The organism is Novosphingobium sp. HNCC26DJ243 (genome assembly GCF_057180545.1).
In genome coordinates this window covers 112057-225500 of the sequence record NZ_JBXUGN010000002.1, presented here as the reverse complement: position 1 = coordinate 225500, position 113444 = coordinate 112057, and the positions used below count along the sequence as shown (strand labels likewise).

Genomic DNA, 113444 nt, shown 5'->3' with positions numbered 1-113444 from the left:
TTGGTGACAGCCGCTTCACTGCGGTTCACGGCTCGGCCACCGATGTCGAGGAAATCGTGCGGGCCCATGGCTTCGACCATGCTGACTACGTGCTTTCGGGCCTGCCGTTCTCGACCCTGCCCGAAGGCGTCGGCCCGGCTATCATGGGCGCGACGCATCGCGTTCTGCGCCCGGGCGGCGCATTCCTTGTCTATCAGTACACGGCGCGTGCGCGCGATCTGATGAGCCAGTTCTTCCGCAATATCGACAAGGGCTTCGAGCCGCTCAACGTGCCGCCCTGCGTGATCAGCTGGGGCTGGAAGGAGTAGGTTCGAAGGGGCGGTCTTGCCCTATTCGAAGATCCCTGCCGTTTCGTCGATCGGTGCGCCCGCTAGCTGGCGGTACACCGCCGCCAGCATCGCGATGAAATAGACGAGCGCGCCCGAAGTGATCGCACTCGAGATGGCGGCTGTCAGCACGTGCTGCACCTCGCCGCCGGTGGTCAGGACGAGCACGACGCCCACCAGCATCATCACCAGCCCGTAGATGACCGCGAACAGTAGCCCGGCCAGCACGAAGAAGCCGAGCAGCCTGCCCGAATTACCGCGTGTCAGATACCATGACCGGCGCAGCGCCTGCACCGGATTGCGTTCCGCCTCGATCGCCAGAACCGGTGCGACCAGCGCCATGCGCAAGCTGCACCAGATCATGGCAAGGAAAGCCGCGAGAATTGCGAAAGCGGCGAGCGCCTGAAGGCCGGTCATTGTGGCGCCGGTCACCACGATCAGAAAGCCCATGCCCAGCACCGCGCCGACGATGATCTGCGCAAGGACGTAGGGGCCGAGCGCCTGAAACCCGCGCCGTATCGCCTGGCTCACCGTAGGGCGCGCAGCATCCGTCATGACGACGAGCGTGGTCACCGTGCCCGCCATCTGCAGCAGGGTGACCAGGACCAGCAGCGGCAGCGATGAGGTCCAGGCATCGGCCATGATCTCCATCATCTCCTGCGGCGGAGTTCCAGGTGCCATCTGCGGTTCAGGCACGAAGACCGAGAACGCAAGGCTGGGCAGAAGGAAGAACACTCCCGCAATCGCCATCAGCATGTCGCGATTGGTCGAGACGAGGCGCGTCGCGGTTTTCCAGGCGAGGCTGCTGTCGAGGCGTGGCGTCATGCCAGCTTCCTAGCAGCGAACCGCCGCGTGTCGAACCCCGATTGCGCAAGCGTCAGGACCGTGGGGCGGACCGGACTCACTTGCCAGCGGCGCATGGCCGCGCCATGCGATGGCGATGAGTGCGAATGACAGCATCGAAATCCGGCGCGCGACGGCGCAAGTCCCTTACCGTGACGCGCTCGACGCCATGGCGCAGCGCAATGCCGCGATCGCCGATGGCACGGCAGGCGAACTGGTCTGGCTGCTTGAACATCCGCCCGTCTACACCGCAGGGACCAGCGCCGCACCCGATGAGCTGCTCGATCCCCGGTTCGAGGTGGTCGAGGCAGGGCGCGGCGGTCGCTACACCTATCATGGTCCCGGGCAACGCATCGGCTATGTCCTGCTGGACTTGCGCACGCGCGCGCGTGACGTCCGCGGCTTCGTCCATGCGCTTGAGGGCTGGGTGATCGAAACGCTCGCCGGTTTTGGCGTCGAATCATGGCGTGCCGAAGGCCGCGTCGGGATATGGACCAACGGACCGGACGGGCGCGAGGCGAAGATCGGCGCGATCGGCGTGCGTATCCGTCGCTGGGTCACGATGCACGGCTTCTCGGTCAACCTCTCGCCCGACCTGTCGCATTTCGGCGGCATCGTCCCTTGCGGGATCGAGGAATTCGGCGTGACCAGCCTTGCCGCATTGGGGAAAGATGTGACACCCCAAGCCTGGGACGAGGCGCTTCTGGGTAATCTCGACGCTTTCCTTGCCCGCCTTGAAACGCCCTGCCCTCCGGAGGCTACCGCATGACCATCCGTTCCGCCGCGCTAGTCCTTGGCCTGACTTTCACCCTGCCGCTCGCCGCATGTGGGAAAAAGGACAGCGATGAAAAGGCTGCCACCGCCGGCAGCGAAGTGCTGCCCGGCAGCATCAGCGACGACATGATCAATCTCGACACGTCGACCGCTTCGCCGCCGATGGCGCCGGTCAAGGCCGAAGCCAAGGCGAAGACGTCGGCCAAGCCGGCGGATGCCGAAGAGCCCGATGACGCCGAAGCGCCGGCCCCGGTTGCCGCCGAAGCGCCCGCCCAATCAGGCGATACCGAGTAACTGCTTCGCCATCCTGAGGTGAGGCTGGTCGATCATCCGGCCATTGTACTGCAGCGTTCCCGAATAGGGGTTGGCGGCAAACAGGCCGACGATTGCATGCGCCTCGGCAAGTTCTTCCTCGGTCGGCGCGAACGCTGCGTTGATGATCGGCACCTGCGACGGGTGGATTGCCAGCATGCCGGTAAACCCGTCCGCGCGCGCGGCTTCCGCTGCGTGACGGGTGCCGTCCTCGTCGCGGAAATCATCGTGGAGCGTATCGATCGCCCAGACGCCCTTGGCATGGGCGACAAGCAGGCACTGCGCGCGGATGAAGCGGAAGGCATCGGTCCAGGCACCGTTTCCGTCCCGTTTGCGCGTCGCTCCCAGAACCGCCGAAAGGTCTTCGGCACCCCAGGTGAGCCCGGCAAGCCGGGGCAGGGGCTCATCGACGTAGGAAGGAATGGAAAGCGCCGAGCGCGCGGTTTCGCTCACCAGCGGCAGGATGCGTGTGGCGCCGTTGGCGATGCGGTTGCGCTGTTCCAGCTCATAGATCTCGGCGGCAAGCTGCCGGATCTGGTCAGGGCCTTCACACTTGGGCAGCATCACCCCGTCAGGGGCCCCGGCCATGACGACCTGCAGGTCGTCGCGCCACATCCCGGTATCGAACGCATTGATCCGCACCCAGCGCGAAACCGGGCGGTTCTCGGTCACATGCTGGCGGTGGATCGTCAGCCAATCGCGCGCCAGCACGCGCGCCTGGGGCTTGGCGGAAGGCGCAACCGCGTCTTCCAGATCGACAATCACCGCATGCGCGCCCGTGGCCATCGCCTTGCCCAGTTTCTTTTCGCTGTCACCGGGAACGAAGAGCCAGGATCTGGGCGGCATGCGGCAATACTCCTCACCTCAGGCTGATGCGGTTTCCTCCGCCAGCGTCGGATAGTCGGTATAGCCAACTTCTCCGGGGAAATACCATGTTTGCGGTACGCCCTTGTTCGGATTGATGGGCGCACCCTGGCGGATGCGCTCGACCAGGTCCGGATTGGAGATGAACGGACGGCCGAAGCTCACGGCATCGGCACGCCCGGACTCGATGTCCGCTACGGCCTGTTCGGCGGTGTAATCGCTGTTGAGCACGAGCGGGCCGGTGTAGATCGAGCGGATCAACGCGTCCTGCTGGGGGACGTCGGTCTGGCCGAAGGTGCCTTCCGGTCCCGGTTGGCGCAGTTCGACGAAGCCCACGCCCAGTTCCTGCAGGACTCTGGCCGCCTCGCCGAACGTGGCGGCGGGATTGCTGTCGTCGGTCCCTTGCGTCTCGCCATTGGGCGAAAGGCGGATCGAAACGCGATCCTTGCCCCAGACCGCGATCAGCCGCTCGAGCACTTCACGCATCAGGCGCACGCGGTTCTGCGGGCTGCCGCCGTAGGCATCCTCGCGCAGATTGGTCGCGTCACGCAGGAACTGGTCGATCAGATAGCCATTGGCGCCGTGCAACTGCACGCCGTCGAAGCCTGCCTTTTTCGCGTTTTCGGCGGCGCGACCATAGTCCTCCACCACGCGCGGAATCTCGTCGAGGCGCAGCGCCCGTGCGGTCACGTAGTCCTGCGTGCCTTCCGGCGTATGGGCATGGCCCGGCGCACGCGTTGCCGATGCCGACACCGGCGGCTCACCGCCCAGGAAGTAGGGATGGACGACGCGGCCCATATGCCAGAGCTGCAGGATGATCCGTCCGCCCGCAGCGTGGACAGCCTCGGTCACCGGCTTCCAGGCCTCGACCTGCTCATCGTTCCAGATGCCCGGCGCACTCGGCCAGCCGAGCCCTTCGCGGCTGATGCCGGTGGCCTCCGAGATGATCAGCCCGGCACTGGCGCGCTGCCGGTAGTATTCGACCATGATCGGGGTCGGCACGCCTTCGCCCGAGGCGCGGCCGCGGGTAAGCGGGGCCATGACGATGCGGTTGGGCGCAACGATCGCGCCAAGGTGCAGGGGCTGGAACAGCGGGTCATGCATGCTAGGGATGCTCCTTGATAGGGTCGCGACACCACTCGGTTTCGCTTTGCAACTGGATTAAGCAGGGCCGATGGCGATTTCAAGTGACGCAAAGCCGCCATTGCGGCCAAGTCCGAAGCATTTCCTTGCGCTGCTGACAGGAAACATTGCCTTGGCGCTTGGTCCCTGGTTCGTGCGGATCGCCGACAGCGGTCCGGTTTCGGCGGGTTTCTGGCGCCTGTTCCTCGCCCTTCCGCTGCTCGCCCTGTTCGCCCGCGCGGCGCGGGAGCGAATGACAGGCTTTGGTGCGCGGGACTGGTGGATACTGGCGGGTGCCGGCCTCGTCTTCGCGCTCGACCTTGCCTCGTGGCATGTCGGGATCGAGATGACCAAGCTGGGGAATGCTACGCTGTTCGGCAATTCGGGCAGCGTTATCCTGATGGTCTGGGGTCTCGTGGCAATGCACCGCCGCCCGCACTTGCGCGAATATGCTGCCGTGGTGCTTGCGATTGCGGGGGCCGGTCTGTTGCTCGGCCGGTCGATGGAGATCGATTCACGGACGCTTTCGGGCGATCTGTTCTGCATCCTCGCCGGACTGTTCTACGTCGTCTACATCCTGTTCGTGCAGAACGTGCGCGGCCGCGTCGGGTCGTGGAGCCTGCTGTTCTGGTCGAGCCTCGCCGGCTGCCCGGTCCTTCTGGGCACCGCGCTTTTCATGGGCGAGCCGGTCATCCCCACCAACTGGCTCCCGGTCGTCGGCCTGATGATCGCCAGCCAGATCGTCGGACAGGGCCTGCTCGTCTACGCCATAGGCCATTTCTCGCCACTGGTGATCGGACTCGTCCTGCTGACCCAGCCGGCGGTATCCGTGCTCGTCGGCTGGCTGGCCTTCAGCGAGACGCTCGCGCTGCCTGATGCTCTCGGCATGGGCATGGTCGGCGCAGCGCTGGTGCTGGCGCGCCTTGCCGAGCAGCGGTCAGCCCAGCCCGAGTCTCCGCACGGGGCCCAGCCAGAGGCTTAGCCTACGAAGGGCCGCGCCCCCAGATCGCCCATGCCGACCGTGCCGCTGGCCATGTCGAGCATGCGGTCGAGGCTCTTCTTGGCGGCGAGGCGCAAGGGTTCCTCGATCTCGATGCGGGGCTGGAGGTCGCGCAGCGCGATGTAGAGCTTTTCCATAGTGTTGAGCGCCATGTAGGGGCAGATGTTGCAATTGCAGTTGCCGTCCGCACCCGGCGCACCGATGAAGGTCTTGTCGGGAATGGCGAGCTGCATCTGGTGGATGATGTGCGGCTCGGTCGCCACGATCAGCGTATCGCCGGTGAAGGTCTTGGCGAACTGCAGGATGCCGCTGGTCGAGCCGACGTAATCGCAATGATCGATGATGTGCGGCGGGCATTCGGGATGGCCGGCCACCGGCGCGCCGGGGTGTTGGGCCATCAGCTTGAGCAGCTCGGTTTCCGAAAATGCCTCGTGCACGATGCACACCCCGGGCCAGAGCAGCATGTCGCGCCCGAACTTGCGGTTGAGATATCCGCCCAGGTGCCGGTCAGGGCCGAAGATGATCTTCTGCTCTGGCGGAATCTGCGCAAGGATCGTCTCGGCGCTCGATGACGTGACGATCACGTCCGACAGCGCTTTCACCTCGGTCGAGCAGTTGATGTAGGTCAGCGCGATATGATCGGGGTGCGCCTCGCGGAAGGCCTTGAACTTGTCGGGCGGGCACGAATCCTCGAGGCTGCATCCGGCATCGAGATCGGGCAGGACCACGATCTTTTCAGGCGAAAGGATCTTGGCGGTATCGGCCATGAACTTCACGCCGCAAAACGCGATGACTTCGGCATCGGTCGCCGCTGCCTTGCGCGAGAGTTCCAGCGAATCCCCGACGAAATCGGCAAGATCCTGGATTTCGGGACGCTGATAATAGTGCGCAAGGATCACCGCCTTGCGTTCGATCCGCAAGCGGTCGATCTCGGCGCGAAGGTCGAGTCCGGCAAGGTTGGTCGGCTGCGCAGTCATCACGGTCTCCCGCCCAGCGGACCGTGCCGGGTCGAGAGGCGGACTTAGGGGCCTCAACCGCCCGCTGCAATACCTTCTGCCAGCGAAACGAACGGCGGGAAGATCGAAAGGGCGTGAACCAGCACGGCCACCAGCACGACCGCAAGGGCCGCAACGCGGGTTGCCGGGTGAATGCGTCGCGTCTCGCGCAGATCGTGCCGGGCAATCAGCGCGACGACGGCGAGCTGCAGCACGACTTCCAATGCGGCGGTCAGGTTCGGACCCAGCAGCGGCGCAGGCAGCAGTCGCCCGAACGCCGGCTCCATTACCAGCACGGTCGCACCCAGCATCAGCCGGCGGTGCCATTGCGTTTGCCGACGCATCGCGATCCCCGCGCCGACCACCAGCGCAAAGGCGACGGCTTCGACATGCGTCAATGCGAGGAAATAGGGGTTGGTGAAGAACGGCGGCACGCGGTGCAGTTCCACCGCCATGCGCCCGGTGAACATGCCGAGCCCGGCAATGACCAGCACAAGTGCGAGACCCAGCCAGCCAAGCTTGCGATGGAGCGCGATATTGCCCGCGCCGACGAGCACGTTCTGCGTAACGAGCAGTCCCAGCCAGGAAAGCATCGCCAGCCCATGCAGATGGACCCAGATCGGCACCGTGGTCGGCACGACGAATCCGCGCAACGCCCACTGCGCAAAGCCGAAGACGATGAACGCGGCCATGCCGGCTGCCATGCGCGTGAAGAAGCGCTGGTCGCGGGAATAGGGGTAGGCATTTGTTATTGTTGCAGTTGCCATGAACAGTCTCCCGCCAATCCCGGCGGGCTGTTACCTGCCAGGCTGCTCTGCTCCAATGACGCCCGTCACACTGGATTGGATTATTGGTCGAACGTTACCACGACTTTGGCCTTCCCGTAACCGGCAACCTGCAGCGGGATCGAGAGGTTCTGGCTGATCGCCTGCCTGGCCGCTTCACGCGCGAGGTTCATGAGCACAGGATTGGCGGCCTGCTGCACCGCCTGAGCTTCGGCAAGGCGGGTGTTGTCGCGCGTCAGCTTGTCCTGCGCCTCGCGGCTGATCCAGATGCCGTCGCGCAAATATTGCGCGCGCGCTTCGTCGAGATTGGGACGGCTTACGCTGAGCGAGGGCAGGCGCACGCCGAGAGTCTGATCGGCCGCATTCCAGGTCAGGCGTTCGCGCCCCACTTGCGCAAGGTTGATCGTATAGTCGACCCGCGCCGGGATCACAGCGACCTGCTTGGCATTGACCAGCCCGAACAGGCGTGAATCGTCGCTCGACACCACGGGCGCAAGCTCGGCGCTGAACACGGTCAGCTTGTCCTGTTTTTCGAAGGCGACAAGGCTCGTCGCCAGCGGATCGCCGATGTCTTCGGGCTGCCAAAGCTTCCACCCGAGGAATGCTGCTGCGGCCAGCGCGACGAGAAACAGGCCCCACGGTAGCATCGAGACGCGCGCAAGCGACGTCTCGCGGTGGGGCGCAATTGTCGGGGCGGGCTTCGTGGTCAGGTCAGGATTGTCCATCGTTCGCCCTCAACGGCCACGCGACCCTGCCGTTCCAGATCGATCAGGTGCGCGAGCACCGAACGCCCCGCCGCGCCGTTTAGCCGGGGATCGAGTCCCTTGTACATCGCGGCCACGAACTCGGGAATGGCGTGTGGTCCGTGGTCTTCCAGCACCCTCAGGATCTGCCGCTCACGCTGGCGGCGATGACCCAGCATCCCCCGCACGAGCTGGCGCGGATTGTCAATCTGCGGCCCGTGCGCCGGATAAAGCACGCGGTCTTCGCGATCGTGGAGCTTCTGCAGGCTTGCCATGTAGGCGGCCATGTCGCCATCGGGCGGAGACACGACCGAGGTGGACCATCCCATGACATGGTCGCCCGTGAACAGCGCGCCACTTTCGAGAAGCGCATAACACAGGTGATTGCTGGTGTGCCCCGGCGTGGCCACCGCCTCCAGCGTCCAGCCCTCGCCCGAGATGCGCTCACCATCGCCAAGCACGCGGTCGGGAACGTACTCGGCATCGAATGCGGCATCGGCACGCGGGCCATCATCGTCGAGCGAGAGCGCGGCGCATCCGATGATCGGCGCGCCAGTCGCCGCCACCAGCGGGCGGGACGCGGGGCTATGGTCGCGGTGCGTATGCGTGCAGACCACGGCCACGATCTTCGCATCGCCCACTGCCTTCAGGATCGCCTCGACATGGCCCGCGCCATTGGTGTCGGCATGGCCGGATACGCCCGTATCGTCAGGGCCCGGATCGATCACCGCCACCTCGCGACCGTTACCCACGATGTAGGTTTGCGTTCCGGTGAAGGTGTAGGGCGAGGCATTGGGCGCAAGCACCCGCCGCACAAGCGGTTCAAGCTGCTCCGAAAGTCCGGTGGGCCAGGATGCGCGGTCGGGGATGGGGGGCAATTGCGCCATGGCAGATGCTATGGGGATTGTCCGCAGGTCACGCAACCTTGCGCAACGCCTCTGCCCGATCCAAGGTGTGAGTGATGGAGACCCCATACGACCTTGCGGTGATCGGCGGCGGCGTGAATGGCGCTGCCATCGCACGCGATGCCACGGGGCGGGGGCTTTCCGTCCTGCTGCTCGAACGCGGCGATCTGGCGCAAGGCACCTCGTCTGCTTCAACCAAGCTGATCCACGGGGGCCTGCGCTATCTCGAGCATCGCGAATTCGCGCTGGTTGCCGAGGCCCTTCATGAACGCGAGATCCTGTGGCGTCAGGCGCCGCACATCATCTGGCCGATGCGCTTGGTCCTGCCGATCGTGCCCGAGGGCCGCCCCTGGTGGATGCTGCGCACGGGGCTCTGGCTTTATGACCGCATCGGCGGGCGCAAGACATTGCCGCCAACCCGGCGCGTGAAGCTCGATGGCCGCATGGGGCTGCAAAGCGATGTGCGCCGGGGATATGAATATTCCGATTGCTGGGTGGACGATGCGCGACTGGTCGTCCTGCTCGCACGCGATGCCGCCGACCGGGGCGCCGAAATCCGCACGCGCTGCGCTGTGACGCGGCTCGCGCGCCAAGGTCATCTCTGGCGGATCGAGGCCGGGCAGGAGACTTTCCATGCCGCCATCGTGGTCAATGCAGCAGGGCCGCAAGTGGGGCAGGTGATGGACCAGGCGCACGCGCCGCGCCCGGGCCTGCTACGGCGAGTGCGCGGATCGCACATCGTCGTTCCCCGCTTGCACGACGATCCGCGCGCGCTGTTCCTGCAATTGCCCGATGGCCGCATCTGCTTTGCGATCCCGTGGCAATATGCCTTTACCCTGATCGGCACGACCGACAGCGAGGAAGGCGCCGATGCCGACCCGCCAAAGGCAAGCGAAGCGGAAATCGCCTATCTCCTCGATGCGGCGAACCATTATTTCCGCCGCAGCCTCAAGCGTGAGGACGTCGTGTGGACTTACGCGGGCGTGCGGCTGCTCGCCGACGATGGCTCGGGCAGGCCCGAGGCGGCGACGCGCGGCTACCGGTTCGAGCTTGACCGGGGAAGCGATCACCATTCCGCGCCGCTGCTTTCGGTGCTCGGCGGCAAGATCACTACGCACCGCACCTTGGCCGAGGCCGCGCTCGAGCGCCTTGGCGTCATGGACAATGCCGGCTGGACAGCCACGGCGCCGCTTCCCGGAGGGGATTTCACGCCCGACGGGATTGACGAGGCGGACAACCTCGCGCCGGTCGAACAGGAGATCGTGGCGCAGGCCCAGCATCTTTCGCACGCCACGGTTCACCGGCTGGCACGCGCCTACGGCACCGATGCCCTCGGCTTCGTGCGCGGGGACATGGGCCGGCACTTCGGGCAGGGCTTTACCGAGGCCGAACTCGATCACCTGACCACGCGCGAATGGGCGATGACGGCGCAGGATGTCCTGTGGCGCAGGTCCAAACTGGGGTTGTGGTTCAGCAAGGACGAAGTCGCCGCGCTCGCCCTTGCTCTCGGGGAGGAGGGGCGATGACGGACGATCTCGTGCTGGTGATCGACGCCGGAACGACGTCGACCAGGGCCTTGCTGTTCGACCGGTCGGGCCGCTGTCATGACGTCAGCCAGGCCGAGTTTCCCCAATACTATCCCGAGCCCGGCCGGGTCGAACATGACGCATCCGAGATCTGGCAATCCACCCTCGATTGCATTCGCGCCGTGGCGCGAGCGGCAGGCCGTGGGCGGATCGCCGCGATCGGTGTCACCAACCAGCGCGAGACCGTCGTTGCCTGGGATCGCCTGACCGGCGAGCCGCTGGCGCGCGCTATCGTCTGGCAGGATCGCCGCACCGCGCCGATGTGCGAGCGCCTGCGGTCCGAAGGAGCCGAACCGCTGGTGCAGTCGCGCACCGGGCTGATGCTCGATCCCTATTTCTCGGCAACCAAGATGCGCTGGCTGCTCGATCACGAACCCGCCGTCCATGCCGCTGCGCAGGACGGGCGGCTGGCGCTCGGCACGATCGAATCCTGGCTGGTCTGGAAACTGACCGGCGGGGCGCGGCATGTCAGCGACGCCAGCAATGCCAGCCGGACGCTGCTGCTCGCGCTCGACGGTGCAGACTGGGACGACGATCTGCTTGCGCTGTTCGGCGTGCCTCGCGCGGCCCTGCCGCAAGTCACCGACTGTCTCGGTGATTTCGGCGAAGCGCTGCCGCAGTGGCTGGGTGAAGCGATCACGATCAGAGGGCTTGCCGGTGATCAGCAGGCGGCCACGATCGGGCAGGGCTGCCTCGCACCGGGTCAGGTGAAGGCAACCTTCGGCACCGGTGCCTTCGTGCTTGCGGCAATGGGCGATGCCGCGCCGCGCTCTGGCCACCGCCTGCTTGGCACGGTGCTGCTGCAGGACAGGGGCCAGCGCCGTTTCGCGCTCGAAGGTTCGGTGTTCGTTGCCGGAAGCCTGATCAAGTGGCTGCGCGATACGATGGGCCTTGTCGGATCGGCCGAGGAAACCGCAGCGCTTGCGGCCTCGGTGCCCGACAGCGGCGGGGTCGTGCTCGTTCCGGCGCTCGCGGGGCTTGGCGCGCCGCACTGGCGCCCGGATGCGACAGCGAGCCTTACGGGGATGACCTTTGCCACGACCCGCGCCCACGTCGTGCGCGCCGCGCTTGAGGCGATGGCCCACCAGACTCGCGACCTGATGATCGCCTTTGCCGCCGACCGCGCGCCGTGGGCATCGCTCAGGATCGATGGCGGGATGAGCGCTAACGACTGGATGGCGCAGGATCTTGCCGACTTGCTCGAGCTGCCGGTCGAGCGGCCTGCCATGGTCGAGACCACGGCGCTCGGTGCCGGAATGCTTGCCGCAACGGCTTCGGGATGGTTCGGATCGCTGCACGAGGCGGCCGATGCCATGCGCGGGCCGCTTGTCCGGTTCGAGCCGAGCATGACCCCCAGTGTCCGCGATGCCCGCATCGCGCGCTGGGATGCCGCGCTGGCGAAGATCTAGGCTGCGTTGACCGCGCTGGCGAGACGGTCGCGCAGTCGGCGCACCGCGCTGTCGCCCTGCGTGCCGTTGGTCCGCCAGGCATCTTCCAGCCGCTGGATGCGCTGGTAGAGCCGCTCGCTCTCATGGACGAGGAACTGCACGTCGTCCGGCAGCGATGCAACGACATCAGCCTCGCTCGAAGGGAAGTTGGCAATCAACCGGCCATGGCGACGCAACTGCAGCTCGGACAGTTCGCCTGCAAAATGGGCGCGGTGATTGAGCAGCCAGGCAAGGCAATGCATGACCCGCGTGGTGGTGCGCAGCGCCTCGCAGGAAATCTGCACCCGGTGCAGGTCTTCGCCGTCTTCCACGCCCGAACCTTGCGCGGCTTCATGGCGCAACCGCTCGAACCGCGTGCGAACCATGTCGGCAAGGTTCAATGCCTCGGCATAGAGCGCTTCGACGATGCGCGGATTGAGGCTGGGAAGAAGGGCCATGCCAGAGCGCATAAAGCGGTGCGGTGCAGCGCGCCAGCCACCCGACACCTCCGAAGCGGTCCAATCCCCGGACGTTTCTTAACGGGACATGTTGCAATGCGGCGACATTCGCCCGGCTGGCGAATCATCGCATTGAAATCACGCGATGATATCGGGGATCAGGTAATCCTCGATCATCGCGATCTGATCGCGCAGCAACAATTTGCGCTTCTTCAGGCGAGCAATCTGCAACTGATCCCGCGCTCCTGCCAGCGTAAGCGCATCGATTGCTGCATCGAGATCGCGGTGTTCAAGGCGCAGGGCCGCAAGCCGCTTGCGCATTTCCTCTTCGGTCACTGTCCGCAATACTCCCAGAAACGCTTTGCTACCGCGATGAAACGGGGCAGCCATACGTCTTACGGTCCAACCCGTAGCGCATGCGTCCCGACGCGGTTTGGCTTGCAAGATACGGCGAATGTGGGAGCATGACAACGCGCTGACTTGCCGAGTCGAGTAACGCGACTGGCAGATGGCGCCGCCCCGCACGGGGATGGCCTGTGCGGGTTTCTGACGGGGGCATTCGACCCGTAAGGAGGACACGCATGGAATCGACGCACATCAGCGCTCTCCAGATGAAGCACGCCGGACTTGAACGGCAGATCGAAATGGAAATGACCCGGCCTCTCCCGGACGATACGCTGGTGGCTCAACTCAAGCGAAAGAAGCTGAAGATCAAGGAAGCGCTGTCGCGAACACATTGACCTTCACCCTTATCAGAAAGCGCAAAGAGCCGTCCGACCGGGCGGCTCTTTCCTGTTGGCAGGGCGCCGTCGTCGCTCGGATCTCAAATTACGCATACGAATGAGCCGCAGATTGCAGCCCCCGATCCGTTCGCGCGCAACATTCCCAAACCCTGTTCACTAGGGTAATCCTCTGCCCATGCTCACAGCCGTCACCGCCGCTCGCCAGATCCTCACTTCGCTGCACGAGGTCATGGCGTCGCGCGCCGGGGCGCAGGCCAAGCTCAACCAGATCGTCGAGGTGATCGGCGAAAGCCTCAATTCCGAGGTCTGCTCGATCTACCTGCTGCGCGAAGGCATGCTCGAACTCTTCGCCACCCGCGGACTTAACCAGGCGGCGGTCCACGTCACGCGGCTCGCGGTAAGCGAAGGTCTGGTCGGCACGATTGCCGGCAATGTCGAAACGCTAAACCTTGCCGAAGCGGCAGCGCATCCGGACTTCGCGTTCCGTCCCGAAACGGGCGAGGAAAAGTTCCATTCCTTTGCCGGCGTTCCCATCGTGCGGCGCGAACGCGCGGTCGGCGTGGTCGCGGTCCAGCATGTCGAGCCGCGCCGTTACGAGGAAGTCGAGATCGAGGCGCTGCAGACCGTCGCGATGGTCCTGTCCGAACTCATCGCCAACGCCGAACTGATCGACGACGAGGAAACGCTGGGCGTTCCGGCGCACCTGACCGGGCCCGACCGGCTCAAGGGCCTGACCCTGGTCAAGGGCCTCGCCAGCGGCGTTGCCGTCTTCCACCAGCCGCGCGTGACGATCGAGCACGTCGTGGCCGAGGATACCGAAGCAGAGCGCCAGCGCGTCTATCTCGCCTTCGACAAGATGCGCGAGCAGATCGACCGCATGTCGAGCCAGGCCGAATTCGGCGTCGGCGGCGAACACGAAGAGGTGCTCGAGACCTACCGCATGTTCGCCTACGATGAAGGCTGGTCCCGGCGTATCAACGAGGCGATCGATTCCGGCCTCACCGCCGAGGCCGCGATCGAGCGCGTCCAGCAGCGCACGCGCATGCGGATGCGGCAGATCGACGATCCGCTTCTGGCCGATCGCATGCACGATCTGGAGGACCTGTCGAACCGGCTCTTGCGCATCGTCTCGGGCCAGCTCGGCACCGCGGCCAGCATGGGGCTCAAGGGCGACGCCATCCTGATCGCGCGCAATCTCGGCCCCGCAGAACTCCTCGAATACGATCGCCGACGTCTCAAGGGCGTGATCCTCGAGGAAGGTTCGCTCACGGCGCACGTGGTGATCGTGGCGCGCGCGATGGGCATTCCCGTGGTCGGCCGCACCCGGGCGCTGCGCGGAAAGATCCGCGAAGGCGATCATCTCCTGCTCGATGGCGATCAGGGCGTGGTCGATGTCCGCGCTGCACCTTCACTGATCGAGGCGTTCGAGGCACGCTTTGCCAAGAACCGCGAGCGCCAGCTCCACTACGCCGCCATGCGCGAGGTCGAGCCGTTCACGCGCGATGGCACGCGCATCGCCGTGCTGATGAACGCCGGCCTGCGCGACGATACGCCGATGCTCAATCTTACCGGCGCGGATGGCATTGGCCTGTTCCGCACCGAATTCCAGTTCCTCGTCTCGGCCACGCTCCCCTCGCGCGAGCGGCAGACCCGGCTTTACCGCGATGTGCTCGAGGCCGCAGGCGATCGGCCGGTCGTGTTTCGCACGGTCGATATCGGCGGCGACAAGGTGCTTCCCTATCTGCGCCACAACGATGGCGAAGCCGAAGAGAATCCCGCAATGGGCTGGCGCGCGCTGCGCGTCGCCCTGGAGCGCGGCGGCCTGCTCAAGGTCCAGGCGCGCGCGCTGCTTGAAGCGGCGGGTGGGCGCACGTTGAATGTCATGTTCCCGATGGTGACCGAACCCTGGGAATTCGATGCGGCCAAGGCGGTGTTCGACGGCCAGCTCGCCTATCTGCGCCAGCAGAAGAAGCTGCTGCCCGAGGCGATCCGCTACGGTGCGATGCTCGAAGTCCCGGCACTGGCCGAATGCCTCGACATTCTCGCGCCCAAGCTGTCCTTCCTGTCGATCGGCACCAACGATCTTACGCAGTTCCTCTTTGCCGCCGATCGCGCCAACCCCAAGCTGGCCGAGCGCTACGACTGGCTCAGCCCTGCGATCCTGCGCTTTCTGCGCCGCGTGGTGACCACTGTTGCCCCCTTCGGCACCGACGTCACCGTCTGTGGCGAGATGGGCGGGCGCCGGCTCGAGGCTCTGGCCCTGCTCGGACTTGGCATCACTCGCCTGTCGATCACCCCTGCAGCCGTCGGTCCGGTCAAGGAACTGGTGCGCAAGGTAGACATCTGCGAGATTCGGGCAGCGATGGACGGATGGCTGGCCCATCCCCCGCAAGACATGCGTGCGACACTGGCCGAATGGGCATGTTCGAAGGGAATCGAGTGCGACTGACGTCTTGAAGCGGTCATTTCGTCGCGCAATCGGGACCATTGCGGTGCAAGGCCGTTGACTTTGGCTGCGATGCAGCGAACCCATGGCGAAGGGTTCGCAATAGCTAAGAAGCAAAAGACGGGAGTTACCCTTGGCGGAAGCCGGCGGTCTGCAGGACATCACGAATACCGACAACACGGCCATCCCGGCAGGCGAACCACGCCGCCCGGGTGTGGGCGAAACCTTGCGCGCAGCGCGCGAGGCGGCGGGACTCGACATCAAGCAACTGGCACTGCGCACGCGTGTGACCGTGCGTCACCTCGAGGCGCTGGAGGCGGGCGACTATGCGGCGTTGCCGGGCCGGCCCTATGCCTTGGGTTTTGCGCGCAGTTATGCCCGCGTAGTCGGCATTGATGACAAGGCCGTTGCGGATTCCGTAAGGGCCGAGCTCGACCGCCAGGCACCGCCACCACCACCGCGCGCACTCAACCAGTTCGAAGTCGGCGATCCGGCGAAGACGCCCACGCGCCTGACTGTCTGGCTCGCGCTGGGTCTGGTCGTGGCGATCGCGCTTGCCGGCCTTGTGTTCTGGCGCAGCTATTATCTTCCGTCAGCAGAACTGCCCGCGCTGATCGGACCCGAAGAGGCGGCACCTTCCGCCTCTCAGATTGCCGTCGTGCCGCTGCCGGCGGCGGCACCGAACGGGCCGGTCACGTTCACCGCCACCGAAGATCGCATCTGGGTCAAGTTCTATGATGGCCAGGGCCAGCAGATCCTGCAGAAGGAACTGGCCAAAGGTGAGGCCTTTACCGTGCCTTCGGGTGCGCAGGATCCCAAGCTCTGGACCGGACGTCCGGATGCGCTCGCGGTTACGATCGGCGGCCAGCCGGTTCCGCGCATCGCTGATCGCGAAGGCATCGTGAAGGACGTGCCCGTCAGCGCGGCTGCCCTGCTGGCCCGCACGCAGGTGCCCGCTCCGGTGGCCATAGCGCCGACCGCTGCTGCTCGTGCGCCCGAACAGCGCGCTCGTCCGCGTCCCGCAGTGACGCGCCGTCCGGTTTCGGAGCCGACGGCTGCCCCCGTTGCAGACCTGCAGCCCATGATCGCCGCAGATAATCCGCCCGCATCCACCAGATTGAATTAACGCTGTCTCGACTTGTCGGGCGGCTTGCGGCAATCTACGCAGCGGAACGGGGTTAACGGCGCTTGTCCAATGGTTTGCCTCCTGGCTTTCCATGGTCCTTGCATCGCTGCTGCACGGGAATGACCATGACGATTTCACTTCGCGGCGCACTGCCGCTTGTTGCCCTTGCCCTGGCATTGAACGTGCCGACGGCCGCGCCGGTGCTCGCGCAGGCGACTGCCAAGACAACGCCGCAGGTCGATCCGGAAATGCGCCTTCGCCGGATGGAAGCCGAGATCCGCGCGATGCAGCGCAAGGTCTTCCCTGACGGTGCCGGCAAGACCTTCGTGCCCGAGATTACCGCAGGCCAGACAGCCGCTGTGCCGACGGGATCACCTGCATCATCGGCGGTGACCGATCTTCTTGCGCGGATGGACGCGGTCGAAGCGCAGCTTACCCGGCTTACCGCGCAGATCGAGGAAGGGCAGAACCGCTCGGCCAAGGTTGAAGAGCGGCTGGCCAAGCTCGAACTTGCCGCAGCCCCGCCTCCTGCAGAACCCGAAGCGCAGCCGGCCGCAGCCCCTGCCGCGCCCAAGCCCGCGCCTGCTGCTACGACACCGGCGCCCAAGCCGGCAACGCCAGCACCGGTCGCGGCCGCTACGCCCGCGAAGCCTGCAGCGGCCAAGCCCGCCACTCCGGCAGCCTCGCGCGTCGCCGCGGTCCAGGCGATAGAGAAGCCATCGTCTGGCGACGCCGGAGCGGATGAATACATGTATGGTTTCCGCCTGTGGGAGGCCAAGTTCTATCCCGAAGCGCAGCAGCAGTTGCAGATTTTCGTGGACCGCTATCCCCGTCACAAGCAGATCAGCCATGGCCGCAATCTGCTGGGCCGCGCATGGCTCGATGACGGCAAGCCGGGCACGGCGGCGCAGTTCTTCCTCCAGAACTACCTTGCCGACAAGAAGGGTGCCCGTGCGCCCGACAGCCTGCTCTATCTTGGCGTGGCCATGGTCAAGCTGAAGGATACCGAGAAGGCATGCGGCGCATTTGCCGAACTGGCGGCAACCTACCCGGACGAAGTCGCTGGCCGCATCAAGACCCAGTACGACAACGCCCGCGCGTCGGTGAAGTGCAAGTGATGGCAGGCGACATATGCTCGAGGTCGGCCAAGGCCTGACCGCGCGGTTCGCGGCGGACTGGCAGGCGCTTGCGCCTCCCGGTCCCGTGGGCCTTGCCGTCTCGGGCGGGCCCGACAGTCTGGCCCTGATGGTCCTGATGCACAAAGTCGCGCCGCGCAACTTCGCGGTGGCGACGGTGGACCATGGCCTGCGGCCCGATGCTGCCGACGAGGCGCGGATGGTTGCCGATGTCTGCAAGGCTTCGGGAATTGCCCATCACACGCTGACACTGGATCTCGCCAAAGGCAGTGCCGTCCAGGAACGAGCCCGTGCCGCCCGCTATCGTGCACTGGCCGACTGGGCCTGTGAGAACGGTCTTGCGGCCATCGTCACCGGGCATCATGCCGACGATCAGGCCGAAACGATGGCGATGCGGCTCAATCGCGGCTCCGGCTTGCGCGGTCTCGCCGGCATGCGGCCGGTGTCATCCGTTCCCGGCGCGACGGCTCTGCCGCTGCTGCGCCCGTTGCTGTCCTGGCGAAGAAGCGAGCTGGAGGGCGTTGTTCGCAAGGCGGGCTTGACGCCCGCTGAAGACCCCTCGAACCTTGATCCCACCTACGAGCGCGTCCGCATTCGCGGCGTCATGACGTCAAGCAATGTCCTTAATTCCGGAGGTTTCGCAGCGAGCGCGCGCCACCTTGCAGAAGCAGACGCGGCGATAGAATGGGCTACAGACCGGCTCTGGGCCGAGGTTGAAGCAACCGCACAGGGTTTCACGTGGAACGCCGCTCCGGACCTGCCTCGCGTCCTTGCGCTGCGCATCCTCGAACGGATCGTGAGCGCGTTCGAAAAGCCTCCGCCGCGCGGGACCGACCTCGCAAACTGGCAGGCAACGCTGAACAGTGGCGGTGTGTCGACACTCGCCGGAATCAAGGGCGATGCGCGCCGGGGGCCATGGCGCTTCACGCGGGCGCCGGACCGCCGGACCTGACCTCAAGACACATCGCTGAAAAACGGGCGCTCCGTTATATTGCGATTCACCCGGCCCGTCCTACATTGGCCCATGCAGCGTCGTGCAAGACGCGAATCCGGAAAGACTTTCGATGAACGACGATCAGCCCCAGGGTAACCCGTGGATCAAGAGCCTCCTCGTCTGGGGCGGGATTTTCCTTGCTCTGCTGCTGGTGGTCTCGATGTTCGGCTCGCGCACCGACCAGTCCGCCACGACCATTCCCTATTCGGCCTTCCGCAGCCAGGTCAGCGAAGGGCTGGTAAGGTCGGTCGAAATTTCGCCGGAACGCATCACCGGTTCGCTCAAGAACGGCGGCCAATTCGCCACCGTCCCCGTTCCCGGCGATTCAGACCTGCCCAAACTGCTGCAGGACAATGGCGTGACATATGCGGGCAAGGCGGCCGAGCAGCCGAACATGCTGATGTACATTCTCGTCAACTCGCTGCCGTTCCTGCTGATCCTGGGCGTCGCGTTCTTCGCGCTGCGCCAGGTGCAGAAGGGTGGCGGATCGGGCGCAATGGGCTTTGGCAAGTCGAAGGCCAAGCTCCTGACCGAGCGTTCGGGCCGCGTCACTTTCGATGACGTTGCCGGCATCGACGAAGCGCGCGAGGAACTGGAGGAAATCGTCGAATTCCTGCGCGATCCCTCGCGCTTCTCCAAGCTCGGCGGACAGATCCCGAAGGGCGCGCTGCTGGTCGGCAGTCCCGGCACCGGCAAGACCCTGCTCGCCCGCGCGATCGCAGGCGAGGCGGGTGTGCCGTTCTTCACGATCTCGGGATCGGACTTCGTCGAGATGTTTGTCGGCGTCGGCGCGAGCCGCGTGCGCGACATGTTCGAACAGGCCAAGAAGAACGCGCCGTGCATCGTATTCATCGACGAAATCGACGCGGTCGGTCGCCATCGCGGCCACGGTCTCGGCAATTCGAACGACGAACGCGAACAGACGCTCAACCAGCTGCTGGTCGAGATGGACGGCTTCGAGGCCAACGAAGGCATTATCATCATCGCGGCGACCAACCGCCCCGACGTGCTCGATCCCGCGCTGCTGCGTCCGGGCCGCTTCGACCGTCAGGTCGTGGTGCCGATCCCCGATATCGAGGGGCGCGAGAAGATCCTGTCGGTCCACATGAAGAAGGTGCCGCTGGCGCCCGACGTCAATCCGCGCACGATCGCGCGCGGCACGCCGGGCTTTTCGGGCGCCGATCTTGCCAATCTCGTCAACGAAGCCGCCCTGCTCGCCGCGCGCCGCAACAAGCGTCTGGTCGCGATGCAGGAGTTCGAGGACGCCAAGGACAAGGTCATGATGGGCGCGGAACGCCGCAGCATGGTCATGACCGACGACGAGAAGAAGATGACCGCCTATCACGAAGCCGGCCACGCCATCGTCTCGGTCAACGAACCGGCATCGGACCCGATTCACAAGGCGACGATCATCCCGCGCGGTCGCGCGCTGGGCATGGTCATGCGCCTGCCCGAGCGTGACAGCTATTCCTACCACCGCGACAAGATGCACGCGAACCTCTCGGTCTCGATGGGCGGTCGCGTCGCCGAAGAACTGATCTTCGGGCACGACAAGGTGTCGTCAGGCGCCTCCTCGGACATCCAGTACGCAACCTCGCTCGCGCGCTCGATGGTCACCAAGTGGGGCATGTCGGACAAGCTCGGGCCGCTCCAGTACGAGGACCAGCAGGAAGGCTATCTCGGCATGTCGGGATCGCAGCGCCTGTTTGCCTCGGATGAGACCAACAAGCTGATCGATACCGAAATCCGCACCCTGGTCGATGGCGCGCACGCCCGCGCCACACAGATCCTCAAGGAGCACGAAGACAAGCTGCACCTGCTGGCCCAGGCCATGCTTGAATACGAGACGCTGACCGGCGACGAGATCAAGGATCTGATCGAGAGCGGCAAGATCGACCGTCCGCAAAGCCCGAGCGGCTCCGCCCGTCCGGTCTCGGCTCAAGGGTCTGCCGTGCCGCGTGCCGGCAAGAAGTTCGGCGGATCGGCCAGCCCGCAACCGGCCTGATCGATTTTGGTTCAATGAGCAGATGAGGGGCGGAAGGAAACTTCCGCCCTTTTTGTCATGCGCCTGCTTCGACAAGGATCAGCAGCGCGAACAGCATCAGCGCGGCAAAGGAAAACATGCTCAGCAGCCACGTGCGCCACCACGCGCCGAACTTGGAAAGGCCGTAGGTCCCGCGCAATTGCAGGAACATGTGCAGCGGCGGAATGAATGCCCCGGCCACGGCGACGCTGGGCAGCCCGAACTGGCTGGCCATTGTCAGAACGATCGCAAGCAGCGTCATGAAGCAGAGCGAATAGGTGACGAACACCGTGTGGTCATAGATCCCAAACCGGCGGCTGAACGGAAACAGCAGCCACAGGAACGGAACGGAGATCGGGATCAGTGCCCAGCTCAGCTTGTAGCTGTAGGTTTGCACCTTGTAGAGGGCGAGGCCGGGATTCTCCTTCGCGTTCTTTACCGCATCGTTGATCCAGCCGATGTCGCTGGCAGTCTCGAAACCCGTCGTGTCGATGTTCGAAACCTTCACGCCGCTTGCCTTGAGCTTTTCCATCGCCGCGATGTCGTCACGCGATTCGGCAAGGGCAGCATCGATTTCCGCAATCTTTGCAGCATCGCCTGCGGCTTCCTTGCGGTGGGCCTCCAGTTCGACAAGATCGGCACGTTCCTTCTGCAGCGCCTCGTCCACGGTCACGTTCACGTTCGCCCCGATCCCGTCGCTGAACGCGTTGAACGTGGTGAAGAGCAGAAACACGCAGAACAGGAACAGCGCGATCGGCGAAACATAGCTCGCACGGCGGCCGTCTATGTATTCGCGCGTCAGCTTGCCGGGGCGGAAGAACAGCAAGGGCAAGGTGCGCCATATCTTGCCTTCGAAATGAAAGACCCCGTGCAGGAGGTCGTGGAAGAACGCGCTCAGCGTCTTGTGCACATGCGCGGCCTGCCCGCAGGCGTGGCAGTGCGAGCCGACGAGCGCGGTTCCGCAATTGAGGCAGGCGCTCTCATGCGTGTGGCCGGCCGACTGTTCCCCTGCATGAGGCTCGACCGCGCGGGCCGCTGCCAGTGTTTCGGCCAAGTCGCCCAGAAGCTGCGTATCGCTCAAAGTCAGTTCCCCGTTCCGTCACGACAGCATAGCCAGCAGGTCGCGCCTGCGCCACACCCTTGAGAAGCCCGGGTTTCACCGAACATTAACCTTGAAGGTGCAGTCCGGATCACAACAGGGTACAGGACGGGACGTGTACACAGCCACTGCCCCCCGGGGCGATCAGATCATGGGCTTTGCCGGCACCGGCCCGGTAGCGCGACTGCGCCAGCGCAGCGCCGTGCCCGCTACACCGGCTCATCCCCCCGTGCCCAACCGCGCGCAAGCCATCATTCGCTCGCTCACGGCCAGAATTGCCCCACATTGGCGGCGCAATCGCGCACGCTTCGAAAGCTGGTTCGCCGCGCAGGACTTCACGCCCGATCTCGCCGAAGATATCGGCAGCGCCCGCTGGTTCCGCGGGTTTGCAACCATGCTCGGCCTTGGCGCGGCGGCCGTGATGCTCTGGCCAAGCTTTGCGCCGCTTCAGGCAGCGCCCCTCACAGCGCTCGACGATGCAGCCCAGTCGGAACTGCGCGTGCAAGGCCTGCGTCCGCTCGCCTTCGGTGCAGACAATGGCCGCCACATGATCGCGACGGCCGCGGTGATCCCGCTGGCCGCAGCGCCCGAGCGCCCGAGCATCGATCTCACGGCAACGCTGGGCGCAGGGGACAGCTTCCCCCGCATGCTCCAGCGCGCGGGCCTTGCCAGCACCGATATCGTGCGCGTGCTCGATCTGGTCACCTCGCAGATCAAGCCGGGTGCAATCGAAGCGGGCACGCGCTTCGCCATCCGGCTCGGCGCACGCGTTTCGCCCGCGCAGCCGCGCCCGCTCGAACAGCTTTCGTTCCGCCCCCGCTTCGACCTCGCGCTCGACATCCGCCGCAACGGTGGTGGTCTGGCGCTTGCCGCGAATGCCCTGGCGATCGACACCAAGCCCATGCGCATCCGTGGCATCGTGGGTGGCAGCCTCTACCGCTCTGCCCGCGCCGCCGGTGCGCCGCCCACCGCCGTTCAGGATTACCTGCGCACGATCGATCAGCACATGGCGTTCGAGGAAATCGCCCCCGGCGACGAATTCGACCTCGTCTTCGCCAATCGCCGCGCTGCCAGCGGCGAATCCCAGCCCGGAAACCTGATCTACGCAGGCATCGTGCGCGCAGGAAAACCGATGCTGCAGCTCCTGCGCTGGGGCAATGATGGCGAATTTCTCTCGCCCCAGGGGATGTCCGAAGGCGCGCAGGAGACCACGGGCTTCTTCGGCGCGCCGGTCAACGGGCGTGTGACCTCGGGCTATGGTGCAAGGCGCCACCCCATCCTCGGCTACATGCGGATGCACGCCGGCATCGACTTCGGCGCGGCATGGGGCGCGCCAATCTATGCTACCGCCGATGGCCGCGTGTCGTTCGCCGGCTGGCACGGCGGGCATGGCAACTACGTGCGGCTCGACAATGGTGGCGGCATCGGCACCGGCTTCGGGCACATGAGCCGCATCGCCGTGTCACCGGGGATGAGTGTGCGGCGTGGCCAGGTGATCGGCTACGTCGGGTCGACCGGCCTTTCGACCGGGCCGCATCTCCATTACGAAATGTACCGCAACGGGCAGACCGTGAATCCGCAGTCGGTCGGTGCGATCACGCGGAGGGCTGCGGTCGATCCTTCGCAATTGGCGGCCTTCAAGGCAAAGCTGGCGCAAATCACCGCGATCACGGCCAACGCCGCCATACGGTGATTGTGCGAAGGCGTCTGGCCGGTTAGGCCTTCGCCATGTCCAGCTATCCCCAGACTCGCCTGCGCCGCACCCGCTCCACCGCATGGAGCCGCGCGATGCACCGCGAAGTGCTCGTCACGCCCGCCGATCTCATCTGGCCGCTGTTCGTGACCGAGGGCGCGGGCATCGAGGACCCGATCGCATCGCTGCCGGGTGTGTCGCGCTGGTCGGTCGACGGGATCGTCGCGCGGGCACGGGAAGCTGTCGAACTTGGCATACCTTGCCTCGCCCTGTTCCCGAACACGCAGGCGGACCGGCGCAGTGAAGACGGGCGTGAGGCGCTCAATCCGGACAACCTGATGTGCCGCGCGATCCGCGCGATCAAGGACGCCTGCGGTGACAGCATCGGGGTGCTGACCGATGTCGCGCTCGATCCATATACCAGCCACGGGCAGGACGGGCTGATCGATGACGCGGGCTACGTGCTCAACGATGCCACTGTCGATGTGCTGGTCGGCCAGAGCCTCAACCAGGCAGTGGCGGGAGCCGACATCATCGCGCCGTCCGACATGATGGATGGCCGCGTGGGCGCGATCCGCGAGGCGCTGGAAGGCGCAGGCCACGCCAACGTTCAGATCATGTCCTATGCGGCGAAATATGCCTCCGCCTTCTATGGCCCGTTCCGCGATGCCGTCGGCTCGCGCGGATTGCTCAAGGGTGACAAGAAGACCTACCAGATGGACCCCGGCAACGCCGAGGAAGCGCTGCGCGAGGTAGAGATGGACCTTGCCGAAGGCGCCGACAGCGTCATGGTAAAGCCGGGTCTGCCGTACCTCGACATCGCGATCCGCGTGAAACAGGCTTTCGGCGTACCGGTGTTCGCCTATCAGGTGAGCGGCGAATACGCGATGATAGAAGCCGCCGTGGCCGCTGGCGCAGCTGATCGGGACGCGATGGTCCTTGAAACGCTGGTGGCGTTCAAGCGCGCAGGCTGCTCGGGCGTCCTGACCTACCACGCGGCTCACGCCGCCCGCCTGATGGGGGCCTGAAACCTGTGGGTATGCATCCGGACGTGTCGATCATCACGCTCAACGGCAAGACGCCCCGCATCCATGAATCGGCCTTCATCGCGCCAGGGTGCCGCATCATCGGCGACGTGGAGATCGGGCCGGACGTGTCGATCTGGTATAACTGCGTTCTGCGCGGGGACGTAAATCACATCCATGTGGGCGCGCGCAGCAATATCCAGGACGGTTCGATCATCCACTGTGACAGCCCCGATGCAAAGCATCCGGCAGGCTTCCCCACGATTATCGGCGAGGACGTGCTGATCGGCCACATGGCGATGATCCACGGATGCACGATCGATGATCGCGGATTCGTCGGGCTTGGTGCAATCGTGATGAATGCCTGCGTGATCGAAAGTGACGCCATGCTTGCTGCTGGTGCCCTGCTTACGCCGGGCAAGCGGGTAGGGTCGCGCCAGCTATGGAGCGGTCGGCCCGCCGCCTACATGCGCGACCTGACAGATGATGCGATTGCCGACATGCAGCGCGGCGTACAGCACTACGTGGTCAACGGGAGGGCCCACAAGGCAGCAGTGCTTGGCCAGACCGAAACCTGATCTACCGCATGCGTCGACCCTGCGCGCGCTGGTCGATGGCGAAGGCCGGCTGGCCGTCCATGTGACGCCTGGTGCCCGCAGCGAAGCCATCGCGATCGTGGATGGGCGCGTGGCTGTGAAGGTCCGCGCCAAGCCAGAGGATGGGAAGGCCACCGCTGCTGTTCTCGCGCTCATCGCGCAGGCGCTCGAAGTCGCGCCATCACGGGTCGATTTGTTGCGCGGCGCAACTTCGCGCGAAAAGCTGTTCAGGATTCCGCCGGAAGCCTGAGCGCGATTGCGGTCATGAGTGCCGACCATGCCGCCGCGATCTACAGGCATCCCATCGGCAGGCGATCCTGCAGGAACGCGCCGAGCACCGCACCCGCGAGCAGGCCCGCCCACAGGGCTGCCCAGGACGTCCATCGCGTGTCCTTCTCTTCTGACAGCGCCGCCGCGATGCCCTGGCCAAGCTTGACCAGCGCGCCGGTCATGTAGGTCAGACCGACGGTCACTTCCCCGCCGCGCTGGAAGGTGTTGTTGAGCGCCCCCATCGCGAAGACCATTCCGCCCAGCATGATCGCTGGATTGCCCCAGGCCCGTCCCATCGCAGCCATCACAAGCATGGCTGAAACGACCGACAGCACAGCCGCCTTGCGCCATGCGCCTGCCCATCTGGCAGCCAATGCCCCCGCTATCACCCCGCCGAGAAAGCCGACTATCAGCAGGCCGGGCATCGCCGCATGGAGCGGGTCCGTACCGAGAGCCACGCCGAGCCGGGTCGAATTTCCCGACATGAACGACACGAAATAGCCATTGGCAGAGAGGAAGCCGACCGAGTCGACAAACCCCGCCATTGCCGCAAGAGCGACTGCAAGGCGGCGGCGCTGGCGATCGTATTGAAGCACGATGCGATGTTAGCGGGACCGGGGCCGTGCGGGCAATCGATCAATCAGGCGATCAATCAGGCGATCAATCACGGGCCATGCCGCGCGCCATCTGCGCGAGTACCTCGCTCAGAGCATTGGCGATCTCGGTATCGGCGGGCGCGACATCGGCAATCGCGCGGGTCATCGCCTCAGCCCACTGCTCGGCCGTTTCGCGGGTAATCGCAAAAGGCTTGTGCATCGACATCATGCATTTGCCCGGATTTGCATCGAACCAGTCGCGCGGTCCGCCCGCCCATCCGGCAAGAAACCCGGGAAGCGATTCGCGCATCGGAGCAAGATCGGGCGCATGCATCGCGCGCAAAGCCCGGAATGCGGGATCCTTGTCCATCAGATCGTAGAATCGGTCTGTGATCTGCCGAAGACCGGCAATGCCGCCGATGCGGTCGTATGGGCTGGCAACAGGCGTCTGCGCGGCTTGGGCGGCCAAGACAATGCTCCGGAATAAGGGATCGGGAGCATCGCTCCTAGCCTGATCGGGGCAAGGGCGAATTGATCAGCGTCAACCGCGCCAGGGCAGGGCCTTGACCGCAAGGCTCGCAGCTGCGCTGCCCAGAACCGCGCCGATCGCCAGATTGGTCGCTACCGCGTCCCATTGGTCATGGCGCGTCCATTCGCTCCCGGTCCGTATCGATGTCCAGGCGAGCTTTCCCAGCAACACGGCTGGAACGGCGAGAATGAGGTTGCCCATGTGCGTCGTCTCCCGGCATTTTATCGCACAACCGGCCTGTGCCGATGCGGTTCCTCAGTCCGCTATGAAGCCTTTCAGTGTCTCGAGTCTGTCCGCTTCGTGTGCAGGCTTGTCGCTGCGAATGCGGCTTATGCGGGGAAAGCGCATGGCAACGCCCGACTTGTGGCGCTTGCTCGCATGGACCGAATCGAAGGCCACCTCGAGCACCAGTGACTTGTCGGTTTCGCGCACCGGCCCGAACTTTGCGACCGTGTTCTGCCGGACATGACGGTCGAGCCATTTCAGCTCCTCGTCGGTGAAGCCGAAATAGGCCTTCCCCACAGGGAGCAGTTCGGCCCCCTGATCGGGATCGCCGTTCCAGCAGCCGAAAGTGAAGTCCGAATAGAACGAGGAGCGCTTCCCGCTTCCCCGCTGCGCATACATCAGCACGCAGTCTATCAGCAGCGGGTCGCGCTTCCATTTGTACCACAGGCCCGTGCGCCGACCGGCCACATAGGGACTGTCGCGCCGCTTGAGCATGACGCCTTCTATCGCCTCATCGCGGGCGCGGGCGCGGATTTCGGACAGGTCGTCGAAGTCCTTGGCCGGGATGATCTGCGAGATGTCGAACAGGCCCGGATCGAGCCGGGGCACCAGCGCCTCGAGCCGGACGCGGCGCTGCTCCCATGCCCACTCGCGCAAGTCTTCGCCGTCCTCGATCAGCAGATCGTAGAGCCGCACGAAAGCAGGATAATCGCGCAGCATCGCTTTCGACACGGTCTTGCGTCCCAACCGCTGCTGCAGCGCGTTGAAACTGGCCGCCCCGCCCGCTTCTCCGCCCTGATGCGATCCGCGCACAAGCAATTCGCCATCAAGCACCGCAGGTGTCGCAAGCGCCGAGGCGACCTCGGGAAAGGTGCCAGAGATATCATCGCCGCTGCGCGAATAGACGCGCGTCTCGCCCGCCACGTGCACGATCTGCACCCGAATGCCGTCCCATTTCCACTCGGCGGCGAATTCCGAAAGGTCCAGGCTTTCCGCCTCGAGCGGATGGGCGAGCATGAACGGCCGGAACAGCGGCAGCAGATCGGTGCGCGGCGGTGGAGCGCCCTCTGCCGCCCACTGGAACAGCGGCAGATAGGGCGGCGCCTGCCCGTGCCAGTACTCCTCGACGTCCTCGACGCTGACTTCGAACGCCTGGGCAAAGGCGACCTTCGCCAACCGCGCCGAGATGCCGATGCGCATCGCGCCGGTCGCAAGCTTCAGAAATGCATAGCGACCGTTGACGTCAAGACGGTCCAACAGTTCGGCAACAACCTGCGGCGCGGTCGCGCGGGTCGTCGCGTGCAGGGTTTCGACCACTTCGGCCACGCTGGGTGGCGCAAGGTGGTCACCCATGGGCTCTGGCCAGAGCAGGCTCGCGGTTTCCGCTGTATCGCCAACGTAATCGCGGCTCAGCGTCCAGAGCACCGGATCGACTCTCGCGGCCAGAAGGCTGCGGATCGTGCCGGCCTTCACGGCGGTGAAGTCGAGGCCATCGGTCAGCGCCGCCAGCGCCCAGCCGCGATCGGGGTCGGGCGTTTCGCGCATGTATGCCGCAAGCAGCGCCAGCTTGGCATTGCGCGAAGGCGTGAGCACGAGCGCGTCGAGAAGGGCGGCAAAGCGCTCCATCAGTCGTCCTCGTCCTCGTACCCGACCAGCGCCAGAGCGCGCGCCTTGCGCTGGGTCAGCTCGCACCAGCGCAGCAAGGCTTCCTCGCGCCCATGCGTGATCCAGGTCTCTGCCGGGTTCACTTGCGCGATGGTTTCGGTCAGTTCGTCCCAGTCGGCATGGTCGGATATGATCAGCGGCAGTTCGACGCCGCGCTGCCGCGCTCGCTGGCGCACGCGCATCCAGCCCGACGCCATGGCGGTCACGGGATCGGGCAATCGACGGCTCCAGCGATCGTTGAGTGCGGAAGGGGGGCAGATCACGATGCCGTTCTCCAGCGCAGTCTTTGGCATGCCCGCCACGGGCTTGAGATCGCCCAGATCGATGCCGTGGTCCTCGTACAGGCGGCACATCCGCTCCATCGCGCCGTGAAGCCAGATGGTTTCGCGGTATCCCGCCGCGCGAAGTTCGGCGATCACGCGCTGCGCCTTGCCCAGGGCATAGGCGCCCACCAGCACGCAGCGCCCGCCATCATTCTCGCGCGCGTCTAGCAGCTTGGCCATTTCCTCGGCGATGGGAGGGTGCCGGAACACGGGCAGCCCGAAAGTCGCCTCGGTCACGAAGACATCGCAGGGCGTTACCTCGAACGGGGGGCAGGTGGGATCGGCGCGGCGCTTGTAGTCGCCGGTGATGACGACGCGTTCACCGGCATGTTCGAGCAGGATCTGCGCCGAACCCAGCACGTGGCCCGCAGGAACGAATGTCGCCCGCACATCGCCGCGCAAGGTGACGGTCTCGCCATAGCCGACCGGCTGTGAACCGGCTTCGACCACGCCATAGCGCAGAGCCATGATCGCAAGGGTCTCGGGCGTCGCCACGGTCCGGGCATGCCCGCCGCGCGCATGATCGGCATGGCCATGCGTGACCAGCGCCAGATCGACCGGACGTGACGGATCGATCCAGGCATCGGCTGGCGTGATATGGAGCCCGTGCGGCTCGGGGCGCAGCCATGAGAACGGTGGGGCCATGGATCACACAATGGCCGGAGGCGCACTCGCGTTCCAGTGCCCATTGGGTATGGGCGAAAAGTTGCGCGGCGCGACTTTGCCCAAGCATGCGTTTTTCTGTCTACCAAAAGAAAAAGGCCCGCCCCAAGGGGCAGGCCTTGATCCATAACGCTTGGCGGAAGCCTATTCGGCCTCATCCGAGCTTGATTCGGTCGCAGGACTGCCGGCCTTGCCCTTGCGCGCCTTCTTCTTGACCAGCTTGGGCGCAGCCGGCGTCAGTTCGAACGACAGCGCGCCGTCCTTGCCCTCATCGGCTTTGAGGCTGACGTGAACTTCGCCGCCATTGGCGAGCTTGCCGAACAGGAGTTCCTCCGCCAGCGGCCGCTTGACCTTCTCCTGGATCAGCCGCGCCATCGGGCGCGCGCCATAGAGCTTGTCATAGCCCTGGCGGGCCAGCCACGCGCGCGCATCGGCATCGAACTGGATGTGCACGTTCTGGTCGGCCAGCTGCAGTTCGAGCTGGAGCACGAACTTGTCGACCACGCGGCTGACGACTTCGGTCGGCAGGTAGCTGAATGGCACGATAGCATCGAGGCGGTTGCGGAATTCGGGCGTGAACATCTTCTTCACCGCTTCGTCGCCCGCATCGGCCTTCGAAACGTCGCCAAAGCCGATGCCCTGCCGCGCCATGTCCGACGCGCCCGCATTGGTGGTCATGATCAAGACCACGTTGCGGAAATCGACTGTCTTGCCGTGGTGGTCGGTCAGGCGCCCGTTGTCCATCACCTGAAGCAGGATGTTGAACAGGTCGGGATGCGCCTTCTCGATTTCGTCGAGCAACAGCACGCAATGCGGCTGCTGGTCGATGGCATCGGTCAACAGGCCGCCCTGATCGAACCCGACGTAGCCCGGAGGCGCACCGATCAGGCGCGATACCGAGTGTCGCTCCATGTATTCCGACATGTCGAAGCGCTGCAGCGGAATGCCCATGATCTGGGCAAGGCTGCGCGCGACCTCGGTCTTGCCGACGCCGGTCGGGCCGCTGAACAGGAACGAGCCGATCGGCTTGTCCGCATCGCGCAGGCCTGCGCGGCTGAGCTTCATGGCCGAAGACAGCACCTCGATTGCCTTGTCCTGACCGAACACCAGCCGCTTCAGATCGCGGTCGAGATGTTCGAGCACCTTCTTGTCGTCGCTCGACACCGACTTTGGCGGAATGCGTGCCATCGTCGCGATGACCTGCTCGATCTCGCGTGCGGTGATCGTCTTCTTGCGCTTCGAGGGCGGCACCAGCATCTGCATCGCGCCCACTTCGTCGATCACGTCGATCGCCTTGTCGGGCAGCTTGCGGTCGTTGATGTAGCGCGCCGAAAGCTCGACCGCGGTCTTGATCGCGTCGGGCGTGTACTTGACCTTGTGATGGTCCTCGAACGCGGTGCGCAAGCCCTTGAGGATCTTGATCGTGTCCTCGATCGTCGGCTCGTTGACGTCGATCTTCTGGAACCGGCGCAGCAGCGCGCGGTCCTTCTCGAAGTGGTTGCGGAACTCCTTGTAGGTGGTCGAGCCGATGCAACGGATCGTGCCGCCCGAAAGCGCGGGCTTGAGCAGGTTCGATGCATCCATCGCGCCGCCGCTGGTGGCACCGGCACCGATCACGGTGTGGATCTCGTCGATGAACAGCACCGCGTGCGGCATCTTCTCGAGTTCGGAGACCACCTGCTTGAGGCGTTCCTCGAAATCGCCGCGATAGCGGGTGCCTGCCAGCAGGCTGCCCATGTCGAGCGAGTAGATCACCGCTTCGGACAGCACTTCGGGCACATCGCCTTCGACGATCTTGCGCGCCAGACCCTCGGCGATCGCGGTCTTGCCCACGCCCGGATCGCCCACATAGAGCGGGTTGTTCTTCGAACGGCGGCACAGGATCTGGATCGTGCGGTCAACCTCGGGTCCACGCCCGATCAGCGGATCGACCTTGCCGCTCAGCGCCTTCTCGTTGAGATTGACGCAGAACTGGTCGAGCGCGGTTTCCTTCTTCTGGCCCTTGGCGTCGGCCTTCTCTTCCTGCTGCTTGGGCGCTTCTTCCTCGGCGCCCTTGGCGGTGCGGCCATCGACCGCACGGCCACCCTTGCCGATGCCGTGACTGATGAAGCTCACCGCATCGAGGCGGCTCATGTCCTGCTGCTGGAGGAAATAAACGGCGTAGCTGTCCCGCTCGGAAAACAGCGCCACGAGCACGTTGGCGCCGGTCACGGTGTCCTTGCCGGAAGACTGCACGTGCAGGATGGCGCGCTGGATCACGCGCTGGAATCCGGCAGTCGGCTGGGGATCTGCCTTTTCCTGCGTCTTGAGCGACTGGTATTCCTGATCGAGGTACTGGCGCACGACGTCACCCAGATCGCCCAGGTCCACGCCGCAGGCCTGCATCACCTGCGCGGCATCGGCATCGTCGATCAACGCCAGCAGCAAATGCTCCAGCGTCGCGTACTCGTGGCTGCGCTCGGACGCGTTGGCGAGCGCGGTATGCAGCGTTTTTTCGAGACTCTGGGCGAAACTGGGCATGGATCTACTTTCTGGCTTGCGCCGGTGGGTTCCCGTGAAGGGAGAGTGCACCCGCGCGATTAACCAAGGCTAAACCACGGCGGAGTGCGATAACAGATGCCCACAGGACGGTGGCATCGGATACGATATGGGAAGGCCGCCCGGCAAAAGGAAGGGCGGCAGCCATCATCCCGCGTCGCCCGCAGGCGGCGGCGTTCGAAACAGCGCGTCCGCGGCTGCTCGATGCGCGCTGGCCTTGTCGCGGTGGTCAACGGTGCGCATTATTTCGAGCTCGAGCAGACGGATACGCTCGTTCAGTTCGTCATGGGAATAGGGGTCGAGCACTTCGGCGGCCAGCTGGCTGGCCAGATCCCCTTTCGGGCGAGGGCGCTCGTCTATGTCCATTGCGGTGCACAATGTGCCCGCGAATGCCTTGCTGTCAACGCCTTGCGTGCGCTAGCATCACCGAATTGGTATTCCACGCAATTCAGGATTTTGGATGACCGCCATTCCCGATACGATGACGGCCATGGGCTGGGACGCGCCGGGAGGCCCCGAAGTCCTGCGCCCTGAAACGGTCTCCGTGCCACGGCCCGGTCCGGGACAAGTGCTCGTCAAGGTCGCCTACGCCGGAGTGAACCGGCCGGACGTGATCCAGCGGATGGGAATGTATCCGCCTCCGCCGGATGCATCGCCACTGCCGGGACTCGAAATTTCCGGGCAGGTCGTAGCCATGGGCGAGGGCGTAATCGTACCCTTCGTTGGTCAGTCGGTCTGTGCATTGGTGGCCGGCGGCGGCTATGCCGAATACTGCCTGGCCGAAGCCGCGCAGTGCTTCGATGCTGGCGACGTGCCGCTGGCCGAGGCCGCCGCCATTCCCGAAACGTTGATGACCGTGTGGCACAACGTGTTCGAACGCGGGATGGTGGCCGAGGGCGAGACGATCCTCGTCCATGGCGGCACCAGCGGCATCGGGTCGATGGCACTCCTGCTGGGCAAGCTGTTCGGCGTCACCGTCATTGCAACCTGTGGCGGGCCTGAAAAGTGCGCGCAGGCAATCGCGATCGGTGCTGCACACGCCATTGACTACAAGGCCACCGATTTCGTCGAGGAAGTGGCGCGGATCACCGGTGGGAAGGGCGTCGAGATGGTCCTCGACATGGTCGCTGGCGATTATGTCGCGCGCAATCTCAAGTGCCTGGCCGACGATGGCCGCCATGTGACGATCGCGGTGCAGGGCGGAGTCCGCGCCGAGATCAACATGGCCGAAGTCATGCGCCGCCGCCTGACGATGACGGGATCGACGCTGCGCCCGCGCTCCAGGGCGTTCAAGGCGGCTTTGGCCCAGGAAATCCGAGAAACGGTCTGGCCGCTGATCGCCGAAGGCGAACTGCGCCCGATCATGGACCAGTGCTTCCCGCTCACCGAAGTCGCTGCAGCCCACGCCCGGATGGAACAGGGTGCACACATCGGCAAGATCGTGCTGAAGGTCGGCTGACACGAAAAAGGCCGCCCGTTGCGGGGCGGCCTCTTCATTCCACGTCCGGCCAACTCAGCTGTCCGAAATGCCCTCGGCGCGGCGTGCGGCCAGCCATGCGGCAGCCTCTGCTTCCTGCGCGGCTTCCGAGGCAGCCTTGGAGTGCGCGTCACGCTCGGCCCGCAGTTCCTCGATCAGTGCTTCGCGATCCGAGCCCAGACGAATGGCAGCTTCACCATTGTCCTCGAACCCGGCCTTCTTCGCGGCCTTCGCCACCAGCGCATCGAGTTCGCGCTGCGAACACAGGCCCAGCGTGACCGGGTCCTTCGGGTTGATGTTGCTGATGTTCCAGTGGCTGCGATCGCGGATCGCGGCGATGGTCGTGCGCGTGGTGCCGATCAGCTTGCCGATCTGCGCGTCCGAAACCTCGGGGTGGTTGCGCAGGATCCAGGCGATGCCGTCGGGCTTGTCCTGACGCTTCGATACCGGCGTGTAGCGCGGCCCCTTGGTGCGGCTGACCGAGATCGGTGCGCGCTGCATCTTCAGGCGGTATTCGGGGTTGTCCTGGCCCTTGTCGATTTCGGCCTGGTTGAGTTCGCCCGAGTGCAGCGGGTCACGCCCGGTATACTTCTGCCCCGCAAGGTCGTCAGCCATCGCCTGGACTTCGAGGATATGCAGCCCGCAGAAGTCTGCGATCTGCTCGAACGTGAGCGCGGTATTGTCGACGAGCCACGATGCGGTCGCATGCGGCATCAGCGGATACGTGGGCTGGGTGCTCACGGGTGGTCTCCCGAAAAATGTCAGACGCCAAAAAGGCAGATACAATAAGGGCCGCCCCTTGCGGAGCGGCCTTGCTTGATCGTGATGTAGGCGAGGATGCCCGAATCGGCAAGAGTTGAGTTTCGGACCCCGCTGGACCGTCAGCTCACCAGCGTCAGCGCGGGTTCCTCCCCGGCATGGACGCGATGCGCGAACTTGCCGTCGACCTGCGCGCCCTGTTCGATCGTCAGCGCGTCATAGGTCACGTCGCCGTGAATGCGCGCCGACTTGAGAATCACCAGCTCGCCCGCCTCGATCGAGCCGTGAACCGTGCCGGAAAGCCGTGCGCTCTGCGCCTTGATCGCTCCGGTGATTGTGCTCTTCTCGCCCTGCACCAGTGCGGCGCAAGTGATGTCGCCCTCGACATTGCCGTCGATGTGAAGGTCTGCGGTGGCGCGAAGATCGCCCTTTACCGAGACGTCGGTGCCCAGGATCGAGAAAGTGGCGGCCATCGTGTTACCCCCGGTTGGCGCGCGATAGTCCGGCGCTGGCTTCTTGTTGAACATTGCTGGCTGCCTCAAGGAAGGGGCGCGGGTTGACCGGACGGTCGTTGATCCGCACCTCGAAGTGAAGATGGGGGCCGGTGGAGCGGCCGGTGCTGCCGATCTTGCCGATTTCGGCACCGGCGTCCACTTTCTCGCCGACGCGCGCGCCGGTCCGTGACATGTGGGCGTAGCGCGTCATCAGGCCGTTGCCGTGGCTGACTTCGACGCAATTGCCGTAGCCCTGCTTGACCCCGACGAAGCTGACGGTGCCAGCCGCTGCCGAATAGATCGGCGCGCCGATCGGCCCACGGAAATCGAGGCCCGCATGGAACGCCGCGCCGCCATTGAACGGGTCGGAGCGATAGCCGAACCCGCTCGAGATATATTCGAGGCTGGCGGGCAGGGTGTTGGGAATGCGGGCGAGGCCCTTTTGCATTGCCGCCATGCGTTCAAGGCTGGCGCCAAGTCGCGCAAAGCGCGGATCGACCGAATCGTCGCTTCCGGTGAACAGGCGGATCAGCGGACCACCTTGCGCTTCGCGTGCGCTGGCGCGCAGCATGGCGGGGTTGAGGCCGACGCGACGGATCGCGGTTTCGGCTGCGGCCGAGCGTGCGTCGGCATAGCGCGTCAGGCGTTCGATGAAGGCCAGCTGGCGCGCCTCGATCTCGGCCAGGCGGCGAGCCTCGGGCAGTTCCATCGAAATCTTGCGCACGGTCTTTTCCGCCTCGGCGCTGCTGTCCGATACGGTGCCCTGCGGCAGGTCGTGTGGCAGATCGCCGATCGTGCCCTGAATGGCCTTCTCGATGAAGTCCTGCCGGCGCGCCAGATCGTCGGCGACGCCTTCGAGCCCACCGCGATACTTCTGAACGCGGCTCTCCGCCGAGGCGACGGCAGCTTCGCGCTCGAGCAATGCGGCGTGATCCTGCGCGGCGGTGAACTGCGAGACGAGCGCAGCCGTCATCATGCCCAGCCAGAGCAGGATCGCAGCAGCAATCCCGCCGGCGACAGACATCTGGAGGCGTGGCGAGAAGCGGATGAAACGGACCTGGCCGTGCGAGCGCATGAAAAATTCGCGCTCGGGAAACCAGCTCCTGATCCGGGCCGCAGCCTCGGCGAGCGTGATGGTTGGCAAGACTTGGCGACCCCCGTCGTGTTTTTAGTCTGATCCCGTTGCCGCGCGCGTTACCTGCGGGAACCAATCATGGCGAATCGCATTTGGCCCATGCGGGGTGAAGCGTGTGAGTCGCCCGATGAATCGTTTGCAAACATGTGAGCGGTCACATTCCGGCTCGATTCTCGCGGGCTGGCCGAGTCGCGTCGCGGGCATGACAACCGGCCTGTGCAATGGTAGGGGCTCGGCCCATGTCCACGCAGCTTGCCCCGTCCGCCCAATCCGTCACCGACATGGTCGAAGGCCTCGCCCGCGCCGCTCGCGCCGCACAGCGCAGCCTGGCGCGCATGGATTCTCCGGCCAAGGAACGCGCGCTCAAGCTTGCGGCAGCGGCAATGCGTGCCGCGTCGGACGATATCCTTGCCGCCAATGCGCAGGACATGGCCAATGGCGCCGCGACCGGGCTTTCACCTGCCATGCTCGATCGCCTGAAGTTGACGCCCGAACGACTTAGCAGTGTGGCCGATGCGGTCGAACAGGTTGCCTCGCTGGCCGATCCGGTCGGGGAAATGATCGGCGAGAGCGCGCGGCCCAATGGCATGGTGCTGCAGCGCGTGCGCATCCCCGTGGGCGTGATCGGGATCATCTACGAAAGCCGCCCCAACGTGACGGCGGATGCCGCCGCGCTTTGCGTGCGTTCGGGCAATGCCACGATCCTGCGCGGCGGATCCGAGGCGGTCCATTCGAATCGCGCGATCCACGCGGCGCTGGTCAAGGGACTGGTCGAAGGCGGCGTGCCTGCAGATGCGGTCCAGCTTATGCCGACGCAGGATCGCGCCGCGGTCGGTGCGATGCTGGCAGCAGCGGGCCTGATCGACATGATTGTGCCGCGGGGCGGCAAGAGCCTTGTCGCCCGCGTCCAGGCCGATGCCCGCGTTCCCGTGCTCGCGCACCTCGATGGCATCAACCACACCTTCGTCCATGCTGCAGCCAACGCGGACATGGCCCAAGCCATCGCGCTCAATGCCAAGATGCGGCGAACCGGCATCTGCGGCGCAATGGAAACGTTGCTGATCGATGCAACCTATCCCGATCCGCACGGCCTCGTCGAACCGCTGCTTGCCGCAGGCTGCGAACTGCGCGGCGATGCCCGAGCCTGCGCGATCGATCCCCGCATCACGCCTGCAAGCGACGAGGACTGGGACACCGAATATCTCGAGGCGATCCTCTCGGTGGCGGTGGTTGACGGCATCGACGGAGCACTTGCCCATGTCGCGGCCCATGCCTCGGGCCATACCGATGCCATCGTCACGCAGGAGCAGACCGTCGCCGACCGCTTCCTTGCCGAAGTGGACAGTGCGATCGTGATGCACAACGCCTCGAGCCAGTTTGCCGATGGCGGCGAATTCGGTCTGGGTGCCGAGATCGGCATTGCGACGGGCAGGCTTCACGCGCGCGGTCCGGTCGCGCTCGAAGGCCTCACGACCTACAAGTGGCTGGTGCGTGGGTCCGGGCAGGTGCGCCCCTGACGCTGACCGGCCTTCTTGGCGGAAGTTTCAATCCCGCACACGGCGGCCACCGGCGCGTCACGCTCTTCGCGATCGATGCGCTTGGCCTCGACGAGGTCTGGTGGCTGGTTTCGCCCGGTAACGTGCTCAAGCCTGCCCAAGGCATGGCACCCTTGCCGGCGCGGCTGGCCTCGGCTCATGCGCAATCGCGCAATGCCCGCATTCGCGCCACCGCAATCGAGCGGGAACTGGGCACTCGCTACACCGTCGATACCCTGCGCGCGCTCAGGCAGCGCTATCCACGACGCCGCTTCGTCTGGCTGATGGGTGCGGATAATCTTGCGCAGTTCCACCGCTGGAAAGACTGGCGGCAGATCGCGAAGTTGATGCCGATTGCGGTGATCGCGCGTCCGGGTTATGATGCTGCTGCCTTGGCAAGTCCTGCCATGGCCTGGCTGCGCCGCTGGCGTCAGCGGCCCGGGCAGTTCGTCTCCGGCGCAATGCGGAGCGCTCCGGCGCTGACCATTCTTCGCTTCGATCCCGATACCCGATCGGCCAGCGCGATTCGTGCCGCCGACCCCGACTGGTCCGGCGCGATTGCCACGGCCAGCCTGCGCGACAGCGTCACGCATCGCGCGATCGCACCCTCGCCGGAACGAGGGAAATCCTGACTACGCAAGCCCATCTCGCGGTTGCGCGCAGCGAGCGTCGCCCCGAAACACTTGTGCCGTCTGATCGTTATTCCTTGACTCTTGAGCCACGGAGGCCATTTCGCGCGACATGACCAGCGTTCAACCCCTTTCGTCCTCGGCTTCGGCTGCGGCCGACAAAGCCAGCAGCACCCAAACCCGCACCGCCGCCTCGCTGCACGATCTTGTGCTGGCGTCACTCGATGACGATCAGGCGCAGGACGTCGTGTCGCTCGCGCTTGAGGGCAAGAGCTCGATCGCCGATTACATGGTGATCGCCTCGGGCCGTTCGACCCGCCAGGTCGCCGCGATGGCGCAGAAACTGGCCGAGCGCGTAAAGCACGGCGGCTACGGCCATGTCCGCATCGAGGGCTTGCCCGCCGCAGACTGGGTGCTGATCGACGCAGGCGATGTCGTCGTGCACCTGTTCCGTCCCGAAGTGCGCACGTTCTACAACCTCGAGCGCATGTGGAACTTCGGGGACGCCGGCGCAGCCTGACAGGCTTTCGCGCCGAACGATTCTGCGCGTACCCTTTAGTTTGCGCCGGGGGATTCATTTCCCGGCAAATCCCGGCTAGATCGCCGGGATGCTGCTCCACGTTATCGCCCGCGGGAAGATTGGCCGTTCGCCCGAGGCGGAGCTTGTCGAGCGCTACGCCAAGCGGATTTCGTGGGGCTGGAAAGTCACCGAATTGCCCGATCGTGCCAGCGACAAGGGCGGCACCGTGCCGCCGCCCTCGCAAACCCCATCGCGCACGGTTGCGATGGACGAACGCGGCAAGCAACTCACCTCGAGCGAATTTGCGGCAATCCTCGGCCGTTGGCGCGATGACGGTGTGCGCGAGACGCGGTTCCTGATCGGCGCGGCAGACGGCCATGACGACGCCCAGCGAGAATCTGCCGACCTGCTCATCGCTTTCGGGAAGGCGACATGGCCGCACATGATGGCGCGGGCCATGCTCGCCGAACAGCTCTGGCGGGCAACCAGCATTCTTGCTGGGCATCCCTATCACCGCGAGGGATAAGCGCCGTCATGACGTCACGCATTGCCTTTCTCTTCGCGGTCCTGGCATTGGCTTGCGTGGCAGGCTGGCAGGCATCCGCGCAGCAGGAATCGCCGTTTGCCGATGCGGGCGAGGCGGGCGAAGCGCTGCGTCGCGCCGGGCAGTCATTGGCGGTAACCCGCGCCCGCGCGGAAAAGCTAGAACGAGCCGCGCGTAGTGCCACCGCAGAGGCCGATCGCACCGCGCGCGAAGCCGCCGCCGTCGCCGCGCGCATCCAGCAATCCCAGGCCGAAATCGAACTGGCGCAGGCCAGAATCGCCCTGATCGATCGCCAGCGCGAGCAGTTGCGCTCGCGCATGGCCGAGCGGCAGGAGCCGGTCGTGCGCCTGACCGCAGCGCTGCAGATGATGGCGCGTCGCCCGCTCGCCTTCGGTCTCGTGCGTTCCGAGTCGTTGCGCGACACGGTCTATCTGCGTGCGGTCATGGAAACGATGCTGCCCGAAGTGCGGCGTCGCACCGCCGGCCTGCGCGCCGAAATCCAGCGCGGCCGCAAGCTGCAGGACGACGCGCGCCTCGCCACCAGCCAGCGCCGTAACGGGGAAAAGTCGCTCGCCGCGCGGCAGGTCGAACTGGCCGCGCTCGAAAGCCGCCAGCGCCTCGCCTCGCGTGCGGCGCAGGGTGTTGCCAGCCGCGAGGCCGATCGCGCCATGGCACTGGCCGAACAGACGCGCGACCTCTCCTCTCTGATGGGCGAACTCGAGAGCGCGGGCACATTGCGCAAGCGTCTGGCGGCGCTGCCCGGACCGATCCTTCCGCCAAGCCGTCCGGGCGAAGTGCTGATGGTGGTCGATGCCCGGCCCCCTGCCGCTCCAGCCCCGGCAGACGGCATCGCCTGGATCATTCCGGTCGCGGGCCGTCTCGTCTCTGGCTTCGGGGAACGTCGCGAGGTCGGGCTCACCACCGGCATCCAGCTTGCCGCCAGCGCAGGCGCGCAAGTCGTGTCCCCTGCCGACGGTCGCGTCGCTTTCGCCGGGCCCTACCGCGGCTATGGCCGGATCGTGATCGTCGAGCACGAGAGCGGCTGGACAACGCTCGTTACCAATCTCGGCCGGATTGCCGCGAGCGTGGGCGAAAAGGTCGTGCAGGGCTCACCGCTCGGCAATGCGGGCCCGGGGCGTCCGGTCCTCTCGATCGAGCTGCGGCGGGAGGGCACGCCGGTCAATCCGCTCGAGCAGGTGCGTGGCTGACGCCCGTCGGGAGCGTTGTGTCGTTCGTCGAACAGCGCATGTCCTGCCCCAAAACCTCATCTGGCGTTAATTCAGCTGCGGTTATAGAACCCCCACATGCATGCCTCTTCGCGAAAGGCCCCAAGGGCAATGAAGCTCGCCCACCTGCTGCGCACCACCGCGCTCGTCACTGCCGTTGCCCTGATCCCGGCCGCCACCGCCGGCCTTGCCGCGGTTGACGCGCGCTCGGGCCCCGAGTTCGGCAAGCTTATCGCCGTCTATGAGCGCGTGAAGGCGAATTACGTCGAGCCGGTCGACGACGACAAGCTGCTCAAGGGCGCGATCGACGGAATGCTCGCCACGCTCGATCCGCACAGCTCCTACCTCGACGCCCGCGATTTCGAGAACCTGCGCACGCAGACCGAAGGCTCCTACGGCGGCCTCGGCCTCTCGGTCACGATGGACGATGGCGCGGTCAAGGTCATCGCGCCGACCAAGGGCAGCCCTGCCGATCTCGCCGGCGTCAAGGCCGGCGATTATATCACCCACCTCGATGGCAAGCTGATCTATGGCGGCTCGCTCGATGAGGCGGTTGATCAGATGCGCGGCGTACCGGGCACCCAGATCCGCCTCAGCGTTTTCCGCCCCGGTCGCGACGAACCGTTCGACGTGACCCTGACCCGGCAGATCATCGAACTCAAGCCCGTTGCGCTCGAAATGCAGGGCAATGTCGCGGTGATCTCGGTGTCCAGCTTCAGCACCGATGTCGGGGCCGCTGTCATGCGGTCGTGGAACGAGGCCAAGGCAAAGAGCGGCGGCAAGGTCAGCGGTCTCGTGCTCGACCTGCGCGGCAACCCGGGCGGCCTGCTCGATGAAGCCGTCGCCCTGTCCGACCTGTTCCTGGATCAGGGCACGATCGTTTCGCAGCGCGGCCGCTATGCGCGCGACAACGAGATATATCCGGCCGAAGTCGTCACGCGCGGCGATATCGCCAAGGGCGTGCCGATGATCGTGCTGATCGATGAAGGCTCTGCTTCCGCCTCCGAGATCGTCGCCGGTGCCCTGCAGGACCAGCATCGTGCGGTCGTCATGGGCCAGCGCAGCTTCGGCAAGGGCAGCGTGCAGACGCTGATTCCGCTGACGCGCGACACCGCGATCAAGATCACCACTGCCCGCTACTACACGCCTTCGGGCCGCTCGGTGCAGGAGGGCGGAATCGATCCCGATATCGCCGTGCCGCAGATTTCCGACCCCGATCTGCGCAAGCGCGCGATGCGGTCGTATCGCGAAAGCGATCTGCGCGGCCATCTGATCAACGAGATCAAGCTCGACGACAAGGATCTCGAAAAGGACAAGATCGACGATCCGCGCTTCAAGATGACGCCCGAGGAACTCAAGGCGAAGAACATCAAGGATTTCCAGCTCTATTACGCGGTGCAGACGCTCGGCCGGACTGCGCCCCGGAGTGCACTTGCGGCAAAGCTGAAGCGGTAATAGGGCAGGGCCCATGACGCCTGCCCGGAACAGAAACGCCGCTTATGCGCTCGCGCTGATCGTGCCTGCTGCCCTGATGGGTGGAGCGCTGATCTCGCAATACGTCTTTGGCCTTTACCCTTGCCAGATGTGCTGGTGGCAGCGCTATCCGCACATCGCTGCGATCGTGCTGGCGCTGCTCGCCTTCACCATGAAAGGAAAGGGCGCGGGCGACATGACCGTGATCCTCTCCGCGATCTGCATCGGCGCATCGGGCCTGATCGGCGGCTTTCATGCCGGTGTCGAATATGGCTGGTGGGAAGGTGTCACGTCCTGCGCCACGGTTGCGGGCGGCGGCGATCCGCTCGATGCGATCATGAATGCGCCGGTCATCCGTTGCGACGTCGCGCCCTGGACGCTGTTCGGGGTCAGCCTTGCCGGATTCAATTTCCTCATTTCGCTGGCCGGGGCGGCGTTGATCTTCGCGCTGCTCGGCAAGGGCCGAAAGGGCACCTGACATGTCGAAGTCGTCCGAAATGCTGCGTGTCGATCAGGCGGGCGAATTCGGCGCGACCCGCATCTATGCAGGGCAGCTCGCCGTCATGGGCGATCGCGCACCGCACTCGGCAGAAATCGCCGCGATGGCCGCGCAGGAAGCCGATCATCGCAAGCGCTTCGACGCGCTCATCGCAAAACGCGGCGTGCGCCCGACCGCACTTCAGCCGGTATGGTCTGCAGCAGGCTTCGCGCTCGGCGCGGCGACCGCGCTGATCGGGCCCGAGGCCGCGATGGCCTGCACCGCCGCGATCGAGACCGAGATCGACCGGCACTATACCGAACAGCTCGAGGAACTGGGCGACGAAGACCCCGAACTTGCCGCGATGATCCGCGAGTTTCGCGATGACGAGCGCGAGCATCGCGATGCGGCGCTGGCCGCGGGCGCGGAAAAGGCCCCGGCCTATCCGGTGCTGTTTCACGCCATCCGCCTTGGCTGCCGCGCCGCGATTGCGCTGAGCAAGCGGATCTGAAACCTGTACGAACGGATGTTGTCGCGGGAACGTCCACCTTCATCTACCATTCAGCAGGTGGGCGGCCTATATCGGGGCAAGCCTGTCGGAGATTGTAGATGAAGCGCCTGATTTCTGCCGCCCTCGTAGCCGCCAGCGCTTTTGCGATCCCGGCCCACGCGCAGGATGCGGGCCTCACCGATCCGGGCGGCGAACGCGTCAACCAGATCATCGTCTATGGCGACGATCCCTGTCCCGCTTCGGCCGATGGCACGATCACGGTATGCGCGCGCAAGGAAGAGGCCGAGCGCTTCCGCATTCCCAGGCCGTTTCGCGACAATCCCAACGCCCCGGTCAACCAGGCCTGGTCCGAAAAGGTCCGGGCTTACGAAACGGTCGGCGCATCGGGCGTCAATTCGTGCTCTGCGGTGGGCTCGGGCGGCGCGTCGGGCTGCCTTACCCGGCTGATCGATCGTGCCTATGCCGAAAAGAAGAACGCGCCCGACGTGCAGTTCGGCAAGATGATCGAGGATGAACGCGCCAAGCGCCTGCAGTCGATCGATGCAGATGCTGCCGCCGAACAGGGGCGCGTCGAGCAGATCGAAAAGGAATACGAAGCTCGCCTGAAGCGCGAGCGTGAAGCCGCTGGCGAGGCGCAGCCAACCGCTCCGGTGACGCAACCCTGAATTGCAGGGCCCGGCAGGCCGAGGAGTTCACGCAGGGGATTGTCACGCAGGGCATGGAGGGGAGCGCAGAAGACGCGGAGATGTTTCTCCATGCTCTGCGCTCTCGATGTTCACCGGGTCTCTGCGCGAGACTATGCTATTTCACCCCAGCGCGATATCCGGCGCGTCTTCCTGCTTCATGCCGACGGTGTGATAACCCGCATCGACATGATGGACTTCACCAGTCACGCCCGATGAAAGGTTGGACAGGAAATAGAGCCCTGCACCGCCGACGTCCTCGATCGTCACATTGCGACGCAGCGGGCTGTTGAGTTCGTTCCACTTGAGGATGTAGCGGAAGTCGCCGATGCCGCTGGCGGCAAGCGTCTTGATCGGTCCGGCGGAGATCGCGTTGACGCGGATGCCCTGCGGCCCGCAATCGTTGGCAAGATACTTGACGCTGGTTTCGAGCGCGGCCTTGGCCACGCCCATGACGTTGTAGTGCGGCACGACCTTTTCCGCGCCGTAGTAGGTCAGCGTCAGGATCGATCCGCCGTCCGGCATCATTTCGGCCGCGCGCTTGGTCACCGCGACCAGGCTGTATGCCGAGATGTTCATCGTCATCAGGAAGTTGTCGAGCGTGGTGTCGTAGAACTTGCCGCGCAGCTGGGTCTTGTCCGAATAGCCGATGGCGTGGACGATGAAGTCGATCGTGGGCCAGCGCGCCTTCAGGGTCTCGAACGTCTGGTCGAGCGCGTCCATGTCGGACACGTCGCATTCGATCAGGAAATCGCTGCCGAGGCTTTCGGCCAATGGGCGCACGCGTTTTTCCAGCGCCTCTCCCTGATAGGAAAAGGCCAGTTCCGCGCCGTGCTCGCTCAGTTGCCTGGCAATGCCCCAGGCAAGCGACTTGTCATTGGCGAGCCCCATGATCAGGCCGCGCTTTCCCTGCATAAGTCCGGTCATGCGTTCTCGTTCTCGCTACTAGTCGTCGTCTCATGAACCGCGCCGGGATTGCTTTCCCGTGCACGATCGTCAGCCTGGCCCAACATGTCGCGCTCTTCCGGTGTTTCGGCCAGCGCGGCGTTGAGTTCGGCCCCCACGACCATCCCTAAGCCGACAAGCCAGAAAAAGAAAAGAGCGATCATCATTCCGGCAAGGCTGCCGTAGGTCAGATCATAGGAGAAAAAGGTCCGAAGCACGGTCGGCAGGGCAGTCGTCACCCCGATCCACCACAGCGTCACGAACAATGCGCCCGGCCATTTGGGATAGTTGCTCCCCCTAAATGCGCCCGGGGTCAGCGAGGCGAATAGCAGCCAAAGCGCGCCATAGAGGACGAACGCGGGGGCGAAGCGGCTGATCGCCAGCATGTCGATCAGGTCGTTGAACTGGGGCAGCCAGGCCTCGATGATCTCCTGCGCCGTGCCGATCATCACCTGCACGATGATCGACAGCAGAATGAGAATGACCGATGCGAGCGTAATGCCTGTCGATGCGAGCCGATAGCGCCAGAAGGCGTGCTCCCAGCGCGTGCCATAGGCGCGGCGCAGGATGTCGCGAATCGTCTCGACGAGACTGCCGACCGTCCACAACCCGAAGAATCCGCCGATCCAAAGCAGCCATCCGCTGCGGGCCTCGATCACGCTGCGCGCGACCGGTTCGATCACGTTGGCGACGACAGGCGGGACCGCGATCAGCACGGTGTTGATCGCGGCGGCTCGCTGGCTGGGCTCGCCCACCACCGAAAACAGCGCGGCGGCCGTGATGAAGAACGGAAACAGCGCGATGATCATCATGTAGGCAAGATTGCCGGCATGGATCGATCCGTCGTTGTAGGCACCGGTCCATACGCGCTTGGTTACTTCCCACGCGCGGCTGCCCGGGCCGAGACGCTCTCGTGCTTCGGAAAGTCCGGCGCGCCAGCGCAACGCCTCGCGCCGCCGTGCCTCGGGCGAGAGGTCGGGGACGTCGACGAGCGGACGAACGCCCGGCGGGAGGTCAGACACCTAGCTTGCTTCGAAGGTCACGCATGTCCTGCCAACCATCGAGACGGGCAATAAGGTCCTGATCTTCTGCGGGAAGATCAATTTGCAGCGTCACCAGTTGATCGCCACGGGTGCCGTCCTTGCGCGTGAAGCCCCGCCCCTTGAGGCGCAAGGTCCTGCCGCTCGAACTTCCCGGTGCCACGGTGAGCATGACCGGACCGTCGACGGTCGGCGCCTTCACCTTCGCACCACCAAGTGCTTCGGAAAGGCTGATCGGCAGGTCCAGCCGGATGTTGTCGCCATCGCGCTCGTAGAAGGGGTGGCTGCCGATCTCGATCGTTACGATGGCATCGCCATTGCCGCCCGGGCCCGGTTCACCCTTGCCCCCCAGCCGCATCTGCTGGCCGTTCTCCAGACCCGCAGGTAGCTTGAGGTCGATCGTCTTGCCGTCGGACAGGGTGATGCGCTGGTTGGCGCGCGTCGCCGCATCGACGAACGAAACCTGCAACCGGTAGTTGACGTTGGCGCCCTTGGGCGGAGGACCGCGTCGCGCACCGGCACCTCCGCCGAAGCCGCCGCCCATGCCGCCACGCCCGCCGAACAGACCCTCGAAGATGTCGCCGATGTCGACGCCTTCAGCCCCGCCACCGAAGCCGCCCTCGAACCCGCCGTCATGGCGGAACCCGCCCTGATTCCCGCGAAAACCGCCGCCGCCGCCGCCGAAGCCGCCGCCAAACGGGCCGGTCGGATTGCCGTCGGCATCGATTTCGCCGCGATCGAACTTGGCCCGCTTGTCCTTGTCGGACAGCAGGTCATAGGCGCGCGTCACCTCGGAGAAGCGCTCCGTGGCGCGAGGATTGTCCTTGTTGGTGTCCGGATGCAGTTCCTTGGCAAGCTTGCGATAGGCGGACTTTATGTCCTTCTCGCTCGCGCTGCGTTGAACCCCCAGGATCGAATACGGATCGGCCATGCGCCCTAGCTAGGATTTACCGGGCCTGCCCGCAAGGTTGCCTTTCCTACATGGCTTCGCGAGAGTAGTCCGTTGCCATGCAATTGATCCCGGTCATGGCGAAGCCGTTCGAAAGCGAGCAGCCAGATGCATGGGTCGGTGGGAGGCAGCCAAAGTCTCTCTGGACAGTGTAAACCGTGTAAACCCTCGTCAGGAATCTCCCGTGAAGTCTGAACATAACGCCGACGCCATCCCCCACGCCGACCCCCTCGCGATCTTCGAATCGTGGTTTGCGCAGGCGCAGGCAAGCGAACCCAACGATCCGAACGCCATGGCGCTCGCAACCGCCACGGCGGGCGGGGTTCCGTCGCTGCGCATGGTTCTGCTCAAGGGGCACGGGTCCGATGGCTTCGTGTTCTACACCAATTTCCAAAGCCGCAAGGGCGGTGAACTGGCCGCCAACCCCAACGTGGCACTGCTGTTCCACTGGAAGTCGCTGCGCCGCCAGATCCGCATCGAAGGCCCGGTCACCGAAGTCTCCCCGGCAGAAGCCGACGCCTATTTCGCCAGCCGCCATCCGGAATCCCGGCTCGGCTCGGCCGCGTCAGACCAGTCGCGCCCCTTGCCCGATCGCCAGGTCTATCTCGATCGCGTCGCCGCGCTGCGCGAACAGTATCCTGACGGCAACGTGCCGCGCCCCGCGCACTGGTCAGGCTACCGCGTGAAACCCGATGCCATCGAATTCTGGCAAGACCGCGACTACCGCCTGCACGAACGTCGCCGTTTCGTGGCGGATGGGAAGGGCGGCTGGACCAGCACCCTGCTTTACCCGTAAAGGCCATGCCGATGGACACGACTACGACCAACCTGCACAACGACCTCAACCGCAAGGCCGCGATGGCGAGCATCTCGGTGGCGGTTCTGCTCGTCGGCCTCAAGGTCTGGGCAGTTTTCTCGACGGGTTCGACCGCAATGCTCGGCAGCCTTGCCGATACCGCGCTCGATCTCGTGGCGAGCCTTGCGACGCTGCTCGGCGTCTGGGTCGCCGCGCAGCCCGACGATCACAACCACCGCTTCGGTCACGGCAAGGCCGAGGCATTGGCGGCCATGTTCCAGGTCGTGCTGATCTCGATCTCCGCGATCGGCCTGGCGTTCCGCGCGGTCGGCCAGTTCCTTGGCGGCGGCAAGGTGGCCGAGGCCGAATCGGGCGTGATCGTCTCGACGATTGCGCTGGGGGCCACGTTCGCGTTGCTCGCCTACCAGCGCTACGTGATCCGCAAGACGAACAGCCTCGCGATCAGCACCGACAACGTCCATTACAAGTCCGACCTGTTTCTCAACCTGGCGGTAATCGCCGCCTTGTTGCTCGACACCTACGCCGGCATCCGTGGCGCTGACGCGGTCTTCGCATTCGGCATCGCACTGTGGCTGGGCTGGGGGGCTTGGGGCGCATCGCAAGTGGCGATCGAACAGTTGATGGACCACGAATGGCCGCTGGAAAAGCGCGAGCGCTTCCTTGCAGTCGTGGCGCAACACCCTGAACTCCGTGGCCTGCACGACTTGCGCACCCGCACCAGCGGCAATCGCGATTTCGTCCAGTTCCATGTCTGGGTCGATGGCCGCATGACCGTGACCGAGGCCCATCGCGTGATGGACGAGATCGAGGACAAGCTGACGGCCGAATTCCCCGGCGTCGAGATTCTCATCCATCCCGATCCGGAAGGGCTGATCGATGAAGGCGCCATGGGAGCGGAGAATCTGCTCGCGCCCGGTCCTGACGGAATCAGCCCGGCGATTCTTGCGCAAGGAGCGCCCACCGCGTGACCGATTCCCGCGTTCCCTATTTCCATGTCGATGCCTTCACGGCGACCCCGCTCAAGGGCAACCAGGCGGCGGTGATGATGCTCGAGGCCTGGCCGGAGGATGAAGTCCTGCAGGCGATCGGCGCGGAGAACCTGTTTGCCGAGACCGCCTTTCTCGTGCCCGATCATTCGGGCGCGGCGGATTTCGAGCTGCGCTGGTTCACCCCCGCGGTTGAAGTGGCGATGTGCGGCCATGCGACGCTGGCCTCAGGCCATGTCGTGCTGGCGCAGGACCCGATGCGCGGGCGCGTGACCTTTTCCACGCGCAAGGCTGGTGTCCTCGAAGTCGCGCGGGACGGCGATCGCTATGTGTTGTCGCTTCCGGCGGTGCCCACCGCGCCCGAAGCCCATGACGAGGCCGCCGCAATGCTTGGTGCGGCCCTGCCGCAAGCTGTCTGGCGCTGCGCGGATGGCTACAACCTGTTCGTCTATGCGACGGCAGACGAAGTCCAGTCGCTCTCGCCCGATTTCAAGGCCTTGCTCAAGTTCGGCGACGCGCAATTCATTGCCACGGCACCGGGCGAGGGCCACGCGTCGGGTGCAGATGTGGTGAGCCGCGTGTTCGTGCCGGGTGGGGGGATCGACGAGGACGCGGCAACGGGCTCCGCTCATGCCGCGCTTACGCCCTACTGGGCGCAACGCTTGGGGCGCAACGCCTTCTCGGCCCATCAGGCTTCCGAGCGCGGTGCGGATTTCGCGTGCCGACTCGACGGGAATCGCGTCCTGCTCGGCGGCGATTGCGTGACGGTCGTCGAAGGCTTGTTCCGGCTGCCCTAGCGGTAGAGCGCGACGATGTCGGCCAGGGCGTCGACCACCGGGGCGAGCTTGTCGTCCTGAGTCTTGCCCAGACGGACCACGACCAGTCCGCGGCTCGGACTCACCAGGACATATTGTCCGAGATGGCCGATGCAGGCGTAGAGGTCCTTCGGGCCACGATCCGGAAACAGCGATGCCTCGCCATTCGTCGGCGCGCGATTGAGCCAGATTTGCGCGCCGTACTGGGCCTCTCGTGGCGAAGGCGTCACCATGAATTCGATCCACTGGCGCGGGATTATCTGCGCCCCGCGAACCGAACCCTTGTTGCGCAGAAAATCGCCGAAGCGTGCCCAGTCGCGCGCCGTCCCGTGGATCAGTGACCCGCCGACAAGTGTTCCGGCCCTGTCAAACTCGGGAAGCATCGACGTCATGCGCGCGGGTTCGAACAGGCGCGTGCGCAAATAATCCGAAACCGCGCGGCGACGGCTTTCCGGATCGGGCGAAGGTGAGAGCACGCGCGCAGCCAGATCGGCGAGAATCACGCTGCTGGCCGTCGAATATTCGAACTTCCGGCCCGGCTCTGCCTCGAGCGGCTGATCTTCGGCATAGCGCGCCATGTCGTCGCGCCCGTCGAGGAACAGCATGCGCACCTCATCGGCCTCATAAACCGGATCGATCGCTTCGGCATGACGAAGCCCTGAGCGCATCTGGAGCAGCTGGCGCAGGGTAATCTCGCCGCGCGGATCGCCCGATCGCTGCCATGCAGGCACGGGCGCGGTTTCATCGAGGCGCAGGCGACCGTCCGACACGAGCATGCCGATCATCACACCGGTGACGGACTTGGCCATCGACCAGCTCACGAACCGGGTGTTCTCGTGATGGCCCTGTGCATAGCGCTCGGCGACGATGCGCCCGTTCTTCATGACGATGACTGCACGCGTTTCGCCCGCATCGTCGGCGAACAGGGCATCGACCGCGCGCGCCAGCTTTTCGCGACTGGTGCCGGGCTCCTTGACGACGGCCTTGAGCGCCTGCTCCGAGATGGGTGGCGGTGCGTCGGCGGCATTCTTCCCCTGCGAACATCCGGCCAGCACTGGCAGGAGCGCAAACGTCAGGATAAGGGGAAGGGTGCGACGGGCCATCTGGCCTGTCCTTTCGACCAGAACGCGTATCGATGGCAACCGGCAACAACCATTCCCCCACAGCTCCGTCACTGACGATAGCGCCGCGCCGCAACTGGCGCCTGCGCGCGGGCCTGCTTGGACTGGGGCTGATCGCGGTGGTGGTGGCGGTATTTCTTTCGCCCATCCGCAGCTATGCGACCACCGGTGCCAGCTACGGCGCGCGGGTTGCATGCTCATGCCGGTTCGCAGGCGGGCGCGAGCTATCGGATTGCGCCAGCGATTTCGAGCCAGGGATGGAGCTGGTCAGCCTGAGCGAGGATGTCGAAGCACGCAGCGTGACGGCCCGATTCGCGATGATGGCGAGCGAAACCGCAACCTATCGCGAAGGCTGGGGCTGCGTGCTTGAGCCATGGAAATAGCCGCTCTAGCTGTCCTGCGGCCAGCCTTCTGTCGTTTCGATCCAGCCACCGCCGACGACGCGCTCTCCGGCATAGAGAACGGCGGCCTGACCGGGGGCGACGCCATATTCGGGCTGGTGGAACCGGATCGCCGTGCTCGCCCCTTGGCCGAACGGGCCTTCGAGCGTCACCGGCACGGGCTTGGCCATCGAACGGACCTTGGCGGTCAGCGGTAGATCGGGCAGCGGGCCGATGCGGTTGGTTTCGGTGATCGTCGCGCGACCGACGGCCAGCATCGTGCGCGGTCCCGCAAGGACGCGGCGATTGGCAGCATCCAGCCCTATCACGTAGAGCGGTTCGGGCTGGCCACCGATGTCCAGGCCGCGGCGCTGGCCGACTGTGTAGTGGATAATGCCGCGATGCGTGCCGAGCAGCGCGCCCGTGGCGGCGTGGACAATCTCGCCGGGCGCATCGCCTTCGGGTCGTACTGCGCGCACGATCTTGGCGTAATCGCCATCGGGCACGAAGCAGATGTCCTGGCTGTCGGGCTTGGCAGCGACGGCCAGGCCGAGTTCCTCGGCGATGCGACGGGTCTCGGCCTTGGGCAGGCCACCCAGCGGGAAGCGCAGGAAGGCGAGCTGGTCTTCGGTCGTTCCATAGAGGAAATAGGACTGGTCACGCGCCGGATCGGCGGCGCGGTGCAGTTCGGGACCGGCGGGGCCGGCCACGCGCTGAACATAATGCCCGGTGGCCAGGCAGTCCGCGCCAAGATCGCGCGCCATCGCGAACAGATCGGTGAACTTGGGCCCCATGTTGCAGCGGACGCAAGGGATCGGGGTACGTCCGGCAAGATAGTCGTCAGCGAAGCGTTCGACCACTTCCTCGCGGAAGCTCGATTCGTGATCGAACACGTAATGGGCAATGCCGAGCCGGTCTGCGACGGCACGCGCGTCGCGGATATCGTCGCCAGCGCAACAGGCACCCTTGCGACCCGTCGCGGCGCCATAGTCATAGAGCTGCAGCGTGATCCCGATCACTTCGGCACCGCTGGCCGCTGCGATCCCGGCAACGACCGAACTGTCGACACCGCCCGACATCGCCACGACGATGCGGCGCGCGCCGAGCGGTACCGGCAGGTCGAACAAGCTGGGAAGGTCGGGCAATGAGGAAATCGCGGCCATTTGACGCCCTTAGGCCTTTTCGCGGGCGAGGCAAAGTCGGGCGGCAAATGCGCGCGACTGGCGGCAAGTGAACCCTGAACAAAAGTTAAATGTGCCCTTTACCGGACCTTAGCCCTCTCGCGCATAGAAGGGTCGGCGATGGACATGAGCTTCAACGATCCCGGCCCGTTCGCCCCGGCAGATGCCGGAGCCGGCCTGCGCCTGATGACATGGCACGAACTGTGTTCGCGGATTGCCGCGGTGCAGGATCTCCGCCGCGTCTTGCTGGCGGCAGGAAGCGTTGACCAAGGCTCGTCCAGCGGAAGCTTCGACAGTCGTACGGCGCGAATCATTGCGTCGGGATTTGCAGGCGCTTGGGCGCAATCGGGGATCGATGAAGGCTACGTTAACCCAAACTCTTCAGTGAATGGCAAAGCACCATCCGGCAGACCGGATACCACTGATGGCCGCCCTGCGGCCGAGCCTCGCTGACCTACGAGACGGACATGATCGAAAACCAGAAAATCCGCCCGGCTCAGGTTATCGGCCCCCTTGGGGAGCCGCTGACGCTGGACAATCTTCCGCCCCCTACGACCACCCGCTGGGTCGTGCGCCGCAAGGCCGAGGTCGTGGCTGCGGTCAATGGCGGCTTGCTGACGATCGACGAAGTCTGCGAGCGCTACAGCTTGACGCTCGAGGAATTTGCGTCGTGGCAGCGCGCCGTCGACCGGTCGGGCATGCAGGGCCTGCGCGTCACGCGCATCCAGCACTATCGCGATCTCTACGAGCGCCAGCTCAAGTATTGAAGCAACTCCATCCGCTTCATCCGCGACGGCCGTCTTCCGCAAGGAGGGCGGCCGTTGTTCTTTTGGACATCTATCCTTCTGGACAGCACCAGTTCTTTGCCCGTCAGTCGCGAGACGTTACAAAAAGTTACAGGTGCAAGAAAGACACGGCCTCCGTTTCGGCATAAGTCCTTTGACGAGACGGAATTGCCACTCGTCGTAACCAAGTCTATTGCAGCCGCTTGACCCGTCACAACGGTGGCGCCGCAGTGCTTGCGACAGGTGCGTTGCCGTAGTAACACACCAACTTGAGCAGATACATCAGCTTGAGCAGGCAGGGGCCCGCCCTCGCACCGGCACGGGACGAAGGCAGTGAAGAACATGAATTACGAAACGACCATCGATTCCCAGGGTGCCCACGCTTTCGGTCCAGCCGACGATTCCGGCCTCGAGCCCGTGCGATCGCGCCGCAAGTGGATCATCGGAGCAGTCGCTGTGCTCGGGGTGATTGCAGCGTGGTGGGCGATGCACGGCATGGGCGGATCGGCCGATGACGCGGCGCCGGCTGCGCAGGCGCAAGTTGTGACGGTGGTCGTTCCCGGCAAGACGACGATCGTCGGCGCGATCACGGCCAGCGGAACGATTGCCGCGCGGCGCGAGATGCCGGTGGGCGTGGCCGGCGAAGGCGGTCAGGTCGTTCAAGTGCTTGTCGATGCCGGAGACTGGGTGCGTGCGGGGCAAGTTCTCGCCGTGATCGATCGTTCGGTACAGAGCCAGCAGATCGCGAGCCAATCGGCCAACGTCGCAGTCTCCGACGCCGACGCGCGTCTTGCCCAGGCAAACCTCGATCGCGCGCTCAAGCTGGTCGAAAAGGGCTTCATCTCCAAGGCAGACATCGATCGGCTGACCGCCACGCGCGATGCGGCCAATGCGCGCGTGCGTGTGGCGCGTGCCAGCCTTGGTGAACTCGGTGCCCGTGCAGCCCGCCTGAACATCGTTGCTCCGGCGGCAGGTCTGGTGCTTACCCGTGCGGTCGAGCCCGGACAGGTCGTCGGCGCGGGCAGCGGCGTGCTGTTCTCGCTCGCGCGGGACGGACAGATGGAAATGCAGGCTCGCCTTGCCGAGGCCGATCTTGCGCGGCTTGCGGTTGGCAACATCGCCGATGTCACGCCGGTTGGCACCACGCGCGTGTTCACGGGCGAGATCTGGCAGCTCTCGCCAACGATCGACCAGCAGACCCGCGAAGGCGTTGCCCGCATCGCGCTCGCCTACGATCCGGTGCTCCGACCGGGCGGCTTTGCCAGCGCCAGGCTGCGCTCGGGCACGGTAACGGCACCGCAACTGCCCGAATCCGCGATCCTGAGTGACGACAAGGGTACGTTCGTCTACGTCGTCGGCAACGACAAGAAAGCCCAGCGCCGTGATGTGAAGACCGGTGAGGTGAGCCAGAACGGCATCGCCGTCATCCAGGGCCTTTCGGGCAACGAACGCGTCGTTCTGCGCGCGGGCGGCTTCCTTAACCCGGGCGATCCGGTGGAACCGGTCGTAGCCAAGCCGGCGGCGAAGTAACCCTCAATGAACTTCCAGAACATCTCGTCCTGGTGCATTCGCAACCCGGTCGTTCCGCTTGTCCTGTTCATCGGGCTGACGCTCGCCGGTCTGCTGTCGTTCATGCAGATGAAGGTGCAGGACAACCCGGACATCGAGTTTCCGATCGTCATCGTCTCGATCTCGCAGCCGGGAGCAGCCCCGACCGAAATCGAGAACCAGATTACCCAGCGGATCGAGTCCGCGGTGCGGTCAATCGCGGGCGTGGACACGCTGACCTCGACCGCGTCCGAAGGCAACAGCCAGACGATGGTCCAGTTCAAGATCGGGCAGGACATCAATGCCGCGGTCAACGAGGTCAAGAACAAGGTCGACCAGGTGCGCAGCGACCTGCCCGAGGGTATCCTCGAGCCGCAGGTGTTCAAGGTCGAAACCTCGTCGGAGCCGATTGCCTACTTCGCGGTTGCTGCCGATGACATGACGCTCGAGCAGCTGTCGTGGTATATCGATGATACCGTCGCAAAGCGCTTGCTGACCGTTCAGGGCATGGCCGAGGTCAGTCGCTCTGGCGGCGTCAACCGCGAAATCGCGGTAACGATCGACCCGATGCGCATGAATGCGCTCGGCGTTACCGCCAGCCAGATCAACGCGACGCTACGTCAGGTGAACATCAACGCAGCCGGCGGACGCACTGAAGTGGCCGGTTCGCGCCAGTCGGTGCGCGTGCTCGGCAATGCTCGCACCGCCTATGACCTGTCGCAGACGGAGATCGGCCTTTCGAACGGGCGCACGGTGCGCCTCGCCGACGTTGCCGAAGTGCGCGACAGCTACAGCGAAATCACCTCGATCGCGAAGTTCGACGGCAAGCCCGTGGTCACCTTCGCCATTTCGCGTGCGCGCGCCGAGTCCGACGTTTCCGTCTATGACGGCGCGGTGGCCGAGATGCGCAACCTCGAGGCCGAACAGGGCGGAAAGGTGCATTTCGTCGAACTGTTCACTTCGGTGAAGTACACCAAGGACCAGTATCGCTCGTCGATGAACGCCATGGTGGAAGGTGCGGTACTTGCGGTCATCGTGGTGTTCTTCTTCCTGCGCGACTGGCGCGCGACGATCGTCTCGGCAATCGCCATCCCGCTCTCCTCGATCCCGACGTTCTGGGTGCTGAGCCTTATGGGCTTCACGCTCAACCAGATGTCGCTGCTGGCGCTCGGCCTCGTGGCGGGCGTGCTGGTGGACGATGCCATCGTCGAGATCGAGAACATCGTGCGCCACATGCGCATGGGCAAGTCTGCCTACCAGGCGTCGATCGATGCGGCCGACGAGATCGGCCTGGCCGTTGTCGCGACCACATTCTCGATCGTTGCGGTGTTCTTCCCGGTCTCGCTGATGCCTGGCGTTTCGGGCCAGTTCTTCAAGAACTTCGGCATGACCGTGGTGATCGCGGTGCTGTTCTCGCTGCTTGTCGCGCGCATGATCACGCCGATGGTCGCGGCTTACTTCCTCAAGGCCCAGGGCGAGGCCGAACACGGCGGCGGGCCATGGATGGACCGCTATGTGAAAGTGCTCGGCTGGTCGCTCGATACGTCGAAAGCGCGTGCCTATCGCGAGGCTCATCCGCGCCGCCGGTTCCGCGCGAGGTTATATGACCATCGCGTATGGATGATGGGCGTGGGGCTTGGTGCCCTGTTGCTGACCGTTCTGCTCGGCTCGGTCATACCGGCGCAGTTCTTCCCCGACACCGACAGCGATTCGAGCCGTGTCAGCATCGAGATGGTGCCCGGCACGACCCTGAAGCAGACCGAGGCGAAGGTCAGCGAGATCGTGGACCTGCTGGGCAGCGAACAGGAAGTGAAGTCCTCGCTCGAATCGGTGCGCGAAGCCAAGGCAAACATCTACCTGAACCTTCGCGAAGATCGCGTGCGCACAAGCCTCGATTTCGAGCGCGAGCTCACGCCGAAGCTGCAGCAGATCCCCGACGTCCGGGTCAACTTCATGTCGAACGGGCCAAGCGGGCCTGGTGGCGGCTCGGGCCGCCCGATCAGCGTGATGCTGGCAGGCTCCAATCCCGAACTGCTGCAGAAGACCGCACAGGCGCTGGTCGACCAGATGAGCCAGCTCAAGGAAGTCGTCGCTCCGCGCATCAGCGCCGACCTGCGCCGCCCGGAAGTGATCATCAAGCCGCGGCTGGATCTGGCCGCCAGCCTGGGCGTGACGACGCAGGCGCTCAGCCAGGTCATCCGCATCGCGACCCAGGGCGAAATCGACCAGAACAGTGCCAAGTTCTCCTTGTCAGACCGTCAGGTGCCGATCCGCGTCAAGCTGCCGGAATCCTCGAGGCAGGACCTGTCCACGATCGAGAACCTTCCCGTACCGACAGCGTCGGGTGGCTCGGTTCCGCTCTCGCGCGTGGCAGAGATCACGTTCGGTTCGGGTCCGACACAGATCCAGCGCTACAACCAGAACCGGCGCGTATTCGTGGGTGCCGATCTTCAGCCGGGCGTGGTCAAGGGCACGGCGATGGCTGCGATCATGAAGCTGCCGATCATGCAGAACCTGCCGCAGGGGGTTTCGAACACCGCGGCAGGTGAAGACAAGTTCCAGGCAGAGCTGATGGTCAACTTCGGCATTGCGCTCGCTTCTGGCGTGCTGCTGGTCTTCTCGGTGCTGGTGCTGCTCTACCACCGGTTCATTTCGCCGCTCGTGAACATGGGGTCGCTGTTCCTTGCACCGCTTGGTGGGCTGATTGCCCTCCTGCTGACAGGACAGGCGCTGTCTCTTCCAGTGTTTATCGGCATTCTCATGCTGTTCGGCATCGTCGCCAAGAACTCGATCCTGCTGATCGACTTTGCGATCGAGGAAATGGCTGCGGGCAAGGGCAAGCTGGAAGCGATCATGGAGGCCGGACACAAGCGTGCGCAGCCGATCGTGATGACGACCGTCGCGATGGTTGCTGGCATGATCCCGACCTCGGTCGCGATTGGTGGCGATTCGGGCTGGCGCGCGCCGATGGGCATCGTGGTGATCGGCGGTCTGACGATGTCGACGCTGCTTACGCTGCTGATCGTGCCGGCGGGCTTCAGTCTAGCCGATGGCCTCGAAAAGCGTATCGGCCCGTGGCTTGCCCGCAAGGTGCTGGGCTACGAGCCGTCGCACCGGAACGATCCCCTGTCCGAGGCATTCCCGGCGGAGTGACCGCGAACCCGACAGAGACAGCCGAGGACCTGCTCCCGGCCCGAAATGGCGAAGTCCATCGCGCCAAGATCACGCGCGCATTGAGGCAAATTGCCCCGGTGACAGTGGACCGGGCGCGGCGGATGCGCATCATCGCCACCTGCCTGCTTGTGGCCATGGCCGCGATGTATGGCGTGGCGCGCCACTTCCAGGACGTGCATCCCGCATTCGGCTTCGTGCGCGCCTTTGCCGAAGCCGCGATGGTCGGTGGGCTTGCGGACTGGTTTGCCGTGACCGCATTGTTCCGCCATCCGCTCGGTCTGCCGATCCCGCACACGGCGATCATTCCCGAAAACAAGGATCGCATCGCCGATACGATGGCCGCGTTCCTGCAAAGCAATTTTCTCACGCCGCAGGTCGTCGCGCGGCGGATGGGAGCGGTGAATGCGGCGGCTGCGGCCGGTGCTTTCCTGGCAGATCCGCGCACGGGCGAAAGCCGCCTGCGCGATGGCGCGGCGGGGCTAATTGCGGATATTCTCGAATCGCTTGACCCCGAAGAACTTGGCGGCATCGCCAAGGGCGCCTTGCGCCGCCAGCTCGAGAAAATGGAGCTTGCGCCGCTGCTTGGACAGCTGCTCGGCGCAGCCATCGCCGATGGGCGGCACATGGCGGTCATCGAAAGCGTGATCCGCAAGGCGGCCGAGACGATCGAGGCGAACGAGCCGCTGATCCAGGCGATGATCCATGAGCGCGCCAACACGATCCTGCGCTGGACGGGCCTCGATGAGAAACTCGCCAATGCCGTGCTTGACGGCATCTACAAGCTGCTCGCCGAAACGCTCGTCGTCCCCGACCATCCCCTGCGCCGGAAGATTGAGGAGGGACTTGAAACACTTGCCCACGACCTCGTTCATGACGACGCCATGCGCGCTCGCGTCGAGCAGATGAAGCTCGAAGTCCTTGGCAATCCGGCATTCGCGCGCTGGCTTGACGGATTATGGGAGCGCGGTCGTGCGCGGCTGCTGCAGCTTGTCCGCAATCCCCAGGGCGCGCTGGGTGGTCAGTTCGGGGCAAGCCTTGCCGAACTGGGCCTGGCACTGCAGCGCGACATGGCACTTCAGCGGGTGGTCAACCGCTTTGCCCGCCGCACGATGGTCGGCGTCGCAACGCGCTATGGCGCACAGATTGTCCGGCTGGTCTCGGAAACGGTCAAGCGCTGGGACGCGCGGACGGTTACCGACCGCATCGAAGGTGCTGTCGGTCGAGACCTCCAGTTCATCCGCATCAACGGCACGCTGGTGGGCGGTCTGGTCGGACTTGCGCTCCACGCCGTGGACATCGCGCTTTGACCAGGACGCCGCTCGTCGGGACCGAACGTCTCGTCCTCGCCGTTCCGGAACGCGAGGACTACCTGCTTCTGCGCGACCTTGTGTCCGACCCAGAGGTCCATCGCTATCTGGGACCGCGCCCCGAGGATCCGACGACCGACATGTTCGCGCGTGCACTGCGCGCGGCAGGGTCATGGCAGCTTTACGGCTATGGTCTGTTTCTGGCGCGCGAGAGGTCGACTGGGGCTTTCGTCGGCCAGATCGGCGTGTTCCGGTCGATGCGCGGCTTTGGCAAGGGCATGGATGACGTTGCCGAGGCGGGATGGATTCTGGCCCGGGATCACTGGGGCAAGGGATATGCCAGCGAAGCGATGCGGGCCGCCTTGCGGTGGTTCGACGCGGCACACGGGCCACAGCGCGTTGCCTGCATGATCGAACGCGGCAACGACGCTTCCGTTGCCCTCGCCGGAACGCTCGGCTTCGAGCGTTATGACCAGCACGAATTGCCCGATGGTGTCGTGGTCGATCTGTTCGAGCGGATCAGGCCGACAGGCTGACGCTTTCCAGCAAGGCAACCGCGCGCTGCTGCAGGTCGTCGATTGCAAAAGGCTTCGTCAGGACCGCAGTGCCGGGCTCCATGCGTTCGCTTTGAAGCACGGCGGTATCGGCGTAACCGGTCACGAAAAGAACCTTGAGCCCGGGCTGGCGACGCCGGGCCTCGTCGGCAATCTGGCGCCCGTTGGTCCCGCCGGGCAGGCCGACGTCGGTGACAAGCAGGTCGATGGTTGGATTGATGTCGAGCATCGCAAATGCCGATGCGCCGTCATGCGCCTCGATGCATTCGAACTCCATAAATTCGAGTGCATCGATCATCATCATCCGGACAGTCGGCTCATCATCCACGACCAGAACGCGGGCACCTTGCTGCGGCGTTGACAGGGAGATGGCGGAACCAAGCGCATTGTCCTGCGCCGGTCCATCGTGCCGCGGCAGATAGATGCGCACCGCGGTGCCTTGGCCCGGCGTCGAACGGATGCGGACCAGTCCGTTGCTCTGGCGCGCAAAGCCGTAGACCATCGAAAGGCCAAGGCCGGTGCCGCGCCCCATCGGCTTGGTCGTGAAGAAAGGTTCGAAAACGCGTTCGAGGTCTTCGGCGGCGATGCCGACCCCGCTGTCCTTGACGGTAACGGTGATGTAATCGCCCGGCGTCATCCCGCGCTCTTGCGCAGCGGACTCGTCGAGCGTGACGTTGAGCGTCTCGATCTTCAGCGTGCCGCCGTCGGGCATGGCGTCCCGCGCGTTGATGCACAGATTGAGCAGGGCGTTCTCGAGCTGGTTCGCATCGACGAGGGCAGGCCACGCTTCATCATCGGCAATCACCGTAACGGTGATTTCCGGTCCGACCGTTCGACCCACGAGTTCGACGAAGTCCTCGAGCAGCGTGTTGACGTTGGTCGGCCGGGGCGAAAGCGTCTGACGCCGCGAGAAGGCAAGCAGGCGATGGGTCAGCGACGCCGCGCGCCGCGCGGCGCCGAGACCTGCACTGACATAGCGTTCGGCGTCGGGTGTGCGGCCCTGTTCGAGCCGCCGTGCGATCATCTCGAACGAGCCGGTGATTCCGGCCAGAAGATTGTTGAAGTCATGTGCAAGCCCGCCGGTGAGCTGGCCGACCGCTTCCATCTTCTGTGCCTGCCGCAAGGCCATCTCGGCCTGTTCGCGTTGGGCCAGCGCATCCGCAACGCGCTGTTCCAGCGTTTCGTTGAGCTGGTGCAGCGCCTGTTCGGCGCGCACCTTCTCGGTGACGTCCTTGAACAGCACGGCGACGAGCCGGTTCTCGAACGGCCCGAGCCGGAACGAGGTCACTTCGAGATGACGGCCGGTAGCGACAAGCTCGTTGCGGAAGCGGATAGGCTCGCCGGTGTGAAGGACCTTGCCGTAGAAGGCAATCCAGTCATCGGCTTCATCGGGGACCATTTCTCGCAGGCGCTGGCCCACGACGTCGGGAATGCCGGTGTGACGCTCGTAAGCGGCATTCGCGACGATGTGCAGGTAGTCCGAGAGCGGACCATGCGGGCTGTCGCAGAACTCGATGACGCAGAAACCGTCATCCATGTTCTCGAAAAGCATCCTGAAGATTTCGCTGTCTGCAACGACTGAGGGCAAGACAGTCACATTCGACGATGAGTGCCCCGTCATAGGGGGCCGACCAGTTCACTCGCGCCTTGGACGATTTTCATCTTGCCGATAATTCGCGAGGAGGGGCTTGGTTCCGCCGAAATCGCAAAAAAAGGGGCTGGACGGTTTCCCGTCCAGCCCCGATTTCTTCGGCGTCGAAAGGCGCGGACTTAGAAGTCCATGCCGCCCATGCCGCCCATGCCGCCACCCATCGGGGGCATTGCGGGCTTGTCGTCAGGCTTTTCGCTGATCGCCGCTTCGGTGGTGATCAGCAGGCCCGAGACCGATGCTGCGTCCTGAAGAGCGGTGCGCACGACCTTGGTCGGGTCGATCACGCCGGCAGCCTTCAGGTTTTCGTAGACGTCGGTCGAGGCGTTGAAGCCCTGGTTCTCGTCGTTTTCGCGCAGGAGGTTGCCTGCAACGACGGCGCCATCATGACCGGCGTTCTGCGCGATCTGGCGCAGCGGCGTCTGGATCGCGCGGCGCACGATGTCGATGCCCTTGGTCTGGTCGTCGTTGGCACCCTTGAGCCCGTCGAGAGCCTTGGTTGCGTAGAGCAGAGCGGTGCCGCCACCGGGGACGATGCCTTCCTCGACTGCAGCGCGGGTTGCGTGGAGAGCGTCATCGACGCGGTCCTTGCGCTCCTTCACTTCGACTTCCGTCGCACCACCGACCTTGATCACGGCAACACCGCCAGCGAGCTTGGCCAGACGTTCCTGCAGCTTTTCACGGTCGTAGTCCGAAGTGGTGACTTCGATCTGGGCACGGATCTGCTCGACGCGGGCCTTGATTTCCTCGGCCGAACCGGCGCCATCGACGATCGTGGTGTTGTCCTTGTCGATCGTGACCTTCTTGGCCTGGCCAAGCATGCCGAGCGTGACGCTCTCGAGCTTGATGCCGAGGTCTTCGGAGATCATCTCGCCGGCGGTCAGCGTGGCGATGTCGCCCAGCATGGCCTTGCGACGGTCACCGAAGCCGGGAGCCTTGACGGCAGCGATCTTGAGGCCACCGCGCAGCTTGTTGACCACGAGCGTTGCGAGCGCTTCGCCTTCGATGTCTTCGGCGATGATCAGCAGCGGGCGGCCCGACTGCACAACCGCTTCGAGGATCGGCAGCATCGCCTGGAGCGACGAGAGCTTCTTCTCGTGGATCAGGATGTACGGGTTCTCGAGTTCGACCGTCATCTTTTCCGGGTTGGTGATGAAGTAGGGCGAGAGGTAGCCGCGGTCGAACTGCATGCCTTCGACGACATCGAGTTCGAATTCGAGGCCCTTGGCCTCTTCAACGGTGATCACGCCTTCCTTGCCGACCTTGTCCATCGCTTCGGCAATCTTGCTGCCGACTTCGATGTCGCCGTTGGCCGAGATGATGCCGACCTGGGCGATTTCCGACGAACCCGAAACCGGGGTCGAACGCGCCTTGAGGTTTTCGACGACCTTGCCGACGGCGATGTCGATGCCGCGCTTGAGATCCATCGGGTTCATGCCGGCGGCAACCGCGGTCATGCCTTCGCGGACGATCGCCTGGGCAAGAACGGTGGCGGTGGTGGTGCCGTCACCGGCTGCGTCGTTGGCCTTCGAGGCCACTTCGCGCAGCATCTGGGCGCCCATGTTCTCGAACTTGTCCTTGAGCTCGATTTCCTTGGCGACCGAAACACCGTCCTTGGTGATGCGGGGCGCGCCGAAGCTCTTGTCGATCACGACGTTGCGACCCTTGGGGCCCAGCGTGACCTTTACGGCATCAGCGAGAATGTCGACGCCGCGCAGAATGCGTTCGCGGGCGTCACGGCCGAACTTTACGTCCTTGGCTGCCATGTTGTGTTCCTTTGGATGTCTGGATTGGTAATTCGGAAAATCCGGGTGATCAGCCGATCACGCCGAGGATGTCCGATTCCTTCATGATCAGCAGGTCTTCGCCGCCAACCTTGACTTCGGTGCCCGACCACTTGCCGAACAGGACGCGGTCGCCGACCTTGACGTCCATCGGGGTGATCGTGCCGTTCTCGGCGCGGGCGCCGGTGCCGGTGGCAACGACTTCGCCCTCGGCGGGCTTTTCCTTGGCGCTGTCGGGGATGATGATCCCGCCAGCGGTCTTTTCCTCGGCTTCGACGCGGCGAACCAGCACGCGGTCGTGCAACGGACGGAATGACATGGGTTGCTCCCTCTTCCAATTTAAAATGGGGCTTGGCACTCTCAGGGGGAGAGTGCCAGCGGGCGGGATATGGGAGTAGGGCCAGAGGCCGTCAATGGTCTGGGCGAAGAATCTTTTCGCGCATGTGAGCGAAAATTCTCAGCCGGGCAGAAGCCCGAGCCGGGCGCGGTTCTTCCAGCGCCACAGCATGAGGCTGGCTACGACGACGAGCCCGACCATCAGTCCGATCCACACGCCGAGGCCTGCCAGCGGCGAGTAGAGGCCCAGCCCCACGGCCGTCCCGATGCCCGGCACCCAATAGCCGAACAGCGCGTAGCCCATCGGCACGCGCGTGTCCTGCAGGCCGCGCAGGAGCGAGGCGCCTACGGCCTGCGCGCCGTCGAAGAGCTGGAACGCGGCAGCGACCGCCATGTATTGCACCGCCAGCACGACCATTGCGGCATTCTGCGGAGCGTTCGGATCTATGTAGAGATGGAGGATCAGGTGCGGCGCGAACAGCATGATGCTGGCGGTCACGATCATGAAACCCATGCCCAGCAGCATCGCAACGCGTCCGGACCGCGCGATCGCGGCGCGATCGTTGCCACCAAAGGCAAGGCCCACGCGGATCGTCGCGGCCTGCGCCACTCCGAAGGGCACCTGGAAGGCGATGGCCGCGAACTGCAGGGCGATGGTATGGGCGGCAAGTTCGGTCTCGCCGATCCGGCCCATGATGAAGGCCGCGCCATTGAACATCCCTGCTTCGGCAATGATCGTGCCCATGATCGGCAGGCCGACGCGCAAGACGTCGGCAAAGCGCTTCCATTCGGCCTTCCACCAGCGGCCCATCAGGCGATAGCGGCGCAGGCGGCGATCCGTACGGATCACGATGACATAGGCTGCGACCATCGCGACAGTCGTGATGATGCTCGAGATCGCCGAGCCCGTGAGGCCCATCTCGGGCGCGCCGAGGTTGCCGAATACAAACAGCCAGTTGCCGAAGGCGTTGATGCCCACGGCCATGCCCGTGATGACCGTGCCGATCGTGGGGCGGCCGAGCGTCGCCACGAACGTGCGGAGCAAGGCCGCGATGGTCGAGGGAATGGCCGCCCACATCAGGACCTTGAGGAAGGGCACCGCCAGCGCGATCACTTCGGGCTGCTGTCCGGTCACGCGCATCAGTGGTCCGCCAAGCAGGCAAACGCCCATGGCAACGGCACCGGCAAGGACACCTGCCCAGGCGGCCATGCGCACGGTCCGGCGCACTTCGCGGACCGCATGGTGGCGATTGCCGAGCTCGGCCGCGATCAGGGGCGAGGCCGCACCGACCAGCCCGGTCAGGCTCCAGACCAGCAGTCCGAACAGCGAGACCGAGAGCGAGGACGCTGCCAGCGCAACCGGCCCCAGGCGCGCGACGAACACGACGTCCACCGCAAAGACCGCCATCTGCAGCAGGTTCGCGCCAACCATCGGCGCGGCGAGCCGAAGCATCGCGCGCAGTTCCTGAGTGTAGCTGGAGGACGGCTTTTCAAACATTTGGGAACGGGCCATAGGGCGGGCGTGGCTGAATGGAAAGCGACCTGCTTGGGCAGGCCAGGAAACGGAGCGCGATTGCATCGCGCGCTGCTCGGGAAGGAATAATGACGATGCGCGCTGCAACATGCATCACGATCGTCGCGATCGCGCTGGCATTGTCGGGCTGCGGCAGTGATCCGGCGGCCTCGGAAGCGCGTTCGGGCAAAGGGATCGATGGCTCTGCACCCTCGGCATTTTCGATCTGCAAGGCCTGCCACTCGGTCGAGCCCGGCAAGACCGTTATCGGGCCGAGCCTGCATGGCGTGTTCGGCAGGAAAGCGGGCAGTCTTGCCGGGGCGAGTTATAGTCCCGCGATGGCCGGATCGAGCCTGGTCTGGGACGCGGCAACGCTCGATGCCTTTCTGGCGAGCCCGATGGCGAAAGTGCCGGGCACGCGCATGGCCTATGCCGGTCAGGCCGACCCGGCGAGGCGCGCGGCGATCATCGCCTATCTCAAGACGCTGAAGTAAGCTGGCAATCCATCAGGTGGCCGAAGCCGCGAGATTGCGCAGGCTCTGCCGGCGGCGGGGCGGCACGTCATTGCTGGTCGCGCGCAGTTCGTGCAGTCGTGCCTCGGCCTTGCGCAGCGCGTCGGCGACTTTCTCGTCGGGCAGCGCGGCAATGCATTCATAATCCTCGATAATGCTGCGCACTGCCTGGGTCGTGCGCTTGAGCGCGCTCTGGTAGGCGTCGCAATTCAATCCTCGGTGCAGCGCCACGGCTGCGGCACCGACGAAACTGAAGAGTGGGACCAGCGTGGAATCCGCGCCCAGGTCTGCGATCGAGAATGATCCGGCGGCCACCGGGAAGACGATGCTGATGAGTTGCAGCGGCCAGCTGCCGAGCCGCACGAACAGGAGCCATTGGCGCAAGCTGCCGTCTTCGTGTTCCAGCTGATCAACGCGCACTGCCGCAAATGCGCGATAGCGCCCGACATCCCCACCCATGATCATCCCCCGTCTGTTCGATCGGGCAATCATGTCGGGTCGTCACGCGACCTGCAAGATGCGCGCAGCAGGCAGGCGAAGGTGCAAACGAAAAAGGCGGAGCCGAAGCCCCGCCTTTCCCATCCGCGAGTGCTTCAAGACACCCGCGAAACTTGTAGAGAAGATTACTTGATTTCGACGGTGCCGCCGGCTTCTTCGATCTTCTTCTTGATGTCTTCGGCTTCAGCCTTCGACACGCCTTCCTTGACGGCCTTCGGAGCGGCTTCCACCAGCGCCTTGGCTTCGGTCAGGCCGAGCGAGGTGATCGCGCGGACTTCCTTGATGACCTGGATCTTCTTGCCACCGTCGCCGGTGAGGATCACGTCGAACTCGGTCTTTTCTTCAGCGGCTTCGGCAGCAGCGGCCGGAGCGGCAGCAACGGCAACGGCAGCAGCGGCGGAAACGCCCCATGCTTCTTCGAGAGCCTTGGCGAGTTCAGCGGCTTCAAGAACGGTCAGCTTCGACAGTTCGGCAACGAGATTGGCGATATCAGCCATGGTATTTCACTCCTGATGTGGTGGCGTCCGGCGACTGCGCCGCCGGGCGGAATTCGAACAGTCTTATGCGGCTTCCTTGGCGTAGGCGCCGAAGACGCGAGCCAGCTTGGCTGCCGGAGCAGTCGTGAGCTGGGCAATCTTCGTGGCCGGAGCCTGGATGAGGCCGATGAGCGTGCCACGCAGTTCGTCGAGGCTGGGCATGGAGGCGAGCGCCTTGACCCCTGCTTCGTTGAGAACCTGCGAACCCATTGCACCACCGACGATTTCGATCTTGTCGGTGGTCTTGGCGAACTCGACCACTGCCTTGGCGGCAGCAACCGGATCGGCGGACGCCGCGATTGCGGTAGGACCGGTGAGCAAATCACCCAGACCTTCGTAATCGGTGCCCGCGATGGCAAGCTTGGCAAGACTGTTCTTCGCAACCTTGTAGGTAGCACCCGCTTCACGGATCTTGTTGCGCAGGGCGGAGGACTGGGCCACCGTCATGCCGAGGTTGCGGGTGATCACCACCGCGCCGGCCCCGGAAAAGACCTCGTTAAGGAATGCGACCGATTCGGCTTTCTGCGAACGATCCATGCCTAACTCCTTCAAAATGACCGGTCGGGTTGCCCCGCACGGTCGGCTACGTTTGTCGATGCCCGAGGCGGGCACCGGCGAGTCCGTTGACGAAGGGAAGGAGGTACGCCCGGAAACGAAAAGTCCGTCAGCGCGAGTGGCACCACGGTCCAGAACAGGAGCGAAGGGCCAGAAACTCTTTTCCCCGCCTAGGTTGGAGATTAAGTGCGGGCATATCCCGCACGCCAACTGTCTCGGACGGATGATCGGAAGGCCCATGAGGCCCACCGGTCGGGCGGGCCTCTGTGGGATTCGGTGCTGGAAGTCAAGCTTTATGCGGGTTCGGCGATATCCGCCTCGTAGCCAAGAACGTCGCCGGGCTGGCAATCCAGCTCCCGGCAGATCGCCTCGAGCGTCGAAAAGCGGATCGCCTTGGCCTTGCCGGTCTTGAGGATCGAGACATTGGCAAGCGTGAGGTCGATGCGTTCGGCCAGTTCGGTCAGCGTCATGCGGCGGGCGTGGAGCAGGTCGTCGAGTTTCACCACGATCCTGGTCGGGTTTTCGGGTGCCATCACACCGTTCCTTCCAGATCTTCGCGCATCTGCGCGCCGGTCTTGAACACGCGGGCAAGAATGAACAGCACCAGCGCCAGGAGCAGACCGTTGGTTGAGACATCGGCCGTGACCTGCACGTCGCCCACTTTCTCGGTGACGTTCTCGAGCCAGTTGCCGACCGCGTCGATCGGAATGGCGACGAGCTGGATTGCGAGCGCGAGCCAGGCCATGGATCGCAGGCGGGTGGCGTTGTCGGGAATGAACGGATCGCCCTGCTCCACCGTGATGACGATGGCCCGCAGGTTCTGGGCAAAGCGATACGACAGCATCAGCATTCCCGCCAGCAGTGGCAACATCGCGAGGATCGCCCAGTAGGCTTCGGCAGGGGCGCCGTTCTCCACCAGTTTTGCAACGGCGATGCCTTTCATCGCGATGAGTGCAGCGGCGGCCAGCCCAACCGCGACAAGGGCGAAAATGAAAACCGCCATTGTGAAGGTGAGCAGGGCCTTGGCGATCCCGAGCAAGGGGTCGGTACGGAATTTCGACATCATTTCCCTCCTGTCAGACTTGGGTCAGGCCGCCAGCGGCATTGCGTAAGTGGTGGCGACAGGACCGTCGGCCACGGCGAGCGAGGCGTTGCTGCCGACCGTCACGGGCAGCCACAGCGTGGCGGCCAGCAGCAGCGGGATGATCGCGGCAGCGGCGTGATGAAGGCGGGGCATTGATCGTTCTCCGATATGGTCGATATCGGTATTCAATAAATGCGATTCGCCTTATCGTCAATCAATAATATCGAAATTCGATATGGCGCGCTGACGACGGCAAAAAGAACGGCCCCACCCGCGCGTGCGAGTGAGGCCGAGCTCTTCGCCACGACGTGGCGACGGGCGAAGCGGATCAATAAGCGGCGAGGACGCGGTGATCACGCAGCGGGCGTTCCGCAAAAGGCGCTGCGCGCGACGGAGCAGGTGTGCCGGCTTCGCGTCCCATCGACTGAACGATAAGGCGGGCCCGGCGACGGCGTGCCTTGGCCGAGGTGAAGGGGTTGCGCTCATCGGGCGGCGAAGCGACCATGCGATCGATGAGTTCGGCGCGCTCGTCTGCCGTCGTGCCCGCAGTCGGGTTCGCAAATGGCGATGGCACCGCGACATCGGGCGCGGCGAAGACCGGACGATCGACGGCGGGGCGCATCCCGGGGCGCTCCACAACCGGCGGTACGAAGTCGGCATCGGCCTCCCACACGCGGCGACGGCGGGTGGCGGCAAAGGCTACGCCGCCGAGCACGAGCAAAGTTGCAGCCGCACCGACCGGAATGGCCCAATCGGCCGCGTCGTTATCCGCATACGTCGTACCGGCTGCCGACGGGAGAGACGTCGTGGCAGTCAGCTCGTTTGCGCTCCGGGCCGGAAGCGGTGCGATGGCCGGCTCAGACGCCGCGGCCTGCTCCGAAAGGACTGCCACCGGCGTGCGATCGTTCGATCCACTGGCCGGGGAAATCGCAGGCGCAGCTCTCGTCTGTCTGGGAGTCGCAGGGGCCGGGACAGCGCTGGTCACACGCTCGGCTTGCGTGCTCTGGGCACTCGACGTTGCGTTGGCGACCTCAGGTGCGACAATCGCCGGTGTTGCCGGTGTTGCCGGCGCGATTGGCGGAATGACGATCGTCGGAGCCGGCGCGACAGTTGTTTCAGGCGCGACGTCCTGTGCGTGGGCCATTTCGGCCGAAAGCAGCAGCATGGCTGAAATCGCCATGGTGGTGCGGGGCGATATGTTCGAATGTCTGGTCATGAAATCAAAACGCGACGAAACGATGTTTAGGTTCCGGCAACACGACGAAGCGACAGGATATTCATGCTGACTTGACCAAAGTCACTGGCCCGCCTCGATTTGTTCATCGCCTCTTAAGCAAATCGTTCATCGGAGGGACAGGAAGGCGCTTCGGCTTGAGCGGGGCCCTCCAGCAATTATTGTCCGTGCCATGCTTTGACTTAGTCTCCGTGTCGGCCTATATGCCGCCCCTGTCCTCGCTTCGAGCAAGGCTTCCCCAAGCGCAGGGGGCGGCCACGGAAGGAAGCGGTCGGCAATCCATCTGACGCAACAGGCTGCTGGCCATGATCATTCCGTTGAACGGAATCCATGCGCTGTGCGGCCTTTTGCCGTTTGGTGGCGCCACATGCTGCGCGTGGCAGATTTCCGCCGGTTTTCCGGCACAGTACTTGAAAGAGGCGCGTAACCTTTATGGCTACCAAAGCTCCCAGCCGTCCAGGCCTGAAGAAGCGGATCCGCAAGATCTTCGGTGACATCCACGAAGTCGTGCAGATGCCCAACCTGATCGAAGTCCAGCGCGAATCGTACGAGCAGTTCCTCCGCTCCGATCCGTCGACGGGCTATGTCTCGGGTCTGGAAAAGACGCTTCGCTCGGTCTTCCCGATCCAGGATTTCGCCGGCACCGCCAGCCTCGATATCAAGGAAAAGGACGGATACGTCCTCGAAGCGCCCAAGTATGACGTGAACGAATGCCGCCAGCGCGGCATCACGTATGCGGCGCCGATGAAGGTCACGCTCAAGCTCGCCACGTTCGAGGTTGATGCCGAGACCGAGACGAAGTCGCTCATCGATATCAAGGAGCAGGACGTCTACATGGGCGATATCCCGCTCATGACCGAGAACGGCACCTTCTTCATCAACGGCACCGAGCGCGTCATCGTTTCTCAGATGCACCGTTCGCCGGGCGTGCTGTTCGACCATGACCGTGGCAAGACGCACTCCTCGGGCAAGTACCTGTTTGCAGCCCGCGTCATTCCGTACCGCGGTTCGTGGCTCGATTTCGAATTTGACGCCAAGGACATCGTCAACGTGCGCATCGACCGCAAGCGCAAGCTGCCGGTCACCGCTCTGCTGCATGCGCTGGGCCTTGCCGACGACCAGATCCTCGACTTCTTCTACGAGACCGTGACCTGGACCCGCGCCGAAGCCGGCTGGAAGGTTCCGTTCGTGCTCGAACAGTGGCGCGGCACGAAGCCGACCTTCGACATCGTCGATGGCAAGTCAGGCGAAGTGATCTTCCCGGCCGGGCAGAAGATTTCGCCGCGCGCTGCCAACAAGGCGTTCAAGGACGGTCTTGAAGAGCTGCTGATCCCGACCGAGGAAATCTTTGGCCGTTATGCCGCCAAGGACCTGATCGACGAGTCGACGGGCCGCATCTGGATCGAAGCCGGTGACGAAGTCGGCCCTGAGAACCTTGAAGTTCTCGATCGTGCCGGCATCGATCATCTCGAGCTGCTCGACATCGACCACGTGACCACCGGTCCGTGGATCCGCAACACGCTCAAGGCCGACAAGTCGCCCGATCGCGATCACGCGCTGGCCGATATCTATCGCGTCATGCGCCCCGGCGAGCCGCCGACGCGCGAAACCGCCGAAGCGCTGTTCGACGGCCTGTTCTTCGATCCCGACCGCTACGACCTTTCGGCCGTGGGTCGCGTCAAGCTGAACATGCGCCTCAGCCTCGACTGCGAGGACACCGTCACCACGCTGCGCACCGAGGACATCCTCGCCGTGGTCAAGGAACTGGTGAGCCTCAAGGACGGCAAGGGCGAAGTCGACGACATCGACAATCTCGGCAACCGCCGCGTGCGTTCGGTGGGCGAACTGCTCGAGAACCAGTACCGCGTCGGCCTGCTCCGCATGGAGCGCGCCGTGAAGGAGCGCATGAGCTCGGTCGACGTCTCGACCGTCATGCCGAACGACCTGATCAACGCCAAGCCCGCCGTGGCCGCGGTGCGCGAGTTCTTCGGTTCCTCGCAGCTCTCGCAGTTCATGGACCAGACCAACCCGCTGTCCGAAGTGACGCACAAGCGCCGCGTCTCGGCGCTCGGGCCGGGCGGTCTCACGCGTGAGCGTGCAGGCTTCGAAGTCCGCGACGTTCACCCGACGCACTATGGCCGCATCTGCCCGATCGAAACGCCGGAAGGTCCGAACATCGGTCTGATCAACTCGCTGTCGACCTTCGCCCGCGTCAACAAGTACGGCTTCATCGAGACGCCGTACCGCAAGGTGATCGACGGCAAGGTGACCAAGGACGTCATCTATCTCTCGGCGATGGAAGAGCAGAAGCACACGGTGGCGCAGGCTTCGGCCGAAACCAACGCCGATGGCTCGTTCGTCGAGGAACTCGTCTCGGCTCGCCAGAACGGCGAATTCGTGATGGCTCCGCGCGACACCGTCACGCTGATGGACGTCAGCCCCAAGCAGCTCGTCTCGGTTGCCGCCTCGCTCATTCCGTTCCTGGAAAACGACGACGCCAACCGCGCGCTCATGGGCTCGAACATGCAGCGCCAGGCCGTTCCGCTGATCAAGGCCGATGCGCCTTTCGTCGGCACCGGCATGGAAGAAACCGTGGCGCGCGATTCGGGCGCTGCGATCTCGGCCCTGCGCGGCGGCATCGTCGACCAGGTTGACGCCACGCGTATCGTGATCCGCGCCAGCGGCGATATCGAACCTGGCCAGTCAGGCGTCGACATCTACCGCCTGCAGAAGTTCGAGCGTTCGAACCAGTCGACCTGCATCAACCAGCGTCCGCTGGTGAAGGTGGGCGACATGATCGAGAAGGGCGACATCATCGCCGACGGTCCTTCGACCGAGTTCGGCGAACTGGCGCTCGGCCGCAACGTGCTCGTCGCGTTCATGCCGTGGAATGGCTACAACTACGAAGACTCCATCCTGATCTCCGAGCGGATCGTGAAGGAAGACGTCTTCACCTCGATCCACATCGAGGAGTTCGAAGTCATGGCCCGCGACACCAAGCTCGGGCCTGAAGACATCACGCGCGACATCCCGAACGTCGGCGAGGAGGCCCTGCGCAACCTCGACGAAGCGGGCATCGTCTATATCGGTGCGGAAGTTCACCCCGGCGACATCCTCGTCGGCAAGATCACCCCGAAGGGTGAATCGCCGATGACGCCGGAAGAAAAGCTGCTGCGCGCGATCTTCGGCGAAAAGGCCTCTGACGTTCGCGACACTTCGCTCCGCCTGCCCCCGGGCGTTGCCGGAACGATCGTCGACGTGCGCGTCTTCAACCGTCACGGCATCGAGATCGACGACCGTACCCGCGCGATCCAGAACGAGGAAATCGAACGCCTCGCCAAGGACCGCGAGGACGAGCGCGCTATTCTCAACCGCGCAACCTTCAACCGTCTGCGCGACATGCTGCTGGGCCAGGTCATCGCGGCCGCGCCCAAGGGCATCAAGAAGGGCGTGGAGATCGACGAGCAGGTTCTCGCCGATGTCGAGCGCCATGAATGGTGGAAGTTCGCGGTTGCGGACGACGCCCGTCAGGCACAGCTCGAAGCGGTGAAGGCGCAGTACGATTCCAGCGTCAAGGCGATCCAGGAGAAGTTCGAGGACCGCAAGGAAAAGCTTGAACGTGGCGACGAACTCGCCCCGGGCGTGCTCAAGATGGTCAAGGTCTTCGTTGCCGTGAAGCGCAAGCTTCAGCCGGGCGACAAGATGGCCGGCCGTCACGGCAACAAGGGCATCATCAGCCGCATCCTTCCGCAGGAAGACATGCCGTTCCTCGAGGACGGTACGCCGGTCGACTTCGTGCTCAACCCGCTGGGCGTGCCCTCGCGCATGAACGTCGGGCAGATCTTCGAAACGCACCTTGGCTGGGCCGCTCGCGGTCTGGGCAAGCGGATCGGTGATGCGCTGGATTCATGGCGCGAAGCGAACCCGAACCCTGAAGCCGGTCAGCCGCCGGAAGCGGTTCGTGAACTGCTCTCGGAAATCTATGGCAGCAACTATACTGCCGAGATTGCCGCGCGCAGCGACGAGCAGATCATCGACTTCGCACAGTCGGTCCGCCTCGGCGTGCCGATGGGCTCGCCGGTGTTCGACGGCGCGGTGGAAGCCGACGTGACCGACATGCTGCGTCTCGCAGGTCTCGATGAATCGGGCCAGGTGACGCTGTTCGACGGCCGCACGGGCGATGCTTTCGATCGCAAGGTGACGGTGGGCATGAAGTACGTGCTCAAGTTGCACCACCTTGTCGACGACAAGATCCACGCACGTTCGATCGGGCCGTACAGCCTCGTCACCCAGCAGCCGCTGGGCGGCAAGGCACAGTTCGGTGGCCAGCGCTTCGGTGAAATGGAGGTCTGGGCTCTCCAGGCCTACGGCGCGGCCTACACGCTGCAGGAAATGCTGACGGTGAAGTCGGACGACGTGGTCGGCCGCACCAAGGTCTACGAAGCGATCGTCAAGGGCGACGATACCTTCGAGGCCGGCATTCCCGAAAGCTTCAACGTGCTCGTCAAGGAAATGCGCTCGCTCGGCCTCAACGTCGAACTCTCGTCGCTCGATAACACCGACGACGACGATTTCGCGCAGGCAGCCGAGTAAGCCGAGCCGATTTCTCCCCTCCCGCCTGCGGGAGGGGTCGGGGGAGGGCCTGTTAGGGCAGGCATTTCCCCCGGAGACAACAAGCCCTCCCCTAACCCCTCCCGCCAGCGGGAGGGGAATGGAGCGAAAAAATGAACGACCTTACCAAATTCACGAACCAGATCGCCAAGCCCGAGACGTTCGACCAGATCCAGATCGGTCTGGCGTCGCCTGAGCGCATCCGCTCCTGGTCCTTCGGCGAGATCAAGAAGCCGGAAACCATCAATTACCGCACGTTCAAGCCCGAGCGTGACGGCCTGTTCTGCGCCCGCATCTTCGGCCCCGTGAAGGACTACGAGTGCCTGTGCGGCAAGTACAAGCGCATGAAGTACAAGGGCGTCGTCTGCGAAAAGTGCGGCGTCGAGGTGACCGTGACCAAGGTCCGTCGCGAGCGCATGGGCCACATCGAACTGGCCGCGCCGGTGGCGCACATCTGGTTCCTCAAGTCGCTGCCTTCGCGCATCGGCCTGCTGCTCGACATGCAGCTCAAGATCCTTGAGCGCATCCTCTATTTCGAAAGCTACGTGGTCATCGAGCCGGGCCTGACCCCACTCGAGAAGTACCAGACGCTGACCGAGGACGAACTGCTCGACGCGCAGGACGAGTATGGCGAAGACGCCTTCTCGGCTGGCATCGGTGCAGAAGCCGTCAAGCACATGCTGATGAACCTGGACCTCGTCCAGGAGCGTGACGATCTGATGGAAGAGCTGCGGACCACCAAGTCCGAACTCAAGCCCAAGAAGATCATCAAGCGCCTCAAGGTCGTGGAATCGTTCATTGATTCGGGCAACCGCCCGGAATGGATGATCCTCGACGTGGTGCCGGTCATCCCGCCCGAACTGCGCCCGCTGGTGCCGCTCGACGGTGGCCGCTTCGCGACCTCGGATCTCAACGATCTCTATCGCCGCGTCATCAACCGCAACAACCGCCTCAAGCGCCTGATCGAGCTGCGCGCGCCGGACATCATCGTCCGCAACGAAAAGCGCATGTTGCAGGAAGCCGTTGACGCGCTGTTCGACAACGGCCGCCGTGGCCGCGTGATCACGGGTGCCAACAAGCGCCCGCTGAAGTCGCTGTCCGACATGCTCAAGGGCAAGCAGGGCCGCTTCCGCCAGAACCTGCTCGGCAAGCGCGTCGACTATTCGGGCCGTTCGGTCATCGTGACTGGCCCCGAGCTCAAACTGCACCAGTGCGGCCTGCCCAAGAAGATGGCGCTCGAGCTGTTCAAGCCGTTCATCTACGCGCGCCTCGATGCCAAGGGTCTGTCGATGACCCTGAAGCAGGCCAAGAAGTGGGTCGAGAAGGAACGCAAGGAAGTCTGGGATATCCTGGACGAGGTGATCCGCGAACACCCGGTCATGCTCAACCGTGCGCCCACGCTGCACCGTCTCGGCATCCAGGCGTTCGAACCCGTTCTGATCGAAGGCAAGGCGATCCAGCTGCACCCGCTCGTCTGCTCGGCGTTCAACGCCGACTTCGACGGTGACCAGATGGCCGTCCACGTGCCGCTTTCGCTGGAAGCCCAGCTCGAAGCGCGCGTGCTGATGATGTCAACCAACAACATCCTCAGCCCAGCAAACGGCAAGCCGATCATCGTGCCGTCGCAGGACATGGTCCTTGGCATCTACTATCTCTCGATGGACCGCGCAGGCGAGCCGGGCGAGGGCATGATGCTGGCCGACATGGCCGAAGTGCATCAGGCGCTGGAGGCCAAGGCCGTCACGCTGCACTCGAAGATCGTCGCCCGCGTCCCGCAGACCGACGAGGACGGCAAGCAGTACCTCAAGCGTTTCGAAACGACGCCGGGCCGCATGCTCATCGGCGAATGCCTGCCCAAGAGCCACAAGGTGCCGTTCGACATCATCAATCGCCTTCTGACCAAGAAGGAAATCGGTGACGTCATCGACCAGGTCTATCGCCATACCGGCCAGAAGGACACGGTGCTGTTCGCCGACGCCATCATGGCGCTGGGCTTCCGCCACGCGTTCAAGGCCGGCATCTCGTTCGGCAAGGACGACATGATCATTCCTGACAGCAAGGACGCCCTTGTTGCCGAGACCAAGGAACTGGTTGCCGACTACGAGCAGCAGTACCAGGACGGCCTGATCACCCAGCAGGAAAAGTACAACAAGGTGATCGACGCCTGGAGCCGTTGCGGCGACCAGGTGGCCAACGCCATGATGGAAGAGCTGAAGGCTTCGCCGATCGATCCGGAAACGGGCCGTCAGAAGCCGATCAACGCGATCTACATGATGTCGCACTCGGGCGCCCGTGGCTCCCCGGCACAGATGAAGCAGCTCGCGGGCATGCGCGGCCTGATGGCCAAGCCTTCGGGCGAGATCATCGAAACGCCGATCATCTCGAACTTCAAGGAAGGCCTGACCGTCCTTGAGTACTTCAACTCGACCCACGGCGCGCGCAAGGGTCTGGCCGACACCGCGCTCAAGACGGCAAACTCGGGTTACCTGACCCGCCGTCTGGTCGACGTGTCGCAGGATTGCGTCGTGATCGAGGAAGACTGCGGCACCGAGCGCGCGCTCGAGATGCGCGCCATCGTCCAGGGCGGTTCGACGATCGCCTCGCTGGGCGAGCGCATCCTCGGTCGTACGCTGGCCGAGGACATGGTCGAAGCCAAGAGCGGCGAAGTCGTGGCATCGAAGGGCGATCTTCTCGACGAAGCCGCGATCACCCGGATCGAGGCTGCCGGCTTCCAGTCGGCGCGCATTCGTTCGCCGCTGGTCTGTGAAGCGACGATGGGCGTTTGCGGCAAGTGCTACGGGCGTGACCTTGCCCGCGGTACCCCGGTCAACATCGGTGAAGCTGTCGGCGTTATCGCCGCGCAGTCGATCGGTGAACCTGGCACGCAGCTGACCATGCGTACCTTCCACATCGGTGGTGCGGCGCAGGTCAACGAACAGTCGCACCTCGAGGCGATCAGCGACGGTACCGTGGTCTACCGCGATATCCCGACGATCACCGACAAGCGCGGCCGTCGTCTGTCGCTGGCCCGCAATGGTGAAATCGTGCTCATGGACACCGATGGCCGCGAACGCGCGATCCACCGCGTGCCCTACGGTACGCACCTGCTGCACGAGAACGGCGCGATCGTCACGCAGGGCGATCGCCTGGCCGAGTGGGATCCGTTCACCACGCCGGTCATCACCGAAAAGCCTGGTATCGTCCGCTATCAGGATCTTGTCGACGGCAAGACCCTGACCGAGCAGACCGACGAAGCGACCGGCATGACCAGCCGCGTCATCACCGAGAATCGTTCGATCAACCGCAGCAAGAAGGAGGACCTGCGTCCCCGTCTGACCCTGCTCGACGACGATTCGGGTGAGGCCGCACGCTATCTGCTGGCCGTGGGCACCACGCTCTCGGTGGAAGATGGCCAGCGCGTCGAGGCGGGTGAAATCCTTGCCCGTGCCTCGCGCGAAGCTGCCAAGACCCGCGACATCACCGGTGGTCTGCCGCGCGTTGCCGAACTGTTCGAAGCCCGCAAGCCGAAGGACAATTCGATCATCGCCAAGATCGCGGGCCGCATCGAATTCGTGCGTGACTACAAGGCCAAGCGCAAGATCGCGATCATCCCGGAAGAGGGTGAACCGGTCGAGTACCTCGTGCCGAAGAGCCGCGTGATCGACGTGCAGGAAGGCGACTACGTCAAGAAGGGCGACAACCTGATTTCCGGTTCGCCCGATCCGCATGACATTCTGGAAGTGATGGGCGTCGAGGCTCTGGCCGAATACCTCGTCGCGGAAATCCAGGAAGTCTATCGCTTGCAGGGCGTGAAGATCAACGACAAGCACATCGAAGTGATCGTTCGCCAGATGCTGCAGAAGGTCGAGATCACCAACGGTGGCGACACCACCCTGCTGGCAGGCGAACAGGTCGATCTCGAAGAGATGCTCGAAGTCAACGCCAAGCTCGAGGACGGCTTCGCGCCGGCCGAGGGCAAGCCGGTGCTGCTCGGCATCACCAAGGCCTCGCTGCAGACGCGCTCGTTCATCTCGGCCGCTTCGTTCCAGGAAACCACACGCGTGCTCACGCAGGCGGCGGTCGAAGGCAAGAAGGACTCGCTGATCGGTCTCAAGGAGAACGTGATCGTCGGGCGCCTGATCCCTGCCGGTACTGGCGCTGGCATGAATCGCCTGCGCGTTGCCGCAAACTCGCGCGACGCGGCGCTGCGTGCCTCGTATCGCAAGCTTCAGGAATCGCTGATCGCTCCGGCGACCGCAGCCGAAGAGCATGCGGCCGAACTGGCCCAGGGCCCGGAAGCTGCCATCGGCGACGATCCGCTGGCGGCAGTCGAGGGTGAAACCCACGGCACCGACGCCGATGCGGGCGATTACCTGATCGAGGGCAGCGAGGACTGATCCTTCGCAGCCTGAGGAAAACACCAAGCCCCGCCGGAGCGATCCGGCGGGGCTTTTCCTTGGCGTGCTCATGCGCAGTTTTGCGAATGGCCCGCCAACGCCCAAATTAACCGCGTCACGCTAGTGCGAAGGACCATTGTCGCCGCAAGGAGCGCGTACGTGATAAAGGACCAGACCTCGCGAGGGGCTAAGCTCGTCATCGGCTTGATCCTGGCCGGCATCGCGATAGCCGCGACCGGTATCGGCTACATCCGCTTCGGCGGCCCCCTTCACCGGCAGAACCTGCTGCAGGACGAGTTGCTGGCTGACATATTGCCGCCGCCCGCCTTTGTGGTGGAACCCTACCTTCATGCCACCTGGGTCCTTGCCGATCCCCAACATGTGGACGGTGCGCTCAAGGAATTGGAGGAAGAGCACGCGCTTTTTCGCCAGCGCCGCGCCTATTGGGCCGAGGCGGACGTGCCGCAGGAATTGCGTGACGAGGTAACCGCCACGATCGGCACGGCCGACGCATTCTGGACCGCGATCGACAACCGCTTCATCCCGGCGATGAAGGCGGGCGATATGGTCACCCTGAAAGAGGTGCACGCAACGGAACTGACTCCTGCCTATCAGCGTCAGCACGATGCGGTGAGCCACCTGGTCGAACTCTCCGGCGAGTATCGGGCAAGCCTCATGGATCGCGCCTATCGGGTTGTCGGAGTGCTGGTCGCGACGTTTGTCGTGATCGCTCTTCTGATTATTACGGCCATCAATCTGGCTGCCCGTGCAATCCGATCGAAGGTCGTATCGCCGCTGGTCGATACGGCAGGACTGATGCAGCGCATGGCCGAAGGCGACTACGCCGGCGAGATTGACGGGGTGGACCGCCCGGACGAGATCGGAACGATGGCCCGCGCCATCCTTGTCTTCCGGGAAAACGGCCTGGCGCGTCAGGCTGCCGAACAGGACCAGCGCGCGGTGGTCGCTGCGCTTTCGGCAGGGCTCGACTGCATGGCCCGGCAGGATCTCGAATTCCGCATCAACACCGCCTTTCCGAGCGGATACGAGGAACTGCGCGGCAACTACAATACTGCCGTCGATGCCCTCGCCTCAGCCCTGCGAACGGTCCGCGTCGGCTCGACAAGCGTGATGGGAGCCATTTCGGAAATCCGGGCCGCCAGCGATGATCTGGCCTATCGCAACGAGCAGCAGGCATCGAGCCTTGCCCAGACCGCCATGGCGATGAACAACGTGACCGGCAGCGTCCGCGAGACCGCAGCCGGAGCACGCAGCGTTCAGGACGCCATTGCGCTGGCACATGATGAAGCGAGTGCCGGTGGCGACGTGGTCAGTCGCGCGGTCGCCGCGATGGCAAAGATCGAAGCTTCCGCGCAGGAAATCAGCCAGATCATCAGCGTGATCGATGGCATTGCCTTCCAGACCAATCTGCTGGCACTCAATGCCGGGGTGGAGGCGGCGCGAGCGGGCGAGGCGGGCAAGGGCTTTGCCGTGGTCGCGACCGAAGTGCGTGCCCTTGCCCAGCGCTCGGCTGAGGCAGCACAGAACATCAAGACCCTGATCGAGACCAGTACCGCGCAAGTGAGTGAAGGCGTGAGCCTTGTCGGTGAGACAGGCACGCGCCTGACCGGCATTGTCGAGCATGTTGCCCGCGTTGATGGTTTGCTCTCGCGCATTGCCGAGACCGCCGCCGAGCAGGCCGAAAGCCTTGCCAGCGTGAACATTGCCGTGGCTGAAATGGACAGGATGACGCAGGCCAATGCGGCTATGGTTGAGCAGTCTTCAGCTGCGACGCACAGTCTCTCGCTCGAGGCTGAGCGACTGACCAGCCTCGTTGCCAGTTTCCGGACGCGAGACAACGACGCCCGTCCCGCCCACGCCGCAAACGCCGGGACACTTCGCCGAACATCCGCCCTTCAAGGCGAGCGGTCCGGTCGGAGGCTTGCCCTGGCGTCAGGCGTCGGCTGATCGCCCTTCGCCGCTGTCCAGCGTTCCATCCTTTTCACGCTTCTCGAATTCGTCGTTCGACATCTGGAGCAGCTTGCGCGCGCCTTCAGAGTTTCGCGCATCGATCTTCTCGATCGCAGCGCGAATACGAGCGGCACTGACCGGCAGGTGCGGATCGCGCATCAGCATGCGCAGAGTCGCCTTCGCCTCATCGAATTGCGCGCGCGCGATCTGGCTGATGGCCACTTCTTCACGCAGGCTGCGATCGTATGGTGCAAGCTCGAGCGATCGGTGCAGCGCCTGCAGGGCGTTGCCGGTCGGCTTGAAGCCCTGGTTGAGGTAGGAAAGATAATAATAGAGGAGCGGCAAAGGGTGGTCGGGTTCGATTGAATTCGCCTTGAGGAATGCGGCGCGGATCGCATTCCATTGCGTGCCGTTAGCGCCTTCCTTCCCGGCCTTTGCGAGCATCGCCCGGCCTTTGAGGAGGTGGGCTTCGGTCGCCTGGGGATCGATCGCAAGGGCGCTTTCGGCAGCGACCAGAGCCGCGTCATGATGCTCGGCGGTATATTCGGCAAGTGCCAGCACGGTCTGGACAAAGGCGGACTGCGGGTAACGTGCGGCGACGGCGCGGGTGTCAACGGCAAGCGCTTCAGCGTCCTTTTCGGCCACGCCCCGCCGAAGCCTTGTCAGCAGGGGGATGACTTCGCTCGATCCCGCGTCGAGCTCGCGCACGGCCACGGTTGCGACGGGCAGGGTTTCCCCCTTGATCAGGTAATAGGGCATCGAGACCTTGCGTCCATAGGACTGCAGATCGAGTTCGAGTTTGCGAAGATCCCCGAAGGCCGCCAGGGCAGCGTCGCGGTCATTCAGTCCGTTAGAGAGTGCTCTCGCATAGGCATAAAGCTGGCCGTCCCGCGTCGGCTCGAACGTCAGCATGTGATAGAGCAGCCACGAGCGCGGATAGAACTGGTCAAAAGCCAGTTCGCGCCGATTGAAATAGGCCTGGCTGTCTACGAGCATTTCCGCAGGGACGGTGACCTGATGAGTCAATTGCCAACCGCGCCATTGCCCGACCAGACCCAGACCGATCGATCCGTTCTTTTCAAAACGCGCGGTCGAGACGAACTCGGCAAAGCCTTCGTTCAGCCAGAGCGGATAGAGGACAGACTGGTTCTCCGAGACAAAATGGTGGGCATATTCGTGCAGCAGCACGCCTTCTTCAAAGCCGTTCTCACCCGTAGCCTGGACGAGGAAAGGCGGGACGATGGCATAGGAGCCGCCGGCAATCGAGGAATAGAAACCGCCGACGTAAGCCCCGCCCTTGCCGAACAGGCGCGACACCTCGATCTGGCTCTGCACCATGAAGATGGTCACGCGGTTAGCGGGTGAAACGGGCTCGTCCGGACGGTTGGTCAGCTGGCGCAGCGCGGCGTCGAAGCGTTCGAGCTTGGTCGCCATGATGCGGGACTGATCCATCCCGCGATCGGAATAGACGACGAAGTGCTTGCTCGATGCCTCGAACCACTTTGCCTGCACGCTCGGAGCCAGCGTGAACAACGACGCCACGGCCAACAAGCTTTTGATAAATAGGCGCACGCATCCCCCGTTCGCTGCGATTGCGGCTGACCTTATCGGGATGGCGAGGCGGGACAATCCCTTTTCTCGCGGAACTGGAAGCAACCGAAGGCCGCCGTGCAAGCGGCCTTCGGTGTCATTGTCTGTCGTGAAGCGCTTCCGCTCGCTCAGCGGCCCTTGCGGTGCTCACCCTTTACCCAGCGCACTGTGCCCGAAGAAGCGCGCATCACCACGCTTTCGGTCGTCATCACGCCGTTCTTGTGTACCTTGACGCCCGAAAGCAGCGAACCGTCGGTCACGCCGGTCGCGGCGAAGATGCAGTCGCCCTTCGCCAGCTCGATCAGGTCATACTGCTTGTTGAGATCGTCGATGCCCCATTTGCGGGCACGCGCCTTTTCATCCTCGTTGCGGAACAGCAGGCGTCCCTTGAACTGGCCACCGACACAGCGCAGGGCGGCTGCCGCCAGCACGCCTTCGGGCGCGCCGCCGGTGCCCATGTACATGTCGATGCCGGTGTCCTCGTTGGTCACCGCAATCACGCCGGCCACGTCGCCGTCGGGGATCAGCGCGATGCCGCAGCCCAGCGAGCGCAGTTCCGCGATCAGGTCCGAATGGCGCGGGCGATCGAGGACACAAACGATGATGTCGCCCGGAGCGACGCCCTTTGCCGCGGCCACGGCCTTGACGTTCTCGGCGGGCGACTTGTCGAGATCGATGATGCCGTCGGGATAGCCGGGGCCAACCGCCAGCTTGTCCATGTAGACGTCCGGGGCATTGAGCAGACCACCTTCTTCTGCCACGGCCAGGACCGCAAGGGCGTTCGGGCCCGCCTTGGCAGTGATCGTCGTGCCTTCGAGCGGGTCGAGTGCAATGTCGATCTTGGGACCGCGACCGGGCGCTGCGCCGACCTTCTCGCCGATGTAGAGCATCGGCGCCTCGTCGCGCTCGCCTTCGCCGATCACGACGGTGCCGTCCATCTCGAGTTCGTTGAACGCCGCGCGCATGGCTTCGACCGCTGCGGCATCGGCCGCCTTTTCGTCTCCGCGACCGATCAGCCGCGACGCGCCGATGGCGGCCGCCTCGGTGACGCGGACCATTTCGAGCACGAGCACGCGGTCCAGAACTTGCGACGGAGCGGGGATGGTTGGCTTGTCGGTCACGGTGTTTCCCTAATGATCGGGGCCCGGATCAGTCGTCCGGGAGGAGTGTTCAGCCAGTGTGCAGGATCTCACCGGCAGGACCGGCTCGACGCGGCGCACTTGCTGTGCGAAGATTGTGCAAACGTATGCGTGAACTTCATAGTCTTGGCGTGGCAGCATTGCATGGCACAGGTGACGTGGGTGTGACCTAGGCACTAGACGCGAGGGAAGGGTCTTGTCGAGACGAAGAGTAACGGTTTTTGGCGGCCTCGCGCTTCTTTTTGGAGGCGCACCTGCGCTTGCGCAACAACAGGCAGTGTCTTCAGCCCCGATGCAGGGGCCCGCGGCACCTGTTGGTGCGACTCCACAGGACGATGCCGCCATGTCGCAGCGACTGCTGACCGGGGCGCAGGCCGAGCGCTGTCGCCCGATGCAGAGGTCGGACGGCACGATCGTGGTCTGCGGCGGCAAGGAGGCGAGCGAGAAGGAGCGCATCCCGCTGCGCGACGAAACCGATAGCGCCAAATCCACCAACGACGGCTTGCCGCGTGCGCCCAATGTCTCCGGGCTGAGGGATTGCAGCCGTGGTTGCATTGGCCTCGGGGGCGTGCCGCCGCCGGTCTATTACTTCGACATCAAGGCGCTGCCGCCGCCCCCTCCGGGATCGGATGCCGATCGCATTGCCAAGGGCGAGATTCCCGCGCCCTGACCTCTGCGGCTATTCGCCGAGGATGTGCATGACCAGCGGAGGCTCTGCCAGCGCGGGCGAGCCTTCGAGCAGGCGCAGCGCCTCGGTTATCGCGCTTTCCGGTCCTTCATGCGTGACCATCGCGACCATGACCTGCGCATTGTCCGAATTGCCCTTCTGGATCAGGCTTTCGATCGACACGCCGGCATCGCGCATGGCGGCGGTGATCTCGGCCAGCACGCCGGGGCGATCGGCCACGTTGAAGCGGATATAGGCCTTGCCGGTGCGGTGCCCGACGTCGGCTGGCGCGGCATGATCGAGTTCGGCCACGGGGATGGAGAACGGCGCGCCGATGTCGCCGCGCGCAATGTCGATCAGGTCGGCGACCACGGCGCTTGCCGTAGGACCGTCGCCGGCACCGGCACCCTGGAAGAGCAGGCGGCCCACGAAGTTGCCCTCGGCCACGACTGCGTTGGTTGCACCGTCGACATGGGCGAGGGGGTGATCGCGATGGACGAGATGGGGGTGGACGCGCTGGAACAACCGGCGGTTGCCTTGCGCATCAATCTCGGTCTGCGCCATGCCGATCAGGCGGATGTAGTAACCCAGCGCATCGGCCTGCGCGATGTCGGCGGCCAGAACGCGGCGGATGCCGGTCGCAGCCACGGGCTTGAAGTCCACGGCGGTGCCGAACGCGATCGACGAGAGGATCGCCAGCTTGTGCGCCGCGTCGATGCCGTCGATGTCGAATGTCGGGTCGGCTTCGGCATAGCCCTTGGCCTGCGCCTCAGCGAGCACGTCGGCAAAGTCGCGACCGGTGTCCTCCATCGTGGAGAGGATGTAATTGCAGGTGCCGTTGAGAATGCCGTAGACACGCGCGATCTCGTTGGCCGCGACGCCTTCTTTGAGGCCCTTGATCACCGGGATGCCGCCAGCAACCGCAGCCTCGAACTTGAGCGCGACCTTGGCTGCCTCGGCCTTGGTGGCCAGTTCGACGCCGTGATGCGCGATCATCGCCTTGTTGGCGGTGACGAGCGCCTTGCCCGCCTCGAAGGTTGTGCGTGCCAGCGCCAGGGCAGGACCGTCGGCGCCGCCCACGAGTTCGACGACGACGTCGACGTCGGGGCGTTCGCCGAGAATGACCATGTCGTCTTCCCAGGCATAGCGCGAGACGTCGAACCCGCGATCCTTGTGGCGATTTCGGGCGCTGACCGTGGTGATCACGATCGGTCGGCCCGCGCGGCGCGCGATAAGGTCGGCATTCGCCTCGATCAGCCGGATCACGCCGCCACCCACTGTTCCCAGTCCGGCCAGCGCGATGCGCAAAGGTTCGCTCATAACAGTCCCGTCTACCTCAATACCCGCGCGCGCCTTAGGGGACCGGGCGACGCGGAGCAACAACGGGATGTATCAGCGCGCAACCGCCGGACGCGTCCGCGTACACGGCCCCAGCTGCGCAAGAACGAAGGCGTAGTCTTCCTGCGCCGCCGCGTGCTCGGCCGCGTTGCCGGAAAGCGAAGCGCCTTCAGGTATCGCGGGTGGAAGGAAGCAGGCGAGACGATACCACGTCAGCGTGTCGGGAACCGGAGGGCGCGCGGCCTGGTCGACGATCTCCGATAGACTGACGCCCCAGGTGCGTTCCATGCCCGGTCGGCGAACCACCGAAAGAGAAACCGGCGCGCTGGTCTCGGTCTGGAGAAAGACCTGCGTCTCGCCTTCGCCGGCAAGATTTCCGGGCACGAACAGGACCTCGCGCAGGGCCTTGATCCGCGGAGCAGCCTCGGGCGCGAGCAGTTCGGTCAGGATCGCGCGCGTGCGTGTCTCGCTTGCGGTCGACCAGGGAAGCTGCGCACCGCCGTCGACGAGGCGCAGTTCACCCACACGGCCCGGCACGGTGCGTGCGAACAGCATGACCTGCGCCTTGCCCAACTTGGGCACCTTGCCTTTCGCATCCAGCGGCACATCGGTGAGGTAGCGCACGGACTCGCCCATCGCAGGTCCCGACAGGACGGCCAGGGTCTTCGCTTCGATCAGCAGGCGCGCCATTCCCGGTGCAAGTCCGGGGGTCTGCTCGGGCTTGAGGCGGTTGATCTTGCGCACCTGGGCGCGCAGGACGACTTCAGATGCATCGGCAAGGCTGGCCAGATCGGCATAGGTCAGTTCGTCCGCAGCGCTTGTGACAGCGTTGCCAACGCCGCGAATCAGGGGTTGCTGAGCAGTTGCAGCATTTATGCCTGCCGGCAGGGGCGCGCAGGCAGCCAGAACCAGCAGCGGTGTGAAAATCGTTCTAGATAGGTACATTTGTAATCTCCGGCGGCTTCGCGCGGGCCGCACACCGTCACTTTTCGGGCCATTCCAGCAGGTGGAACCATGAATCGCCAGTTAACGGATAAAGCATTTGCGCGGATATGGCTTCGCCGTTAAAGATGCCAGTCGTTCGGGCAATCCAAAAACAAGCAGCCCGACGCTTGCCGCCGCCAGCCCACCCGGGTTGATGTCGGCGGACCGGGTTGCCGGCAGGGTGGATTGAAATTTGCTGGATTGGCCTTCGGGCAGGACGGTGATCCTGCGCGCAGGGCTCCACCTTGGTCAGGGCCGCGTTCGCGTGCTCCGGGCCCAGGTGGGCGATCAGGAGTATTGGAGCTGAATGGCATACGCTGACCAACAGATGAGCGGTAACAAGATCACCGCGCTCATCATCGTTGCGATCCTTCATGTCGTCGTCGGCTATGCGCTGGTCACTGGACTTGCGTACGAGGCGATCAAGAAGGTGAAAGAGGTAACCTCGGCGGTCAACATCGAGGAAGAGAAGCCGCCGGAAGAACCGCCGCCGCCTCCTCCTCCGAAGGATGACACGCCCCCACCGCCGATCGTCGCGCCTCCGCCGCCGATCAGCTTTAACGCGCCCGCTCCGCAGGTGCAGACGGTGAATCAAGCACCGCCGATTCCGGCTCCGCCGGCACCGGTTGCGCTTCCTGCGCCGCCTGCAGCTCCGCCGGCACCGCGTTTCCAGCCGAAGGCCGCTGCCCCCAAGGGCAATCCCGGTAACTGGGCGACGTCGAACGACTACCCCTCGCGTGCGCTTCGCGAAGAGCGTGAAGGCACCACGGGTTTCCGTGTCACGGTCGGAACAGACGGCAAGGTTACGGACTGCCAGATCACCAGATCTTCAGGCAGCACCGATCTTGACGATGCGACTTGCGCCAACGTCCGCCGCCGCGCGCGCTTTGCGCCTGCGATGGATGGCGAAGGTCAGCCGACCACGGGCTCGTATTCGAACTCGATCCGCTGGGTCATTCCGAAGGATTGATCCAGCCGGGCGGAAACGCCTGAAATTGACACGAGAGCCCGGTCAAACGGCTTTCACGCACTTTGATTTGAATTGAAGAGGAAGACTCGCATGTTCATCTACAACCTTGCCGCCGGGGCCGCCAACGCCGCGCCGCAGAACAAGTTCGGTTTCGCCGAAGCGCTTCAGCAGGGCGGTTTCATCGCCTACGCAACCGTGATCATTCTCGGCATCATGTCGTTCGGTTCGTTCTTCATCCTGTTCACCAAGTTCTTCGAACAGAACAAGATCCTCGGCCAATACAAGGCGATCCGCAGCACCTTCTGGCGCGCTCCCTCGCTTCGGGAAGGCGCTGCCAAGCTCGACAAGAACTCGGCATGGCGCCAGCTCGTCGACGACGGCATCGCCGCTGAAGACCAGCACGCCAAGATGACCGACGCCCTCGAAGCGCACGACTGGCTGCACGGCTCGCTCGCCCGCTCGGAAGCTTCGATCAACTCGCGTCTGGCTGGTGGTCTTCCGTTCCTTGCAACCGTGGGCGCTACCTCGCCGTTCATCGGTCTGTTCGGTACCGTGGTCGGCATCTATCGCGCTCTGATCAATATCGGCCTCGCCGGGTCGGCCTCGATCGACAAGGTCGCAGGTCCGGTCGGTGAAGCTCTGATCATGACCGCGCTCGGTCTGCTCGTCGCCGTTCCGGCCGTGCTTGCCTACAACTGGCTGCAGGCTCGCAACAAGAAGATCGGTGAACTGCTCTCGGGCTTCTCGACCGACCTTCTGGCGAACATCAACTCGAAGGGTGCGGTCAAGCCGGCGGTTACCGCTGCTCCCGCCACCCCGGCCGCTCCGGTCAAGAAGTAAGTCAGAACCGGGCTGGCGGTTCGCCGCTGGCCCCTTTCCGGACACGCGGGCTTCTGCCGGAGTTTTCCCCTCGGGGACGCTCCGGCACCTCCCGCGGATCAGAACGGATAGGATGTAACCCATGGCAATGTCTGTAGGCGGCGCTGGCGGTCAAGAACGCCCGATGTCGGACATCAATACCACGCCGCTCGTGGACGTGATGCTGGTGCTGCTGATCATCTTCCTCATCGCGGTGCCCGTCGCGATCCAGACTGTCGAAAAGCTCAAGGTGCCCGTCCTTCCCAGCGAGGAATCGCAGGACAAGGTCGAGAACCTGATGCTTTCGGTGGTCGCGACAGACGCTGCAGGTCGTAGCCCGAAGGAGCCCGGTTACGAGGGTTCCTCGCGCACCGGCCAGTGCCGCGTCTATTTCAACAACACGACCCCGGTCGACAACCAGGAGCTGTACCAGCAGGCTTTCAATCGCCTCGATGCGATTGTGAAGCGTGAAGGCGGCGCCGCCAACATGGATCCGGAGAAGATCCCCGAAGTGCAGATCCGCGGCGACGTGAACGTCCCCTGGAAGTGCATCGCCGGGGCCATCTACAACGTCCAGTCGGCTGGCTATCCCAAGGTCGGCTTCATCTCCACCCCGGTTGACCCCAACGGTTAACGCCGCTCGGAGCGGTCGGGTGGCTTCCGGGCACCCCGACCGGCCGACCGGGTCAGAGAACGAACAGGAGTACCAAACATGGGTATGAGCGCCGGCAAAGATGATGGCGAGCCGATGATGGAAATGAACACGACGCCGTTGATCGACGTCATGCTCGTTCTCCTCATCATGTTCATCATCACCATCCCCGTGGCGACCCACGCGGTGAACATCGACCTTCCGCAGCCTTCGCAGGTTCCGAACAACGTCACCGTCGATCCGATCAAGAACAAGCTCGTCCTGACGATGTCGAACCAGATCCTCTGGAACGGCGCCCCGATCAATTCGGGTCAGCTTGTCTCGATCCTCGAATCGACCAAGGCAATCGATCCCGAGCCGGAACTTCAGTTCCAGCCGGAGGAATATGCGAGCTATGAGATCGCGAACCAGCTGATGAAGATCATCACGGATTCGAAGGTCACCAAGTTCGGCTTCGTCGGCAACGAGAACTTCGCCACCTTCCAGAAGTCTGGCCAGTAAGTCTCTCGCACGCTGCGAACGAAAAGATCAGGGGAGCGGAGCGATCCGCTCCCTTTTTCCATGCCTTCAATCCGCCCGCATAGCTGCTGCGGCAAGGCTCTCGGCTTCGACCAGCAGCTCATCGTCCGCCGCGCCAGCGGGGAGTGTCTCGCGGCCGATCATCACCAGCACGGGCACCGCAAGCGGGGTAACCCGATCCAGCTTCACGTGGACAAGCTGGCCCTCGGCGCGATCGAGCAGATCACCCAGCCGTCCGACGTCGGTCATGCGCGCCCGCGCGTCGGCCCAAGCGGCCTGGATCAGCAAATGATCCGGCTCGTATTTGCGCAAAACATCGTAGATGAGGTCGGTCGAAAAGGTGACTTGCTTGCCGGATTTGCGCTTGCCCGGGTGCTGGCGCTCCACCAGCCCGGATATGACTGCCACCTCGCGGAAGGCGCGGCGCAGGAGATGCGATTCCTGAACCCATTCTACGAACTCGTGTGCCAGAATGTCGGGTGACAGGAGCGGCCCAGGATCATCGACCGGCCGCACGCCCCAGACGGCCAAAGAGTAATCGTTGGCAACGAAGCCCAGCGGCATCAGTCCGCGCTCATTCATTCGCCGAGTGATCAACATGCCCAGCGACTGGTTCGCGTTCCATCCCTCGAAGGTGTAATAGACCGTGTAGTGCCGACCGTTGTGCGGGAAGCTCTCGGCCAGAAGCTCTCCGGGGCCGGGCAAGCGGCTCCGCCAGTCCTGCATCTCCAGCCATTCGCGGACGTCATCGGGGAACCGCGACCAGCCGGGCCGGTCGACCATCAGTTCACGAACGCGCTCGGAAAGATGCGTGGTCAATGGCAGGCGCGCACCCATGTAGCTGGGGATCTGCCCCGGCTTCTTGGCCGCGCGAACGATCAGTTCAAGATCGCGCAAGCCTTCGACCTCGAGATCCATGCCGGCAAAGCGAATCGTGTCGCCCGGTGAAAGCGTCGCGCCGAAGGCCTCCTCGACCTTGCCGAGGCTGCGCCCATTGCGGAAGCGCACTTCGAGCATCTCGGCATCGACAATGATCCCGGCGTTCAGGCGATGGCGCGCGGCGTGTTCGGGATGGGCCAGTCGCCAGGTGCCCTGCCGATCGCGGACAATGCGCTTGAACCGGTCATAGGCCCGCAGCGCGTAGCCCCCGGTCGCAACGAACTCGAGCACGCGTGTCCATTGGGCGTCGTCGATCCAGCGATAGGGATGGGCCGAACGTACTTCGGCGAGCAGGGTAGTCTCGTCGAAAGGCCCCGCACAGGCGCAGGCCATGACGTGCTGGGCAAGAACGTCGAGCCCGCCGGGCCGAAAATCCTCACCATCGCGCTGGCCTTGCTCGACGGCTTCCTGAGCTGCGAAAGCCTCAAGGAATTCAAAGCGATTGCCGGGGACAAGAAGCGCACGACTCGGGCAATCGAGGCGGTGATTGGCACGGCCAATGCGCTGGAGCAGGCGCGACGAACCCTTGGGCGCGCCCATCTGCACGACCAGATCGATGTCACCCCAGTCGACGCCGAGATCGAGGCTTGCGGTGCAGACCAGTGCGCGCAGCTCGCCCCGCGCCATGGCCCCTTCGACCTTGCGGCGCGCTTCCTTCGACAAGGATCCATGGTGGATGCCGATGGGCAGCTTGTCGTCGTTCACGTCCCACAGCAGCTGAAAGATGTATTCGGCAAGGAATCGCGTGTTGGTGAAGATGAGGGTGGTCCGGTTGCGCCGGATTTCGTCATAAAGCTGCGGCACGGCCCATGCCGCCGCATGGCCACCCCACGGCACGCGCTGATCGACCGGGTTCAGAATCGAAACCTCGGGTTCGGCCCCGGCCTCGCCATCCACCAGCCTGACGGACTTCGCCTCACCATCGGGCGCGAGCCATGCGCGGAACTCGTCGGGTATCGCTACGGTGGCGGAAAGCGCCGCGCGCCGCACGTCAGGTGCAATCGCCTGAAGCCGGGCGAGCGAAAGCGCCAGCAGATCGCCGCGCTTGCCCGTAGCGAAGGCGTGCACCTCGTCGATGATCACGCGCTTGAGGCTGGCGAACATGGTCGCTGCCTCGGGATAGCTCAGCAGCAGCGAGAGCGATTCGGGCGTGGTGAGAAGCACGTGCGGCGGGCGCGCACGCTGGCGGGCCTTGCGATCGGACGGTGTATCGCCGCTGCGCGTCTCGATCCGCATGGGCAAGCCGATGTCGTCGACCGGTGTCAGCAGGTTGCGCTGGACGTCGTGCGCCAGCGCTTTGAGCGGCGAGACATAGAGCGTGTGCAGACCGTCGCCGGGCGGATCGTCCCCGGCAAAGTCGGCCAGTGTTGGCAGGAACCCAGCGAGCGTCTTGCCAGCGCCGGTATCGGCCACGAGCAGCGCGTGCTCGCCCGCGCGGGCCGCCTCGAGCATCTCCCACTGGTGGCGGCGGACGCGCCAGCCCCGCGCGGCGAACCAATCGGCTATGGCGGGAGGAAGCGTCATCCCGCTCAAGATAGGGACTGTTCTACAGGACCGAAAGGATGGCGGGGCGCTCCTTGCCCGGCCAACGCAAGGTTGCATCGATCATTGCGATGATCACGGCGCACTGGTCGGCGTCCGACCCCTTTCCATCCATCGCCTGGCGCACCCGTGCCTCACCAATGCCGGTATTCTCCATGACCTTGCCGACCAGTTCGCCCGGCACGCTGACCCGCCCCGGCGCAATCCGGGCCGGCGGTCCAAGCTGGTGTGCGTCAAGCATACGCCGGGCCAGATCGCCCTCGCGCAGCAGCACGCCTGTGCCGACGGTTACTTCCGGGGCGAGCCGCCGGGTGCGAACATAGCTCATGCACTGGGCAGCACCTGCCTTGCGCGCAGCCCGCAGAACATCGATTCGGACGCGCTGCACATCGTCGAGAAGCGGCCCCTTCATCACGCGTGCTGTCATGTACATGCGCTCGCGCACCAGATCGCGGACCTTGGCGATATAGGCATCGTCGCTGTCCTTCTCCGACCGCGCGATCGTGCGATTGGCCGAGAACAACGCGGCGAGATCGGGCTGGCGGGCCTGGACCTGCTCGAACGTCACGGACTCGCCGAAAATGCTGCTGACCGCGCGCGCTATTATTGCAGTGTCGTTTCCGGCCTGCCCCGCCTCGACCGGTGGCGGAGCGTAATAGGGCTGGGACTCCCGATCCGATCCGGCATAGCGCGCGATTTGAACCAGCAGGATTGCCGCGAAAATCGCGATCCGCGACTTGCTCCACCAGCCGTCCGATGCACCGGCTGGCTGCCGTTCCCACAGCGCAACGCGCCAGGGATCGAAGTGATGTTCGATTTCGGGGAAATTCTTGCGCACGCCTTCCAGCAGTTGCTCAACCTCGCTGCGCTTCACGAACCAGCCCCGCCGGCTTCCCTGCTGGGCGGGCGTCGTCAATTCGGTCCAGGCCTTGTGAAGGGGATGACCCGGAGCTTCGACTTTCTCGCGGAATCGCAGCCCGCGCAGGCGCGCGTTGAGGAAGGCCACAGCAGGCCGCTCGCTCACCTGCCCGCGCTCGCTCTCCCATCCAAAGACCGCGGCCGCAGGCTCGAGCAAGGGGGCCGAGCGCGGCCATGTGCGGGCAAGCAGACCCGCCAGCCAGTTGTCGATCTCATCAAACGCGGTGACGCTTACCGTTTCGGCATTGTGGAGCACGGCCTTGAGGTGACCGCGCGCCATGGCTTCTTCCCACCCTTCAAGCGGTGGCATGTCCTCGCCGCTCCCTTCGGGCAACAACAGGCGATGCAGTGCCTGCTCGTGGGCCCACGATGGCATGACCGCGTCGGCATTGTGTTCGAGCCCGAGCAGCACCGGCCGCGCGAAGGGGTCGCGCGCAAAGGCGATGGCCTGTTCGGCTGGCGCTTTTGCCTGCGCGAACCCCGGCGTGACGTCGAGCGATTGGGTGCTTTGGCCGAGACGGGTGGTCAGGGTCGGATCGGCCGTGCCGGTCGCTTCCGGAGCGGAGTAAAGCCAGCTTGAGCTTTCAGGCGAGGGGCCGTCAGGCTCGGCCGCTTCTCCCCTGTCCAGCGGGGCAGCCGGAACTTCGGAATCGATCGTTTCGACTTTGGGCGCGCCCTGCATCCGCGCCCAGCGCAAGGCGGTGTCGCGGGCATCGCGCAGGCGGGCATAGCCTGCCACATCGCGATCGACGTCCATTGCCTTGAGCTTGTCGGCATAGGCGCGACGAATCGCGGCGACGTCGCCCGTCTTGGCAAGACCGAGTGCGCCAAAGGCTTGGGTGGGTGTCACCTGGCGCCCCTCATAGCGGCGAGCGCGCTTCGAGCATGTCGAGCAGGCCGGCAAGGCTGGCAGCGGCATCGGCGATGCGGCGCGGGTCCTGGCTGTCGAGCGCAGACGTGAAGGCCAGCGTGCGTTCGCCGACCATGGCTCGGGCATCGCCGAGGAATTCCTCGAAGCAGCGCTCGGCGCGCGCGAGCAGTGCCTGGTTTGACGCTTCCTCGCGCGGATGATGCTTGAGCGCGGCCAGTGCCTTGCGCCGCGCATCCAGATCGCTGGTGGCCCGGCGGTCTTCCTCGTCGATGATCATCAGATTGTGCCTGGCGCCGGTAAGCGGCACCTCCACGTCCACCTCGAGCAGGCCGGAGCTGTCATAGGAAAAGCGCACGTCGATGGCGACTTCGCCCTCCGGGCGCGGCGGCACCGGCACCTTGAGCGTGCCCAGCTTGACGTTGCCCGCAACCTCGCGGGCCTCGCCCTGATAGATCGAGACCTCGATCTGCTTCTGGTTCTCGCTCATCGTGCTGTAGACGCCCGATCGGCTGACCGGCACCGGAGTGTTGCGATCGATGATTGGCGAAAACAGCCCCTGCTGGATCATGCCGCGCTGGGTGCGCTCGGCGGTTTCGATGCCGAGCGTGAAGGGGCAGACGTCGGTGATGCGGATCTCATCCAGTCCGCTGTCGCGCGCGATCAACCCGCCCTGGATCGCCGCGCCAAGGGCTACGGCATGGTCGGGATGGACCGAGGAGTTTGGAAAACGGCCGAACAGGCGGGTGATCGCCTTGCGCACCACGGGCATGCGCGTGCCACCGCCGACCAGAACGATTTCGCTGAGCGAAGCGGCATCGATCTGCGTATCGCGCAGCGCTCGCACCACCGGATCGCGCAGGCGACGGATGAGACCCTCAGCCTGGGCTTCGAATTCGCTGGTGGTGACCGTGACACAGAGGCGCTGTTCCCCCACCGTCACGGCGAACTCGGCCTCGGCAGCATCCGACAGCGCGCGGCGGGCCCGCTCGGCAGCCTGTTGTAGCAGAGCGTCAGCCTGCGCCTGCCCAAGCGCCGAAAGCCGGTTTTCGGGATCGAGCCGTCCCCGGACTGCAGCCACCAGCGCGGCGTTGAAATCGTCGCCACCCAGCCGGTTGTCGCCCGCCGATGCGCGCACTTCGACAATGCCCTCGAACATCTCGACGATCGAGACGTCGAAAGTGCCCCCGCCAAGGTCGAAAACGAGGAATGGCTCGCGCTCGGCCTTGTCCTGCAGACCGAAAGCAAGCGCGGCGGCGGTGGGTTCGTTGATAAGGCGGCGGACGGTCAGCCCGGCGAGCTCGCCCGCACGCCGTGTCGCCTTGCGCTGGCGGTCGTTGAAATAGGCCGGGACGGTAATCACCGCCTCTAAAGGTCGTTCGCCAGTGAGCGCCTCGACATCGTCACGCAACGCCATGAGCACGAGTGCCGAGAGGTCCTCGGCCGAAAAGTCCTTGCGAGCGAGGCGCACCTTGCGGTCGGTGCCCATCAGGCGCTTGAAGCTGGTGGCGGTGGCGCCGTCCTTCAACGCCATCCGATCGAGTGCGGCTGCGCCTACCAGCGTGGTGCCATCGGGCAGGACCGAGACAGCCGAAGGCGTCAGCAAGGCGCCGAGCGCATTGGGCACCAGCTGCGCCTGACCATCCTTCCACAGGGCCACCGCAGAATTGGTGGTGCCCAGATCGATCCCGATGAGCATTCTTCTGAAAATCCTTCGCGAAGCCTGATGCGACAGCGATATCCGACTTGGCAAGGGCAAAGCGGCACCGATCCGCAGATCGCCCGCGACGAAGCGCCTGTGCGGTGCGACCAGCGCTTGCGCCAAGGCAGGCTCCGGCCCGTTTCTTCAGCATGACAACACCTTGCAAGGAGAGATGCGATGAATGACCGTAATGACTGGGACGCGCGTGATCGCTGGCAGGACGAAGGACGCAGCAATCGCCCGCGAGACAATTCGGGTGAGTTCGGCCGCGATCGCTGGAGCACCTCGGGCACCACCGGCGCGCAGACACCGCGCAGTGGTACACAGTCAGGCCGACAGGACATGCGCGGCGACCATCGCACGCATGATTGGGAAGTTGGTGACCGCCACTACAGTGGCCCGACTGCCCTGCGATCGAGCAACATGGACCGGGGCAACGCGTCCTACTCCGGGGCGGATTACTTCACGTCGCAGGACTATGGTGGCGGTACGCGCGCCTGGGCGGGCCCCGGACAGCCCGGAATGGGCGCTGGGTCAATGCCGTCCTATGGCGGGTACAGCGGGCAGGGGCGCTATGGTGCCGACGACGGACGAGGGTTCATCGATCGCGCGGTGGATGAAGTTCGAACCTGGTTCGGGGACGAAGACGCCGAACGCCGCCGCGAGGAAGATCATCGCGGGCGCGGGCCGAGCGATTACATCCGTTCGGACGAGCGCATCCGCGAGGATGCCAATGACCGGCTCACCGAAGACCCCCGGCTGGATGCGCGGCAGATCTCGGTCATGGTGACCGAGGGCGAAGTGACGCTCACCGGCACGGTCGGCAGCCGTTCCGACAAGCGGCGCGCAGAAGACTGCGTCGATGCGATCTCGGGCGTGAAGCATGTGCAGAACAACCTGCGCGTTCGCGCGGGCAGTTCGCTCGAAGGACAGGGTGGCACGCTCGGCTGGGGCGGCGGGGACAGTTCGGTCACGCCATCGGCATGAACTGGATGGAGGGCGTCAAACCCGACGCCCTCCCTCTCAGTGTCCGAACTGCTCGCCTCGCTCGATACCCGATAGCGCGAGTTGCGCATCGACCTGCGCCAGCAGGCGTTCTAGACCTTCGCGGCTGCGGCTTTCCGCTCTTGCGACAAGGACATCCTGCGTGTTCGAGGCGCGCAGCAGCCACCAGCCATCTGTAGTGTCGACCCTAATGCCGTCGATTTCGCTCATCTTGGCCGCCTCCTCGCGCAGGCGGTTACGGACCTCGTCGACGACTGCGAACTTTCGAGCCTCGTCAACCTGGAAGCGCAGTTCGGGCGTATTCACCTTATGCGGCATCGCCCCGCGCATCTGCGTTACCGATTTGCCCAACCTTGCGGTAGCGGCGATGAGTCGGACTGCCGCGTAAAGTGCGTCGTCGAACCCGTAGTAGCGGTCGGCAAAGAAGACGTGGCCGCTCATTTCCCCGCCCAACGCCGCACCAGTTTCCTTCATTCTGGATTTTATCAAGGAGTGGCCGGTCCTCCACATCTCGGCTTTGCCGCCCAGTTCGGCGATCCGGTCGAAAAGCGCGCTGCTCGACTTGATATCGGCGATAATCGTGGCTTGCGGCGTGGTGCTGAGGACGTCTTCGGCAAAGATCGACAGGAGTTGATCGCCCCAGATCGTCCGTCCGGTACCGTCGACTGCCCCGATCCGGTCACCGTCGCCATCGAATGCCAGTCCGAAATCGAGCCTTCCTTGCAGGACAGCCTCGACCAGATCGGCGAGATTCGCCTCCACAGTCGGATCGGGATGATGGTTGGGAAAATGGCCGTCCACGCGCGTAAACAGAAGGACATGGTTGCCGGGAAGTCGCGCGGTGAGCGCTTCGACCACGGGGCCGGCCGCGCCGTTTCCGGTGTCCCAGCCGATCCGGATGCCGGCGAGCGCGGCGGGATCGACGCCGTCGAGGCCCTGCAGCAGCCGCTCGACGTAGGCGTCCATGATGTCGACGGTCGTGGTCTGGCCGCAACCGGAAACCCAGTCGCCTTCGTGGGCGATCCGCCCGAGATCGACTATGTCGGCACCAAAGAACGCTCGCCCTTCAAGTACCGCCTTGAAGCCATTGTGATTGGCGGGATTGTGGCTGCCGGTTACCTGAATGCCGCCATGCACCTCTGGAATTGACGCGGCCGCATAATAGAGCATCGGGGTCGGCCCCATGCCGATGCGCACCACATCGATCCCGCTGGCGTTCAGCCCCTCGACCAGTGCATGCTCGAGCAGCGGCGAGCTGATCCGCCCGTCATAACCTACGACAACCCGCGATCCGCCAGCGCGTGCCACGCGGGTGCCGAAGCTGCGCCCGATTGCGCGGGCATCGTCCGGCCCCAGCGTTTCACCGAAGACACCGCGGATGTCGTATTCTCGCAGGATGGTCGGATTGAAGGTATGGCGCATGCCCTTGCTCCTTCTTCCGCCGTTGCAGCGGCGCGTCTAGTTGCGGCTGTCGCCCAATCGCGCCAGCAGTAGGTCGCGGGCGGCGTTTGCCTCGTGCACGGCCTCGTTCGATCCGCCGCGATCGGGATGCACCCTCGCGATCAGTCGGCGATGGCTCTCGATCACTTCATCGTATCCTGCTTCGGCGGAAACACCGAGCAGGTTGCGGGCTTTCGCTTCGCTGGCCGAACGCGGATCGCCCGACAGCAGTTCCCACGGCCAGCGTCCGGCGAGCAACTTGCAGGCAAGGCTGACCAGAAGCGCGAGCGTGAGCAGCTTGATCATCAGGCAGCACTTTCCAGCGGGGCTGGCGGCTGCGGTGCGGTCTTTGCGGGCACGGGCAAGTTGAGCCCCATGACCAATGTGCGCAGTTCCTGCCGCGCGACGAGGTGGCTGGTTCCCAGCTCGCCCAGATGGCCCTTGTCGAGCAGGGTAAGGCCGCTGGGGAACAGTTCGCGATAGATCACGCGTTCGGACAGGCCGCTGGCGATGCGGAAGCCGACGCGCTTGGACAGTTCGGTCAGGGCCTGGTCGATGCGGCGCTGGTTGCGCGCTTCGGTGTAGCCAGTGCGGTTGCGGACGACGACCCAGTCCATCTCGCGCCGCGAATCCTTGATCGTGGCCATTGCCCGCTTCTTGCGCGCTTCCCAGATCAATTCGGCGTAGAACGACAGGCGGCGGACCTTGAACGTCTCGGCATCGACCTGACCGATAAGATCGAAGTCGACGAAGCTGTCGTTCAACGGGGTGACCAGCGTATCGGCGCGCGTGGCGACATGGCGCGCCAGAGGATCATCGCGGCCGGGCGTGTCGAAGACGAGAAAGTCGTGGGTCTGCCCAAGCCGTTCGGCCATGGCATCAAGCTCTTCGACATTCTGGCCTTCATATACCTCGAACGTCGCGGTTGGCAGCGCAATCTGGCGGCGGCGCATCGTCTCGGCGCGGTTCTCGAGATAGCGATGCATCGTGCGCTGACGGGAATCGAGATCTATCGCGGCAACGCGGGCGCCCTGGTAGGCCAGCGCAACGGCAACGTGCACGGCCGTCGTGGACTTGCCTGTCCCTCCCTTTTCGTTGGCGAAGACGATGCGATGCGGGCCAGTCGACAAGGAACGGTTCTCTCTGCTGCGATGCTGTTGGTCGGGCTTGCGAGAGGAAGTGCTGCCCCCTATCGCCCATGTCCCCGGACTTAGTGGAGAGGCCGCCAACGTGCAAACCATCAATCGGCTCGAACAGCTGCGCAAAGCAGTCGATGCGCTTAAAATCGGGGGAAAAACGATCGCACTGGTGCCGACCATGGGTGCCCTTCACGAAGGCCACCTGACGCTTGTACGTCAAGCACGCGAACGAGCCGATCATGTCGTCGTCTCGATCTTCGTCAACCCGCGACAGTTCGGTCCCTCAGAAGATCTCGACGCCTATCCGCGACGGCTGGCCGCTGACGCTGCCCTGCTCGAGGCCGAGGGTGTGGGCGTGCTATGGGCGCCCACGGTCGATCAGATGTACCCCGATGGCTATGCCACCAACATCTCGGTCTCGGGCGTGAGCGAGGTGGCGTGCGGGGCCGCCCGTCCCGGCCATTTCGATGGCGTGGCGACTGTGGTGTGCAAGCTGTTCAACCAGGTCCGGCCGGAAGTGGCGCTGTTCGGTGAGAAGGACTGGCAGCAGCTGGCGGTGATCAGGCGCATGGCGCGCGATCTCGACCTGACCTTGCCGCATGTCGACGCGATCATCGGCGTGGCGACGGTGCGCGAGCCGAGCGGCCTCGCCATGAGCAGCCGCAACCAGTACCTCAGCGACGCCGAGCGCGAAACGGCAGCAGAGCTGTCGGTGGCGATGCGGCGGGCCATCGCGCGGATCGAAACAGGTGCGAATGTGGCGGCCAGTCTTGCCACGCTTGAGGCCGAGGTACTGGGCGCAGGGTTCCTTTCGATCGACTATGCCGATTTGCGCGATGCCGCAACGCTTGTGGATTTGCCTGTCTATGACGGCCGTCCGGCGCGCCTGCTGGTCGCCGCCCGCATCGGCGGTGCGCGGCTTATAGACAACATGGGCCTTGGCCGCAGTTGATCAGTGGACCGGTGGATCGACCGCCGGGACCGCGCCGACCGGAGCGACCGCTTCGCCTTCCGTACGCGGGGGCAATGCGTTCTCGGGCACATCGTCGATCTGCATGTCGCGCGTGGGCACGTGTTCGAGATTGCGCACCCGCACTTTGAGGCTCTCGCCATCGAACGTCAGTTCGTTGAAGCTCGGCGGGGTCGAACGCACGCGTTGCGAGATCGTGCCTGCGCCGATCATCCGGATCGGACCGTTCGGCGTCGGGTGAATCAGGTCGAACGGGTCGTGGACATGGCCGGAGATGACCGCCGCGACATTGCGCCGCGCCAGTTCGGCCAGCGCATTGCTCCCGCCGCGCGTGAGAGCCTTGCCGCGCGTGCCGGCTTCGACCAGCGGATGATGGCAGGCGACCACTGCGCGTTCGCCCGGCGGCAACGCGTCGATGGCTGCGAGCGTCTGGGCGAGTGCTGCCTTGCCGACCGTGCCTTTCGACCAGTTCAGCCGCCACTGGGCGCGCGCCGTCGTCTTCAACGGCACGATCGCCACACCGGGCAAGTCGATCTCGCGTTCCAGCAGGGCCTCAATCGCGCGGAACCGGCGATAGGGATCGATGAATCGTTCGATCAGGTTGAAATAGGGCAGGTCGTGATTGCCGACCTCCACCGTCACCGGCACGCCCAGCGCGCTGATCCACTGGCATGCCGCGCGGAATTCGCGATGGCGGGCCCGCATGGTGAGATCGCCGGTGATCGCCACCGCATCGGGCATCTCGCGAGCAATGCACTGCGCCACCCAATCAAGCGCGCGACGATCTTCCAGCCCGAAATGGATGTCGCTGACATGGAACAGGCGAAGCGGGGTGTTCGTCATCTCGGCAGGGTTGATCGACGTTCCCGCAGCACCGGTCAATCCCTGCCCGGCTGCGTCGAGATGAAGTCCACATCAAATTCCTCGCACACGAAGTCTTCGCGCGTACCGCCTTCGCGACGTTCTCCATCGATCATCAGCGCGATCGGTGCATCGCTGCTGCACCTTGCCCGCTCGAAGGTGCCAAGGTGATCGTGCGGGCCCTGCCGGAAGTCGCGCTTGACCAGCATGGCGAAACCCTGGGCAGCAAGATCGGCAAGGTCGGCGAAGTCATAGCCATCGGCGTCCATCGAGCACTCGCCGGGCACGAAGCGGATGGCGCGATAACCTTCGGGTTTGCCGGCCGCAGGTTCGGCCAGCACCACGCCGGGGCCTTCGCGCGTCTCGCGCATGGCGTTGCCGAAGGTGTCGGCGATTGCACCAAGGTCGAAATCGCGCAGGCCTTCGCGCACGTCTGCCCACAGCGCACCGGGACCGACCAGCACCTCGCACAGCGCCGCGCCATGCGACGTGCGCACTGCGCGGCGGCGAACACGGCGATAGCTTGCTGCAGCAAGCGCTCCGGTGATGGCTTCGGCCGGCACATCGCCATGAAGCGCCTTGGACAGGAGGTTCTGCGTGCCGCCTGGCAGGATCAGGATCGCGCCACCCCATGCTTCGAGCTTCGATGCGGCGCTGTTGGCGGTGCCATCGCCGGTAAAGATCGCAATCGTCGCGACCCCGGCGGCGTCTAGCTCGGCGCGGTCTGGCAGTTCTTCCTCCGGAAAGCGGATGATCCGGGCAGGGGCGCAGCCCGCTGCATCGAGGGAAGCGGCTACTTCATCGACGGCGGCGTCGCTGTTGCTGCCGCTTGCCGAGTTGGTGACGAGCCAAAGGGGGGAAAGGTTCATGGTTCCCGACAAACCGGCAGCCCGGCGTCCGGTTCCTCAAACCCGATCCGTCAGGATGAGCCAGGCGGAGAAACTGTTGAGCACCGAATAAATCACGTAGGCGATCGGGCCGCTGACATTGCCCTCCGCAGCGAAGGTAAGCGCCGCCACCAACAGCAGGAATTCAAGGATCAGGGTGATCCGTCCGCCCAGCAGGTGGACGAACCCCGGCATGCGACCGAGCAAGGGATGGCCGCTGTCCATTACTGCGCGGTGAAGGGCGAAATTGCCGACGCCCAGAAGGAAGGTGATCAGAATCGGCATGCGTTCGGACGATATGGCGTCGTTCGTGAAATGTCACATGTGCAGTTCGTGGACCTGCGAAAGCGGTTCGTCGGCGCAGGGCTGCGCTGGTCGGACGCTACGGAAAGCTGGTCGAGGCAGAGGTGCTTCATGCGACTGGTTTGCCTAGGGAAAATGCATGCAGTGGCCAGGCGGGCCTGTCCAGATGGCCAGAAACGCAAAGGTCGGTTGCTGCAGTTTGTCCCACCGCCGGTTTGCCCGGCCACAAATTCAGGAAGACGCCATGAGCCACAAGTCCATGATCGCCGCCGGCCTCTTCGGCCTCGCCCTTTCCATCACCCAGCCCGCTTTCGCTGGAACGCGCAGCGTCGGTTATGCGGACCTCGATCTGACGACCGAAGCGGGACACGCCACGCTCAACGCGCGCATCAAGGACGCTGCGCGGGAAGTGTGTGGCCTGACCCGCAAGGATGCTTCGGCCGCTGAAGTCGAGGCCGGGCGCCAGTGCTTCGCCAAGGCCTATGCCGATGCGCGCAAGGCGAAGAACGAGATCCGTCCGACGGCGCTCGCCGCCCGCTGAGCGGAGCAGGTTTGCCCGGCGGACCTCCAGTCCCCCGTCCGGGCCAAACTCCAGGGGTCGCCGGGTAGCCGGCGGCCCTTCTTTTCGCGAGGTTCTAGCGAGCCTCGCGCAACTTTGCCGGGCCTTGTCCGGCCTCGATCTCGCCACGCTCACGCCAGCTCAGATCTTCGGGCTGAAGGCGGCGGCCGTCCTGCGCATGAATGCCGATGGCAGCGATGGGCAGGCCGTCTCGCGCGTCGCACAAGACAGGGTTTGCAGGCACGCCGAGCTGCCACTTTTCGCCCCACTGGCGCAGCGCGAGCATCGCGGGGAGCAGGTCCAGGCCTTTCGGCGTGAGCCTGTATTCGATCCGGCGGCGATCATCGGCGCAATGCTCGCGCTTCAGGATGCCCACTTCCACGAGGCGCGAAAGGCGATTGGACAGGATGTTGCGGGCAATGCCGAGTGCCTCGAGGAAATCCTCGAAATGGCGGACGCCGTTGAAGGCCGCGCGCAGGATCATGAAGGACCAGCGTTCACCCATCGCTTCCAACGCCAGAGGGAGGCCGCACTGGGCGATTTCGTTCAGAGGTTCGCGAAGCTTTTCCATGTCCGAATTGTCATAGCCCATCTGCTTCGCCTATTTAAGTTTCTAGTTGCAACCTGAAACCTACAATGATAGGTAGTGATTCGCAACGGAAATCGCATCCTCTCCAAGACTGCCAGTTTCCGTGGCCCCAAACGGACAAAATTCAGGGGAAGAACCATGATGATCTCGAACCGCTCGGGCGCAATGCGCCAACTCGTTCCCGCAATCCTCGCGCTGGTCGGCACGGCCGCAAGCTTTGCGATCACAGCCGCTCCGGTGCGCGCTGCCGCCACCGGCCCATTCTATTCGGCGACACTCTCGCGACCGATGGACGGCGCACAGAAGCTTATCCAGAAGGGCGTGCTGTGGACCTGCGAAGGCGCCAACTGCAGCGCCCCGCGCGATACCTCGCGTCCGACCATCGTCTGCGCGCGCCTTGTCCAGAAGGTTGGTCCGGTTGCCCGCTTCGCCACGCCCAAGGGTGATCTCGAGGCTGAGGACCTTGCACGCTGCAACGAGTCCGCCGCCAACTGACCGATCAATCCACCTGACCGGAATTCAGCTCTCCGGTCCTCCAGCGCGTGCCTCGCTGCATCCTGCCCCCGTTACCCGCGCGAGCGCACGCTAACACTAGATGGCCGCGAACAGCAGTCTGTTCGCGGCCTCTTTTTGCATCTAGCGTGGCGTCATGCGCCTCCCTGCAATCCTTGCCGTCCTCACCCTCGCCCTGGCTCCGGTGGCGGAGGCAACAACGCCGCCTGCCGGTCCTGACCTGTCGCGACTGACCGGGGAGCACCACGCCGCCTTGCGCTGCGCCGCCGCCTTCGCCGTGGTCGCAACCGAACAGTCGGGCGGGGACGCGCTCGAAGGCTGGCCGCCCCTGGCAGTACGCGGCAAGCGCTACTTTGCCGATACGGGTGAGCGCGTGATGAAGGAGGCAGCGCTCGGTCGCGAAGCCGTCCGCGATCTGATCTCTTCTCAAGTGCGCCAGCTTCAGACCGCTGCCAATCCCGATGCGGCGTTGTCCGCATTGGCAAAACCCTGTCTCGACCGGCTCGATGCCGCGGTCCCGCCGCTTGTCACGCCCGACCTGCGCAAATGCGCGGCGATCCTCGCGCTGGCCTATGACGAAGTCCACGGGCGCGAAGGGCTGACCCCTGCCGCGCGCGATCTCGGTACGCTCGCTGCCGTTCTTGCCGCGCGCGACCGCGAAGCGCTCGTAGCCGCAGGGCGCAGCGGCGACGAGGCCGACCGCATCTTGAGCGAGGCGCGCGAAGCGATGGCAAGCGAGGCAGCAGACGACATGGGCGGCATCGACAAGTACGACGTCGCCCATTGTTACGATCTCGCAAAGCCCGCCGAGAAATCCCACTATTGAGGCGCGGCCGAGGCTCCCCATATAGGCGGCCACAGGAGATCCCCCATGTCCGACAAGCTCAACCTTACCGAAGCCGAATGGCGCGAGCGTCTTTCGCCCGAACAGTACCACGTCCTGCGTGAAGGCGGCACCGAACGCGCGTTCACCGGCGCCTACGAGAAGAACAAGGCAGAGGGCGAGTATCACTGCGCCGGTTGCGGCGCGCCGCTGTTCACCTCTGACACCAAGTACGACAGCGGTTCGGGCTGGCCGAGCTTTTACGCGCCGGTCGAAGCCGAAGTCGTGGACGAGCATCGCGACGTGACGCACGGCATGGTTCGCACCGAAGTGCGCTGCGCGCGCTGCGACGGGCACCTTGGCCACGTCTTCCCCGACGGACCGAACCCGACGGGCCTGCGCTACTGCATGAACAGCGCTTCGCTCGAATTCACGCCCAAGGACTAACGGCATTCGTCGGGCCCTGCACGGGGCTCGACGATTTGCAGTTAACCCTGCGTTGCGATTGTCCTATGCATTAGGCTGCAGGGTTACGCAGGCCGGTTTGATCGTGCCTGCACCAGATTGAGGGAAGCGGTAAAAGACTGATGGCCAGAAGGGATATTCCCCGCCGCCCCGAGGGTGGCCGGTCCTCTCCGCCCCCTGCATCGCAGCCTTCGGCATTGCGCCGCTGGATCAGGCGGCTGTTCGTGTGGGGCACAGGCTTTGCCCTGCTGGGCGCGATCGCCCTGGTGGTTGCGGTCGCGGTGACCGCCCGCTCGCTTCCGGGCTACCAGGAACTGAAGTCCAGCCAGACCGGTCAGATGATCGTCGTGCGCGCCGCTGACGGCTCCGAAATCGTCACCTTGGGGCCGAGCTACGGCAAGTGGGTGCCTTACGAACGCATCCCGCAGGTGATGAAGGATGCGATGATCTCGGTCGAGGATCGTCGCTTCGAAAGCCACTGGGGCGTCGACCCGATCGGCATCGTGCGCTCGATCATGGTGCGCGTGGAAAGCGGTTACTGGAAGCAGGGTGGCTCGACCATCACGCAGCAGCTTGCCCGCAACATCTTCCTCAACAATACCAAGACTTTCGGGCGCAAAGCGCGCGAATGGGTGCTGGCGCTGGCGCTCGAACAGAAGTTCACGAAGCATCAGGTGCTCGAGCTTTACCTCAACAAGGTCTATTTCGGCGGCGGCGCCTATGGCATCGATTCTGCCGCGCGCAAATTCTTCGGCCATTCGGGCGAGGAAATCTCTCTCCCCGAGGCTGCGATCATCGCGGGCCTCGTCAAGGCACCTTCGCGTTATTCGCCCACTGCCGACGCCGATGCCGCTGTCGGTCGCGCCGGTGTCGTGCTGCAGACGATGCAGGAAAACGGCGTCATTTCGGCGCAGGAGGCCGCCGCCGTCAATCTCAAGAAGGTCAAGATGGTCGAGGACCGCGCGAGCCAGAACTCGGCGCGCTACTTTACCGACTGGGCACTGCCCCAGCTCGACCTGATCCTGCCGGAAAATGACCAGCCGATCGAGGTCTGGACCACGCTCGATCCTGTGATGCAGCGCGCTGCCACCAGCGCCATCGCCGGTTTTGCGCCGAAGGGCGCACAAGGCGCGCTGGTCTCGGTCGACCGTGACGGCGCGGTGCTCGCGATGGTCGGCGGCACCGATTACGTCACCTCAAACTACAACCGAGCGGTCAACGCCGTGCGCCAGCCGGGTTCGGCGTGGAAGCTGTTCGTCTATCTCTCCGCGCTTGAGGGCGGCTACACGCCCGACGATCGCGTGGTCGACGAGCCGGTTACCATCGACGGCTGGACCCCGCGCAACGACGGCGCGCGCTATGCCGGTGAAATCGATCTGCGCACCGCCTTTGCCTATTCCAAGAACACGGTTGCGGCCCAGCTTGGCAACGAGGTCGGCTTCGGCACGATCGCCAACATGGCGCGGCGCTTCGGCATCACCACGCCGATCAACACCCTCCCCTCGATGGTCCTGGGCTCTTCCGAAGTGCGCGTGATCGACATGGTCCGCGCCTTCGCCTCGGTCCAGGCCAAGGGCATGTCGGTGACCCCTTACGGAATCCGCAAGGTGACGACGACGGATGGCGAAGTGCTGTATCAGCACCGCGCCGAATCCTCGCAGCAACTGGTCCCACCCTATGTCGCTGCGGGCATGACCGATCTGATGCAAACGGCGGTGAATATCGGCACGGGCCGGGCCGCACAGATCGGGCGGCCGACGGCAGGCAAGACCGGCACGACCAGCTCGAACAAGGACGGCTGGTTCCTCGGCTTCTCGAGCGGCATCACGACGGGTGTGTGGATGGGACGTGACGATGCCAAGGCCGTACCGGGCCTGCAGGGCGGCACGGCGCCTGCCCGCGCGTTCGCGGCCTATATGCGCGTGGCCACGGCCAAGCGCCCGGTCGAGAAGTTCGATACAGAACTGAAGCTTCCGCAGTGGCAGCTCGAGCCCGATGACGAGGCGATGCTGCAGAACCCCGACGATTACTTCTACGTGGACGAGCAGGGCAATCTGGTCGATCCGTCGCGCCGTCAGAGGGACGTCGCGCCCGAAGTTTTCGACGATCCCAACAGTCCTCCTGAAGGCGTTCCCGACGACGTGCCACAGGCGGCGAACGACGATTTTCTCAATCGCGCCACGGGAAGGCCGCAGCAACGGCCCGCCCCGCCACAGTGACATTGCGGCACATTGCGATGAACCAAATCGCTCAGTGATCGTTGGCTGTCCGATGGGAGGCTTCTGCCTCCCGCTGAGGAGACAACCCATGAGCCTGTTGCAATGGGCCGCCATCGGCGCGGCCGGATATGCGATCTATCGCACTGTCCAGAAACAGAAAGTCGAAATGGCACCCGCGGCGTTTGCCGATGGCGAGATGACCGACAAGAACTTCGCGCAAGTCCGTTCTGCTGGCGTCGAGGGCATGCGTTCGGACCCGAAGCGCTGGGACAAGATCGACCAGGCTTCCGACGAAAGCTTTCCGGCCAGCGATCCGCCCTCGACTTACTGACCTCGAGCCAACAAGAAAGGGCCGCTCCTTCCGGGGCGGCCCTTTTGCTTTGTGCCAGCAAGCTTGGTTCAGCGCAGGCGCACCGGCATGTAGATCGGTGGCTGGCCCCGACGCTGGATGCGCAGGAGAACAGCTTCTCGGCCATCGGTCTTGGCGCTGCGCACGATGCGTTCGAGATCGGCCAGCGTGGTGACGTTGATGTAGTTGGCCGAAAGCACGATATCGCCGCGCTGCAATCCCTTTGATGCGGCGTCCGCCGATGCATCGACGGCAGTGATGACCACGCCCTTGGCATCCTCGCCCGCGCCAAGCTGGCGGGCGATTTGCGGCGTCAGCGGAATTGCCGCGATGCCAAGCGATGTCTGCAACACGCTTGGCCCCTGCGGCTGCTGCTGACCCTTGCCGGCAAAGCTGTCATCGTCCTGCTGCGCATCGGGATCGAAGCTCTGCTGGGCCAGTTCTTCTTCGCTGGGGCGCTTGGCGACGACCGCCTGAACTGTGAGCCGCTGACCATTGCGCACCAACTCGATCGGGATGCGCTTGCCCGGGGTCGTGTTCGCAACGATGAACGACAGGGTCTGGTCAGGGGTGACGTCCTTGCCGTCGACCTTGACCACAACGTCGCCCTGCTGGATCCCGGCCTTGGCCGCAGCCTGACCCGGTTCGACGCGCTGGATGAATTCACCGCGGTTCTTGGGCAGGCCGAGCGAGGCCGCCAGATCGTCCGAAAGTGGCTGGATGCCAACGCCCAGATAACCGCGATCGATCGACTGTCCGGCACGCAGCTTGTCCACAATCGGCGAGGCGATTTCTGCCGGGATGGCAAAGCCGATGCCGACCGAGCCGCCCGTAGGCGAGAAGATCGCGTTGTTGATGCCGATCACGTTGCCCGCCATGTCGAACATCGGGCCGCCCGAGTTGCCCCGGTTGATCGAAGCATCGGTCTGCAGGTAACGGTCATAGGCCGAACCGGTGCCGGTAGCGCGGTACACCGCCGATACGATCCCCTGCGTCACCGTGCCGCCAAGCCCGAACGGGTTGCCGATGGCGATGACCCAGTCACCCACGCGCGCCTTGCGCGAATCGCCGAACTTCACGAACGGGAATGGCGAGGGGCGGGTGATCTTGAGCACGGCAAGGTCCGAGGCGGCATCCTTGCCGACCAGCTTGGCAGGATATTCGGTGCCATCGGGCGTCGTCACCGTGATCGATTCGACTTCGCCCTGGCCGTCAGCCGTGATCACATGGTTGTTGGTGACCACATATCCGTCAGCCGAGATGATGAATCCCGAGCCCAGCGACTGCGCCTCGCGCGTTTGCGGCGCGCCACCGCCCTGGCCACCACCGAACAGGTCGCCGAATGGCGTGCCCGCGAACGGATTGTTTGCCTGTACCTTGACGCGCTGGCGGGTGGAGATGTTGACGACTGCCGGCTGCAACTGCTGGGTCAGGTCGGCAAAGCTCGACGGCGCGCCCGCGCGGGGCACCACCGTGCGCATTTCGGACTGGTCGTTCTGCGCAACCTGTGCACCTGCCGGAAGGCCTGTCACCAGGGTCAGCGCGCTGCCAGCCAGCAGCAGCGCGGAAGTCACACCATAAGCATATCGCACGTGGCCTGGTCCTCTTTGTCTAATCTGGCGCGCCCAAAGGGAGCACCGCTATCTTTTCATCGCCGATTCACGCCGTTCTGCCTGAACGGATTTTGAATGGCTGTGTTCCTTTGCATTCAGAAAGGGCAAATCATTTGCCCTTGAACTGCCGGAGATATTCGTTGTCGGGCGAAAGCACGATCGACGTGCTCGAACCCTGATCGGCAAACACCGCATCATAGCTGCGCATCGCCCGGTAGAAATCGTAGAAAACCGGGTCCTTGTTGAAAGCGTCCGCGTAAGTCTTGGCCGCATTGGCCTCGGCCGTGGCACGGATGATCTGCGCCTGCTTCTGGCCCTGCGCGCGGATCGTGGCGGCTTCCTGCTGACGCGCCGTGGCCATGCGGGTGAATGCGGAATCGAGCGGAGAACCTTCGGGAAGATCGGCGCGCTTGATCCGCACGTCGATGATCTGTGCACCATACTCGCGCGCCTCTCGGTCGAGCCCAGCGCGGATCTGCTCCATTGCCCTGCCGCGATCCGCGGTCAGCAACGAACCGAACGTGCGCTTGCCCAGTTCCTGTCGCAGCGCGGAATTGAGGATGGGTTGCAGCTGCTCGGCCACACGCTCGGTCGTGCCTGCGGTTTGCACCATGCGCACCGGATCGATGATCCGAAAGCGCGCGAAGGCGTCCACTTCGAGACGGCGCTGGTCGGCCGAAAGCACCTGCTGGCGTTCCATGTCGAGATCGAGGATGCGGCGGTCGACTTCGACCACCTGTTCCATGAACGGAATGCGCCAGATCAGGCCTGCGCCGGTCTGCCCGAAGTCCGTATTGGGCTTGAAGCGGTTGACGACGCGTTCCGGCTGGCCAAGCCGGACCACGACTGCCTGGGTCTTCTCGTCCACGACCTTGACGCATGAGGCTGCCGCAACAAGCGCGACAGCGACGGTGATGATCGCGGCCTTCTGTTCGGTCCAGAGGTTCTGCAGGAAGGTCATCTCAGTTTCCTCCCTCGGCGGGCTTGGCCGGTTGCGTGCGCTTCATCTCGGGCAAGGGCAGATAGGACTGCACGTTGTTGGTCTCGAGAATGACCTTGTCGGTCTTGCTCAGCACGCGCTCCATCGTCTCGTAATACATGCGGCGGCGGGTCACTTCCGGTGCCATCTTGTATTGCTCGTAAACCTTGTCGAACGCAGTGGCCTCGCCCTGCGCGCCAGCGGTCAACTGCTGCGCCTGCGATTGTGCCCGGTTGATCGCGCTTTGCGCATCCTGCTGCGCGGCCAGCACTTCCTTGAAGGCATCGACCACCTTGGTCGGCGGATCGGTCTTCTTGATGTCCACGCCCTGGATCGAGACGCCCGAACGGTAGGCGTCGAGCACCTTCTGCATGCGGTCGCGCACGTTCTGCTCGATCTGCTGGCGGCCCGATCCCATCGCGTCGTTCAGCGTGACCTCGGCGATCGACTGGCGCATCGCGGCCTCGGCCACTTCGCGCACGGTCTGGTCCGGCTCGGCCAGCTGGAACATGTACTGCTTGAGATCCTTGATGTTCCAGCGGACCAGGTAGGTCAGGTCGACCAGGTTCTGGTCGCCCGTCAGCATCAGCTTCTCGCCATCGACCTCGGGGATGGACTCGCGGCGGATCGAGGTAACGTCCTGAACGCTGACCGACTGGATCGGCCAGGGCAGGGTGACGGCCATGCCGTTGTCGATGGTGCGCGAATAGGCGCCGAAGGTGGTGACGACACCCTTTTCCTGAGGCGCAATGCGGTGGACCATCGATGCGCCCAGCCATAGCGCGACGATTACGGCGATACCGACCGGTGCCCACGACTTGCCGTCGGGGCGCTGCGGCAAGCGGGGCATGGTCGGGCCCTTGCCGCCGCCGCCGCCATTGCCGCCGCCCTTGCGGGCACGGAAGATGTCCTCGATGTTCGGCCCACGCTTTTGCGGGGTATCAGTCGATTGCGGCGGAAGCCATGGATTGCGAGGGCCCTCGGTGGGCGGCGTCGGCTGGCCGGGAGCATCGCCCTCGGGCGCGCTGCCTTCGCCGGCCGGGGACGTGTCCTTTCCGCCCGAACCCCATGGGCTCTTCTTGCCAGTCATGAAAAGGCCCCGATCACGGCCCAGTCTTGCGATCCATCCACCCGGTAATGTCATGCGCCTTGTTATAGGAAGCGTTGACGCGAAAAACAGTGTCCTTTCCCTAAAATTCATCTGCTAGGAGGCGCTCATCAACAAGGCAGGGAACAGGCGTTGAGCATTACCGAACAATCGTTGCGCGAGACGGTGCAGGCAGCGGCGGGCGACCGCCTGCAATCGTTGAAACTGGCCGATGGCGTGGCAACGGTGATGCTCGAGGTCGGCGGGCTGGAGCGGCTCGATCGCGACAAGCTCGAGATGGCCGTGCGCGATGCCGTCCGTCAGGCAGGCGTCGGTGAAGTGCGCCTCGGGATGACGGCAGACCGCAAGGCGCGCGTGATCATCGCGGTCGGCTCGGGCAAGGGCGGTGTCGGCAAATCGACGCTCTCGGCCAACCTTGCCGTGGCCATGGCGCGATTGGGGCGCAAGGTCGGGTTGGTCGATGCCGATATCTACGGTCCCTCCCAGCCACGCCTGCTTTCCACCGAAGGCCGCCGGCCCGAAGCCGAGGGCAACAAGATGATTCCGATTCAAAGTCCCTACGGCGTGCCGATGCTGTCGATGGGCCACCTCGTACAGCCGGGGCAGGCGATCGCATGGCGCGGGCCGATGGCGGGCAATGCGCTGGGTCAGCTGATCGACGCGCACTGGGGCGAGACCGAGATCATCGTGGTCGATCTGCCCCCGGGAACCGGCGACGTGCAGCTGACCATGCTTGCCAAGCATAAGCCCGCAGGCGCGGTGATCGTCTCGACGCCGCAGGATCTTGCCCTGATGGATGCCACCCGCGCGATCGGCCTTTTCGAACAGGGCCAGGTCCCGTTGATCGGCATGGTCGAGAACATGGCGGGCTACATCTGCCCGCATTGCGGCGAGGAGAGCGATCCCTTCGGTCATGGCGGTGCCGAAGCGGCTGCCAGGACGATGGGCCTGCCCTTCCTTGGCCGGGTACCTCTCGACCTTGCGATCCGGCAGGAAAGCGATGCGGGCAATCCGCCCGCGGCAGGCGAAACGCCGCAGGCCGAGGCGTTCCTGTCGATCGCAAGCGGCGTGCTTGCCTGGCTCGACGCGAAGCGCTGACCCGATGCGGCTGACGCGGCGAGGGTTGCTTGTGGGCGCAGGGATCGGCGGCGCGCTGCTGATCGCGTTCCCGCTCATCCCGCGCCGCCACGGCATTCCCCTGCTGGCCGGCAAGGACGAACACGTCGTCGACGCCTTTCTCAAGGTCGGCAAGGTCAAGGGCGTTGGCGGCAAGGCCGATTGCATCCTGACGGTCGCTGTCCCGTTCTGCGAGATGGGGCAGGGGATCACCACGCTGGTCGCCCAGATCGTTGCGGACGAGGCGGGCGCGGACTGGCGCAAGGTTGCGGTGGAAGCCGCGCCGATCAGCCCCGCTTATGTCGACCCGATCCTGTCCGCGCGCTGGGCACCTTTGTGGATGCCGGCGTTCGCCTCCCTGGGTGACGACCCGGCTGGCCTGCTTCCGCGCCTCCACGCCGAACGCGAGCCGTTGATGATCACGGCGGACGGCACCGCGCTGGCCGCGTTCGAAACCCCCTTGCGCGAGGCAGGTGCTGCCCTGCGCGCAATGATGGCGCAAGCCGCTGCCGAAAAATGGGGCGTCGGCTGGGAGGAATGCGAAACGAAGGACAGCGTCGTGACGCACCAGAAGAAGCGCCTGTCCTTTGCCGACTTGCTCGACACTGCAGTCGAATACGATCCCCCCGATCCGGCCGTGTTGCGTGCCGAGCCGCCGCGGGAACGTCCCGGCCAGTTTCCCGAAGGCGCGCCTGCCCGCCATCCCCGGCTCGACCTGCCCGCCAAGGTCGATGGCAGCTTCACATTCGCGGGCGACATCCGCCTGCCGGGCATGGTCTTTGCCGCCATCGCGCACGGTCCGCAGGGGGCCAGCGTGCTCTCGAGCCATGACAAGCAGGCCGCGGCTTCGGTGCGCGGTCTCGTCGGCGTGGTCCATGCAAAGCGCTGGCTCGCCGCTGCGGCCACCACGTGGCACGCGGCCGACAAGGCAGTGCGCGCGATGGAGCCGCGCTTCAAGGCTGATGGTCCGATTGCCGACAGCGAGAAAGTGCTTCTCGCGCTCGACAAGGCGCTGACCAGGGGTGAGCCTGTCCGGCTTCTGGCCGAGGGCGATCCGGATGCGCTGCTGGCCAAGCCCGGATTGTCTGCGCGTTATGACATCGAGCCGGCGTTTCATGCTCCGCTCGAAACCGCCAGCGCCACCGCGCGGATGCGGCAGGGCAAGCTCGAACTGTGGATCGCGACGCAGGCGCCCGAACGCGCACGGCGGGCAGCGGCGCGCGCGGCTGGCCTGTCGCGCCATGACGTGATCGTCTACCCGCTGCACGCCGGCGGCAGTTTCGACGCGCGGCTCGACGTGCGCATCGCCGCCGAAGTGACGGCCATCGCGACCACGCTCGGCAAGCCTGTCCAGTTGACCTATTCGCGCTGGCAGGAATCGCTGGCAGGGGTGCCGCGCACGCCCCTCTCGGCCCAGCTGGAGGGCATGCTGAGTCCGGACAAGGCGCGAGTGCTTGGCTGGCGCGCACGGCTTGCGGTGCCTGCCACGGCGATCGAGTCCGGCGCGCGCCTGCTCGATGGCCGGGGCATCCGCGATGCGCTCGACCTGCAGGACCAAAGCGATCCGATGGCCTGCGCTGGCGCGATGCCGCTCTATCGCATCCCTGAAAAGGCTGTCGACCAGGTGCCGGTCGCGATCGGCCTGCCGACCGCGCGCTTCCGCGGGCAGGCGCATGGTTGCACCGCATTCCTCACCGAAAGCTTCGTCGACGAACTCGCGCACCTTGCCGGCAAGGAACCGCTCTCGTTCCGCGTCGGCATGCTGGAGGGCGAGGCCCGTCTTGTGGGCTGCCTGACGGGCGTTGCAAAGCTGGCGCAATGGGGTGGCGGGATCGAGGCTTCGGGCCAGGGCATTGCCTGCCATCGCATGGACCTGACCTTGCCCGGCGGAGCGATACGGTCCGGCCAGATCGCAGTCGTCGCGACAGCGCGGGCCGAGGCCGGCGTGGTCCGGGTCGACCGGTTGAGCGCTTATGTCGACATCGGCAGGATCGTGAACATGGACATTGCGCGTCAGCAGATCGAAGGCGGGCTGATGTTCGGGCTGGCCCACGCGGTCGGCGGATCGAGCGGCTATGCAGGCGGGCGTCCGGTGGCGGGTCGCCTTTCGCAGCTTGGCCTGCCTTTGCTCGCCGATTGCCCCAAGGTCGATATTGCCTTTGCCGACAGCAACGAGGAGCCGTTCGATCCCGGCGAACTGGGCATGGTCGCAGTCGCTCCGGCTGTCGCCAACGCCTTGTTCTCT

General features: G+C 64.6%; 107 protein-coding genes (2 of these 107 only partly in view). 54 read left to right on the top strand and 53 right to left on the bottom strand.

All coding sequences use genetic code 11. The annotated features are described in order from the left end of the window. Positions 1–308: the end of a class I SAM-dependent methyltransferase gene (locus tag AC2A04_RS08580; RefSeq protein ID WP_484211907.1), read on the top strand. The gene continues 319 nt to the left of window position 1, outside the view; only the last 308 of its 627 coding nucleotides appear in the window; its start codon lies off the left edge, out of view; it ends in the stop codon at positions 306–308. Between the two features lie 21 nt (positions 309–329). Here the strand turns inward: AC2A04_RS08580 and AC2A04_RS08575 are convergent, their stop codons facing one another. Further along, positions 330–1151 (bottom strand): DUF7847 domain-containing protein, encoded by an 822-nt coding sequence (locus AC2A04_RS08575; protein WP_484211906.1) that lies wholly within the window; start codon positions 1149–1151, stop codon positions 330–332. Positions 1152–1266: 115 nt separating this feature from the next. On the opposite strand from AC2A04_RS08575, the gene lipB reads away from it, so the two are divergent. Both lipB and AC2A04_RS08565 read left to right on the top strand, forming a co-directional pair. Continuing rightward, the gene (lipB, locus tag AC2A04_RS08570) at positions 1267–1938 is read left to right on the top strand and encodes a lipoyl(octanoyl) transferase LipB (protein WP_484211905.1); all 672 of its coding nucleotides are present in this window, start codon (positions 1267–1269) and stop codon (positions 1936–1938) included. Then, a complete protein-coding gene (locus AC2A04_RS08565) occupies positions 1935–2237 on the top strand; it encodes a hypothetical protein (protein ID WP_484211904.1) in 303 nt (100 codons plus the stop codon). The genes lipB and AC2A04_RS08565 overlap by 4 nt, the downstream gene beginning before the upstream one ends. Here AC2A04_RS08565 and AC2A04_RS08560 read toward each other — a convergent pair. Beyond that, a complete protein-coding gene (locus tag AC2A04_RS08560) occupies positions 2220–3101 on the bottom strand; it encodes an HpcH/HpaI aldolase/citrate lyase family protein (RefSeq protein ID WP_484211903.1) in 882 nt (293 codons plus the stop codon). The two genes, AC2A04_RS08565 and AC2A04_RS08560, sit on opposite strands and share 18 nt — an antisense overlap. An 18-nt stretch (positions 3102–3119) precedes the next feature. After that, complete coding sequence (locus AC2A04_RS08555; protein WP_484211902.1) at positions 3120–4223, bottom strand: alkene reductase; 1104 nt, start codon at positions 4221–4223, stop codon at positions 3120–3122. Between the two features lie 70 nt (positions 4224–4293). Here AC2A04_RS08555 and AC2A04_RS08550 point away from each other — a divergent pair, with 70 nt between their 5' ends. Further along, positions 4294–5223 (top strand): DMT family transporter, encoded by a 930-nt coding sequence (locus AC2A04_RS08550; protein ID WP_484211901.1) that lies wholly within the window; start codon positions 4294–4296, stop codon positions 5221–5223. On the opposite strand, the gene nadA is transcribed toward AC2A04_RS08550, so the two are convergent. The 4 genes from nadA to AC2A04_RS08530 form a co-directional block, all read right to left on the bottom strand. Beyond that, positions 5220–6218 (bottom strand): quinolinate synthase NadA, encoded by a 999-nt coding sequence (nadA, locus tag AC2A04_RS08545; RefSeq protein WP_484211900.1) that lies wholly within the window; start codon positions 6216–6218, stop codon positions 5220–5222. The genes AC2A04_RS08550 and nadA overlap by 4 nt on opposite strands. Positions 6219–6271: 53 nt before the next feature. Continuing rightward, positions 6272–7003 carry an adenylate cyclase gene (locus AC2A04_RS08540; RefSeq protein ID WP_484211899.1) on the bottom strand — a complete coding sequence of 244 codons (732 nt, stop codon included), beginning with the start codon at positions 7001–7003 and terminating at the stop codon, positions 6272–6274. A gap of 80 nt (positions 7004–7083) precedes the next feature. Further along, positions 7084–7746: a DUF4230 domain-containing protein gene (locus AC2A04_RS08535; RefSeq protein WP_484211898.1), complete on the bottom strand. Its 663-nt coding sequence runs from the start codon at positions 7744–7746 to the stop codon at positions 7084–7086. Continuing rightward, the gene (locus AC2A04_RS08530) at positions 7728–8651 is read right to left on the bottom strand and encodes an MBL fold metallo-hydrolase (protein WP_484211897.1); all 924 of its coding nucleotides are present in this window, start codon (positions 8649–8651) and stop codon (positions 7728–7730) included. The genes AC2A04_RS08535 and AC2A04_RS08530 overlap by 19 nt, the downstream gene beginning before the upstream one ends. A 74-nt stretch (positions 8652–8725) precedes the next feature. On the opposite strand from AC2A04_RS08530, the gene AC2A04_RS08525 reads away from it, so the two are divergent. Together AC2A04_RS08525 and AC2A04_RS08520 are read left to right on the top strand one after the other, a co-directional pair. After that, entirely contained in the window at positions 8726–10195 is a 1470-nt protein-coding gene (locus AC2A04_RS08525) for a glycerol-3-phosphate dehydrogenase (RefSeq protein ID WP_484211896.1), read from the top strand. Further along, complete coding sequence (locus tag AC2A04_RS08520) at positions 10192–11664, top strand: glycerol kinase (RefSeq protein WP_484211895.1); 1473 nt, start codon at positions 10192–10194, stop codon at positions 11662–11664. Before AC2A04_RS08525 ends, AC2A04_RS08520 begins: the two co-directional genes overlap by 4 nt. Here AC2A04_RS08520 and AC2A04_RS08515 read toward each other — a convergent pair. Together AC2A04_RS08515 and AC2A04_RS08510 are read right to left on the bottom strand one after the other, a co-directional pair. Continuing rightward, on the bottom strand, positions 11661–12140 hold the full coding sequence (locus tag AC2A04_RS08515; RefSeq protein WP_484211894.1) for a DUF1465 family protein: 480 nt from the start codon (positions 12138–12140) through the stop codon (positions 11661–11663). The genes AC2A04_RS08520 and AC2A04_RS08515 overlap by 4 nt on opposite strands. Before the next feature lie 138 nt (positions 12141–12278). Continuing rightward, positions 12279–12476 carry a YdcH family protein gene (locus AC2A04_RS08510; protein ID WP_484211893.1) on the bottom strand — a complete coding sequence of 66 codons (198 nt, stop codon included), beginning with the start codon at positions 12474–12476 and terminating at the stop codon, positions 12279–12281. 245 nt (positions 12477–12721) lie between these two features. Here AC2A04_RS08510 and AC2A04_RS08505 point away from each other — a divergent pair, with 245 nt between their 5' ends. The 6 genes from AC2A04_RS08505 (at position 12722) to ftsH (ending at position 20590) form a co-directional block, all read left to right on the top strand. Further along, positions 12722–12880 (top strand): YdcH family protein, encoded by a 159-nt coding sequence (locus AC2A04_RS08505; RefSeq protein ID WP_484211892.1) that lies wholly within the window; start codon positions 12722–12724, stop codon positions 12878–12880. A gap of 178 nt (positions 12881–13058) precedes the next feature. Beyond that, entirely contained in the window at positions 13059–15332 is a 2274-nt protein-coding gene (gene ptsP / locus AC2A04_RS08500) for a phosphoenolpyruvate--protein phosphotransferase (RefSeq protein WP_484211891.1), read from the top strand. A 130-nt stretch (positions 15333–15462) separates the two neighbouring features. Beyond that, on the top strand, positions 15463–16455 hold the full coding sequence (locus AC2A04_RS08495; RefSeq protein WP_484211890.1) for a helix-turn-helix domain-containing protein: 993 nt from the start codon (positions 15463–15465) through the stop codon (positions 16453–16455). Between the two features lie 125 nt (positions 16456–16580). Then, on the top strand, positions 16581–17573 hold the full coding sequence (locus AC2A04_RS08490) for a tetratricopeptide repeat protein (protein ID WP_484211889.1): 993 nt from the start codon (positions 16581–16583) through the stop codon (positions 17571–17573). A gap of 13 nt (positions 17574–17586) precedes the next feature. Further along, positions 17587–18543, top strand: coding sequence for a tRNA lysidine(34) synthetase TilS (gene tilS, locus AC2A04_RS08485; protein WP_484211888.1), 957 nt, complete (start codon positions 17587–17589; stop codon positions 18541–18543). 112 nt (positions 18544–18655) lie between these two features. After that, positions 18656–20590 carry an ATP-dependent zinc metalloprotease FtsH gene (gene ftsH / locus AC2A04_RS08480; protein WP_484211887.1) on the top strand — a complete coding sequence of 645 codons (1935 nt, stop codon included), beginning with the start codon at positions 18656–18658 and terminating at the stop codon, positions 20588–20590. Between the two features lie 55 nt (positions 20591–20645). Here the strand turns inward: ftsH and AC2A04_RS08475 are convergent, their stop codons facing one another. Then, entirely contained in the window at positions 20646–21689 is a 1044-nt protein-coding gene (locus AC2A04_RS08475) for a DUF3667 domain-containing protein (RefSeq protein ID WP_484211886.1), read from the bottom strand. Positions 21690–21822: 133 nt separating this feature from the next. Between AC2A04_RS08475 and AC2A04_RS08470 the strand changes: the two genes are divergently transcribed. From AC2A04_RS08470 to AC2A04_RS08455, 4 genes are read left to right on the top strand one after another with little or no spacing between them, the layout of a single operon-like run. Continuing rightward, positions 21823–23400, top strand: coding sequence for a peptidoglycan DD-metalloendopeptidase family protein (locus tag AC2A04_RS08470; protein ID WP_484211885.1), 1578 nt, complete (start codon positions 21823–21825; stop codon positions 23398–23400). Positions 23401–23435: 35 nt separating this feature from the next. Next, complete coding sequence (gene hemB, locus AC2A04_RS08465) at positions 23436–24428, top strand: porphobilinogen synthase (protein ID WP_484211884.1); 993 nt, start codon at positions 23436–23438, stop codon at positions 24426–24428. A gap of 11 nt (positions 24429–24439) precedes the next feature. Then, entirely contained in the window at positions 24440–25003 is a 564-nt protein-coding gene (locus AC2A04_RS08460; protein ID WP_484212244.1) for a gamma carbonic anhydrase family protein, read from the top strand. Beyond that, complete coding sequence (locus AC2A04_RS08455; protein WP_484211883.1) at positions 24984–25271, top strand: DUF167 domain-containing protein; 288 nt, start codon at positions 24984–24986, stop codon at positions 25269–25271. Before AC2A04_RS08460 ends, AC2A04_RS08455 begins: the two co-directional genes overlap by 20 nt. Positions 25272–25311: 40 nt before the next feature. On the opposite strand, the gene AC2A04_RS08450 is transcribed toward AC2A04_RS08455, so the two are convergent. From AC2A04_RS08450 to AC2A04_RS08420, 7 genes are all read right to left on the bottom strand, one after another. Continuing rightward, positions 25312–25887 carry a YoaK family protein gene (locus AC2A04_RS08450; protein ID WP_484211882.1) on the bottom strand — a complete coding sequence of 192 codons (576 nt, stop codon included), beginning with the start codon at positions 25885–25887 and terminating at the stop codon, positions 25312–25314. Between the two features lie 64 nt (positions 25888–25951). Then, complete coding sequence (locus AC2A04_RS08445; protein ID WP_484211881.1) at positions 25952–26356, bottom strand: group II truncated hemoglobin; 405 nt, start codon at positions 26354–26356, stop codon at positions 25952–25954. 72 nt (positions 26357–26428) lie between these two features. Beyond that, positions 26429–26617 (bottom strand): hypothetical protein, encoded by a 189-nt coding sequence (locus AC2A04_RS08440; RefSeq protein WP_484211880.1) that lies wholly within the window; start codon positions 26615–26617, stop codon positions 26429–26431. A 54-nt stretch (positions 26618–26671) separates the two neighbouring features. Further along, complete coding sequence (locus AC2A04_RS08435) at positions 26672–28267, bottom strand: cisplatin damage response ATP-dependent DNA ligase (protein ID WP_484211879.1); 1596 nt, start codon at positions 28265–28267, stop codon at positions 26672–26674. Further along, positions 28267–29274, bottom strand: a complete 1008-nt coding sequence (locus AC2A04_RS08430) for a ligase-associated DNA damage response exonuclease (RefSeq protein WP_484211878.1) — start codon at positions 29272–29274, stop codon at positions 28267–28269. Before AC2A04_RS08430 ends, AC2A04_RS08435 begins: the two co-directional genes overlap by 1 nt. A gap of 162 nt (positions 29275–29436) precedes the next feature. Beyond that, positions 29437–31812, bottom strand: a complete 2376-nt coding sequence (clpA, locus tag AC2A04_RS08425; RefSeq protein ID WP_484211877.1) for an ATP-dependent Clp protease ATP-binding subunit ClpA — start codon at positions 31810–31812, stop codon at positions 29437–29439. Positions 31813–31977: 165 nt separating this feature from the next. Continuing rightward, positions 31978–32196 carry a DUF1192 family protein gene (locus tag AC2A04_RS08420; RefSeq protein ID WP_484211876.1) on the bottom strand — a complete coding sequence of 73 codons (219 nt, stop codon included), beginning with the start codon at positions 32194–32196 and terminating at the stop codon, positions 31978–31980. A 94-nt stretch (positions 32197–32290) separates the two neighbouring features. Here AC2A04_RS08420 and AC2A04_RS08415 point away from each other — a divergent pair, with 94 nt between their 5' ends. After that, positions 32291–33289, top strand: a complete 999-nt coding sequence (locus AC2A04_RS08415) for an NAD(P)H-quinone oxidoreductase (RefSeq protein ID WP_484211875.1) — start codon at positions 32291–32293, stop codon at positions 33287–33289. Between the two features lie 54 nt (positions 33290–33343). Here AC2A04_RS08415 and AC2A04_RS08410 read toward each other — a convergent pair whose 3' ends face one another. From AC2A04_RS08410 to AC2A04_RS08400, 3 genes are all read right to left on the bottom strand, one after another. Beyond that, complete coding sequence (locus tag AC2A04_RS08410) at positions 33344–34048, bottom strand: DUF1013 domain-containing protein (protein WP_484211874.1); 705 nt, start codon at positions 34046–34048, stop codon at positions 33344–33346. A gap of 140 nt (positions 34049–34188) precedes the next feature. Next, positions 34189–34539 (bottom strand): bactofilin family protein, encoded by a 351-nt coding sequence (locus AC2A04_RS08405; protein ID WP_484211873.1) that lies wholly within the window; start codon positions 34537–34539, stop codon positions 34189–34191. 4 nt (positions 34540–34543) lie between these two features. Then, the gene (locus AC2A04_RS08400) at positions 34544–35695 is read right to left on the bottom strand and encodes a M23 family metallopeptidase (RefSeq protein WP_484212243.1); all 1152 of its coding nucleotides are present in this window, start codon (positions 35693–35695) and stop codon (positions 34544–34546) included. 239 nt (positions 35696–35934) lie between these two features. Between AC2A04_RS08400 and AC2A04_RS08395 the strand changes: the two genes are divergently transcribed. The 9 genes from AC2A04_RS08395 to AC2A04_RS08355 all read left to right on the top strand — a co-directional run bounded on the left by AC2A04_RS08395 (position 35935) and on the right by AC2A04_RS08355 (position 43276). Then, positions 35935–37212 (top strand): glutamate-5-semialdehyde dehydrogenase, encoded by a 1278-nt coding sequence (locus tag AC2A04_RS08395; RefSeq protein ID WP_484211872.1) that lies wholly within the window; start codon positions 35935–35937, stop codon positions 37210–37212. Then, positions 37176–37862, top strand: coding sequence for a nicotinate-nucleotide adenylyltransferase (locus AC2A04_RS08390; RefSeq protein ID WP_484211871.1), 687 nt, complete (start codon positions 37176–37178; stop codon positions 37860–37862). Before AC2A04_RS08395 ends, AC2A04_RS08390 begins: the two co-directional genes overlap by 37 nt. 109 nt (positions 37863–37971) lie before the next feature. Beyond that, complete coding sequence (gene rsfS / locus AC2A04_RS08385) at positions 37972–38379, top strand: ribosome silencing factor (RefSeq protein WP_484211870.1); 408 nt, start codon at positions 37972–37974, stop codon at positions 38377–38379. Positions 38380–38467: 88 nt separating this feature from the next. After that, complete coding sequence (locus tag AC2A04_RS08380; protein ID WP_484211869.1) at positions 38468–38905, top strand: 23S rRNA (pseudouridine(1915)-N(3))-methyltransferase RlmH; 438 nt, start codon at positions 38468–38470, stop codon at positions 38903–38905. Positions 38906–38913: 8 nt separating this feature from the next. After that, a complete protein-coding gene (locus tag AC2A04_RS08375) occupies positions 38914–40131 on the top strand; it encodes a murein hydrolase activator EnvC family protein (RefSeq protein ID WP_484211868.1) in 1218 nt (405 codons plus the stop codon). 129 nt (positions 40132–40260) lie between these two features. Next, positions 40261–41604, top strand: coding sequence for a S41 family peptidase (locus AC2A04_RS08370; protein ID WP_484211867.1), 1344 nt, complete (start codon positions 40261–40263; stop codon positions 41602–41604). 13 nt (positions 41605–41617) lie between these two features. Beyond that, positions 41618–42100, top strand: a complete 483-nt coding sequence (locus AC2A04_RS08365) for a disulfide bond formation protein B (RefSeq protein ID WP_484211866.1) — start codon at positions 41618–41620, stop codon at positions 42098–42100. Between the two features lies 1 nt (position 42101). Further along, positions 42102–42611, top strand: coding sequence for a demethoxyubiquinone hydroxylase family protein (locus AC2A04_RS08360; protein WP_484211865.1), 510 nt, complete (start codon positions 42102–42104; stop codon positions 42609–42611). A gap of 98 nt (positions 42612–42709) precedes the next feature. Beyond that, on the top strand, positions 42710–43276 hold the full coding sequence (locus tag AC2A04_RS08355; RefSeq protein ID WP_484211864.1) for a hypothetical protein: 567 nt from the start codon (positions 42710–42712) through the stop codon (positions 43274–43276). Between the two features lie 141 nt (positions 43277–43417). On the opposite strand, the gene fabI is transcribed toward AC2A04_RS08355, so the two are convergent. From fabI to AC2A04_RS08340, 3 genes are read right to left on the bottom strand one after another with little or no spacing between them, the layout of a single operon-like run. Continuing rightward, the gene (fabI, locus tag AC2A04_RS08350) at positions 43418–44221 is read right to left on the bottom strand and encodes an enoyl-ACP reductase FabI (RefSeq protein ID WP_484211863.1); all 804 of its coding nucleotides are present in this window, start codon (positions 44219–44221) and stop codon (positions 43418–43420) included. Continuing rightward, positions 44218–45261 carry a YihY/virulence factor BrkB family protein gene (locus AC2A04_RS08345; protein ID WP_484211862.1) on the bottom strand — a complete coding sequence of 348 codons (1044 nt, stop codon included), beginning with the start codon at positions 45259–45261 and terminating at the stop codon, positions 44218–44220. Before AC2A04_RS08345 ends, fabI begins: the two co-directional genes overlap by 4 nt. Beyond that, the gene (locus AC2A04_RS08340) at positions 45254–46210 is read right to left on the bottom strand and encodes a DnaJ C-terminal domain-containing protein (protein ID WP_484211861.1); all 957 of its coding nucleotides are present in this window, start codon (positions 46208–46210) and stop codon (positions 45254–45256) included. The genes AC2A04_RS08345 and AC2A04_RS08340 overlap by 8 nt, the downstream gene beginning before the upstream one ends. A gap of 202 nt (positions 46211–46412) precedes the next feature. On the opposite strand from AC2A04_RS08340, the gene pdxH reads away from it, so the two are divergent. Genes pdxH through AC2A04_RS08325 form a run of 3 tightly spaced genes read left to right on the top strand, consistent with a single transcriptional unit; the run spans position 46413 to position 48828 of the window. After that, on the top strand, positions 46413–47024 hold the full coding sequence (gene pdxH, locus AC2A04_RS08335) for a pyridoxamine 5'-phosphate oxidase (protein ID WP_484211860.1): 612 nt from the start codon (positions 46413–46415) through the stop codon (positions 47022–47024). Between the two features lie 11 nt (positions 47025–47035). Beyond that, complete coding sequence (locus tag AC2A04_RS08330) at positions 47036–48013, top strand: cation diffusion facilitator family transporter (RefSeq protein WP_484211859.1); 978 nt, start codon at positions 47036–47038, stop codon at positions 48011–48013. Next, a complete protein-coding gene (locus AC2A04_RS08325; RefSeq protein ID WP_484211858.1) occupies positions 48010–48828 on the top strand; it encodes a PhzF family phenazine biosynthesis protein in 819 nt (272 codons plus the stop codon). Before AC2A04_RS08330 ends, AC2A04_RS08325 begins: the two co-directional genes overlap by 4 nt. Here the strand turns inward: AC2A04_RS08325 and AC2A04_RS08320 are convergent. Further along, the gene (locus tag AC2A04_RS08320; RefSeq protein ID WP_484211857.1) at positions 48825–49949 is read right to left on the bottom strand and encodes a serine hydrolase domain-containing protein; all 1125 of its coding nucleotides are present in this window, start codon (positions 49947–49949) and stop codon (positions 48825–48827) included. The genes AC2A04_RS08325 and AC2A04_RS08320 overlap by 4 nt on opposite strands. Before the next feature lie 32 nt (positions 49950–49981). Here AC2A04_RS08320 and AC2A04_RS08315 point away from each other — a divergent pair, with 32 nt between their 5' ends. After that, the gene (locus tag AC2A04_RS08315) at positions 49982–50350 is read left to right on the top strand and encodes a hypothetical protein (protein WP_484211856.1); all 369 of its coding nucleotides are present in this window, start codon (positions 49982–49984) and stop codon (positions 50348–50350) included. Positions 50351–50355: 5 nt separating this feature from the next. Here the strand turns inward: AC2A04_RS08315 and mnmA are convergent, their stop codons facing one another. Then, complete coding sequence (gene mnmA / locus AC2A04_RS08310; RefSeq protein ID WP_484211855.1) at positions 50356–51510, bottom strand: tRNA 2-thiouridine(34) synthase MnmA; 1155 nt, start codon at positions 51508–51510, stop codon at positions 50356–50358. Between the two features lie 485 nt (positions 51511–51995). On the opposite strand from mnmA, the gene sciP reads away from it, so the two are divergent. The 5 genes from sciP to AC2A04_RS08285 all read left to right on the top strand — a co-directional run bounded on the left by sciP (position 51996) and on the right by AC2A04_RS08285 (position 58878). Further along, a complete protein-coding gene (gene sciP, locus AC2A04_RS08305; RefSeq protein WP_484211854.1) occupies positions 51996–52295 on the top strand; it encodes a CtrA inhibitor SciP in 300 nt (99 codons plus the stop codon). Positions 52296–52655: 360 nt separating this feature from the next. Continuing rightward, entirely contained in the window at positions 52656–53843 is a 1188-nt protein-coding gene (locus tag AC2A04_RS08300; protein WP_484211853.1) for an efflux RND transporter periplasmic adaptor subunit, read from the top strand. Between the two features lie 6 nt (positions 53844–53849). After that, positions 53850–57014, top strand: a complete 3165-nt coding sequence (locus AC2A04_RS08295) for an efflux RND transporter permease subunit (RefSeq protein ID WP_484211852.1) — start codon at positions 53850–53852, stop codon at positions 57012–57014. A gap of 122 nt (positions 57015–57136) precedes the next feature. Next, positions 57137–58342, top strand: a complete 1206-nt coding sequence (locus tag AC2A04_RS08290; RefSeq protein WP_484212242.1) for a DUF445 domain-containing protein — start codon at positions 57137–57139, stop codon at positions 58340–58342. Then, positions 58339–58878: a GNAT family N-acetyltransferase gene (locus AC2A04_RS08285; protein WP_484211851.1), complete on the top strand. Its 540-nt coding sequence runs from the start codon at positions 58339–58341 to the stop codon at positions 58876–58878. The genes AC2A04_RS08290 and AC2A04_RS08285 overlap by 4 nt, the downstream gene beginning before the upstream one ends. Here AC2A04_RS08285 and AC2A04_RS08280 read toward each other — a convergent pair. From AC2A04_RS08280 to AC2A04_RS08265, 4 genes are all read right to left on the bottom strand, one after another. Beyond that, complete coding sequence (locus AC2A04_RS08280; RefSeq protein WP_484211850.1) at positions 58862–60448, bottom strand: ATP-binding protein; 1587 nt, start codon at positions 60446–60448, stop codon at positions 58862–58864. The genes AC2A04_RS08285 and AC2A04_RS08280 overlap by 17 nt on opposite strands. 218 nt (positions 60449–60666) lie before the next feature. Beyond that, the gene (groL, locus tag AC2A04_RS08275; protein ID WP_484211849.1) at positions 60667–62310 is read right to left on the bottom strand and encodes a chaperonin GroEL; all 1644 of its coding nucleotides are present in this window, start codon (positions 62308–62310) and stop codon (positions 60667–60669) included. A 49-nt stretch (positions 62311–62359) separates the two neighbouring features. Further along, a complete protein-coding gene (groES, locus tag AC2A04_RS08270) occupies positions 62360–62647 on the bottom strand; it encodes a co-chaperone GroES (RefSeq protein ID WP_484211848.1) in 288 nt (95 codons plus the stop codon). 138 nt (positions 62648–62785) lie between these two features. Further along, the gene (locus tag AC2A04_RS08265) at positions 62786–64162 is read right to left on the bottom strand and encodes an MATE family efflux transporter (RefSeq protein WP_484211847.1); all 1377 of its coding nucleotides are present in this window, start codon (positions 64160–64162) and stop codon (positions 62786–62788) included. Between the two features lie 110 nt (positions 64163–64272). On the opposite strand from AC2A04_RS08265, the gene AC2A04_RS08260 reads away from it, so the two are divergent. Then, the gene (locus tag AC2A04_RS08260; protein ID WP_484211846.1) at positions 64273–64671 is read left to right on the top strand and encodes a c-type cytochrome; all 399 of its coding nucleotides are present in this window, start codon (positions 64273–64275) and stop codon (positions 64669–64671) included. 12 nt (positions 64672–64683) lie between these two features. Here AC2A04_RS08260 and AC2A04_RS08255 read toward each other — a convergent pair whose 3' ends face one another. From AC2A04_RS08255 to AC2A04_RS08225, 7 genes are all read right to left on the bottom strand, one after another. Then, on the bottom strand, positions 64684–65148 hold the full coding sequence (locus tag AC2A04_RS08255) for a hypothetical protein (protein ID WP_484211845.1): 465 nt from the start codon (positions 65146–65148) through the stop codon (positions 64684–64686). A gap of 164 nt (positions 65149–65312) precedes the next feature. Continuing rightward, the gene (gene rplL / locus AC2A04_RS08250) at positions 65313–65684 is read right to left on the bottom strand and encodes a 50S ribosomal protein L7/L12 (RefSeq protein WP_484211844.1); all 372 of its coding nucleotides are present in this window, start codon (positions 65682–65684) and stop codon (positions 65313–65315) included. 63 nt (positions 65685–65747) lie between these two features. Beyond that, positions 65748–66260, bottom strand: coding sequence for a 50S ribosomal protein L10 (gene rplJ / locus AC2A04_RS08245; protein ID WP_484211843.1), 513 nt, complete (start codon positions 66258–66260; stop codon positions 65748–65750). Between the two features lie 311 nt (positions 66261–66571). Then, positions 66572–66811 carry a helix-turn-helix domain-containing protein gene (locus tag AC2A04_RS08240; protein WP_484211842.1) on the bottom strand — a complete coding sequence of 80 codons (240 nt, stop codon included), beginning with the start codon at positions 66809–66811 and terminating at the stop codon, positions 66572–66574. Beyond that, complete coding sequence (locus AC2A04_RS08235) at positions 66811–67341, bottom strand: DUF2975 domain-containing protein (protein WP_484211841.1); 531 nt, start codon at positions 67339–67341, stop codon at positions 66811–66813. The genes AC2A04_RS08240 and AC2A04_RS08235 overlap by 1 nt, the downstream gene beginning before the upstream one ends. A 24-nt stretch (positions 67342–67365) precedes the next feature. Further along, entirely contained in the window at positions 67366–67515 is a 150-nt protein-coding gene (locus tag AC2A04_RS08230) for a hypothetical protein (protein ID WP_484211840.1), read from the bottom strand. A 175-nt stretch (positions 67516–67690) separates the two neighbouring features. Next, complete coding sequence (locus AC2A04_RS08225) at positions 67691–68578, bottom strand: hypothetical protein (RefSeq protein ID WP_484211839.1); 888 nt, start codon at positions 68576–68578, stop codon at positions 67691–67693. A 450-nt stretch (positions 68579–69028) separates the two neighbouring features. Here AC2A04_RS08225 and rpoB point away from each other — a divergent pair, with 450 nt between their 5' ends. The 3 genes from rpoB to AC2A04_RS08210 all read left to right on the top strand — a co-directional run bounded on the left by rpoB (position 69029) and on the right by AC2A04_RS08210 (position 79572). Then, a complete protein-coding gene (gene rpoB, locus AC2A04_RS08220; RefSeq protein ID WP_484211838.1) occupies positions 69029–73189 on the top strand; it encodes a DNA-directed RNA polymerase subunit beta in 4161 nt (1386 codons plus the stop codon). 131 nt (positions 73190–73320) lie between these two features. Beyond that, a complete protein-coding gene (gene rpoC, locus AC2A04_RS08215; protein ID WP_484211837.1) occupies positions 73321–77604 on the top strand; it encodes a DNA-directed RNA polymerase subunit beta' in 4284 nt (1427 codons plus the stop codon). 159 nt (positions 77605–77763) lie between these two features. Beyond that, positions 77764–79572 (top strand): methyl-accepting chemotaxis protein, encoded by a 1809-nt coding sequence (locus AC2A04_RS08210; RefSeq protein WP_484211836.1) that lies wholly within the window; start codon positions 77764–77766, stop codon positions 79570–79572. Here the strand turns inward: AC2A04_RS08210 and AC2A04_RS08205 are convergent. Together AC2A04_RS08205 and glpX are read right to left on the bottom strand one after the other, a co-directional pair. After that, positions 79558–81117, bottom strand: a complete 1560-nt coding sequence (locus tag AC2A04_RS08205; protein WP_484211835.1) for a hypothetical protein — start codon at positions 81115–81117, stop codon at positions 79558–79560. The two genes, AC2A04_RS08210 and AC2A04_RS08205, sit on opposite strands and share 15 nt — an antisense overlap. A gap of 176 nt (positions 81118–81293) precedes the next feature. Next, complete coding sequence (gene glpX, locus AC2A04_RS08200) at positions 81294–82286, bottom strand: class II fructose-bisphosphatase (RefSeq protein ID WP_484211834.1); 993 nt, start codon at positions 82284–82286, stop codon at positions 81294–81296. Between the two features lie 361 nt (positions 82287–82647). Here glpX and AC2A04_RS08195 point away from each other — a divergent pair, with 361 nt between their 5' ends. After that, positions 82648–82974 carry a hypothetical protein gene (locus tag AC2A04_RS08195; protein WP_484211833.1) on the top strand — a complete coding sequence of 109 codons (327 nt, stop codon included), beginning with the start codon at positions 82648–82650 and terminating at the stop codon, positions 82972–82974. 9 nt (positions 82975–82983) lie between these two features. Here AC2A04_RS08195 and AC2A04_RS08190 read toward each other — a convergent pair whose 3' ends face one another. Both AC2A04_RS08190 and AC2A04_RS08185 read right to left on the bottom strand, forming a co-directional pair. Then, positions 82984–84291 carry a homoserine dehydrogenase gene (locus tag AC2A04_RS08190; RefSeq protein ID WP_484211832.1) on the bottom strand — a complete coding sequence of 436 codons (1308 nt, stop codon included), beginning with the start codon at positions 84289–84291 and terminating at the stop codon, positions 82984–82986. A 72-nt stretch (positions 84292–84363) separates the two neighbouring features. Then, the gene (locus AC2A04_RS08185) at positions 84364–85254 is read right to left on the bottom strand and encodes a hypothetical protein (RefSeq protein WP_484211831.1); all 891 of its coding nucleotides are present in this window, start codon (positions 85252–85254) and stop codon (positions 84364–84366) included. 346 nt (positions 85255–85600) lie between these two features. Here AC2A04_RS08185 and AC2A04_RS08180 point away from each other — a divergent pair, with 346 nt between their 5' ends. The 4 genes from AC2A04_RS08180 to AC2A04_RS08165 all read left to right on the top strand — a co-directional run bounded on the left by AC2A04_RS08180 (position 85601) and on the right by AC2A04_RS08165 (position 88274). After that, positions 85601–86263, top strand: coding sequence for an energy transducer TonB (locus AC2A04_RS08180; protein ID WP_484211830.1), 663 nt, complete (start codon positions 85601–85603; stop codon positions 86261–86263). A 90-nt stretch (positions 86264–86353) separates the two neighbouring features. Next, positions 86354–87103, top strand: coding sequence for a MotA/TolQ/ExbB proton channel family protein (locus AC2A04_RS08175; RefSeq protein ID WP_484211829.1), 750 nt, complete (start codon positions 86354–86356; stop codon positions 87101–87103). Between the two features lie 121 nt (positions 87104–87224). Next, positions 87225–87755, top strand: coding sequence for an ExbD/TolR family protein (locus AC2A04_RS08170; RefSeq protein WP_484211828.1), 531 nt, complete (start codon positions 87225–87227; stop codon positions 87753–87755). Between the two features lie 78 nt (positions 87756–87833). Next, positions 87834–88274, top strand: a complete 441-nt coding sequence (locus AC2A04_RS08165; protein ID WP_484211827.1) for an ExbD/TolR family protein — start codon at positions 87834–87836, stop codon at positions 88272–88274. Positions 88275–88340: 66 nt separating this feature from the next. Here the strand turns inward: AC2A04_RS08165 and AC2A04_RS08160 are convergent, their stop codons facing one another. The 3 genes from AC2A04_RS08160 to AC2A04_RS08150 are packed head-to-tail and all read right to left on the bottom strand — an operon-like array spanning position 88341 to position 94258. Beyond that, positions 88341–90755: a ligase-associated DNA damage response DEXH box helicase gene (locus AC2A04_RS08160; RefSeq protein WP_484211826.1), complete on the bottom strand. Its 2415-nt coding sequence runs from the start codon at positions 90753–90755 to the stop codon at positions 88341–88343. Between the two features lie 22 nt (positions 90756–90777). Next, positions 90778–92541 carry a hypothetical protein gene (locus tag AC2A04_RS08155; RefSeq protein WP_484211825.1) on the bottom strand — a complete coding sequence of 588 codons (1764 nt, stop codon included), beginning with the start codon at positions 92539–92541 and terminating at the stop codon, positions 90778–90780. A gap of 10 nt (positions 92542–92551) precedes the next feature. Continuing rightward, positions 92552–94258: an Hsp70 family protein gene (locus AC2A04_RS08150; RefSeq protein ID WP_484211824.1), complete on the bottom strand. Its 1707-nt coding sequence runs from the start codon at positions 94256–94258 to the stop codon at positions 92552–92554. Positions 94259–94438: 180 nt separating this feature from the next. On the opposite strand from AC2A04_RS08150, the gene AC2A04_RS08145 reads away from it, so the two are divergent. After that, positions 94439–95248, top strand: coding sequence for a BON domain-containing protein (locus tag AC2A04_RS08145; RefSeq protein ID WP_484211823.1), 810 nt, complete (start codon positions 94439–94441; stop codon positions 95246–95248). 36 nt (positions 95249–95284) lie between these two features. Here AC2A04_RS08145 and pgmG read toward each other — a convergent pair whose 3' ends face one another. From pgmG to AC2A04_RS08130, 3 genes are read right to left on the bottom strand one after another with little or no spacing between them, the layout of a single operon-like run. Continuing rightward, a complete protein-coding gene (gene pgmG, locus AC2A04_RS08140) occupies positions 95285–96688 on the bottom strand; it encodes a phosphoglucomutase/phosphomannomutase PgmG (protein WP_484211822.1) in 1404 nt (467 codons plus the stop codon). Positions 96689–96724: 36 nt separating this feature from the next. Further along, the gene (locus AC2A04_RS08135; RefSeq protein ID WP_484211821.1) at positions 96725–97012 is read right to left on the bottom strand and encodes a J domain-containing protein; all 288 of its coding nucleotides are present in this window, start codon (positions 97010–97012) and stop codon (positions 96725–96727) included. Further along, positions 97012–97836: a division plane positioning ATPase MipZ gene (locus tag AC2A04_RS08130; protein ID WP_484211820.1), complete on the bottom strand. Its 825-nt coding sequence runs from the start codon at positions 97834–97836 to the stop codon at positions 97012–97014. Before AC2A04_RS08130 ends, AC2A04_RS08135 begins: the two co-directional genes overlap by 1 nt. 100 nt (positions 97837–97936) lie before the next feature. On the opposite strand from AC2A04_RS08130, the gene panC reads away from it, so the two are divergent. After that, positions 97937–98797 carry a pantoate--beta-alanine ligase gene (panC, locus tag AC2A04_RS08125; protein WP_484211819.1) on the top strand — a complete coding sequence of 287 codons (861 nt, stop codon included), beginning with the start codon at positions 97937–97939 and terminating at the stop codon, positions 98795–98797. Here the strand turns inward: panC and AC2A04_RS08120 are convergent, their stop codons facing one another. Genes AC2A04_RS08120 through AC2A04_RS08110 form a run of 3 tightly spaced genes read right to left on the bottom strand, consistent with a single transcriptional unit; the run spans position 98798 to position 100848 of the window. Next, entirely contained in the window at positions 98798–99658 is an 861-nt protein-coding gene (locus tag AC2A04_RS08120; protein WP_484212241.1) for a metallophosphoesterase family protein, read from the bottom strand. Between the two features lie 35 nt (positions 99659–99693). Further along, complete coding sequence (locus AC2A04_RS08115; RefSeq protein WP_484211818.1) at positions 99694–100545, bottom strand: diacylglycerol kinase family protein; 852 nt, start codon at positions 100543–100545, stop codon at positions 99694–99696. Between the two features lie 36 nt (positions 100546–100581). Next, the gene (locus tag AC2A04_RS08110) at positions 100582–100848 is read right to left on the bottom strand and encodes a hypothetical protein (RefSeq protein WP_484211817.1); all 267 of its coding nucleotides are present in this window, start codon (positions 100846–100848) and stop codon (positions 100582–100584) included. A 262-nt stretch (positions 100849–101110) separates the two neighbouring features. Between AC2A04_RS08110 and AC2A04_RS08105 the strand changes: the two genes are divergently transcribed. After that, positions 101111–101407, top strand: coding sequence for a UrcA family protein (locus tag AC2A04_RS08105; RefSeq protein WP_484211816.1), 297 nt, complete (start codon positions 101111–101113; stop codon positions 101405–101407). Between the two features lie 94 nt (positions 101408–101501). Here the strand turns inward: AC2A04_RS08105 and AC2A04_RS08100 are convergent, their stop codons facing one another. Then, the gene (locus tag AC2A04_RS08100; protein WP_484212240.1) at positions 101502–101996 is read right to left on the bottom strand and encodes a winged helix-turn-helix transcriptional regulator; all 495 of its coding nucleotides are present in this window, start codon (positions 101994–101996) and stop codon (positions 101502–101504) included. 156 nt (positions 101997–102152) lie between these two features. Here AC2A04_RS08100 and AC2A04_RS08095 point away from each other — a divergent pair, with 156 nt between their 5' ends. The 5 genes from AC2A04_RS08095 (at position 102153) to AC2A04_RS08075 (ending at position 106365) form a co-directional block, all read left to right on the top strand. Continuing rightward, on the top strand, positions 102153–102509 hold the full coding sequence (locus tag AC2A04_RS08095) for a DUF8200 family protein (RefSeq protein WP_484211815.1): 357 nt from the start codon (positions 102153–102155) through the stop codon (positions 102507–102509). Positions 102510–102663: 154 nt separating this feature from the next. After that, a complete protein-coding gene (locus AC2A04_RS08090; protein WP_484211814.1) occupies positions 102664–103353 on the top strand; it encodes a hypothetical protein in 690 nt (229 codons plus the stop codon). Between the two features lie 45 nt (positions 103354–103398). Next, entirely contained in the window at positions 103399–103797 is a 399-nt protein-coding gene (msrB, locus tag AC2A04_RS08085) for a peptide-methionine (R)-S-oxide reductase MsrB (RefSeq protein WP_484211813.1), read from the top strand. Between the two features lie 140 nt (positions 103798–103937). Beyond that, a complete protein-coding gene (locus tag AC2A04_RS08080; RefSeq protein ID WP_484211812.1) occupies positions 103938–106034 on the top strand; it encodes a transglycosylase domain-containing protein in 2097 nt (698 codons plus the stop codon). A gap of 88 nt (positions 106035–106122) precedes the next feature. Continuing rightward, complete coding sequence (locus AC2A04_RS08075) at positions 106123–106365, top strand: hypothetical protein (RefSeq protein WP_484211811.1); 243 nt, start codon at positions 106123–106125, stop codon at positions 106363–106365. 68 nt (positions 106366–106433) lie between these two features. Here AC2A04_RS08075 and AC2A04_RS08070 read toward each other — a convergent pair whose 3' ends face one another. The 3 genes from AC2A04_RS08070 to hflK form a co-directional block, all read right to left on the bottom strand. Then, complete coding sequence (locus AC2A04_RS08070) at positions 106434–107975, bottom strand: Do family serine endopeptidase (protein WP_484211810.1); 1542 nt, start codon at positions 107973–107975, stop codon at positions 106434–106436. Between the two features lie 130 nt (positions 107976–108105). Then, on the bottom strand, positions 108106–108957 hold the full coding sequence (gene hflC, locus AC2A04_RS08065; RefSeq protein ID WP_484211809.1) for a protease modulator HflC: 852 nt from the start codon (positions 108955–108957) through the stop codon (positions 108106–108108). 1 nt (position 108958) lies between these two features. After that, a complete protein-coding gene (gene hflK, locus AC2A04_RS08060) occupies positions 108959–110065 on the bottom strand; it encodes an FtsH protease activity modulator HflK (protein WP_484211808.1) in 1107 nt (368 codons plus the stop codon). 348 nt (positions 110066–110413) lie between these two features. On the opposite strand from hflK, the gene AC2A04_RS08055 reads away from it, so the two are divergent. Both AC2A04_RS08055 and AC2A04_RS08050 read left to right on the top strand, forming a co-directional pair. Continuing rightward, entirely contained in the window at positions 110414–111181 is a 768-nt protein-coding gene (locus AC2A04_RS08055) for an Mrp/NBP35 family ATP-binding protein (protein WP_484212239.1), read from the top strand. 4 nt (positions 111182–111185) lie between these two features. After that, positions 111186–113444, top strand: the 5' portion of a protein-coding gene (locus AC2A04_RS08050) for a molybdopterin cofactor-binding domain-containing protein (RefSeq protein WP_484211807.1). Its footprint extends 51 nt past the window's final position; the window shows 2259 of its 2310 coding nt (coding positions 1–2259); the start codon lies at positions 111186–111188; the stop codon falls past the right edge of the window.

Bases quoted from the DNA above. Each gene is read 5' to 3' on its own strand.
- AC2A04_RS08170 (WP_484211828.1), top strand. From the start codon at position 87,225: ATGGCAATGTCTGTAGGCGGCGCTGGCGGTCAAGAACGCCCGATGTCG.
- AC2A04_RS08490 (WP_484211889.1), top strand. From the start codon at position 16,581: ATGACGATTTCACTTCGCGGCGCACTGCCGCTTGTTGCCCTTGCCCTG.
- AC2A04_RS08375 (WP_484211868.1), top strand. From the start codon at position 38,914: ATGACGTCACGCATTGCCTTTCTCTTCGCGGTCCTGGCATTGGCTTGC.
- AC2A04_RS08560 (WP_484211903.1), bottom strand. From the start codon at position 3,101: ATGCCGCCCAGATCCTGGCTCTTCGTTCCCGGTGACAGCGAAAAGAAA.
- clpA (WP_484211877.1), bottom strand. From the start codon at position 31,812: ATGCCCAGTTTCGCCCAGAGTCTCGAAAAAACGCTGCATACCGCGCTC.
- AC2A04_RS08565 (WP_484211904.1), top strand. From the start codon at position 1,935: ATGACCATCCGTTCCGCCGCGCTAGTCCTTGGCCTGACTTTCACCCTG.
- ptsP (WP_484211891.1), top strand. From the start codon at position 13,059: ATGCTCACAGCCGTCACCGCCGCTCGCCAGATCCTCACTTCGCTGCAC.
- AC2A04_RS08100 (WP_484212240.1), bottom strand. From the start codon at position 101,996: ATGGAAAAGCTTCGCGAACCTCTGAACGAAATCGCCCAGTGCGGCCTC.
- AC2A04_RS08090 (WP_484211814.1), top strand. From the start codon at position 102,664: ATGCGCCTCCCTGCAATCCTTGCCGTCCTCACCCTCGCCCTGGCTCCG.
- rsfS (WP_484211870.1), top strand. From the start codon at position 37,972: ATGACCAGCGTTCAACCCCTTTCGTCCTCGGCTTCGGCTGCGGCCGAC.
- AC2A04_RS08535 (WP_484211898.1), bottom strand. From the start codon at position 7,746: ATGGACAATCCTGACCTGACCACGAAGCCCGCCCCGACAATTGCGCCC.
- AC2A04_RS08520 (WP_484211895.1), top strand. From the start codon at position 10,192: ATGACGGACGATCTCGTGCTGGTGATCGACGCCGGAACGACGTCGACC.
- sciP (WP_484211854.1), top strand. From the start codon at position 51,996: ATGATCGAAAACCAGAAAATCCGCCCGGCTCAGGTTATCGGCCCCCTT.
- AC2A04_RS08355 (WP_484211864.1), top strand. From the start codon at position 42,710: ATGAAGCGCCTGATTTCTGCCGCCCTCGTAGCCGCCAGCGCTTTTGCG.
- AC2A04_RS08415 (WP_484211875.1), top strand. From the start codon at position 32,291: ATGACCGCCATTCCCGATACGATGACGGCCATGGGCTGGGACGCGCCG.
- rplJ (WP_484211843.1), bottom strand. From the start codon at position 66,260: ATGGATCGTTCGCAGAAAGCCGAATCGGTCGCATTCCTTAACGAGGTC.
- AC2A04_RS08185 (WP_484211831.1), bottom strand. From the start codon at position 85,254: ATGTACCTATCTAGAACGATTTTCACACCGCTGCTGGTTCTGGCTGCC.
- rpoB (WP_484211838.1), top strand. From the start codon at position 69,029: ATGGCTACCAAAGCTCCCAGCCGTCCAGGCCTGAAGAAGCGGATCCGC.
- AC2A04_RS08360 (WP_484211865.1), top strand. From the start codon at position 42,102: ATGTCGAAGTCGTCCGAAATGCTGCGTGTCGATCAGGCGGGCGAATTC.
- AC2A04_RS08280 (WP_484211850.1), bottom strand. From the start codon at position 60,448: ATGCTTTTCGAGAACATGGATGACGGTTTCTGCGTCATCGAGTTCTGC.
- lipB (WP_484211905.1), top strand. From the start codon at position 1,267: ATGAGTGCGAATGACAGCATCGAAATCCGGCGCGCGACGGCGCAAGTC.
- AC2A04_RS08195 (WP_484211833.1), top strand. From the start codon at position 82,648: ATGTCGCAGCGACTGCTGACCGGGGCGCAGGCCGAGCGCTGTCGCCCG.
- AC2A04_RS08525 (WP_484211896.1), top strand. From the start codon at position 8,726: ATGGAGACCCCATACGACCTTGCGGTGATCGGCGGCGGCGTGAATGGC.
- AC2A04_RS08075 (WP_484211811.1), top strand. From the start codon at position 106,123: ATGAGCCTGTTGCAATGGGCCGCCATCGGCGCGGCCGGATATGCGATC.
- AC2A04_RS08315 (WP_484211856.1), top strand. From the start codon at position 49,982: ATGGCAACCGGCAACAACCATTCCCCCACAGCTCCGTCACTGACGATA.
- AC2A04_RS08145 (WP_484211823.1), top strand. From the start codon at position 94,439: ATGAATGACCGTAATGACTGGGACGCGCGTGATCGCTGGCAGGACGAA.
- AC2A04_RS08150 (WP_484211824.1), bottom strand. From the start codon at position 94,258: ATGCTCATCGGGATCGATCTGGGCACCACCAATTCTGCGGTGGCCCTG.
- msrB (WP_484211813.1), top strand. From the start codon at position 103,399: ATGTCCGACAAGCTCAACCTTACCGAAGCCGAATGGCGCGAGCGTCTT.
- AC2A04_RS08370 (WP_484211867.1), top strand. From the start codon at position 40,261: ATGAAGCTCGCCCACCTGCTGCGCACCACCGCGCTCGTCACTGCCGTT.
- AC2A04_RS08435 (WP_484211879.1), bottom strand. From the start codon at position 28,267: ATGGAGCGCTTTGCCGCCCTTCTCGACGCGCTCGTGCTCACGCCTTCG.
- groES (WP_484211848.1), bottom strand. From the start codon at position 62,647: ATGTCATTCCGTCCGTTGCACGACCGCGTGCTGGTTCGCCGCGTCGAA.
- AC2A04_RS08540 (WP_484211899.1), bottom strand. From the start codon at position 7,003: ATGGCAACTGCAACAATAACAAATGCCTACCCCTATTCCCGCGACCAG.
- ftsH (WP_484211887.1), top strand. From the start codon at position 18,656: ATGAACGACGATCAGCCCCAGGGTAACCCGTGGATCAAGAGCCTCCTC.
- AC2A04_RS08395 (WP_484211872.1), top strand. From the start codon at position 35,935: ATGTCCACGCAGCTTGCCCCGTCCGCCCAATCCGTCACCGACATGGTC.
- fabI (WP_484211863.1), bottom strand. From the start codon at position 44,221: ATGACCGGACTTATGCAGGGAAAGCGCGGCCTGATCATGGGGCTCGCC.
- AC2A04_RS08115 (WP_484211818.1), bottom strand. From the start codon at position 100,545: ATGAACCTTTCCCCCCTTTGGCTCGTCACCAACTCGGCAAGCGGCAGC.
- AC2A04_RS08295 (WP_484211852.1), top strand. From the start codon at position 53,850: ATGAACTTCCAGAACATCTCGTCCTGGTGCATTCGCAACCCGGTCGTT.
- AC2A04_RS08105 (WP_484211816.1), top strand. From the start codon at position 101,111: ATGAGCCACAAGTCCATGATCGCCGCCGGCCTCTTCGGCCTCGCCCTT.
- AC2A04_RS08225 (WP_484211839.1), bottom strand. From the start codon at position 68,578: ATGACCAGACATTCGAACATATCGCCCCGCACCACCATGGCGATTTCA.
- mnmA (WP_484211855.1), bottom strand. From the start codon at position 51,510: ATGGCCGCGATTTCCTCATTGCCCGACCTTCCCAGCTTGTTCGACCTG.
- AC2A04_RS08340 (WP_484211861.1), bottom strand. From the start codon at position 46,210: ATGGCCGATCCGTATTCGATCCTGGGGGTTCAACGCAGCGCGAGCGAG.
- AC2A04_RS08430 (WP_484211878.1), bottom strand. From the start codon at position 29,274: ATGGCCCCACCGTTCTCATGGCTGCGCCCCGAGCCGCACGGGCTCCAT.
- hemB (WP_484211884.1), top strand. From the start codon at position 23,436: ATGTCCAGCTATCCCCAGACTCGCCTGCGCCGCACCCGCTCCACCGCA.
- AC2A04_RS08160 (WP_484211826.1), bottom strand. From the start codon at position 90,755: ATGACGCTTCCTCCCGCCATAGCCGATTGGTTCGCCGCGCGGGGCTGG.
- AC2A04_RS08555 (WP_484211902.1), bottom strand. From the start codon at position 4,223: ATGCATGACCCGCTGTTCCAGCCCCTGCACCTTGGCGCGATCGTTGCG.
- AC2A04_RS08120 (WP_484212241.1), bottom strand. From the start codon at position 99,658: ATGACGAACACCCCGCTTCGCCTGTTCCATGTCAGCGACATCCATTTC.
- AC2A04_RS08505 (WP_484211892.1), top strand. From the start codon at position 12,722: ATGGAATCGACGCACATCAGCGCTCTCCAGATGAAGCACGCCGGACTT.
- AC2A04_RS08175 (WP_484211829.1), top strand. From the start codon at position 86,354: ATGTTCATCTACAACCTTGCCGCCGGGGCCGCCAACGCCGCGCCGCAG.
- AC2A04_RS08180 (WP_484211830.1), top strand. From the start codon at position 85,601: ATGGCATACGCTGACCAACAGATGAGCGGTAACAAGATCACCGCGCTC.
- AC2A04_RS08290 (WP_484212242.1), top strand. From the start codon at position 57,137: ATGCGCATCATCGCCACCTGCCTGCTTGTGGCCATGGCCGCGATGTAT.
- AC2A04_RS08135 (WP_484211821.1), bottom strand. From the start codon at position 97,012: ATGATCAAGCTGCTCACGCTCGCGCTTCTGGTCAGCCTTGCCTGCAAG.
- rplL (WP_484211844.1), bottom strand. From the start codon at position 65,684: ATGGCTGATATCGCCAATCTCGTTGCCGAACTGTCGAAGCTGACCGTT.
- AC2A04_RS08080 (WP_484211812.1), top strand. From the start codon at position 103,938: ATGGCCAGAAGGGATATTCCCCGCCGCCCCGAGGGTGGCCGGTCCTCT.
- AC2A04_RS08165 (WP_484211827.1), top strand. From the start codon at position 87,834: ATGGGTATGAGCGCCGGCAAAGATGATGGCGAGCCGATGATGGAAATG.
- AC2A04_RS08265 (WP_484211847.1), bottom strand. From the start codon at position 64,162: ATGTTTGAAAAGCCGTCCTCCAGCTACACTCAGGAACTGCGCGCGATG.
- AC2A04_RS08365 (WP_484211866.1), top strand. From the start codon at position 41,618: ATGACGCCTGCCCGGAACAGAAACGCCGCTTATGCGCTCGCGCTGATC.
- tilS (WP_484211888.1), top strand. From the start codon at position 17,587: ATGCTCGAGGTCGGCCAAGGCCTGACCGCGCGGTTCGCGGCGGACTGG.
- AC2A04_RS08230 (WP_484211840.1), bottom strand. From the start codon at position 67,515: ATGCCCCGCCTTCATCACGCCGCTGCCGCGATCATCCCGCTGCTGCTG.
- rpoC (WP_484211837.1), top strand. From the start codon at position 73,321: ATGAACGACCTTACCAAATTCACGAACCAGATCGCCAAGCCCGAGACG.
- AC2A04_RS08255 (WP_484211845.1), bottom strand. From the start codon at position 65,148: ATGGGTGGGGATGTCGGGCGCTATCGCGCATTTGCGGCAGTGCGCGTT.
- AC2A04_RS08460 (WP_484212244.1), top strand. From the start codon at position 24,440: ATGCATCCGGACGTGTCGATCATCACGCTCAACGGCAAGACGCCCCGC.
- AC2A04_RS08330 (WP_484211859.1), top strand. From the start codon at position 47,036: ATGGACACGACTACGACCAACCTGCACAACGACCTCAACCGCAAGGCC.
- AC2A04_RS08440 (WP_484211880.1), bottom strand. From the start codon at position 26,617: ATGGGCAACCTCATTCTCGCCGTTCCAGCCGTGTTGCTGGGAAAGCTC.
- hflK (WP_484211808.1), bottom strand. From the start codon at position 110,065: ATGACTGGCAAGAAGAGCCCATGGGGTTCGGGCGGAAAGGACACGTCC.
- AC2A04_RS08320 (WP_484211857.1), bottom strand. From the start codon at position 49,949: ATGGCCCGTCGCACCCTTCCCCTTATCCTGACGTTTGCGCTCCTGCCA.
- AC2A04_RS08575 (WP_484211906.1), bottom strand. From the start codon at position 1,151: ATGACGCCACGCCTCGACAGCAGCCTCGCCTGGAAAACCGCGACGCGC.
- AC2A04_RS08515 (WP_484211894.1), bottom strand. From the start codon at position 12,140: ATGGCCCTTCTTCCCAGCCTCAATCCGCGCATCGTCGAAGCGCTCTAT.
- AC2A04_RS08055 (WP_484212239.1), top strand. From the start codon at position 110,414: ATGACGGCAGACCGCAAGGCGCGCGTGATCATCGCGGTCGGCTCGGGC.
- AC2A04_RS08110 (WP_484211817.1), bottom strand. From the start codon at position 100,848: ATGCCGATTCTGATCACCTTCCTTCTGGGCGTCGGCAATTTCGCCCTT.
- AC2A04_RS08190 (WP_484211832.1), bottom strand. From the start codon at position 84,291: ATGAGCGAACCTTTGCGCATCGCGCTGGCCGGACTGGGAACAGTGGGT.
- AC2A04_RS08260 (WP_484211846.1), top strand. From the start codon at position 64,273: ATGCGCGCTGCAACATGCATCACGATCGTCGCGATCGCGCTGGCATTG.
- AC2A04_RS08405 (WP_484211873.1), bottom strand. From the start codon at position 34,539: ATGGCCGCCACTTTCTCGATCCTGGGCACCGACGTCTCGGTAAAGGGC.
- AC2A04_RS08300 (WP_484211853.1), top strand. From the start codon at position 52,656: ATGAATTACGAAACGACCATCGATTCCCAGGGTGCCCACGCTTTCGGT.
- nadA (WP_484211900.1), bottom strand. From the start codon at position 6,218: ATGACTGCGCAGCCGACCAACCTTGCCGGACTCGACCTTCGCGCCGAG.
- hflC (WP_484211809.1), bottom strand. From the start codon at position 108,957: ATGACCTTCCTGCAGAACCTCTGGACCGAACAGAAGGCCGCGATCATC.
- AC2A04_RS08380 (WP_484211869.1), top strand. From the start codon at position 38,468: ATGCTGCTCCACGTTATCGCCCGCGGGAAGATTGGCCGTTCGCCCGAG.
- pgmG (WP_484211822.1), bottom strand. From the start codon at position 96,688: ATGCGCCATACCTTCAATCCGACCATCCTGCGAGAATACGACATCCGC.
- AC2A04_RS08235 (WP_484211841.1), bottom strand. From the start codon at position 67,341: ATGTCGAAATTCCGTACCGACCCCTTGCTCGGGATCGCCAAGGCCCTG.
- AC2A04_RS08420 (WP_484211876.1), bottom strand. From the start codon at position 32,196: ATGGACATAGACGAGCGCCCTCGCCCGAAAGGGGATCTGGCCAGCCAG.
- AC2A04_RS08550 (WP_484211901.1), top strand. From the start codon at position 4,294: ATGGCGATTTCAAGTGACGCAAAGCCGCCATTGCGGCCAAGTCCGAAG.
- groL (WP_484211849.1), bottom strand. From the start codon at position 62,310: ATGGCAGCCAAGGACGTAAAGTTCGGCCGTGACGCCCGCGAACGCATT.
- AC2A04_RS08530 (WP_484211897.1), bottom strand. From the start codon at position 8,651: ATGGCGCAATTGCCCCCCATCCCCGACCGCGCATCCTGGCCCACCGGA.
- AC2A04_RS08095 (WP_484211815.1), top strand. From the start codon at position 102,153: ATGATGATCTCGAACCGCTCGGGCGCAATGCGCCAACTCGTTCCCGCA.
- AC2A04_RS08240 (WP_484211842.1), bottom strand. From the start codon at position 66,811: ATGGCACCCGAAAACCCGACCAGGATCGTGGTGAAACTCGACGACCTG.